The 109,391-nt window shown below is 67.4% G+C and carries 116 protein-coding genes, 1 other RNA gene and 1 pseudogene (1 of these 118 running past the window's edge); 74 read left to right on the forward strand and 44 right to left on the reverse strand.

Annotated elements, in window-relative coordinates; all coding sequences use genetic code 11:
• Positions 1 to 611: NAD(P)/FAD-dependent oxidoreductase (locus tag H165_RS0101515; RefSeq protein ID WP_017937131.1), on the reverse strand; the 611-nt coding region annotated here is incomplete at its 3' end.
• Between the two features lie 327 nt (positions 612 to 938).
• Here H165_RS0101515 and H165_RS0101520 point away from each other — a divergent pair.
• From H165_RS0101520 to H165_RS0101535, 4 genes are all read left to right on the forward strand, one after another.
• Positions 939 to 1,271, forward strand: a complete 333-nt coding sequence (locus H165_RS0101520; protein WP_017937132.1) for a hypothetical protein — start codon at positions 939 to 941, stop codon at positions 1,269 to 1,271.
• A gap of 129 nt (positions 1,272 to 1,400) precedes the next feature.
• Positions 1,401 to 3,830: a pyrroloquinoline quinone biosynthesis protein PqqF gene (gene pqqF / locus H165_RS18250; RefSeq protein WP_017937133.1), complete on the forward strand. Its 2,430-nt coding sequence runs from the start codon at positions 1,401 to 1,403 to the stop codon at positions 3,828 to 3,830.
• A gap of 283 nt (positions 3,831 to 4,113) precedes the next feature.
• On the forward strand, positions 4,114 to 5,262 hold the full coding sequence (locus tag H165_RS0101530; RefSeq protein ID WP_231492905.1) for a porin: 1,149 nt from the start codon (positions 4,114 to 4,116) through the stop codon (positions 5,260 to 5,262).
• 125 nt (positions 5,263 to 5,387) lie between these two features.
• Positions 5,388 to 6,116, forward strand: coding sequence for a lipoate--protein ligase family protein (locus H165_RS0101535; protein WP_017937135.1), 729 nt, complete (start codon positions 5,388 to 5,390; stop codon positions 6,114 to 6,116).
• A gap of 1 nt (position 6,117) precedes the next feature.
• Here H165_RS0101535 and cysZ read toward each other — a convergent pair whose 3' ends face one another.
• Entirely contained in the window at positions 6,118 to 6,867 is a 750-nt protein-coding gene (gene cysZ, locus H165_RS0101540) for a sulfate transporter CysZ (RefSeq protein ID WP_017937136.1), read from the reverse strand.
• Between the two features lie 252 nt (positions 6,868 to 7,119).
• On the opposite strand from cysZ, the gene trxB reads away from it, so the two are divergent.
• Positions 7,120 to 8,067 (forward strand): thioredoxin-disulfide reductase, encoded by a 948-nt coding sequence (gene trxB, locus H165_RS0101545; RefSeq protein ID WP_017937137.1) that lies wholly within the window; start codon positions 7,120 to 7,122, stop codon positions 8,065 to 8,067.
• A 72-nt stretch (positions 8,068 to 8,139) separates the two neighbouring features.
• Here trxB and H165_RS0101550 read toward each other — a convergent pair whose 3' ends face one another.
• The 4 genes from H165_RS0101550 to H165_RS0101565 all read right to left on the reverse strand — a co-directional run bounded on the left by H165_RS0101550 (position 8,140) and on the right by H165_RS0101565 (position 10,441).
• Positions 8,140 to 8,481, reverse strand: coding sequence for a HopJ type III effector protein (locus H165_RS0101550; RefSeq protein WP_017937138.1), 342 nt, complete (start codon positions 8,479 to 8,481; stop codon positions 8,140 to 8,142).
• Positions 8,478 to 8,768 (reverse strand): DUF1244 domain-containing protein, encoded by a 291-nt coding sequence (locus H165_RS0101555; protein WP_017937139.1) that lies wholly within the window; start codon positions 8,766 to 8,768, stop codon positions 8,478 to 8,480. The genes H165_RS0101550 and H165_RS0101555 overlap by 4 nt, the downstream gene beginning before the upstream one ends.
• A gap of 187 nt (positions 8,769 to 8,955) precedes the next feature.
• Positions 8,956 to 9,639, reverse strand: coding sequence for a dihydromonapterin reductase (folM, locus tag H165_RS0101560; protein ID WP_017937140.1), 684 nt, complete (start codon positions 9,637 to 9,639; stop codon positions 8,956 to 8,958).
• A 190-nt stretch (positions 9,640 to 9,829) separates the two neighbouring features.
• Complete coding sequence (locus tag H165_RS0101565) at positions 9,830 to 10,441, reverse strand: RNA-binding protein (protein ID WP_017937141.1); 612 nt, start codon at positions 10,439 to 10,441, stop codon at positions 9,830 to 9,832.
• 294 nt (positions 10,442 to 10,735) lie between these two features.
• Here H165_RS0101565 and H165_RS0101570 point away from each other — a divergent pair, with 294 nt between their 5' ends.
• On the forward strand, positions 10,736 to 11,188 hold the full coding sequence (locus H165_RS0101570; RefSeq protein ID WP_017937142.1) for a flavodoxin: 453 nt from the start codon (positions 10,736 to 10,738) through the stop codon (positions 11,186 to 11,188).
• 51 nt (positions 11,189 to 11,239) lie between these two features.
• On the opposite strand, the gene H165_RS0101575 is transcribed toward H165_RS0101570, so the two are convergent.
• A complete protein-coding gene (locus tag H165_RS0101575; RefSeq protein ID WP_017937143.1) occupies positions 11,240 to 12,121 on the reverse strand; it encodes a LysR family transcriptional regulator in 882 nt (293 codons plus the stop codon).
• Between the two features lie 87 nt (positions 12,122 to 12,208).
• On the opposite strand from H165_RS0101575, the gene H165_RS0101580 reads away from it, so the two are divergent.
• The 4 genes from H165_RS0101580 (at position 12,209) to H165_RS0101595 (ending at position 15,112) form a co-directional block, all read left to right on the forward strand.
• A complete protein-coding gene (locus tag H165_RS0101580) occupies positions 12,209 to 12,583 on the forward strand; it encodes a CidA/LrgA family protein (protein ID WP_017937144.1) in 375 nt (124 codons plus the stop codon).
• Positions 12,583 to 13,269: an LrgB family protein gene (locus H165_RS0101585; protein ID WP_026146270.1), complete on the forward strand. Its 687-nt coding sequence runs from the start codon at positions 12,583 to 12,585 to the stop codon at positions 13,267 to 13,269. The genes H165_RS0101580 and H165_RS0101585 overlap by 1 nt, the downstream gene beginning before the upstream one ends.
• 194 nt (positions 13,270 to 13,463) lie before the next feature.
• Complete coding sequence (locus tag H165_RS0101590) at positions 13,464 to 14,222, forward strand: class II aldolase/adducin family protein (protein WP_248681183.1); 759 nt, start codon at positions 13,464 to 13,466, stop codon at positions 14,220 to 14,222.
• Entirely contained in the window at positions 14,219 to 15,112 is an 894-nt protein-coding gene (locus H165_RS0101595; protein WP_017937147.1) for an alpha/beta fold hydrolase, read from the forward strand. The genes H165_RS0101590 and H165_RS0101595 overlap by 4 nt, the downstream gene beginning before the upstream one ends.
• Here H165_RS0101595 and H165_RS0101600 read toward each other — a convergent pair.
• Positions 15,104 to 15,907 carry a SirB1 family protein gene (locus H165_RS0101600; RefSeq protein ID WP_017937148.1) on the reverse strand — a complete coding sequence of 268 codons (804 nt, stop codon included), beginning with the start codon at positions 15,905 to 15,907 and terminating at the stop codon, positions 15,104 to 15,106. The two genes, H165_RS0101595 and H165_RS0101600, sit on opposite strands and share 9 nt — an antisense overlap.
• Positions 15,908 to 16,033: 126 nt before the next feature.
• On the opposite strand from H165_RS0101600, the gene H165_RS0101605 reads away from it, so the two are divergent.
• From H165_RS0101605 to H165_RS0101620, 4 genes are all read left to right on the forward strand, one after another.
• Entirely contained in the window at positions 16,034 to 17,056 is a 1,023-nt protein-coding gene (locus H165_RS0101605; protein ID WP_017937149.1) for a Leu/Phe/Val dehydrogenase, read from the forward strand.
• Between the two features lie 148 nt (positions 17,057 to 17,204).
• The gene (pdhA, locus tag H165_RS0101610; RefSeq protein WP_017937150.1) at positions 17,205 to 18,311 is read left to right on the forward strand and encodes a pyruvate dehydrogenase (acetyl-transferring) E1 component subunit alpha; all 1,107 of its coding nucleotides are present in this window, start codon (positions 17,205 to 17,207) and stop codon (positions 18,309 to 18,311) included.
• The gene (locus H165_RS0101615) at positions 18,304 to 19,329 is read left to right on the forward strand and encodes an alpha-ketoacid dehydrogenase subunit beta (RefSeq protein ID WP_017937151.1); all 1,026 of its coding nucleotides are present in this window, start codon (positions 18,304 to 18,306) and stop codon (positions 19,327 to 19,329) included. Before pdhA ends, H165_RS0101615 begins: the two co-directional genes overlap by 8 nt.
• A 34-nt stretch (positions 19,330 to 19,363) precedes the next feature.
• Positions 19,364 to 20,476 (forward strand): dihydrolipoamide acetyltransferase family protein, encoded by a 1,113-nt coding sequence (locus tag H165_RS0101620; protein ID WP_017937152.1) that lies wholly within the window; start codon positions 19,364 to 19,366, stop codon positions 20,474 to 20,476.
• A 37-nt stretch (positions 20,477 to 20,513) separates the two neighbouring features.
• On the opposite strand, the gene H165_RS0101625 is transcribed toward H165_RS0101620, so the two are convergent.
• The 6 genes from H165_RS0101625 to H165_RS0101650 form a co-directional block, all read right to left on the reverse strand.
• Positions 20,514 to 20,960: a GNAT family N-acetyltransferase gene (locus H165_RS0101625; protein WP_017937153.1), complete on the reverse strand. Its 447-nt coding sequence runs from the start codon at positions 20,958 to 20,960 to the stop codon at positions 20,514 to 20,516.
• The gene (locus tag H165_RS0101630) at positions 20,957 to 21,391 is read right to left on the reverse strand and encodes a GyrI-like domain-containing protein (protein WP_017937154.1); all 435 of its coding nucleotides are present in this window, start codon (positions 21,389 to 21,391) and stop codon (positions 20,957 to 20,959) included. Before H165_RS0101630 ends, H165_RS0101625 begins: the two co-directional genes overlap by 4 nt.
• A 184-nt stretch (positions 21,392 to 21,575) precedes the next feature.
• Positions 21,576 to 21,842, reverse strand: a complete 267-nt coding sequence (locus tag H165_RS0101635) for a hypothetical protein (RefSeq protein WP_017937155.1) — start codon at positions 21,840 to 21,842, stop codon at positions 21,576 to 21,578.
• Between the two features lie 13 nt (positions 21,843 to 21,855).
• Entirely contained in the window at positions 21,856 to 22,116 is a 261-nt protein-coding gene (locus tag H165_RS0101640) for a YebG family protein (protein ID WP_017937156.1), read from the reverse strand.
• A 96-nt stretch (positions 22,117 to 22,212) separates the two neighbouring features.
• Entirely contained in the window at positions 22,213 to 22,920 is a 708-nt protein-coding gene (locus tag H165_RS18255) for an endonuclease (RefSeq protein WP_017937157.1), read from the reverse strand.
• Between the two features lie 89 nt (positions 22,921 to 23,009).
• A complete protein-coding gene (locus tag H165_RS0101650) occupies positions 23,010 to 24,206 on the reverse strand; it encodes a CaiB/BaiF CoA transferase family protein (protein WP_017937158.1) in 1,197 nt (398 codons plus the stop codon).
• Positions 24,207 to 24,421: 215 nt separating this feature from the next.
• Between H165_RS0101650 and H165_RS18260 the strand changes: the two genes are divergently transcribed.
• The 5 genes from H165_RS18260 to tldD all read left to right on the forward strand — a co-directional run bounded on the left by H165_RS18260 (position 24,422) and on the right by tldD (position 30,339).
• Positions 24,422 to 25,582, forward strand: coding sequence for a GGDEF domain-containing protein (locus H165_RS18260; protein WP_017937159.1), 1,161 nt, complete (start codon positions 24,422 to 24,424; stop codon positions 25,580 to 25,582).
• A gap of 108 nt (positions 25,583 to 25,690) precedes the next feature.
• Entirely contained in the window at positions 25,691 to 26,233 is a 543-nt protein-coding gene (locus tag H165_RS0101660) for a YaeQ family protein (RefSeq protein ID WP_017937160.1), read from the forward strand.
• Positions 26,234 to 26,235: 2 nt separating this feature from the next.
• Positions 26,236 to 27,945 carry a single-stranded-DNA-specific exonuclease RecJ gene (gene recJ, locus H165_RS0101665; RefSeq protein ID WP_017937161.1) on the forward strand — a complete coding sequence of 570 codons (1,710 nt, stop codon included), beginning with the start codon at positions 26,236 to 26,238 and terminating at the stop codon, positions 27,943 to 27,945.
• Positions 27,946 to 28,030: 85 nt separating this feature from the next.
• Positions 28,031 to 28,879 carry a carbon-nitrogen hydrolase family protein gene (locus tag H165_RS0101670; RefSeq protein WP_017937162.1) on the forward strand — a complete coding sequence of 283 codons (849 nt, stop codon included), beginning with the start codon at positions 28,031 to 28,033 and terminating at the stop codon, positions 28,877 to 28,879.
• A gap of 2 nt (positions 28,880 to 28,881) precedes the next feature.
• Positions 28,882 to 30,339: a metalloprotease TldD gene (tldD, locus tag H165_RS0101675; protein ID WP_017937163.1), complete on the forward strand. Its 1,458-nt coding sequence runs from the start codon at positions 28,882 to 28,884 to the stop codon at positions 30,337 to 30,339.
• Between the two features lie 28 nt (positions 30,340 to 30,367).
• Here the strand turns inward: tldD and yjgA are convergent, their stop codons facing one another.
• Positions 30,368 to 30,889, reverse strand: a complete 522-nt coding sequence (gene yjgA, locus H165_RS0101680; protein ID WP_017937164.1) for a ribosome biogenesis factor YjgA — start codon at positions 30,887 to 30,889, stop codon at positions 30,368 to 30,370.
• A gap of 88 nt (positions 30,890 to 30,977) precedes the next feature.
• Between yjgA and pmbA the strand changes: the two genes are divergently transcribed.
• Together pmbA and H165_RS0101690 are read left to right on the forward strand one after the other, a co-directional pair.
• Positions 30,978 to 32,324, forward strand: a complete 1,347-nt coding sequence (pmbA, locus tag H165_RS0101685) for a metalloprotease PmbA (protein ID WP_017937165.1) — start codon at positions 30,978 to 30,980, stop codon at positions 32,322 to 32,324.
• A gap of 84 nt (positions 32,325 to 32,408) precedes the next feature.
• Entirely contained in the window at positions 32,409 to 32,612 is a 204-nt protein-coding gene (locus H165_RS0101690) for a hypothetical protein (RefSeq protein WP_017937166.1), read from the forward strand.
• Between the two features lie 120 nt (positions 32,613 to 32,732).
• Here the strand turns inward: H165_RS0101690 and H165_RS0101695 are convergent, their stop codons facing one another.
• From H165_RS0101695 to H165_RS0101740, 10 genes are all read right to left on the reverse strand, one after another.
• The gene (locus H165_RS0101695) at positions 32,733 to 33,005 is read right to left on the reverse strand and encodes an HPr family phosphocarrier protein (RefSeq protein ID WP_017937167.1); all 273 of its coding nucleotides are present in this window, start codon (positions 33,003 to 33,005) and stop codon (positions 32,733 to 32,735) included.
• Between the two features lie 13 nt (positions 33,006 to 33,018).
• Entirely contained in the window at positions 33,019 to 33,876 is an 858-nt protein-coding gene (gene rapZ / locus H165_RS0101700; protein WP_017937168.1) for an RNase adapter RapZ, read from the reverse strand.
• A 10-nt stretch (positions 33,877 to 33,886) separates the two neighbouring features.
• Positions 33,887 to 34,354, reverse strand: a complete 468-nt coding sequence (gene ptsN, locus H165_RS0101705) for a PTS IIA-like nitrogen regulatory protein PtsN (RefSeq protein ID WP_017937169.1) — start codon at positions 34,352 to 34,354, stop codon at positions 33,887 to 33,889.
• 15 nt (positions 34,355 to 34,369) lie between these two features.
• Entirely contained in the window at positions 34,370 to 34,678 is a 309-nt protein-coding gene (gene hpf / locus H165_RS0101710; protein ID WP_017937170.1) for a ribosome hibernation-promoting factor, HPF/YfiA family, read from the reverse strand.
• Positions 34,679 to 34,757: 79 nt separating this feature from the next.
• Positions 34,758 to 36,263: an RNA polymerase factor sigma-54 gene (locus H165_RS0101715; RefSeq protein ID WP_026146273.1), complete on the reverse strand. Its 1,506-nt coding sequence runs from the start codon at positions 36,261 to 36,263 to the stop codon at positions 34,758 to 34,760.
• A 261-nt stretch (positions 36,264 to 36,524) separates the two neighbouring features.
• Positions 36,525 to 37,250, reverse strand: a complete 726-nt coding sequence (gene lptB, locus H165_RS0101720; RefSeq protein WP_017937172.1) for an LPS export ABC transporter ATP-binding protein — start codon at positions 37,248 to 37,250, stop codon at positions 36,525 to 36,527.
• Positions 37,250 to 37,810 (reverse strand): lipopolysaccharide transport periplasmic protein LptA, encoded by a 561-nt coding sequence (gene lptA / locus H165_RS0101725; RefSeq protein WP_017937173.1) that lies wholly within the window; start codon positions 37,808 to 37,810, stop codon positions 37,250 to 37,252. Before lptA ends, lptB begins: the two co-directional genes overlap by 1 nt.
• Positions 37,797 to 38,360, reverse strand: coding sequence for an LPS export ABC transporter periplasmic protein LptC (gene lptC, locus H165_RS0101730; protein ID WP_017937174.1), 564 nt, complete (start codon positions 38,358 to 38,360; stop codon positions 37,797 to 37,799). The genes lptA and lptC overlap by 14 nt, the downstream gene beginning before the upstream one ends.
• 10 nt (positions 38,361 to 38,370) lie before the next feature.
• Positions 38,371 to 38,895: a 3-deoxy-manno-octulosonate-8-phosphatase KdsC gene (kdsC, locus tag H165_RS0101735; RefSeq protein ID WP_017937175.1), complete on the reverse strand. Its 525-nt coding sequence runs from the start codon at positions 38,893 to 38,895 to the stop codon at positions 38,371 to 38,373.
• The gene (locus tag H165_RS0101740) at positions 38,895 to 39,869 is read right to left on the reverse strand and encodes a KpsF/GutQ family sugar-phosphate isomerase (protein ID WP_017937176.1); all 975 of its coding nucleotides are present in this window, start codon (positions 39,867 to 39,869) and stop codon (positions 38,895 to 38,897) included. The genes kdsC and H165_RS0101740 overlap by 1 nt, the downstream gene beginning before the upstream one ends.
• A gap of 217 nt (positions 39,870 to 40,086) precedes the next feature.
• On the opposite strand from H165_RS0101740, the gene H165_RS0101745 reads away from it, so the two are divergent.
• From H165_RS0101745 to hisC, 10 genes are all read left to right on the forward strand, one after another.
• Positions 40,087 to 40,896, forward strand: a complete 810-nt coding sequence (locus tag H165_RS0101745) for an ATP-binding cassette domain-containing protein (RefSeq protein WP_017937177.1) — start codon at positions 40,087 to 40,089, stop codon at positions 40,894 to 40,896.
• Positions 40,896 to 41,693: a lipid asymmetry maintenance ABC transporter permease subunit MlaE gene (mlaE, locus tag H165_RS0101750; protein ID WP_017937178.1), complete on the forward strand. Its 798-nt coding sequence runs from the start codon at positions 40,896 to 40,898 to the stop codon at positions 41,691 to 41,693. The genes H165_RS0101745 and mlaE overlap by 1 nt, the downstream gene beginning before the upstream one ends.
• Complete coding sequence (gene mlaD / locus H165_RS0101755) at positions 41,693 to 42,163, forward strand: outer membrane lipid asymmetry maintenance protein MlaD (RefSeq protein WP_017937179.1); 471 nt, start codon at positions 41,693 to 41,695, stop codon at positions 42,161 to 42,163. The genes mlaE and mlaD overlap by 1 nt, the downstream gene beginning before the upstream one ends.
• Positions 42,164 to 42,174: 11 nt before the next feature.
• Positions 42,175 to 42,828, forward strand: coding sequence for an MlaC/ttg2D family ABC transporter substrate-binding protein (locus H165_RS0101760; RefSeq protein WP_017937180.1), 654 nt, complete (start codon positions 42,175 to 42,177; stop codon positions 42,826 to 42,828).
• A complete protein-coding gene (locus H165_RS0101765) occupies positions 42,821 to 43,126 on the forward strand; it encodes an STAS domain-containing protein (protein WP_017937181.1) in 306 nt (101 codons plus the stop codon). Before H165_RS0101760 ends, H165_RS0101765 begins: the two co-directional genes overlap by 8 nt.
• 163 nt (positions 43,127 to 43,289) lie before the next feature.
• Entirely contained in the window at positions 43,290 to 43,529 is a 240-nt protein-coding gene (locus H165_RS0101770) for a BolA family protein (RefSeq protein ID WP_017937182.1), read from the forward strand.
• Between the two features lie 25 nt (positions 43,530 to 43,554).
• The gene (murA, locus tag H165_RS0101775; RefSeq protein ID WP_017937183.1) at positions 43,555 to 44,820 is read left to right on the forward strand and encodes a UDP-N-acetylglucosamine 1-carboxyvinyltransferase; all 1,266 of its coding nucleotides are present in this window, start codon (positions 43,555 to 43,557) and stop codon (positions 44,818 to 44,820) included.
• 9 nt (positions 44,821 to 44,829) lie between these two features.
• The gene (gene hisG / locus H165_RS0101780) at positions 44,830 to 45,462 is read left to right on the forward strand and encodes an ATP phosphoribosyltransferase (protein ID WP_017937184.1); all 633 of its coding nucleotides are present in this window, start codon (positions 44,830 to 44,832) and stop codon (positions 45,460 to 45,462) included.
• Between the two features lie 188 nt (positions 45,463 to 45,650).
• Entirely contained in the window at positions 45,651 to 46,961 is a 1,311-nt protein-coding gene (gene hisD, locus H165_RS0101785; RefSeq protein ID WP_017937185.1) for a histidinol dehydrogenase, read from the forward strand.
• A gap of 71 nt (positions 46,962 to 47,032) precedes the next feature.
• Positions 47,033 to 48,085, forward strand: coding sequence for a histidinol-phosphate transaminase (gene hisC, locus H165_RS0101790; protein WP_017937186.1), 1,053 nt, complete (start codon positions 47,033 to 47,035; stop codon positions 48,083 to 48,085).
• 69 nt (positions 48,086 to 48,154) lie between these two features.
• Here hisC and algW read toward each other — a convergent pair whose 3' ends face one another.
• Positions 48,155 to 49,315: a Do family serine endopeptidase AlgW gene (gene algW / locus H165_RS0101795; protein ID WP_026146275.1), complete on the reverse strand. Its 1,161-nt coding sequence runs from the start codon at positions 49,313 to 49,315 to the stop codon at positions 48,155 to 48,157.
• Between the two features lie 108 nt (positions 49,316 to 49,423).
• On the opposite strand from algW, the gene H165_RS0101800 reads away from it, so the two are divergent.
• The 3 genes from H165_RS0101800 to cysN all read left to right on the forward strand — a co-directional run bounded on the left by H165_RS0101800 (position 49,424) and on the right by cysN (position 53,145).
• Entirely contained in the window at positions 49,424 to 50,182 is a 759-nt protein-coding gene (locus H165_RS0101800) for a Nif3-like dinuclear metal center hexameric protein (protein WP_017937188.1), read from the forward strand.
• Between the two features lie 134 nt (positions 50,183 to 50,316).
• Positions 50,317 to 51,234, forward strand: a complete 918-nt coding sequence (gene cysD / locus H165_RS0101805) for a sulfate adenylyltransferase subunit CysD (RefSeq protein ID WP_017937189.1) — start codon at positions 50,317 to 50,319, stop codon at positions 51,232 to 51,234.
• 12 nt (positions 51,235 to 51,246) lie between these two features.
• Positions 51,247 to 53,145, forward strand: coding sequence for a sulfate adenylyltransferase subunit CysN (cysN, locus tag H165_RS0101810; protein WP_017937190.1), 1,899 nt, complete (start codon positions 51,247 to 51,249; stop codon positions 53,143 to 53,145).
• Positions 53,146 to 53,247: 102 nt separating this feature from the next.
• Here the strand turns inward: cysN and H165_RS0101815 are convergent, their stop codons facing one another.
• A complete protein-coding gene (locus H165_RS0101815) occupies positions 53,248 to 53,682 on the reverse strand; it encodes a Z-ring associated ZapG family protein (RefSeq protein WP_026146276.1) in 435 nt (144 codons plus the stop codon).
• A 128-nt stretch (positions 53,683 to 53,810) separates the two neighbouring features.
• On the opposite strand from H165_RS0101815, the gene H165_RS0101820 reads away from it, so the two are divergent.
• From H165_RS0101820 to zapE, 3 genes are all read left to right on the forward strand, one after another.
• Positions 53,811 to 54,440, forward strand: coding sequence for an alpha/beta hydrolase (locus tag H165_RS0101820; RefSeq protein ID WP_017937192.1), 630 nt, complete (start codon positions 53,811 to 53,813; stop codon positions 54,438 to 54,440).
• Positions 54,441 to 54,468: 28 nt separating this feature from the next.
• Positions 54,469 to 55,815: a tryptophan--tRNA ligase gene (locus H165_RS0101825; protein ID WP_026146277.1), complete on the forward strand. Its 1,347-nt coding sequence runs from the start codon at positions 54,469 to 54,471 to the stop codon at positions 55,813 to 55,815.
• 81 nt (positions 55,816 to 55,896) lie between these two features.
• Positions 55,897 to 56,991: a cell division protein ZapE gene (gene zapE / locus H165_RS0101830; protein ID WP_017937194.1), complete on the forward strand. Its 1,095-nt coding sequence runs from the start codon at positions 55,897 to 55,899 to the stop codon at positions 56,989 to 56,991.
• A gap of 75 nt (positions 56,992 to 57,066) precedes the next feature.
• Here zapE and H165_RS0101835 read toward each other — a convergent pair whose 3' ends face one another.
• Positions 57,067 to 58,029 carry a hypothetical protein gene (locus H165_RS0101835; protein ID WP_017937195.1) on the reverse strand — a complete coding sequence of 321 codons (963 nt, stop codon included), beginning with the start codon at positions 58,027 to 58,029 and terminating at the stop codon, positions 57,067 to 57,069.
• A gap of 85 nt (positions 58,030 to 58,114) precedes the next feature.
• Entirely contained in the window at positions 58,115 to 59,113 is a 999-nt protein-coding gene (locus H165_RS0101840; RefSeq protein WP_026146278.1) for a GlxA family transcriptional regulator, read from the reverse strand.
• 150 nt (positions 59,114 to 59,263) lie between these two features.
• Between H165_RS0101840 and H165_RS0101845 the strand changes: the two genes are divergently transcribed.
• Positions 59,264 to 60,400 carry an acyl-CoA dehydrogenase family protein gene (locus tag H165_RS0101845; protein ID WP_017937197.1) on the forward strand — a complete coding sequence of 379 codons (1,137 nt, stop codon included), beginning with the start codon at positions 59,264 to 59,266 and terminating at the stop codon, positions 60,398 to 60,400.
• A 93-nt stretch (positions 60,401 to 60,493) separates the two neighbouring features.
• Here the strand turns inward: H165_RS0101845 and H165_RS0101850 are convergent, their stop codons facing one another.
• A complete protein-coding gene (locus H165_RS0101850) occupies positions 60,494 to 61,531 on the reverse strand; it encodes an NADP(H)-dependent aldo-keto reductase (RefSeq protein WP_017937198.1) in 1,038 nt (345 codons plus the stop codon).
• 248 nt (positions 61,532 to 61,779) lie between these two features.
• On the opposite strand from H165_RS0101850, the gene rplM reads away from it, so the two are divergent.
• The 7 genes from rplM (at position 61,780) to H165_RS0101885 (ending at position 66,589) form a co-directional block, all read left to right on the forward strand.
• The gene (gene rplM, locus H165_RS0101855; protein WP_017937199.1) at positions 61,780 to 62,208 is read left to right on the forward strand and encodes a 50S ribosomal protein L13; all 429 of its coding nucleotides are present in this window, start codon (positions 61,780 to 61,782) and stop codon (positions 62,206 to 62,208) included.
• A 14-nt stretch (positions 62,209 to 62,222) separates the two neighbouring features.
• Positions 62,223 to 62,615, forward strand: a complete 393-nt coding sequence (gene rpsI, locus H165_RS0101860) for a 30S ribosomal protein S9 (protein WP_017937200.1) — start codon at positions 62,223 to 62,225, stop codon at positions 62,613 to 62,615.
• Positions 62,616 to 62,870: 255 nt separating this feature from the next.
• Complete coding sequence (gene petA, locus H165_RS0101865; protein WP_026146279.1) at positions 62,871 to 63,464, forward strand: ubiquinol-cytochrome c reductase iron-sulfur subunit; 594 nt, start codon at positions 62,871 to 62,873, stop codon at positions 63,462 to 63,464.
• A complete protein-coding gene (locus H165_RS0101870; protein ID WP_017937202.1) occupies positions 63,464 to 64,675 on the forward strand; it encodes a cytochrome b in 1,212 nt (403 codons plus the stop codon). The genes petA and H165_RS0101870 overlap by 1 nt, the downstream gene beginning before the upstream one ends.
• Positions 64,675 to 65,454, forward strand: coding sequence for a cytochrome c1 (locus tag H165_RS0101875; protein WP_017937203.1), 780 nt, complete (start codon positions 64,675 to 64,677; stop codon positions 65,452 to 65,454). The genes H165_RS0101870 and H165_RS0101875 overlap by 1 nt, the downstream gene beginning before the upstream one ends.
• Before the next feature lie 91 nt (positions 65,455 to 65,545).
• Entirely contained in the window at positions 65,546 to 66,169 is a 624-nt protein-coding gene (locus tag H165_RS0101880) for a glutathione S-transferase N-terminal domain-containing protein (RefSeq protein ID WP_017937204.1), read from the forward strand.
• A 15-nt stretch (positions 66,170 to 66,184) separates the two neighbouring features.
• A complete protein-coding gene (locus H165_RS0101885) occupies positions 66,185 to 66,589 on the forward strand; it encodes a ClpXP protease specificity-enhancing factor (protein ID WP_026146280.1) in 405 nt (134 codons plus the stop codon).
• A 60-nt stretch (positions 66,590 to 66,649) separates the two neighbouring features.
• On the opposite strand, the gene H165_RS0101890 is transcribed toward H165_RS0101885, so the two are convergent.
• The 4 genes from H165_RS0101890 to H165_RS0101905 all read right to left on the reverse strand — a co-directional run bounded on the left by H165_RS0101890 (position 66,650) and on the right by H165_RS0101905 (position 70,086).
• On the reverse strand, positions 66,650 to 67,183 hold the full coding sequence (locus tag H165_RS0101890; protein WP_017937206.1) for a BON domain-containing protein: 534 nt from the start codon (positions 67,181 to 67,183) through the stop codon (positions 66,650 to 66,652).
• Positions 67,180 to 67,773, reverse strand: a complete 594-nt coding sequence (locus tag H165_RS0101895) for a phosphoheptose isomerase (RefSeq protein WP_017937207.1) — start codon at positions 67,771 to 67,773, stop codon at positions 67,180 to 67,182. The genes H165_RS0101890 and H165_RS0101895 overlap by 4 nt, the downstream gene beginning before the upstream one ends.
• 124 nt (positions 67,774 to 67,897) lie before the next feature.
• Positions 67,898 to 68,263 (reverse strand): YraN family protein, encoded by a 366-nt coding sequence (locus H165_RS0101900; protein WP_026146281.1) that lies wholly within the window; start codon positions 68,261 to 68,263, stop codon positions 67,898 to 67,900.
• Between the two features lie 5 nt (positions 68,264 to 68,268).
• Positions 68,269 to 70,086 carry a penicillin-binding protein activator gene (locus H165_RS0101905; RefSeq protein WP_017937209.1) on the reverse strand — a complete coding sequence of 606 codons (1,818 nt, stop codon included), beginning with the start codon at positions 70,084 to 70,086 and terminating at the stop codon, positions 68,269 to 68,271.
• Between the two features lie 104 nt (positions 70,087 to 70,190).
• Here H165_RS0101905 and rsmI point away from each other — a divergent pair, with 104 nt between their 5' ends.
• The 18 genes from rsmI to lpxC all read left to right on the forward strand — a co-directional run bounded on the left by rsmI (position 70,191) and on the right by lpxC (position 89,622).
• Positions 70,191 to 71,090 (forward strand): 16S rRNA (cytidine(1402)-2'-O)-methyltransferase, encoded by a 900-nt coding sequence (rsmI, locus tag H165_RS0101910; RefSeq protein WP_017937210.1) that lies wholly within the window; start codon positions 70,191 to 70,193, stop codon positions 71,088 to 71,090.
• A gap of 95 nt (positions 71,091 to 71,185) precedes the next feature.
• Positions 71,186 to 71,537, forward strand: an RNA gene (gene rnpB / locus H165_RS18935) — RNase P RNA component class A.
• 314 nt (positions 71,538 to 71,851) lie between these two features.
• On the forward strand, positions 71,852 to 72,307 hold the full coding sequence (gene mraZ, locus H165_RS0101915) for a division/cell wall cluster transcriptional repressor MraZ (protein WP_026146283.1): 456 nt from the start codon (positions 71,852 to 71,854) through the stop codon (positions 72,305 to 72,307).
• Positions 72,304 to 73,251, forward strand: a complete 948-nt coding sequence (gene rsmH, locus H165_RS0101920) for a 16S rRNA (cytosine(1402)-N(4))-methyltransferase RsmH (RefSeq protein WP_017937212.1) — start codon at positions 72,304 to 72,306, stop codon at positions 73,249 to 73,251. The genes mraZ and rsmH overlap by 4 nt, the downstream gene beginning before the upstream one ends.
• Positions 73,248 to 73,541 (forward strand): cell division protein FtsL, encoded by a 294-nt coding sequence (gene ftsL / locus H165_RS0101925; protein ID WP_017937213.1) that lies wholly within the window; start codon positions 73,248 to 73,250, stop codon positions 73,539 to 73,541. The genes rsmH and ftsL overlap by 4 nt, the downstream gene beginning before the upstream one ends.
• Complete coding sequence (locus tag H165_RS0101930) at positions 73,538 to 75,271, forward strand: peptidoglycan D,D-transpeptidase FtsI family protein (protein WP_017937214.1); 1,734 nt, start codon at positions 73,538 to 73,540, stop codon at positions 75,269 to 75,271. The genes ftsL and H165_RS0101930 overlap by 4 nt, the downstream gene beginning before the upstream one ends.
• Positions 75,271 to 76,734 carry a UDP-N-acetylmuramoyl-L-alanyl-D-glutamate--2,6-diaminopimelate ligase gene (locus H165_RS0101935; RefSeq protein ID WP_017937215.1) on the forward strand — a complete coding sequence of 488 codons (1,464 nt, stop codon included), beginning with the start codon at positions 75,271 to 75,273 and terminating at the stop codon, positions 76,732 to 76,734. Before H165_RS0101930 ends, H165_RS0101935 begins: the two co-directional genes overlap by 1 nt.
• Positions 76,727 to 78,097, forward strand: coding sequence for a UDP-N-acetylmuramoyl-tripeptide--D-alanyl-D-alanine ligase (locus H165_RS0101940; protein WP_017937216.1), 1,371 nt, complete (start codon positions 76,727 to 76,729; stop codon positions 78,095 to 78,097). Before H165_RS0101935 ends, H165_RS0101940 begins: the two co-directional genes overlap by 8 nt.
• Positions 78,098 to 79,180 (forward strand): phospho-N-acetylmuramoyl-pentapeptide-transferase, encoded by a 1,083-nt coding sequence (mraY, locus tag H165_RS0101945; protein WP_017937217.1) that lies wholly within the window; start codon positions 78,098 to 78,100, stop codon positions 79,178 to 79,180.
• Between the two features lie 6 nt (positions 79,181 to 79,186).
• Positions 79,187 to 80,533, forward strand: a complete 1,347-nt coding sequence (murD, locus tag H165_RS0101950; protein ID WP_026146284.1) for a UDP-N-acetylmuramoyl-L-alanine--D-glutamate ligase — start codon at positions 79,187 to 79,189, stop codon at positions 80,531 to 80,533.
• Entirely contained in the window at positions 80,533 to 81,768 is a 1,236-nt protein-coding gene (gene ftsW / locus H165_RS0101955) for a putative lipid II flippase FtsW (protein WP_017937219.1), read from the forward strand. Before murD ends, ftsW begins: the two co-directional genes overlap by 1 nt.
• Complete coding sequence (gene murG, locus H165_RS0101960; protein WP_017937220.1) at positions 81,765 to 82,838, forward strand: undecaprenyldiphospho-muramoylpentapeptide beta-N-acetylglucosaminyltransferase; 1,074 nt, start codon at positions 81,765 to 81,767, stop codon at positions 82,836 to 82,838. Before ftsW ends, murG begins: the two co-directional genes overlap by 4 nt.
• Positions 82,831 to 84,273, forward strand: a complete 1,443-nt coding sequence (gene murC, locus H165_RS0101965; protein WP_017937221.1) for a UDP-N-acetylmuramate--L-alanine ligase — start codon at positions 82,831 to 82,833, stop codon at positions 84,271 to 84,273. The genes murG and murC overlap by 8 nt, the downstream gene beginning before the upstream one ends.
• Positions 84,270 to 85,214: a D-alanine--D-alanine ligase gene (locus H165_RS0101970; RefSeq protein WP_017937222.1), complete on the forward strand. Its 945-nt coding sequence runs from the start codon at positions 84,270 to 84,272 to the stop codon at positions 85,212 to 85,214. The genes murC and H165_RS0101970 overlap by 4 nt, the downstream gene beginning before the upstream one ends.
• A gap of 4 nt (positions 85,215 to 85,218) precedes the next feature.
• Positions 85,219 to 86,097 carry a cell division protein FtsQ/DivIB gene (locus H165_RS0101975; RefSeq protein ID WP_017937223.1) on the forward strand — a complete coding sequence of 293 codons (879 nt, stop codon included), beginning with the start codon at positions 85,219 to 85,221 and terminating at the stop codon, positions 86,095 to 86,097.
• A gap of 19 nt (positions 86,098 to 86,116) precedes the next feature.
• On the forward strand, positions 86,117 to 87,364 hold the full coding sequence (gene ftsA, locus H165_RS0101980; RefSeq protein ID WP_017937224.1) for a cell division protein FtsA: 1,248 nt from the start codon (positions 86,117 to 86,119) through the stop codon (positions 87,362 to 87,364).
• Between the two features lie 52 nt (positions 87,365 to 87,416).
• Entirely contained in the window at positions 87,417 to 88,595 is a 1,179-nt protein-coding gene (gene ftsZ, locus H165_RS0101985) for a cell division protein FtsZ (protein ID WP_017937225.1), read from the forward strand.
• Positions 88,596 to 88,710: 115 nt separating this feature from the next.
• Positions 88,711 to 89,622, forward strand: coding sequence for a UDP-3-O-acyl-N-acetylglucosamine deacetylase (gene lpxC / locus H165_RS0101990; RefSeq protein ID WP_017937226.1), 912 nt, complete (start codon positions 88,711 to 88,713; stop codon positions 89,620 to 89,622).
• 130 nt (positions 89,623 to 89,752) lie between these two features.
• Here the strand turns inward: lpxC and H165_RS19025 are convergent.
• Both H165_RS19025 and H165_RS0102000 read right to left on the reverse strand, forming a co-directional pair.
• Positions 89,753 to 89,938: pseudogene (locus H165_RS19025) on the reverse strand (transposase); the annotation flags it as partial.
• A gap of 173 nt (positions 89,939 to 90,111) precedes the next feature.
• Entirely contained in the window at positions 90,112 to 90,573 is a 462-nt protein-coding gene (locus H165_RS0102000) for a DciA family protein (RefSeq protein WP_017937228.1), read from the reverse strand.
• A 349-nt stretch (positions 90,574 to 90,922) separates the two neighbouring features.
• On the opposite strand from H165_RS0102000, the gene secA reads away from it, so the two are divergent.
• From secA to H165_RS0102020, 4 genes are all read left to right on the forward strand, one after another.
• On the forward strand, positions 90,923 to 93,667 hold the full coding sequence (gene secA / locus H165_RS0102005) for a preprotein translocase subunit SecA (protein WP_026146285.1): 2,745 nt from the start codon (positions 90,923 to 90,925) through the stop codon (positions 93,665 to 93,667).
• A 119-nt stretch (positions 93,668 to 93,786) separates the two neighbouring features.
• Positions 93,787 to 95,004: a bifunctional glutamate N-acetyltransferase/amino-acid acetyltransferase ArgJ gene (gene argJ / locus H165_RS0102010; protein WP_017937230.1), complete on the forward strand. Its 1,218-nt coding sequence runs from the start codon at positions 93,787 to 93,789 to the stop codon at positions 95,002 to 95,004.
• Positions 95,005 to 95,114: 110 nt separating this feature from the next.
• Positions 95,115 to 95,741: a glutathione S-transferase family protein gene (locus H165_RS0102015; protein ID WP_017937231.1), complete on the forward strand. Its 627-nt coding sequence runs from the start codon at positions 95,115 to 95,117 to the stop codon at positions 95,739 to 95,741.
• Positions 95,738 to 96,679 carry a Nudix family hydrolase gene (locus tag H165_RS0102020; RefSeq protein WP_026146286.1) on the forward strand — a complete coding sequence of 314 codons (942 nt, stop codon included), beginning with the start codon at positions 95,738 to 95,740 and terminating at the stop codon, positions 96,677 to 96,679. Before H165_RS0102015 ends, H165_RS0102020 begins: the two co-directional genes overlap by 4 nt.
• A gap of 1 nt (position 96,680) precedes the next feature.
• Here the strand turns inward: H165_RS0102020 and H165_RS0102025 are convergent, their stop codons facing one another.
• Genes H165_RS0102025 through H165_RS0102040 form a run of 4 tightly spaced genes read right to left on the reverse strand, consistent with a single transcriptional unit; the run spans position 96,681 to position 101,240 of the window.
• A complete protein-coding gene (locus tag H165_RS0102025) occupies positions 96,681 to 97,268 on the reverse strand; it encodes a cob(I)yrinic acid a,c-diamide adenosyltransferase (protein ID WP_017937233.1) in 588 nt (195 codons plus the stop codon).
• Between the two features lie 2 nt (positions 97,269 to 97,270).
• On the reverse strand, positions 97,271 to 99,280 hold the full coding sequence (locus H165_RS0102030; protein ID WP_017937234.1) for a sensor histidine kinase: 2,010 nt from the start codon (positions 99,278 to 99,280) through the stop codon (positions 97,271 to 97,273).
• A 47-nt stretch (positions 99,281 to 99,327) separates the two neighbouring features.
• Complete coding sequence (locus H165_RS0102035; RefSeq protein ID WP_017937235.1) at positions 99,328 to 100,239, reverse strand: putative 2-dehydropantoate 2-reductase; 912 nt, start codon at positions 100,237 to 100,239, stop codon at positions 99,328 to 99,330.
• Positions 100,236 to 101,240 carry a GGDEF domain-containing response regulator gene (locus tag H165_RS0102040; protein WP_408002790.1) on the reverse strand — a complete coding sequence of 335 codons (1,005 nt, stop codon included), beginning with the start codon at positions 101,238 to 101,240 and terminating at the stop codon, positions 100,236 to 100,238. The genes H165_RS0102035 and H165_RS0102040 overlap by 4 nt, the downstream gene beginning before the upstream one ends.
• 125 nt (positions 101,241 to 101,365) lie before the next feature.
• Between H165_RS0102040 and H165_RS0102045 the strand changes: the two genes are divergently transcribed.
• Entirely contained in the window at positions 101,366 to 101,845 is a 480-nt protein-coding gene (locus H165_RS0102045) for a YajQ family cyclic di-GMP-binding protein (protein ID WP_017937237.1), read from the forward strand.
• Between the two features lie 10 nt (positions 101,846 to 101,855).
• Here H165_RS0102045 and H165_RS0102050 read toward each other — a convergent pair whose 3' ends face one another.
• A complete protein-coding gene (locus tag H165_RS0102050; protein ID WP_017937238.1) occupies positions 101,856 to 102,062 on the reverse strand; it encodes a hypothetical protein in 207 nt (68 codons plus the stop codon).
• 198 nt (positions 102,063 to 102,260) lie between these two features.
• Here H165_RS0102050 and H165_RS0102055 point away from each other — a divergent pair, with 198 nt between their 5' ends.
• Entirely contained in the window at positions 102,261 to 102,551 is a 291-nt protein-coding gene (locus H165_RS0102055) for a hypothetical protein (RefSeq protein ID WP_026146287.1), read from the forward strand.
• A gap of 61 nt (positions 102,552 to 102,612) precedes the next feature.
• On the opposite strand, the gene H165_RS0102060 is transcribed toward H165_RS0102055, so the two are convergent.
• Positions 102,613 to 103,776 carry a 1-acyl-sn-glycerol-3-phosphate acyltransferase gene (locus H165_RS0102060; protein ID WP_017937240.1) on the reverse strand — a complete coding sequence of 388 codons (1,164 nt, stop codon included), beginning with the start codon at positions 103,774 to 103,776 and terminating at the stop codon, positions 102,613 to 102,615.
• A 97-nt stretch (positions 103,777 to 103,873) separates the two neighbouring features.
• On the opposite strand from H165_RS0102060, the gene H165_RS0102065 reads away from it, so the two are divergent.
• The 3 genes from H165_RS0102065 to H165_RS0102075 are packed head-to-tail and all read left to right on the forward strand — an operon-like array spanning position 103,874 to position 104,975.
• The gene (locus tag H165_RS0102065) at positions 103,874 to 104,056 is read left to right on the forward strand and encodes a CPXCG motif-containing cysteine-rich protein (RefSeq protein WP_026146288.1); all 183 of its coding nucleotides are present in this window, start codon (positions 103,874 to 103,876) and stop codon (positions 104,054 to 104,056) included.
• Positions 104,056 to 104,316: a putative signal transducing protein gene (locus H165_RS0102070; protein ID WP_017937242.1), complete on the forward strand. Its 261-nt coding sequence runs from the start codon at positions 104,056 to 104,058 to the stop codon at positions 104,314 to 104,316. Before H165_RS0102065 ends, H165_RS0102070 begins: the two co-directional genes overlap by 1 nt.
• 41 nt (positions 104,317 to 104,357) lie before the next feature.
• On the forward strand, positions 104,358 to 104,975 hold the full coding sequence (locus H165_RS0102075) for an SOS response-associated peptidase (RefSeq protein ID WP_017937243.1): 618 nt from the start codon (positions 104,358 to 104,360) through the stop codon (positions 104,973 to 104,975).
• On the opposite strand, the gene H165_RS20315 is transcribed toward H165_RS0102075, so the two are convergent.
• Complete coding sequence (locus H165_RS20315) at positions 104,976 to 107,105, reverse strand: methyl-accepting chemotaxis protein (RefSeq protein WP_017937244.1); 2,130 nt, start codon at positions 107,103 to 107,105, stop codon at positions 104,976 to 104,978. It lies immediately after the preceding gene.
• Between the two features lie 185 nt (positions 107,106 to 107,290).
• Between H165_RS20315 and H165_RS0102085 the strand changes: the two genes are divergently transcribed.
• Together H165_RS0102085 and H165_RS0102090 are read left to right on the forward strand one after the other, a co-directional pair.
• A complete protein-coding gene (locus tag H165_RS0102085) occupies positions 107,291 to 108,106 on the forward strand; it encodes a M48 family metallopeptidase (RefSeq protein WP_017937245.1) in 816 nt (271 codons plus the stop codon).
• Between the two features lie 101 nt (positions 108,107 to 108,207).
• Positions 108,208 to 109,206, forward strand: a complete 999-nt coding sequence (locus H165_RS0102090) for an NAD-dependent epimerase/dehydratase family protein (protein WP_017937246.1) — start codon at positions 108,208 to 108,210, stop codon at positions 109,204 to 109,206.
• Between the two features lie 19 nt (positions 109,207 to 109,225).
• Here the strand turns inward: H165_RS0102090 and H165_RS0102095 are convergent, their stop codons facing one another.
• Positions 109,226 to 109,391: the 3' end of a TMEM165/GDT1 family protein gene (locus H165_RS0102095; protein WP_017937247.1), read on the reverse strand. 422 nt of this gene lie beyond the right edge of the window; only the last 166 of its 588 coding nucleotides appear in the window; the start codon falls outside the window, past its right edge — the gene reads right to left on this strand; the stop codon is at positions 109,226 to 109,228.

The following is a 109,391-nucleotide window of genomic DNA, read 5'->3' on the forward strand; positions in this document are numbered from 1 at the left end:
TCGGCTTCGGCATCCAGCTTGTAGCGCTTGATCAGCTGCTTGCCGATGTGGCCGCGGCAGCCTTCGGCGAACAGGGTGTACTTGGCGCGCAGCTCCATGCCGGGGGTGTAGTAGCCCTCCTTGGGATTGCCCTCGCGGTCGACGCCGAGGTCGCCGGTGATGATCCCGCGGACGATGCCCTGCTCGTCGATCAACGCTTCCTGGGCGGCGAAGCCGGGGTAGATCTCCACGCCCAGGGCCTCGGCCTGCTGGGCCAGCCAGCGGCACAGATTGCCCAGGGAGATGATGTAGTTGCCTTCGTTGTGCATGGTCTTGGGCACGAAGGCGTTGGGGATCTTGGTGGCGGCCTGGGCGTTCTTCAGCAGATAGATGTCGTCGCGGGTGACCGGGGTGTTGAGCGGGGCGCCGAGTTCCTGCCAGTTGGGGAACAGTTCGTTGAGCGCACGGGGCTCGAAGACTGCGCCGGAGAGGATGTGGGCGCCGACTTCGGAACCTTTCTCGACGACGCAGACGCTGATTTCCTGGCCGGCCTCGGCGGCCTTCTGCTTCAGCCGACAGGCGGCGGACAGGCCGGACGGCCCGGCGCCGACGATGACGACGTCGAATTCCATGAACTCACGGTCAGACACGGTAATTTCCCCTTGATTGTTGATCCCGCGGTCTTCCTGAGCGGGTGACCGGGGTCGTTTTTGTGGTGACGGCGCCTGGCGACCGATTCACTCGGCTGGCCAGGTGCTGGGTTTGCTTGCTGCGAGTGGTTTTCTACATTCTCCCGGATCGGCCCGCCGGCTTCCAGTCGAAAGCGCTCTCTGACCGTGAGCGGATTGCACATTTCTGGGGCGAGAGTGCCGGTTTGGGGCCGGAATGCTGGGCAGACGGGGGGGACTCGGCTAATGTCGGGAAATCGAGCGGATCAGATAGGAAGTACGAGGGAGACAATGGTCTACGTACAGCGCGACGACAAAGGTCGGCTGCTCAGGGTCGAGCATCAGCCCTTCGAGGGCATGAACGACACCCTGGCGGTGGAGAGCGAGGAGCTGCGCGACTGGCTGAAGGCCCGCGAGGAGGTGAAGGCCCGTCTGGACAGCCTGCGCAGTTCCGACCTGGAGCTGGTGCGGGTGCTCGAGGACGTGGTCAGCGTGCTGGTCGAACGCGGGGTGATCCGCTACACCGACCTGCCCGAGGCGGCGCGGGTCAAGCTCGACCAGCGCGCCGTGGCACGCGCTGAGATCGAGGGGTTGAGCAGCCTGCTCGGCGAAGATCCGGAGTAGTGGCCCTTGCGCCTCCGCGGCTGACGGCGATCCTCCTCCCCTGGACGGCCTTCCTTACTGCCAAAGAAGGATTGTCCTTCCGCCACCTGCCGGGAAAGCTGGGGCAAACCCGTTGTCTCGGTGGCCGCCATGGCTGCTCGTTGCTTTTGCCCCTCGCAGTCCCTCGTCCTGGGCGGTGGCCTGTGCACGACCCTCGTCCACACGCCGGACGACAGCCATGCCGCAGTCCTGCTGCGGGTGGCGGCCGGCAGCCATGACGAGCCGCGGGCCTTTCCCGGCCTCGCCCATTTCCTCGAACATCTGCTGTTCCTGGGCGGCCGCCGCTTCGTCGGCGAGCAGCGCCTGATGCCCTTCGTGCAGGCCTGTGGTGGGCGTCTCAACGCCAGCACCGGGGCACGTAGCACCGAATTCTTCTTCGAACTGCCGGCGGCGCGTCTCGCCGAGGGGCTGGCGCGTCTGCAGGACATGCTGCTCCACCCCGCCCTAGAGGAGTCCATTCAACTGCGCGAGCGCGAGGTGCTGGAGGCCGAGTTCCGCGCCCGCGCCGCGGACCTGGACACCCTGGCCGAGGCGGCGTTGGCCTGGGCGGTGGCGGACGGCCATCCGCTGCGGGATTTCCACGCTGGCAACCGGGCCAGCCTGGCGGTGGAGCAGGCTGCCTTTCGCCATGCCCTGGCGGCCTTTCACCAGCGCCATTACCGCCGCGGCGCCTGCTCGCTGGTGTTGCTCGGCCCGCAGCCGCTGGCGGAGCTACAGTCGCTGGCCGCTCAGCTGGCCCGCAGTCTGCCGGCCGGCGCGCCGCCGCCACGCGGGGCACCGCCGGAGCTACTGCCGCTACGCAGCACGAGTCTGGCCATGCATCTCGCTGCCGGCCTGCCGCGGCTCTGGCTGGGCTTCGTGCTGGACGGCCAGGCGCACCTGGAGCCGGCCGTGGGCCTGCTCGACTGGCTGCTCGGCGACGAGTCCCCCGGCAGCCTGCTGGCACGGCTCGGCGAGCTGGGGCTGGTGGACGGGCTGCGCCTGCGCCTGCCCTACCAGCACGCCGGGCAGGGGCTGCTGGTGCTGGACTTCAGCCTGGTCGACGCCGGCGCGGAAACCCGGGCGCTGGTGGAAGCGGCGCTGTTCGACTGGCTGGGCTGGTTGCTCGGCACGGCGGACTGGAACGTCCTGCTTGCCGATTACGTCGCACATCTGCGGCGCCACCTGGCCGGGCTGGCGCCGCTGGAGCGGGCGCGCGAGTGGCCGCGGGCCCGGGGACCAGAGGTCGAGGCGGTGCGTGCGCTGCTTGCCCAGCTGCAGCCGCAGCGGCTGATCCGTCTGTGTGGCGCCGAGGAACTGCGCGGCGCGCCGCGGCTGGCAGCCGGCTTCACGGTGGAGCTGGCCGAGGAGAGCGCGCAGCCGCTCCCTTCGCGCAGACCCGACTGGCGCTTCGGCGTGACGGCCAGGGCAGGGCAGCCGCTTCTCCCTCCGGCAGGGGCCGCCGTCGAGCTGCCCCGGCTGTCGGGGCCGGAAGAATACGGCGCGCTGTTTCTGCGCTGGCGACCGGCCGATCGTGCCCCTTTCCCGGCGCTGCAGTGGCTACTGCGACCGCTGGCCGGCCTGGCCCGCAAGCAGGAGGTGGAGCTGCGCTTCGCGCGGCTGGGCGGGGACTGGCAGCTGAGCCTGCAGGGCGCCGGCGCGCCCTTGCCGGCGCTGCTGGGCGAGGTCATCGCGGCGCTGCGCGAGCCATCCGCCGAGGTCTGTGCCCAAGGCCGGCGCCTGGCCCAGGCGGAGCTGCGCCGCCAGGCCGCCGAGTTGCCGATCCGCCGCCTGCTAGGCCTGCTGCCGGAATATCTGGCCATGGGCGAACTACCGAGCGAGCCGGCGGAAGCGGTCAGCCCCGAGCGCATTCGTGCCGGTTGGGCGGAGTCGCACTGGGATGGGCTGCTGCTCGGCCTGGGCGCGGAGCAGCGTGTGGAGGTCGGCCAGTGGCTGTCCGCGCTACCCGGCACGCCCTGTCCCGATGGCCTGCCGCTGCCAGCGTTGGCCGAAGGCCGCTACCGTCGGGATCTGCCGATGGGCGGCGAGCAGGCCGTGCTGCTGTTCCTGCCTCTGGCGGATCGCAGTGCCCGTGGTGAGGCTGCCGCGCGGCTGCTTGCCCGCTGCCTCGAGGAACCTTTCTACCGCCGCCTGCGCAGCGAGCTGCAGCTCGGCTACGCGGTGTTCTCCGGCTTCCGTCAGGTGGCCGGCTGGCCGGGACTGCTGTTCGCCGTGCAGTCACCCTGGGCCTCGCTGGAGCAACTGGTTGGGCATATCGAGACCTTTCTGCACGAGGTCAGGCTGCCGCAAGGGGAAGCCCTGGAGGCCCTGCGCCAGGCCCTGCCGGCCGCGCTGGAGGTTCCCGCGCGCCTTGCCGAACGCGCCGCCCAGGCCTGGCAGCTGCACCTGGCCGGACGTCCATTGGACTGGCCGGAGCGACTGCGCGCCGCCCTGGCCGAGCTGCGCCACGCCGACCTGCGCGCCGTCCATCAGGCTCTGCTGAGCCAAGCCGGCGGCCGCTGGCTGCTGACCGCCGTCTGAGCCCCGTAACCTCCCGGAATCCCCCTGGACGGCAACCCGGTGCCGCCCAGGGCCTCCCTGTGGACGAGTCCCTACGACTTAAGCCTTGCTCCATCCGGGTACGGGCGTCTTACGCCTCTCAGCGCGGCCCTGCGCTACGCGGCGAAAGCACTAGCCGAGTGCTGCCATGGCAGCGTATGGCCGCCTGGAGGGCGTTTCGATAATCGCCTCCGTCACGACTCACACGTCAGTCGTCCCACCCGCGGAGAGCGTCATGAACAAGAACAAGACAGCCAGCCCCCGAATGCTTCCCCTTGCCCTGGCTTCGGCCGTCGCCCTGGCATTCGCCCAGTCGGCCAGCGCCGAGATCGTGCTGTACGACCAGGATGGCACCACCTTTGCCACCGACGGCTACATCAACGCCTTCTATGTCAACAGCGATATCGACCGCCCGGGCGAGCAGTTCGACCGCACCCAGTCGCGGGTGAAGATGGGCTTTCTGCCTAACTGGATCGGCTTCAACATGAGCAAGCAAGTGGGCGACCTCAAGCTCGGTGCGCGCTCGTCCTTCTGGGTCACCATCAACGACAGCGAGACCAACGGTACCGACACTGCCATCGACGTCCGCCAGTTCTACGGCACCATCGCCGGCGACTGGGGCGAGGTGCTGATCGGTAAGGACTTCGGCCTGTTCGCCCGCTCCAACATCCTCCTCGACGAGCTGCTCGGCGGCTACGGCCAGGTCAGCGACACCCTGGGCCTGGTGGACGGCGGCGGGGTGTCCTTCGGCAACATCGGCAGCGGCTACCCCTATCCGTTCCCCACCTCGCAGATCACCTACCGCACCCCGGTGGTCAATGGCTTCCGCCTCGCGGCCGGCATCATGGACCCGGTGGACACCAACGACGACAGCCCGGCCGGCAAGGCCTACCAGGAAGAGCCGCGCTTCGAGGCCGAGCTGACCTACCAGTTCGACCTGGGCGGTGCGCAGATCTACACCTGGCTGAACGGCGCCTACCAGTCCTCGGAGAACACCGACAACAGCGTCGACACCGTCAAGTCCAAGGGCCTTGGCTACGGCGTGCAGGCCAAGATCAGCGACCTGACCCTGGTGGCCTCGGGCTTCACCGCCGAGGGCATCAACCCGTTCTTCACCAACAACCTCGGCGAGGCCTCGCTGCGCGAGATGGACAGCGACGGCTACCTGTTCCAGGGCGCCTACCGCTTCGGCAAGAACCGCATCGCGCTGTCCTACGGCAAGACCCGCGACGATGGCAACGGCCTGGGCGTGAAGGCCGACTTCGAGACCCGCGCCATCGCCTACACCCGGGACATCAACGACCACCTGCGGCTGATCGCCGAATACAACCAGTTCGAAATCGACGGCCGGGATGGCAGCGGCAGTCTGGAGGACACCGACACCCTGGCGCTGGGCGTCTCCCTCAGCTGGTAAGTGTGACTGCTCCGTTTTGGCGGGGGCCGGCGACGGCGTCCCGCCTTTTTTGCGTGTGCGGTCGGCCGCTACCCAAGCCGGCGGCGAGCGTTTAGGCTGCGCGCGAAGGTGGCGGAGGAACGGGCATGGGGCTGATACGGGAACTGGCGGTGGAAGCAGGACTGGACGCCGAGCGTGAACTGCTCGCCCGGGTGCAGCGCGGCGAGGGTGATTGCGGCCTGCTGCTCTGGCGGCCCCGCGCGGCGGCGCTGGTGATGCCGCGCAAGTTCGAGCGCCTGCCCGGCTTCGCCGCGGCCTGTGCGCTGTGCGAGGCACGCGGCTGGCCGGTGGCGCTACGCGATAGCGGCGGCGAGCCGGTGCCTCAGTCGCCGGCGGTGCTCAACGTCGCCCTGGTCTACGCGGTGCCGCCCGGGGAGAAGGAGGTGACCCGTCTGGAGACCGCCTACCTGCGCCTGTGCCAGCCGTTCTCCGCCTGGCTCGCCGCCCAGGGGCTGGCGCCCGGGCTCGGTGAGGTGGCCGGGGCCTTCTGCGACGGCCGCTACAACATCACCCTGCGGGAGCGCAAACTGGCCGGCACCGCCCAGCGCTGGCGGCGCCGGCTGGTCGACGGGCGCAACCTGGTGTTGGCCCATGCCGCGGTGCTGATGGACAACCAGCGCGCCACCATGGTCGAGCTGGTCAACGCCTTCTATGCCGCCTGCGGCCTGGACGACCGCTGCCGCGCCACCAGCCACATCGCCCTGGCCGAATGCCTGGCCGAGCCCTGGCGGCGTGTCGGGGAGCTTCCCGGCCACTACCGCCGGGCCTTGGCCGCCGCCGGGCTGGCGCTGCCGGTGCTGGCGGGGGAGGCCTGACTCAAGCCCGGCGCAGTGCCTGCTCGCCGCCCTCGCGGACCCAGAACAGGGTCGCCCCGGCCACCGCCGCAGGCATCGCCAGCAGGTTGAGCAGCGGCACCAGCAGGGCCAGGTAGGTGATGCCGCCGAAGCCCAGGCAGGCCCAGCGCCGCTCGCGCAGCCAGGCGAGCATCTCGTTCCAGCCCAGCTTGTTGTTGTCCGCCGGGTAGTCGATGTACTGCACGGCCATCATCCACACCCCGAACAGCAGCCACAGCGGTGTGGCGATCAGGTTCAGGCCGGGGATTAGCGAGAGGACGAACAGAGCCAGGGCGCGGGGCGCGAAGTAGAGCAGCTTGCGCAGCTCGCGGCCGATGGTGCGCGGCACCATGGCGAACAGCTCGGCCCAGCTGAAGGGCGGGAAGTTGTCCTCGCCGCGCACCACCACTTCCACCTTCTCGGCGAGGAAACCGTTGAAGGGCGCGGCGATGATGTTGGCGAGCATGGTGAAGGTGAAGAACACCATCAGCAGCACCAGCACCACGAACAGCGGCCAGAGGATGTAGTTCAGGAAGCCCAGCCAGTCCGGCAGGGTCGGGATCAGCTGATCGACCCAGCCGCCGAAGCTGCGCACGGCGAGGCCAATCAGCGCGGCGAACAGCAGCACGTTGACGGTCAGTGGCAGCAGGACGAACAGCCGCAGGCCGGGACTCAGCACCAGTTTCAGGCCTTCGCGCAGGTATTGCGGGCCGGACAGCACCGGGGTGGACATGGCATCTCCTTGCGTGTCGGGAACGCGCCGACCATACCGGTTTTCGCCCGCCGGAGTAAGCGTCGGGGCGGGTTCATAGGCAGCGTCTATGGACGACATGGGAAATCGAAACTTCCTGCCGGGCAGGCGGCTGCGTAGCCTGATTTCCAGCAGCCCGGTGGCCGGCGGCCACCCCAACCCTTTGCGGGATCACCTGTCGACGAGCCACCCCCTGGTTCTGGTGATCCCTTTTTTTTCCGCCAGGAGAGCATCATGTCCGCAACCCGCCATGCCCGGCTCATCATCCTCGGCTCCGGCCCCGCAGGTTACACCGCCGCCGTCTACGCGGCGCGTGCCAACCTCAAGCCGCTCTTGATTACCGGCCTGCAGGCCGGCGGCCAGCTGACCGCCACCAGCGAGGTGGATAACTGGCCGGGCGATCCCCACGACCTCACCGGTCCGGCACTGATGGCACGGATGCAGGCCCATGCCGAACGCTTCGACACCGAGATCGTCTTCGACCACATCGCTGCCGTTGACCTGGCCGGGCGACCCTTCGTGCTGCGCGGCGACAGCGGCACCTACAGCTGCGATGCGCTGATCGTCGCCACCGGTGCCAGCGCCCGCTACCTGGGCCTGCCCTCCGAGGCGGCGTTCATGGGCCGGGGCGTCTCGGCCTGCGCCACCTGCGACGGCTTCTTCTACCGCAACCGCCCGGTGGCGGTGGTCGGCGGCGGCAATACCGCGGTGGAGGAGGCGCTGTACCTGGCCAACATCGCCAGCAAGGTGACCCTGGTGCACCGCCGCGAGACGTTCCGTGCCGAGAAGATCCTCCAGGACCGCCTGCAGGCCAAGGTCGCCGAGGGGCGCATCGAGCTGTGCCTGAATGCTGAGGTGGACGAGGTGCTGGGCGATGTCTCGGGGGTCACCGGGGTGCGCCTGCGCTGCCGCGACGGCGCGCTGGAGGAACTGCAGGTGGACGGGCTGTTCGTCGCCATCGGCCATACCCCCAACACCGGGCTGTTCGAGGGCCAGTTGGCGCTGCGTGACGGCTATCTGGTGGTGCAGGGGGGACGTGACGGCAATGCCACCGCGACCAGCGTGCCGGGGGTGTTCGCCGCCGGGGACGTGGCCGATTCGGTGTACCGCCAGGCGATCACCTCTGCGGGAGCAGGCTGCATGGCGGCGCTGGATGCGGAGCGCTACCTCGACGCGCTCTAGCCCCGCGCTGGCGCCGTCCCTGGCGTCTCCCGGCCGGGCGTATCCGCCCGGCGTCCGGGGCTTCCTTGTCGCTCAGCCCTTGCGGCTCAGCGGCAGGCGCTCGAAATGCACGCCGCCGAGGCCGTTGGCCATCAGCGCGCGGATGTTGCCGTGGTCGTTGCCGTCTGGAGTGGCCAGCACGCTGCGGTAGTGCTCGCCGAAGGCACGCAGGGTTTCCTCCAGGCTCAGCCCCTCCAGCAGGGCGAGGCCGAGGGTCTTGCAGGAGCCTTCGTTCTGGCCGGCCTCATTGCGCTGCGTGCCGTTGGTGAAGGCACTGGGCTGGTAGTCGTAGTGCTCGGCAATGAAGGCCAGGGTGTCGGCGAACTGGTGCTGGTCGCTGTGCAGGCTGGCGCGGAAGTCGTTCAGATCGCTCATTTGCTGTTTTTCTCGAAGGCGGCCTTCTGTTCCGGGGTGGCGTCCTTCTGGTAGCGGGCCTTCCATTCGGCGTAGGGCATGCCGTAGATCTCCTCGCGGGCCTGCTCGAGGGTCAGTTCGATGCCGGCATCGTCAGCGGCGGCTTTGTACCACTTGGACAGGCAGTTGCGGCAGAAGCCGGCCAGGTTCATCAGGTCGATGTTCTGCACGTCGCTGCGCGCCCGCAGGTGCAGCACCAGCTGGCGGAAGGCGGCGGCTTCCAGTTCGAGTTGTTGCTGTTCGGTCATGACAATGCACTCCGTAGAACAGGATCGGTTGCAGGGATGAATGCCGTGCCGGCACCGCGCTCGCGGAGTCCGCGGCGTTCCTCGGAAAGTCGGTCGTCGCTCGGCGGGGAGAGTTTGTCGCGCTCCGCGCCCGTAGGGAAGCCGGCAAGCGGGTTGGAAAACGCCATCGCTGTGCCTCGCCCGTCGCTCAGTTGCCGCGCAGGTGGCGTCCGCCGTTGACCACGATGTTGCTGCCGGTGCTGTAGTTGGACTCCAGCAGGTAGAACACCGCCTGGATCAGCGGCTCGGCGCCCGGCTCGTACTGCAGCACCGCCTTGCCCAGGGCCTTCCGCTGGTAGTCCGGGGTGCTGTCCTCCTTGAAGATCAGCAGGCCGGGGGACACGGCGTTGACGTGCACCGCGGGGCCATACAGCGAGGCGAACGACAGCGTCATGTTCTGCAGCGCGGCCTTGGTGGCGGCGTAGGCGATGTGGCTCTTGCTGCCACGCGAGGAACTGTCGTCGCAGATGTGGATGATGTCCGCGCGGTCCGCGCGGCGGAGAAGCTCGCCGAGTTCCAGGTTGAGGTGGTAGGGCGCCTCCACGTGGATGCGGAACATGGTCTCCAGGTTGTCCAGTCCGTCGTCCAGCCACAGCGAGGCGTTGTGGATGATGCCGCGTAGCGAGGCGTAGCGTTCGCGTACGAAGGCGAGCAGCGCCTCGCGCTGTTCGCGGCTGCGCAGATCGGCCTGGAAGTGGGCGATGCGCGGGTGCTGGCTGGTCGCCGGCGAGCGGTTGACGGCGAGGATGTCGAAACCTGCCTCGGCCAGGCGCTCGGCGAGCTGCTGGCCGACGCGCTTGTTGGTGCCGGTGATCAAGATGGGACTGGTCATACGGGCTCGATCCGTTGCGAAAACTCTGCCCGTGCGGGCTCGGCCGGGGAGTTGCGGGCTGGGGCGCGGGCGCCAAGCCTTATGCCCGGCGCGGCCTGGCGGCGTCAAGCCCGACCTGTGCACGGGGTCAACGTTACCCTAGTCTGTCACGGGGCAAAAGCCGGAGGAGCGGGCGCGGCGGGGCGGGGAGTCAGTTGGCGGCCTGGCTGTGCCGCAGGCGCTGGAGCTGGTCGAGCAGGTAGGCGCGCAGGCGCTCGATGCTGCGGCTCTTGCGCAGGGTCTGGCGGTAGGCGTAGAGCCCTTCGCTGGTCTTGCGGACCAGGTTGCCGGTCAGTTCCAGCGGCTGCTGGCCGTCCACGGGAAGCCAGAGCGCCAGGTGCTCGGGTGCTTGCTTGTGCCCGCGCAGTTCGACCAGCAGGCCGCTCTGCGACAGTTCGTGCAGCCACATGGAGGTGGACTTGCCGACGGTGTCGATGAGGTTGACCGGCGGCTCGAAGTGCAGTCGCCAGGGCCGGTCGGCGACGTGCTGCTCGTCGATGGTCGGGGCGCTCAGCTGCAGGTGCAGGCCCTCGTGCTCGTCCGTCACCACGCGCACCGGGAAGGTGATGCGCTGGTTGTCGATGTGCGCCTCGATGGTCAGTTGCTCCTCGCTGGCCAGTTGGGTGAGCAGCTTCTTGGTGCGGTCGCCGCCTTCCAGGATGAGCAGTTGCGACCTGGTCGTCGGGACTTGCGGGGCATCTTGCAGACTGCGGATGAAGTCCAGCTCCTCCTGCGTCAGTATTGAAACCGTGTCGTCTTGCATCTATCGAACTCGCGATGATGGAACCGCTATGACCTTGGGCGAAATGAATGGTTGCCGAGAGAGCTCCCTTTCCCGGCCGTGCGGATCGCTGGCCTTACCGCCGCTCTGTGCTGGACCTGTGCGCTGCGCCTGCCGGGGCAGGGAATCGTGTTTCCCGACGCTTCCGCGGTCGGGGGTGGAGGCCGAGTGAATGCAGGCGCATGACTTCAGTATTGATCATTTCCGTCGCTTCGCTAGGCAGGGGCGGCTTGCGGCATAATATCCGACCTCGTTTGTCAGACTCTGGAGCAGTTCATGAAAATCGCCATCCTGTCGGGTTCGGTCTACGGCACCGCGGAGGAAGTGGCCCGCCACGCCGAGCATCTGCTGCGGGCTGCGGGCCACGAGGCCTGGCACAAGCCGCGCGCGAGCCTCGAGGATGTGCTGGCCTTCGCTCCCGAGGCCTTCCTGGTGGTGACCTCCACCACCGGCATGGGCGAGCTTCCGGACAATCTGCTGCCGCTGTACTGCAGCATCCGTGACCGCTTCCCGGCCTGGAGCGGGCTGCCCGGCGGGGTGATCGGTCTGGGCGACTCCAGCTACGGCGATACCTTCTGCGGTGGCGGCGAGCAGGTCCGCGAGCTGTTCGCCGAGCTGGGCATCCGCGAGGTGCAGGGGATGCTGCGCCTGGACGCCAGCGAGACGGTTACCCCGGAGGCCGACGCCGAGCCCTGGCTGACCGAGTTCGCCGCCGCCCTGCGTGGCTGATGCCCGGCTGCACAGTCTGGCGGTCCCGCCCCGGGCCTGCAGCCAACCTTCCTACAGCAGCGGCCGTTCCCGCAGCAGCGCCAGCCAGGCCTGGGCGGCGCGGGACAGGTAGGCGCCGCTGCGCCAGATGAAGGCGATGTCCCAGCGCAGGTCCGGTTCGCGCAGCGGCAGCAGCACTACCCCCGGGCGCTGCAGGCTGCGCGCCACCACCCGCGGCAGCAGTACCACGCCCTGGCCGGCGGCCACCAGCGCGGCGAGGAAGTCGGCCTGGCCGCTGCGCCCAGCCTCGCGCGGGGTGAAGCCAGCCTCGCGGCAGGCGCGTAGCAGGCGTTCGTTGAGGATGAAGCTCTGCTGATAGAGCAGGAAGGGGGTGTCGGCCAGTTCCGCCAGGGCGATGTCCGCCTGCCCGGCACGGGGATGGTCGGCAGGCAGCAGCACTTCCAGCGGCTCGTTGCAGAACGGCTGGCAGGCGAAGGCCGGATTGTCGCGGGTCAGGCTGGCACCCAGCTCCAGCTCGCCGTCCAGCAGCAGCCGCTCGATGACCAGGCTGCCGCCTTCCTGAAGGTGCACCTCGATGTTCGGGTAGCGCCGCCGGTACTCGGCGATCAGCCTGGCGAACAGCGCGTCGCTGCCGAGCAGCGGTAGGCCCAGGCGCAGCTCGCCGCGGGCCAGGTGGCCGAGGTCGTCCAGCTCGTTGAGCAGGTCACGGCGCAGGCGCAGCATCTCGTCGGCGCGTCTGAGCACCAGGCTGCCAGCCTCGGTGAGGCGGATCTGCGGGCCGAGGCGCTCCAGCAGGCGCACGCCGAGACTCTGCTCGAGTTGCGCCACCTGCTTGCTCACCGCCGACTGGCTGGCGTGCAGCACCCGGGCGGCCTGGGTGAAGCCGCCCTGACGCACCACTTCGACGAAGCTACGCAGTTGTTTGAATTCCATTATGGAATTCCTATCAGTCAAACAATTCGCTTTTGTGATGATAGCCGCAGGCGTAGCTTGAAGCCATCCAACGGGAGGATCGTTGCCGTGAAATGCCTGTCCCTGCGCTTCGTTCGTCTGTGTGGCGAGCTGGCCGTGCTGTTCGGCCTGTACGCCGCCGGTTGTCTGATGGTCCGCTGGTCGGGCTGGCCGTTGCCCGGCGGGGTAATCGGCCTGGCCTTCCTGCTGCTGGCCTTCGCCAGTGGTCGGGTGTCGCCGCAGGCGCTCAAGCTCGGCGCCGGCCTGCTGCTCTCGGAGATGCTGCTGTTCTTCATCCCGGCGCTGATGAGCCTGCTCGATTACGGCGAGCTGGTGCGCGAGGACGGCTGGCGGATTCTCCTGGTGATCGGCACCAGCACCTTGCTGGTGATGCTCAGCACTGCGCTGGCGGTGGAACTGCTATGCCGCTGGAGGACTCGCTGATGAACATGCAATGGCAGGCCTGGTTCTGGCTGGCGCTGACCCTCGGCGCCTACGTGTTCAGCCGCTGGCTGTACCGGCGCAGCGGTCGCTACCTGCTGTCGCCGCTCCTTCTGGTGCCGGCTCTGCTGCTCGCCGTGGCGTTGCCGCTGCACACTTCCTACGCCGAATACTCCAGCCTTACCCACTGGCTGATGGCGCTGCTCGGTCCGGCCACCGTGGCCTTCGCCGTGCCGATCTGGCAGCAGCGCGCCATGCTCGCCCGCTACTGGCCGGCCCTGCTGGTCGGCATGCTGGTCGGCAGCGCGGTGGCGATCGTCAGCTCCTGGGGGCTGGCCAATGCCCTGGCCCTGGATGCCAGCGTGCGTCTGTCGCTCCTGCCGCGCTCGATCAGCACGCCCTTCGCCCTGCCGATGGCTGCCGACCTGGGCGGGGTGCCGGGGTTGACCGCGGTGTTCGTGATGGTTACCGGGGTGTTCGGCGCGGCCTGCGGCGGCTTGCTGCTGAAGTGGCTGCCGCTGCGCAGCAGTTTGGCCCGCGGTGCACTGTTCGGCGCCGGCGCCCACGCCGCGGGGGCCAGCCGCGCCCACGAGGTAGGCCGCGAGGAGGGCTCGGTGGCCGGTCTGGTGATGGTGCTGATGGGCCTGCTCAACCTGGCCGCCGCGCCGCTGCTGGTCCGGCTGCTGTGAGGCGGTGGTGTGGCGCATGAGCGAACTGACCCGCACGGCCAGCAAGCTGGCCGTTTCGGAAACTTCCGTACTGGTGCGGCATCGCTAGACTCGATGAACGCCGATTCCCGCGCACAGGCCGCGGGCGAGGGTCCACTCACTCAATAACAAGGACAATCGAGGTGACCGCCGTGACCGCTGCTCAAGCCCTTTCCATTCCCAGCGTCAAGGACCGGGTGTCCGCCGTCGAATGGCAGACCCGCGTCGATCTGGCCGCCTGCTACCGGCTGATCGCCCACTATGGCTGGGACGACCTGATCTTCACCCACATCTCCGCGAAGATCCCCGGCACCGAGGAATTCCTCATCAATCCCTACGGAATGATGTTCCACGAGATCACCGCCTCCAGCCTGGTGAAGATCGACCTGGCCGGCCGCAAGCTGATGGACAGCCCCTACGAGATCAACCCGGCTGGCTACACCATTCACAGTGCGGTGCACGAGGTGCGCCCGGACGTGGCCTGCGTGCTGCACATCCACACCCCCGAAGGCATCGCCGTGTCGGTGCAGAAGGCTGGCCTGCTGCCGCTCTCCCAGCAGTCGCTGTTCGTGCTCGCCAGCCTGGCCTACCACCCCTACGAGGGCGTGGCCCTCAACCACGAGGAGAAGGCCCGCCTGCAGGCCGACCTGGGCGACAAGAACTTCCTGATCCTGCCCAACCACGGGCTGCTCACCGCCGGCGGCAGCATCGCCGACACCTTCCTGATGATGTTTACCCTGCAGCGCGCCTGTGAGGCCCAGGTGATGGCCCAGGCCAGTGGCCGCGAGCTGATCCACATCCCACAGCAGATCCTCGACGGCGCCCGAGCCATGCTCGCCGGGGTGACCCGCAGCAAGCAGGGCATGGGCGGCGCGTTGGCCTGGCCGGCGCTGCTGCGCCTGCTGGATGCGCGCAACCCCGGCTACGCCGAGTGAAGCCTCTAACCGGCATCCCCCTGGGCGTCTGGCGCGCCCAGGGTCGCGACTTTGTCTTCGTCCGCCAGCGGATCCGCTACTGGACCGCCGGCGCTGGCGAGCCGCTGTTGCTGATCCACGGCTTTCCCACCGCCAGCTGGGACTGGCACTACCTCTGGGAACCGCTCGCCGCGCGCTACCGGCTGATCGCCTGCGACATGCTCGGTTTCGGCGATTCCGCCAAGCCGCGCGATCACGACTACCGGCTGCTGGAACAGGCCGACCTGCAGCAGGCGCTGCTCGCCCACCTGGGCATCGATGAGGCGGTCCACGTGCTGGCCCATGACTACGGCGACAGCGTCGCCCAGGAGCTGTTGGCCCGCCACGAGGAGGGACGCTTCCGGCTGGCCAGCTGCGTGTTCCTCAACGGTGGGCTGTTTCCCGAGACTCACCGCCCGCTGCTGGCCCAGCGGCTGCTGCTCAGCCCGCTGGGGCGTTTCATCGCCTGGCGCTTCGACCGGCGCCGCCTGGGAGCCAGCCTCCGGCGCATCAGTGGCGCACTGAACCCGCCCGACGAGGCCGAGCTGGATGCCTTCTGGACGCTGATCGCGCAGCACGACGGCCCGGCGGTGCTGCACCGGCTGATCCGCTACATCCCCGAGCGCCGCCAGCAGCGCGAGCGCTGGGTGGCCGCCATGCAGCGTACCCGGGTGCCGCTGCGGGTGATCAACGGCGCCGACGATCCCATCTCCGGGGTACACATGGTGGCCCGCTATCGGCAACTGATCGGCAATGCCGACAGCGTGCTGCTCGACGGCGTCGGCCACTATCCGCACATCGAAGCGCCGGAGGCGGTGCTCCGCCACTACCTGCAGTTCCGTGCGCGGCTTTCCGGCTGTGCCTCAGTGTAGTGGCGGCCTGGCGCGCAGCTCGCGCAGGCGCAGGCCGAGGTGGGCGTGCAGGGCCGGGTCCTCGGTGAGCAGCAGGGCGCATTCCAGGTCGTGACGTTCGCCCTGCGGGCATTCCAGGTGGCGGTACAGCTCGGCGCGGGCCAGGTGGTCGAGGGCCGAGGGCGGGCCGATCTCCAGGGCGCGCTCGGCGTCCTTGAGGGCCGCCAGGTAGTTCTCGCTGTTGACGTGCAGCAGGCGCAGGTTGCGCGACAGGCGCTGGAGGACCTGCCGGTCGCTGGCCGGACTCAGGTGCTCCAGAGTCAGCGCCATCTCTGCGCCGAAGTGCTGGTAGAGCAGCTCGCGGCAGTCCTGGGGATACAGTCGGCGGCCGGTACAGGGATCGAAGAACTGGCTGCTGCCCGGCACGCCAAGCAGGAAGCGCCCGGGGAAGTTGATGCCCTGCAGGGGGATGTCCAGCTGGCGGGCCAGTTCCAGGGCGAGCAGGGCGAGGGCCAACGGCTGGCCGCGCTGGCGCTGCAGAACCTGATGGAGCAAGACGGAGCGGGGCAGCAGGGGATCGTCGAGGTCCTCCTGGAAGCCCAGCTCGCAGAGCTGGCGCAACAGCGGCTGGGCCAGCTCCCGGGCCGGGCGCGCTGGCAGTAGCGCCAGTACCTGCTGGCGCAGGTCGTTCAGCCGGTTCAGCCAGTGGCGTGGCTGCAGCTCCGCCTCGTGCTCGGCGGCGATCCACAGCGCCGCCTCGAACAGGCGGGCGGGGCGGGCAGCGAGACAGTCGAAGCAGTGCTGGCGCGGTGTCATCAGCGTCTCCTGGGCTTCTCTGGGTTTTAGCGGCTGCCGGCCTATCCGTCCAGCGCGTGGCGGATGCGGCCACGGAACCTCGGCCCAGCTCCTATACTGGCTGGAAAACAGCAAGGGAGACTCGCCATGTTTGCCATCATGGAAGCCGCCCGGCTAGAAGCGCTGCATCTGGCGCAGGACCCGGCCACCGGGCTGAAGGCGATCATCGCCATCCACAGCACACGGCGCGGTCCCGCCCTGGGGGGCTGCCGATACCTCGCCTATCCCGACGACGTCAGTGCCCTGCGCGACGCCGTGCGGCTGGCCCAGGGCATGAGCTACAAGGCCGCCATGGCCGGCCTCGAGCAGGGCGGCGGCAAGGCGGTGATCATCCGCCCGCCCCATGTGGAGGACCGCGGGGCGCTGTTCGAGGCTTTCGGGCGCTTCATCGAGACTCTCAACGGCCGTTACATCACTGCGGTGGACAGCGGCACCTCCAGCGCCGACATGGACTGCATCGCCCAGCACACCCGACACGTGACCAGCACCACCAGCGCCGGTGACCCCTCGCCGCACACCGCCATGGGCGTGTTCGCCGGGATTCGTGCCACCGCTCAGGCGCGTCTCGGCAGCGATGACCTGGAGGGCCTGCGGGTGGCGGTGCAGGGCCTCGGCCATGTCGGCTACGCGCTGGCCGAACAGCTGCACGCGGCTGGCGCCGAGCTGCTGGTCAGCGACCTGGACCCCGGTCGGGTGCGCCTGGCGGTGGAGCAGATGGGCGCCCAGCCGGTGCCGCCCGAGGCGCTGCTCTCGACGCCCTGCGACATCCTCGCGCCTTGCGGCCTGGGCGGGGTGCTCAATGCCCAGACGGTCGGCCAGTTGCACTGCGCGGCGGTGGCCGGTGCGGCCAACACCCAGTTGGCCAGCGCGGAGATCGCCGACCTGCTGGAAGCCCGGGGGATCCTCTACGCCCCCGACTACGTGATCAATTCCGGCGGGCTGATCTACGTCGCGCTGCGCCACCGTGGCGAGGAACTGCCGGCGATCACCGCCCACCTGGCGCAGATCGGCCGGCGGCTGACGGAAATCTTCGCCCACGCCCAGGCCGACAAGCGCTCGCCAGCGCGGGTCGCCGACCAGATGGCCGAGCGCCTGCTGTACGGCAGCTGATTTCCGCGCCGGCCACCCGCTGGCGACCGGCGCCGCCCCCTCGCGGGCAACCTGTCCGTCCCGGCGCGCCCGGGTGGACGTGCAACCCCGCCATCACGAGTGGCGGGCAACCCGAAGCGCACCCACAAGGTGCCAAGGAGTTACGGCCATGCACGACAAGCTCGCCATTCCCTATACCCGTTATCTGGCGCCCGACGGCCGGCCGCTCGGCGACCTGCCGGCCTGGGCCGACGACGCCGAGCTGCTGGTTCGCCTGTACCGGCAGATGGTGCTGACCCGCCTGTTCGACCAGAAGGCGGTGGCCCTGCAGCGCACCGGGCGGATCGGCACCTACGCGCCGACCCTCGGGCAGGAGGCCATCGGCGTCGCCGTGGGTGCGTTGCTGCGCCCCGAGGACGTGCTGGTTCCCTATTACCGCGATACCGCCGTGCAGCTGATGCGCGGCGTGCGCATGGAGGAGATCCTCCTCTACTGGGGCGGCGACGAGCGCGGCAGCGCCTACGTCGATCCGGCCGCCGCCGAGGACTTCCCGATCTGCGTGCCGATCGCCACCCAGGCCCTGCACGCCTGCGGGGTGGCCAGCGCGCTGAAGATCCGCGGCGGCCACCGGGTGGCGCTGACCACCTGCGGCGACGGTGCCACCAGCAAGGGCGACTTCCTCGAGGCGCTCAACGTCGCCGGGGCCTGGCAGCTGCCGGTGGTCTTCGTGGTCAACAACAACCAGTGGGCCATCTCGGTGCCGCGACGCATCCAGTGCGGCGCGCCGACCCTGGCGCAGAAGGCCGTCGGCGCCGGCTTCCCTGGCGAGCAGGTGGACGGCAACGACGTGTTGGCGGTCTACGACCGGGTTCGCGCGGCCCTGGAACGGGCCCGCCAGGGCAAGGGGCCGATGCTCGTCGAGTGCATCAGCTACCGCCTCGGCGACCACACCACCGCCGACGACGCCACCCGCTACCGCAGCGCCGAGGAGGTCAAGCAGGCTTGGCAGGAGGAGCCGCTCAAGCGCCTGCAGAGTTTCCTCGCCGCCCGGGGCCTGTGGGACGAGCGCCGCGAACAGCAGCTGCTCGCCGACTGCCAGGCGCAGGTCCAGCAGGCCGTGGAGGCCTTCGAGGCGGCCGGCCAGCAGCCGGTGGAGGCCATCCTCGACTACGTCTACGCCCGCTGGCCTGTGGCCCTCGCCGAGCAGCGCGAGATGCTGCTGGAGCGGGTCGCGCGCCGCGAAGCCAGCTTGCAGGGAGGTGCCAGCCATGAATGACATGACCGGTTCGTTCCGGGAGAGCGCCGTCGCGGTGGAGAAGAAAGCCAGTCTGCTGGAGGCGGTGAACCTGGCCCTGCACCGGGCCATGGGCGAGGATCCGAACGTGGTGGTGCTCGGCGAGGACGTCGGCGTCAACGGCGGGGTGTTTCGCGCCACCGTCGGGCTGCGCGAGGCGTTCGGCTTCAAGCGGGTGATCGACACCCCACTGGCCGAGACCATGATCGGCGGCCTGGCGGTGGGCATGGCCGCCCAGGGCCTCAAGCCGGTGATCGAGATCCAGTTCCTCGGCTTCATCTACGCCGCCATGGAGCACCTGGTGTCCCACGCCAGCCGTCTGCGCAACCGCACTCGCGGCCGGCTGAGCTGCCCGCTGGTGCTGCGCAGCCCGATGGGCGCCGGGATCCGCGCTCCCGAGCACCACAGCGAAAGCACCGAGGCGCTGTTCGCTCACATCCCCGGCCTGCGTGTGGTGATTCCCTCGTCACCGGCGCGCGCCTACGGCCTGCTGCTGGCGGCCATCGACGACCCCGACCCAGTGGTGTTCCTCGAACCGACCCGGCTGTACCGGATGAACCCGCAGCCGCTCGCGGACGACGGCCGGCGCCTGCCGCTGGACACCTGCTTCACCCTGCGCGAGGGCCGCGACCTGACTCTGGTCAGCTGGGGGGCGAGCCTCCACGAGACCCTGCAGGCCGCCGACCGGCTGGCCGAGCGCGGCGTCTCCGCGGAGGTGATCGACGTGGCGACGATCAAGCCGCTGGACCTCGACACCCTAGAGGCCTCGGTGCGCAAGACCGGCCGCTGCGTGATCGTCCACGAGGCGCCGCGCAGCTGCGGAGTGGGCGCGGAGATCGCCGCCAGCCTCTACGAGCGTGCGCTGCTCGACCTGCAGGCACCGATCCAGCGGGTCACCGCTCCGGACATCCCGCCGCCGCTGTACCGCCTGGAGCACCTCTACATGCCGGGCGTCGAGGACGTCCTGGCGGCCTGCGAGTCTGTCTTGAATTACGCCTGACCGGCACTCTAGGGGTGGGAGTTAAGGAGGAGTGATGAAGTACTTCAAATTGCCCGACCTGGGCGAAGGCCTGCAGGAGGCGGAGATCGTCCAGTGGCACGTGAAGCCCGGCGAAACGGTGAAGGCTGACCAACTGCTGGTTTCGGTGGAGACTGCCAAGGCCCTGGTGGAAATCCCGGCGCCCTATGACGGGGTGGTGAGCAAGTTGTTCGGCCAGGAGGGCGACATCCTCCACGTCGGAGAGCCCCTGGTCGGCTACGAGGGCGAGGAGGACGCCGGTACCGTGGTCGGGCGCCTGGAGGGCGGCGGCGAGGCGCAGACTGACAGCTTCTTCATCGGCGCCGCGCCCTCGACCCGCGAGCACCTGGCGCCGCGCGCCACCCCGGCGGTGCGCCAGCTGGCCCGCCGGCTCGGCGTCGATCTTGCCAGCCTGCAGGGCAGTGGCGCGGACGGACTGATCACCCGTGCCGACGTGGAGGCCGCCGCCCGGCAGTCCCGCGAGCGCTTCGGTGGCGAGCGGTTGCGCGGTGTGCGGCGCAGCATGGCGATCAACATGGCGCGCTCCCACGCCGAGGTGGTGCCGGTAACCATCTACGGCGACGCCGACCTGCACCGCTGGCCCGAGGCCCGCGACCCGCTGATCCGCATCGCCAAGGCGATCGCCGCGGCCTGCCGGGAGGAGCCCATCCTCAACGCCTGGTTCGACGGCCAGAGCCTGGCCCTGAAGGTCCACGAGCGGCTCGACCTAGGCATCGCCGTGGACACCCCGGACGGACTGTTCGTGCCGGTATTGCGTGACGTCGGCGGGCGCTCGGCGGCGGATTTGCGGGAGGGGGTGGGCCGCTTGCGTGCCGACGTCAGGGCGCGCTCCATCCCGCCCCAGGAGATGATGGGCGCGACCCTCACCCTGTCCAACTTCGGCACCTTCTTCGGTCGCTACGCCAACCCGGTGGTGGTGCCGCCGCAGGTGGCCATCGTCGGCGCCGGCGGCATCCGTCAGGAGCCGGTGGTCTGGGAGGGGCAGGTGGCGATCCATCCGATCCTGCCGCTGTCGCTGACCTTCGACCACCGGGCGGTCACCGGCGGCGAGGCGGCACGCTTCCTCGGCGCCCTGGTGAGGGCACTCGAGCAGCCGGAGAGCGTCTGAGGACGGAAAGGGCCGCCCCCGTCACGGGGGCGGCGTTTCAGGCGTGCCAGACGTAGGTCCAGAACGGGTCGTCGCTGGTCGGCGTGCCCAGACGCTGCCAGCCGAGGGCGGTGAAGAAGGCCTGGGACTGCGGGTTGTCGTCGGCGACCAAGGCCCGCCAGTGCTTGCGCCCGGCCAGCTCGGGATGGGTAAGCAGGGCCTGCAAGGCCGTCCTGCCGAGCCCCTGACGGCGCCGCGCGGGGTCCACGGCGATATCGGTGATCACCCAGAAATTCGTCTCGGGGTCGAACGACAGGCCGATCACCGCGACCAGTTGCCCAGCGACGAACGCCGACCAGGCCTCCTGCTGCGGATCGGTGAGCACGCTGTCCAGCCAGTCATCGTCCATCGGCCCTAACTGGTGGTCGAGCAGCGGATCGGCGTACCAGCGGCGGTAGACGGGGAAGTCTTCGGCCGCGAAGCGGCGCACCTGCAGGCGGTTCATGGTGCCACTCCGATCTGGATCTCGATGCGGTTGTCCGTCGCCTCCGGTCCGTTCCAGCGGTGGTAGACCTCGCGGCTCTCGCCGGTGGGGCGCAGGCCGGCCGCGGCGATGGCTTCGAGCAGCGGCCGGTAGCCGCGGCTGAACAGCTCGTCGAGCGGCCCCTCATGGATCGTGCTGGCGCACTGCAGGGCCGGCAACTGCTGGTCGCCGCCGGCCACCGGCAGGCAGAAGCTCAGCTCGAACTCGCCGTGGGCGTCCTGCGGCATCTGCCAGGCCTGGAAGATCATCGGGCCGTTCACGACCAGATCGCGCGCTTCGGCTTCGACACGCAGCGCGGTGCAGGCGGGGCCGGCCTGCGCGGCGATCTGCGCAATGCTCAGGCGCTCGCGGCGTTGCAGAACGGTGATGGGGGCGAGGCTGTGGATCTGCATGACGTCCTCCTTTGACGGTAAGTGCAGATGGGAGCGGCAGTCGGGTGGGCGCGCCGGGTGGCGTGCCCATCCGCTGAGCGGCTTGTCCTTGACGGCCGCCCGGGGCGGCGGGCGGACCGTGGAGCTTACAACGCGCCCCGGAAACCGGCCAGTTCCCTCTCCGGCGAGGCGAGGGCGCCTGCTTTCAGCCCTGCGACGAGCGGAACACCCGCGCCAAGCCGAGCAGGCTCGAGGCCGCCCTGCGGTTGCTGGCGAACAGGTAGCCGATGGCCGCGGTCATCCCCGGTACGAGCTGGAACAGGCTGGTGACGTCGAACGGGTTGCCAGTACGGATCACCCGGTAGCGCAGCAGGACGAGGGCCGGGGCGAAGCGCAGGATCGGGAAGGCGAGCGCCGAGGCATGTTCGAGGCACAGCCGGGCGAAGCCAGTCTCTACGCAGGGGCCTGCCAAGCGTGGCGGGCGGTCATTCGGCCGACGGCGTGTCGAGCTCGGCGAGGGCGTTTGGCTGGTTGCGGAAGGCGCGGGCGAAGATCTCCCGGTTGCGGGCCATGTAGATGCCCAGCTCCTCCACCTGCTCCTCGCTCAGCGAGGGTACCGCGCGCTGCAGTACGCCGGCCAGGGATTCGGCCAGCTCCAGCATCCTGTCGTAACGGTCCGCTTCGGCCTTATCCATGAACAGGCGCTCCGGATCGCGGCTGCTGCGGTACACCACTTCGACGGCCATTCATCACCTCACCTTCGATTCTCGGTCAATGGAAAATACTGTCTGGATATACAGTATTCGCCATCATAAGGTGTGCGCCGGCGTTTGGCCAGTCGCTCAGGACTTGCCGCGCGGGCAGGCTCCGGGATCGAAGCCGCCGACGAAGGGGTTGCCCCAGCCCATCACGCAGCCGACCTGCTGGTTGCGCTGGCGCTCCCAGGCTTCCACCGGGTAGGCGCGGTGCCAGGCCTCGTAGAGACGACGGTCCTGCCTGGACAGACGCAGCTGGTAGCGCTGGCTCATGTACAGGTAGGTGCGGGCGATCATCCCGCGCACCCGCTTGCGCGGCATCGCCACCTTGGCCTTGAAGTCCACCACCATGGGGCAGGCGCCGTACTGGCCGGGCGGCGTGGATACCCAGCCATAGGGGAAGTTGCCGCGATCGCCGTTGATCTCGCCAATGCCCGGCACCAGGTTGTGCAGGTCGGCCTCGGCGCGTTGGTAGACCGCGTCGTGCCGGGAACAGTACTGGCGGCCGCCACGCTGCCAGCACTGGCGCTGATGGCCGATCAGCCAGGCCGGGACGATGTGCTCCCACTCGATGCGCGCGGCGCGCTGGGGATTCTTGCGCGGCACGTAGCCGCAGCTCTTCAGGTCGACGCGGTTGCCCTGGAAGCGGCAGCCGCAATAGAACTCCACCGACTGCCTGGCGTAGAGCTGCCAGCCGATCTTCTTGGCTTCGGCGAAGGTGCGTGGCGCGGCGGCCAAGGCGGGGGTGGAGAGTGCGGAGCAGACGAGCAGGCTGAGGAGGGTTCGTAGGGGCATGCGGCAAGGTCCAAAAGCGCCGCATGATAGCGGCCCACCGGCTGGCAGTGGGCCTTTACTTTCAAGGACTTAGGCCTGCGCAGGCAGACTTAGATGGCGCCCTCGGAGCGCAGCGCAGCGATTTCCCCGGCCGAGTAGCCGAGGGCGCTGAGCACCTCGGCGGTGTGTTCGCCGAGGGCCGGGCCGGTCCAGGCCACCTCGCCGGGTGTGGCGGAGAGCTTGGGCACTATGCCGGGCATCTTGAACGGCTTACCGTCCGGGAGGCGCGCGGCGAGGAACATCTCGCGGGCCAGGAACTGCGGGTCGGCGAACATGTCGGCCACCGAGTAGATGCGGCTGGCCGGCACCTCGGCGCGGCTCAGCACCGTCTCCACCTCGGCCAGCGGTAGCGAGGCCACCCAGCGGTCGATCACCCCGTAGAGCTCGTCGCGCCGCGCGTCGCGGCCGTCGTTGCTGGCCAGCTGCGGGTCATCGGCCAGGTCGGGGCGGCCTATGGCACGCATGAAGCGCTTGAAGATCGCATCGCCGTTGGCGCCGATCTGGATGTGCCGGCCGTCCGCAGTGGTGTGGATGGAGGAGGGGGTGATGCCGGGCATGATGTTGCCGGTGCGCTCGCGAACGAAGCCGAGTACGTCGAACTCCGGCACCAGGCTCTCCATCATGGCGAACACCGCCTCGTAGAGCGCCACGTCTACCATCTGCCCCTGGCCGCCGTTGACCTCGCGGTGGCGCAGCGCCATGAGCGCGCCGATCACCCCCCAGAGGGCGGCGATGGAGTCGCCGATGGAGATGCCGGTACGCACCGGCGGGCGGTCCTCGAAGCCGGTGATGTAGCGCAGTCCGCCCATGGATTCGCCGACCGCGCCGAAGCCCGGCTGGTCCTTCCGCGGCCCGGTCTGGCCGAAGCCGGAGAGGCGCACCATCACCAGCTTCGGGTTGAGGGCATGGACTTCTTCCCAGCCGAAACCGAGCTTCTCCAGCACCCCGGGGCGGAAGTTCTCGATCAGGATGTCCGCCTCGGCGAGCAGCTTGCGCAGCACCTCTCGGCCGGCCTGGTGCTTGAGGTTGAGGGTGACCGAGCGCTTGTTGCGCGATTGCACGAACCACCACAACGAAGTGCCCTGGTAGAGCTTGCGCCACTTGCGCAGGGGGTCGCCGCCGTCAGGGGATTCCACCTTGATGACCTCGGCGCCGAACTCGGCACAGATCCGCGAAGCGAAGGGGCCGGCGATCAGGGTGCCGAGTTCCACCACTTTCAGGCCGGCGAGGGGTTTGCTGGGGATCATCGTGACTCCGGATTCTGGGTAAAGAACATAAGCCTATGCGATTGCCGCGGTGCTGTGGACGGGCGCGTGGCCGTACGGTCGTCGGGGTGATGGCCATTTGGCATGTTTTCGGCTGGCCCCCCGAGCACGGGCCGCGTAAAGTGCTCGGCTTCTTTGGGCCGAGTCCTCGGATAGCCTTCCATGTTCTTCGTCTTCGAGCACCGGGTGGGGGTGTCATGCAGCTGAACCTCGCCACCCTGGTGTTGCTGGACATCTACATCCTGTCCCTGGTCGGTGTGCTCACGCTGCACGCCTGGAGTCGTGGCCGCGACAGCACCCTGGGGTACCTGGCGGCGGCGCTGCTGGTCAGCGCCGTCGGCACGCTGCTGGCCAGCCTGCGCGGGATGGGTATCGACTGGGTGCCCATCCTGCTCGGTAACCTGCTGGTACTGGGCAGCGCGGGGCTGGCCTGGACCTCGCTGCGGGTCTTCGCCGGGCGCCGACCGAGCCGGTTGGGCATGCTCGCCGGCGCCGCGCTCTGGGCGTTGCTGTGCCTGTGTCCGGCGTTCTACGCCTCGCTGTCCGCGCGCATCCTAGTCTGCTCGCTGCTGATGGCCGGCTATGCCGCGCTCGGCGCCAGGGAGTTGTGGCGACGGCGCCGGCAGCTGGAGGTGGACATCCGCCCGGCGCTGCTCCTGGCGATGATCCACTCCGGCTTCTACACGGTGCGCGGGCTGATCGACCAGGGCGTGCCCTTCACCGCCGACGGCGGCCCGCCGCACTTCTTCGCCATGGTGGTGTTGGAAACGCAGCTCTATGCCATCGGCCTGGCCTTCGTCACCCTGGCGCTGGTCAAGGAGCGGGCCGAGCTGCGCTACAAGCAGGCCGCGTTGAGCGATCCGCTGACCGGCATCGGCAATCGCCGCGCCTTCGTCGAGGCCGCCGAGCGCCTGCTGGCCGACTGCGCCCGCCGGCGGCGTCCGGCGACGCTGCTGCTCTGCGACCTGGACTACTTCAAGCAGCTCAACGACAACTACGGGCACGCCGCCGGCGACCATGCCCTAGCCGAGTTCGGCCGCATCCTCGCCGAGCGCTCGCGGCAGAGCGACCTCTGCGCGCGGATCGGCGGCGAGGAGTTCGTCTGTCTGCTCGACGAGGCCGACAGTGTCACGGCCCAGTCCGTGGCAGAGCGGGTACGCCGCGAATTCGCCGAGCTGCCGTTCGTCGCTGACGGTCAGCTGAGCGTGAGCATCGGCATCGCCGAGGCCCGGGACGCCGATTTCGAGCTGAACCGCCTGCTGTCGCTGGCCGACGAGGCGCTCTACGAGGCCAAGGCGGCCGGGCGCAACCGGGTCGAGCTGTACCGCGCGGCGCCGCGCGAGTCCGTCGTCTCCTAGTGGCGGAGGGCCGCCCGACGCGCGGCAGGGCGCTGCGCCGGTCGGCGCGCCGCGCCCCGGCGAATCGGGTAGACTTGCCGCCTTTCCGCCAGCCAAGAAGCCCGTCCCATGGCCCTGCAAGCCACGCCCTACAAAGTCGAACTGAACCTCACCGACCTGGACCGCAACGTCTACGAGAACCTGCGCTTCACCGTCGCCCGGCACCCCTCCGAGACCGAGGAGCGCCTGGCCGTGCGCCTGCTCGCCTACGCCCTGTGGTACGACGAGCAGCTCGGCTTCGGGCGTGGCCTGTCGGACGTCGACGAGGCGGCGTTGTGGCAGAAGAGCCTGGACGACCGCATCCTGCACTGGATCGAGGTCGGCCAGCCGGATGCCGAGCGCATCACCTGGTGTTCGCGGCGCGCCGAGCGCTTCAGCCTGCTCGCCTACGGCAGCCTGCGGGTCTGGCAGGGCCGCGTGCTGGACGCGGTGCGCAGCCTGAAGAACCTCAACGTCGCCGCTCTCGGCCAGGAGGCCCTGGAAGAGCTGGCCCGCGACCTGCCGCGGGCGATCGACTGGAGCGTGATGCTCAGCGATGGCCAGCTGTACGTCACCGACGCCCGCGGCCAGCACGAGATTCCCCTGGAGTGGCTGCACGGCGAACGCTTCTGACCATGCGCATCGAAACCCGTCCGCTGCCCGACCGACTGCCCGACCTCGGCGACCTGCCGCCGCTGCTCACCCGCCTGTACGCCGCGCGCGGCGTGCGATCCGCCGCCGAGCTGGACAAGAGCCTGGCCCGGCTGCTCCCCTACCAGCGTCTGAAGGGAATCGAGGCCGCCGTGGAGCTGCTGCTGCAGGCCATCGACGGCCGCCAGCGCATTCTCATCGTCGGCGACTTCGATGCCGACGGCGCCACCGCCAGCGCCCTGGGCGTGCTCGGCCTGCGCATGCTCGGCGCCGTGTCGGTGGACTACCTGGTGCCGAACCGCTTCGAGTACGGCTACGGGCTGACCCCGGAGATCGTCCGCGTCGCCCTGGGCCGCCAGCCCGAGCTGCTGATCACCGTGGACAACGGCATCTCCAGCGTCGAGGGGGTGGCCGCGGCCAAGGCAGCGGGCCTCAGGGTGCTGGTCACCGACCACCACCTGCCTGGTCCCGAGCTGCCGGCTGCCGACGCCATCGTCAACCCCAACCAGCCGGGCTGCGACTTCCCCAGCAAGGCCCTGGCCGGTGTGGGGGTGATGTTCTACGTGCTGCTCGCCCTGCGTGCCCGGCTGCGCGAGTTGGGCCGTTTCGCCGGTCGCACCGAGCCGAACCTCGCCGAGCTGCTCGACCTGGTGGCCCTGGGCAGCGTCGCCGACGTGGTGCCCCTGGATGCCAACAACCGCATCCTGGTCCACCAGGGCCTGGCGCGGATCCGCGCCGGGCGCGCCCGTCCCGGGCTGCGCGCGCTGCTCGAGGTGGCCGGCAAGTCCCATGCGCGGGTCACCTCCACCGATCTCGGCTTCATCCTCGGCCCGCGGCTGAACGCTGCCGGGCGCCTGGACGACATGAGCCTCGGCATCGAATGTCTGCTCTGCGAGGACGAGGCCCTGGCCCGCGACATGGCGGTGCAGCTCGACCAGCTCAACCAGGACCGCAAGGCCATCGAGCAGGGCATGCAGCGCGAGGCCCTGGCCCAGCTCAAGGACCTCGAGGCCGAGGCGCTGCCGTTCGGGCTCTGCCTGTTCGACCCGGAGTGGCATCAGGGGGTGATCGGCATCCTGGCCTCGCGCCTCAAGGAGCGCTACCACCGCCCGACCATCGCCTTCGCCGACGCCGGCGACGGCCAGCTCAAGGGCTCGGCGCGCTCGGTGCCGGGCTTCCATATCCGCGACGCCCTGGACGCCGTGGCGGCCCGCCACCCCGGGCTGATCAGCAAGTTCGGCGGCCACGCCATGGCCGCCGGGTTGTCGCTGCCCCAGGAACACTTCGGCGCCTTCGCCGCGGCCTTCGACGCCGAGGTGCGCCGCCAGCTCAGCGCCGAGGACCTTACCGGCCGGCTGCTCTCCGACGGCAGCCTGAGCGCCGAGGAATTCCACCTGCCTCTGGCCAAGGCGCTGCGCAACGCCGGGCCCTGGGGCCAGCACTTCCCCGAGCCGCTGTTCCACGGGGTGTTCCAACTGGTGCAGCAGCGCATCGTCGGCGAGCGCCACCTCAAGGTGGTGGTCAAAAGCGAGTGCGGCAGCGTGCAGCTGGACGGCATTGCCTTCGGCGTCGACCGCGAGCTATGGCCGAACCCCACGGTGCGCTGGGTGGAGCTGGCCTACAAGCTGGATGTCAACGAGTTCCGCGGCCAGGAATCGGTGCAGCTGCTGATCACCCATATCGCCCCGCGCTAGTGGGGCGCCTGTGCCGTGCGGCGGATGCCTGTCAATTGCCGGCGCTTGGGTTAGCATGGCGGCAGATTTCCATGCGGAGCCTTGCATGTCCCTCGCCGTGATCCAGATGGTCAGCCAGGCCGATGTCCCGGCCAACCTCTCCAGCGCCCGGCGCCTGCTCGAACGGGCTGCCGCTTCCGGAGCGCGCCTCGCCGTGCTGCCGGAGAACTTCGCCGCCATGGGCCGTCGCGACCTGGCTGCCCTCGGTCGCGCCGAAGCGCTGGGCGAGGGGCCGATCCTGCCCTGGCTGAAACGCACCGCCCGCGACCTCGGCCTGTGGATAGTCGCCGGCACCATCCCGCTGCCGCCGGACGGCCAGCCCGAGGCCAAGACCCATGCCTGTTCGCTGCTGATCGACGACCAGGGCGAGCGGGTCGCGCGCTACGACAAACTGCACCTGTTCGACGTGGACGTGGCCGACAACCGTGGCCGCTACCGCGAGTCCGACGACTACGCGCACGGCAGCCGGGTGGTGGTAGCCGACACGCCGGTCGGCCGGCTGGGCCTGACGGTCTGCTACGACCTACGCTTTCCCGAGCTGTACAGCGCCCTGCGCGCCGCCGGCGCCGAGCTGATCAGTGCCCCGGCGGCCTTCACCGCGGTGACGGGCGCGGCGCACTGGGAGGTGCTGGTGCGCGCCCGGGCCATCGAGACTCAGTGCTACCTGCTGGCGGCCGGGCAGGGCGGCGTCCACCCCGGCCCGCGGGAGACCCATGGCCAGTCGATGATCGTCGACCCTTGGGGCCGGATCCTCGCCGAGCAGGCCAGGGGCGAGGCGGTGCTGTGGGCCGAGCGGGATGCCGCCGAGCAGGCGGCGATCCGTCAGCGCATGCCGGTGGCCAGCCACCGGAGATTTTTCACAGCGGCCGAACCGCGGCCGCTAGCTGTGGAGTAGTTATGAGCGATCTGTTGTTACCCGTCAGCGAGCAGCTGCTGGCGCCCGGCGAGCTGAGCCTGGAGGACCTGCCGGCTCTGCTCGGCGAACTGGTCGGCCCCGGCATAGACGCCGCTGACCTGTACTTCCAGCGCCACGTTTCGGAGACCTGGGTGCTGGAGGACGGCATCGTCAAGGACGGCAGTTTCCACCTCGACCAGGGAGTCGGGGTGCGTGCCCAGTCCGGCGAGAAGACCGGCTTTGCCTACAGCAACGCGATCAACCGCGAGGCGCTGAGCGCCGCCGCCCAGGCCGCCCGTTCGATCGCCCGGGCCGGCCAGCAGGGCCGCGTGCAGGCCTTCGCCGCAACCCGTTCGGCGCCGCTGTACCTGGCCGGCAACCCGCTGGACGTGCTCAGCCGCGCCGAGAAGGTGGAACTGCTCAAGCGCATCGACAGCCGCACCCGCGCTCTTGATCCGCGCATCAGACAGGTCACCGTGAGCCTCGCCGGCGGCTGGGAGCACATCCTGGTGGCGGCCAGCGACGGCGGCCTGGCGGCCGACATCCGTCCGCTGGTGCGCTTCAACGTCAGCGTCATCGTCGAGCAGAACGGTCGCCGCGAGCGCGGCGGCCAGGGCGGCGGCGGGCGCACTGACTACCGCTACTTCCTGGAGACCGACGACCACGGCGAGGAGCGCGCCATGGGCTATGCCCGCGAGGCGCTGCGTCAGGCGCTGGTCAACCTGGAGGCGATTCCCGCCCCGGCCGGCACCCTACCGGTGGTGATGGGCGCCGGCTGGTCCGGGGTGCTGCTCCACGAGGCGGTCGGCCACGGCCTGGAAGGCGACTTCAACCGCAAGGGCAGCTCGGCCTACAGCGGGCGGATCGGCGAGCTGGTGGCCTCGCCGCTGTGCACCATCGTCGACGACGGCACCCTGCACGGTCGCCGCGGCTCGCTCAGCGTGGACGACGAGGGCACCCCGACCCAGTGCACCATGCTGATCGAGAAGGGCGTGCTCAAGGGCTACATGCAGGACAAGCTGAACGCCCGCCTGATGGGCGTGGCGCGCACCGGCAACGGCCGCCGCGAGTCCTACGCGCACCTGCCGATGCCGCGGATGACCAACACCTACATGCTGGCCGGGGAGAGCGACCCGCAGGAGATCATCCGCTCGGTGAAGAAGGGCCTGTACTGCGCCAACCTGGGCGGCGGCCAGGTGGACATCACCAGCGGCAAGTTCGTGTTCTCCACCAGCGAGGCCTACCTGATCGAGGGTGGCCGCATCACCGCGCCGGTCAAGGGGGCGACCCTGATCGGCAACGGTCCGGAGGCGATGAGCCGGGTGTCCATGGTCGGCAACGACCTGGCCCTGGACAGCGGCGTGGGGACCTGCGGCAAAGACGGCCAGTCAGTGCCGGTGGGCGTCGGCCAGCCGACTCTGAAGATCGACGCGATGACGGTGGGAGGAACCGGCGCCTGAGCCCCGCGCGAGGCAGGGCCGGCGGGCCTTACTTGAGGCCGCGCTGGACCTCGTCCAGGTCGCGGATGTACTTGAATATCTTGCGTGCGGCGCTCGGCGGCTTGTTCCGCGCCGCTTCCTGCTGGGCCTGACGGATAAGGCCGCGCAGGTGCTGGCGGTCGGTCTCCGGGTAGGCGGCGACGAACTGCTCCAGGGCCCCGTCGCCTTCGCCCACCAGGCGGTCGCGCCAGCGCTCGAGGGCATGGAAGCGCTCGTTGTACTCGCGGGTGGAGCTGTCGACCTGGTCGATCAGGGCGAGAATCGCTTCGATGTCCTGGTCGCGCATCAGCTTGCCGATGAACTGGATGTGCCGTTTGCGCGCGGCGTGGGCGGTGTGCTTCGGAGCCTCGGCGATGGCGCGGCGCAGCGCCTCGCTGAGCGGCAGGCGGTCGAGCAGTTCGGGCTTGAGGGTGGTCAGGCGCAGGCCGAGATCCTGCAGGGCGTGCAGCTCGCGCTTGATCTGGGATTTGCTCTTCTCGCCGGAGAAGTCGTCGTCGGAATAGTCAGACATAGGGCGGGTCCAAGGGGAAACGCCGACATGATAACCAGTCCGGGGCCGGTGGTCTCGGCCGAAAACGGATAGCGAAGTGGAGTGCAGTATGAGTGCAATCGAAGGGGTCGGCCCGCAGGTGCTGCCGCAGCTGGAGGAGCAGGTCGAGCAGATCATCGCCGAGGCCCGTCGCCAGGGCGCCAGCGCCTGCGAGGTGTCGGTCTCGGTGGATCAGGGACTGTCCACCACGGTGCGCGACGGCGAGGTGGAGACGGTGGAGTTCAACCGTGACCAGGGCTTCGGCATCACCCTCTACCTGGGCCAGCGCAAGGGCTCGGCGAGCACCTCGGCGACCGGCGCCGAGGCGATCCGCGAGACCGTGGCCGCCGCCCTGGCGATCGCCCGGCACACCTCCGAGGACGACTGCGCCGGTCTGGCCGATCCCGAGCTGATGGCTCGCGAGGTACTTGATCTGGATCTCTACCACCCTTGGGAGATCAGTCCCGAGCGGGCCATCGAGCTGGCCCTGGAGTGTGAGGCTGCCGCCTTCGCCACCGATTCGCGGGTCAGCAAGGCCGATGGCACCTCTCTGCACACCTGGCAAGGCTGCCGGGTGTATGGCAACAGTCACGGCTTCGTCGGCGGCTACGCCAGCACCCGGCATAGCCTGAGCTGCGTGATGATCGCCGGCGACGAGGCGCAGATGCAGCGCGACTACTGGTACGACGTCAATCGCGTCGGCGAGGCCCTGGCCGATCCGGTGAGCATCGGCCGACGCGCCGCCGAACGTGCCGTGCGCCGTCTGGGCGCCCGTCCGGTAGCGACCTGCGAGGTGCCGGTGCTGTTCTCCGCGGAGTTGGCCGGCGGGTTGTTCAGCCACTTCCTGGCGGCCATCTCCGGCGGCAACCTGTACCGCCATTCCTCCTTCCTGGAAGGCAGCCTGGGGCAGACCCTGTTCCCCGCCTGGCTGTCCATCGACGAGCGTCCGCACATCCTCCGCGGCCTGGGCAGTGCCAGTTTCGACAGCGACGGGCTGGCCACCTACGCCAAGTCCATCGTGGAGAACGGCGTGCTCGCCTCCTACCTGCTCGGCACCTATTCGGGGCGCAAGCTGGGTCTGCCCAGCACCGCCAACGCCGGCGGCGTGCACAACCTCTTCGTCAGCCACGGCGACGAGGACCAGGCCGCGCTGCTGCGCCGTATGGGGCGCGGCCTGCTGGTCACCGAGTTGATGGGGCAGGGCCTCAATCTGGTCACCGGCGACTACTCCCGCGGCGCCGCCGGCTACTGGGTGGAGAACGGCGAGATCCAGTTCCCGGTTCAGGAGGTGACTATTGCCGGCAACCTGCGTGACATGTTCCGACAGATAGTGGCGGTGGGCAGCGACCTGGAGACCCGCGGCAACATCCACTCCGGCTCCGTGCTGATCGAGCGCATGACCGTGGCTGGGCGCTGAGCATGGCAAAGCGCAAGGCTCCCCTGCGCGCCCAGCCGGCGTAGGGGCGACCGCTCACCGGCAGTCAGCGCAGGTTCGACCCTGGTGGAGAGGCTCGAACTGCAGCTGGAACTGGAGCAGAACCGTCCCGGACAGCTTGCCGACCTTCCGGAGGAAAAGCGGCGTCACATCATCCACGTGCTCGAGGAGCAACTGGCCGAGCTGGATGTGCCGGTGGCCGACGAGAGCCAGGCGTTCCGCGAGCGCTTCGCCGTAGAGCCGGCCGGTCCCAAGGTGTGCGCCGGCTGATTCGCGAGCGCCACACGGCCGTTAAGGGCCGGGACGCCGGGCCTGGCTGGGGCTGCTCAGCTGGGGAATGGGCTTGCGGGGGGGGGCAGGCAGGCTGCCCGGGCGCGGCGCAGAAAGGCCTTACTCGCTTTCGTCGAAGCGATTGTTGATCAGTTCCACCAGGGCTTGCAGGGCTTCGTCTTCCTGCTCGCCCTCGGTGTGCAGATGGATATCGGTGCCCTTGCCGGCGGCGAGCATCATCACCGCCATGATGCTCTTGCCGTCCACGTAGCTGTCTGGGCTGCGGCCGACCCGCACCTGGCAGGGGTAGCGGCCGGCGACGCCGACGAACTTGGCGGCGGCCCGGGCATGCAGGCCGAGCTTGTTGATGATGGTGACTTCACAGGCAGGCATCGCGCTGGGGTCCTTAGCTGAGGTCGCGGTGGCGAACCTGGACGTTCTTCAGTAGCTGTTTTAAGGCCTGGCCGAGCCGTTCGGCCAGATACACCGAGCGATGGTGGCCACCGGTGCAGCCGATGGCGATGGTCACGTACGCGCGGTTGCTGGCGGCGAAGCGCGGCAGCCACTTGAGCAGGTAGGCGAGGATGTCCTGATACATCTCCTCGACGTCCGGCTGGGCGGTCAGGTAGTCGATCACCGGCTGGTCCAGCCCAGAATAGTCACGCAGCTCGGGCTTCCAGTAGGGGTTGGGCAGGCAGCGTACGTCGAACACCAGGTCGGCATCCACCGGCATGCCGCGCTTGAAGCCGAACGATTCGACCAGGAAAGCGGTCCCGGGTTCAGGTTTGTTGAGCAGGCGCAGCTTGATGGTGTCGCGCAGCTGGTAGAGGTTGAGGTGGGTGGTGTCGATCTTCAGGTCGGCGAGATCGGCGATGGGCGCCAGCAGCTGGGTCTCGTCCTCGATGGCCTCGGCCAGCGGACGGCTCTCGTTGGTCAGCGGGTGGCGCCGGCGGGTTTCCGAGAAGCGCTTGAGCAGGGTCTCGGCATCCGCGTCCAGGTAGAGCACGTCGCAGTTGATATGTCGGGCGCGGACCTCGCTGAGCAGTTCGGGGAAGCGCTTGAGCTGGCTGGGCAGGTTGCGGGCGTCGACGGACACCGCCACCTGCGGCTCAAGCAGCTCGGTGTGCAGCAGGGCGCGTTCGGCCAGCTCCGGCAGCAGGGCGGCCGGCAGGTTGTCGATGCAGTAGAAGCCGTTGTCCTCCAGGACATCGAGGGCCGTGCTTTTGCCGGAACCGGAGCGACCACTGACTATGATCAGGCGCATCGACCGGGCCTCAGATGTTCTGGTTCTGGACGTCGAGCACGACCTGGTAGAGTTGCTCGCCGCTGTCGGCCTTGCGCAGGCGCTCGCGAACCTCGGCCTGGTCGAGCATGCTGGCGATCTGGCGGAGCAGCTCGAGGTGCGCATCGGTGGCGGCTTCCGGCACCAGCAGGACGAACAGCAGGTCGACCGGGGCGCCGTCGATGGCGTCGAAGTCCACCGCGGCGTCCAGGCGCAGCAGGGCGCTGATCGGCTGGGTGCAGCCGGGCAGGCGGCAGTGGGGGATGGCGATGCCGTTGCCGAACCCGGTCGAGCCGAGCTTCTCGCGGGCCACCAGGCTTTCGAAGATGTCCTGGCTGTCGAGCTCGGGCAGGTCGCGCCCGATCAGGTTGGCGATTTGTTCGAGTACACGCTTCTTGCTGCCGCCCGGCACGTTCACCAGGGAACGGCCGGGGGTCAGGATGGTTTCGAGTCGGATCATGTGAGAGGGAAGGGATCAGCGAGCCGTGGCACCTTGCAGGCGGTTGAGCTGCTTCTCCTTGTACTTTATGAGTTGGCGGTCAAGCTTGTCGGTGAGCAGGTCGATTGCCGCGTACATGTCTTCGTGTTCGGCGTTGGCTTGGACTTCACCGCCGGCGATATGCATGGTGGCTTCGATCTTCTGTTTGAGCTTCTCGACCTGCATGATGACTTGCACGTTGGTGATCTTGTCGAAGTGGCGCTCCAGCCGGCCGAGCTTTTCGATCACGTAGTCGCGCAGGGCGTCGGTCACATCGAGCTGATGTCCACTGATGTTGACTTGCATACCGCTTCTCCTTTCTTGCCGTGTGTAAGTGCAGGCTAACGGGCCTGCCACCGGAACACTTTGGCGTGGGTCAATTCCGTCACATCAGGCGCTTGCGTTCGCTGGACGGCGCGATGCCGAGAGACTCGCGGTACTTGGCGACCGTGCGACGGGCCACTTGGATGCCCTGTGCCTCCAGTAAACCAGCGATCTTGCTGTCACTCAATGGCTTTTTCGCGTTTTCCGAGGCGATCAGTTTCTTGATGATGGCACGGATCGCGGTGGACGAGCATTCGCCCCCTTCGGCGGTGCTGACGTGGCTGGAGAAGAAGTACTTCAGCTCGTAGATGCCGCGTGGAGTGTGCATGTATTTCTGGGTGGTGACCCGCGAGATGGTCGACTCGTGCATGCCCACCGCCTCGGCGATGTCGTGCAGGACCAGCGGCTTCATCGCCTCCTCGCCGTACTCGAGGAAGCCGCGCTGGTGCTCGACGATCTGCGTGGCGACCTTCATCAGCGTCTCGTTGCGGCTCTGCAGGCTCTTGATGAACCAGCGCGCCTCCTGCAGCTGGTTGCGCATGAAGGTGTTGTCGGCGCTGGAGTCGGCGCGGCGCACGAAGCTGGCGTACTGCGGGTTGACGCGCAGGCGCGGGATGGCCTCCTGATTGAGCTCCACCAGCCAGCGGTCGTTGTGCTTGCGGACGATCACGTCGGGAATGATGTATTCCGGCTCGCTCGACTCGATCTGCGAGCCCGGCCGCGGGTTGAGGCTCTGAATCAGTTCGATGATCTGGCGCAGCTCGTCTTCCTTGAGGCGCATGCGGCGCAGCAGCTGGTTGTAGTCGCGGCTACCCAACAGGTCTAGGTGGTCGCTGACCAGACGCTTGGCTTCGGCCAGCCAGGGGGTGCTGTCCGGCAACTGGCGCAGCTGCAGGAGCAGGCATTCGCTGAGATTGCGGGCGCCGATCCCGGCCGGCTCGAACTGCTGGATGCGGTGCAGCACCGCCTCCAGCTCGTCCAGCTCGACGTCCAGCTCCGGGTCGAAGGCGTCGAGCAACTCCTCGAGGGGCTCCTCCAGGTAGCCCTGGTCGTTGATGCAGTCGATCAGAGTAACGGCGATCAGGCGGTCCTTGTCGGACATCGGCACCAGGTTGAGCTGCCAGAGCAGGTGGCTCTGCAGGCTCTCGCCGGCGGAGGTGCGGGTGGTGAAGTCCCACTCCTCGTCATCGCTGGACGGCAGGTTGCTGGCGCTGGTCTGGTAGACGTCCTCCCAGGCGGTGTCCACCGGCAGCTCGTTGGGGATCCGCTCGTAGTCGCCCTCGTCGAGGGCTTCGACGCTGCGCAGGCTTTCCTGGAAGCCGCTCTCCGTGAAGTTCTCGCCACCGTCCGGGGCAGGGGCGGTAATCTCCGCTCCGTCGGCCATGGGGTCGGAGGTGTCGAAGTCGTCGCCATCCTCCTGACGTTCGAGCATCGGGTTGGATTCCAGGGCTTCCTGGATTTCCTGCTGCAGATCCAGAGTGGATAGCTGAAGAAGACGGATGGCCTGTTGCAACTGCGGGGTCATCGTCAGTTGCTGGCCCATCTTGAGGACTAGCGATGGTTTCATGGCAGAGGGCTAAGACCTTGTTCGCCGGCGCCGGGGCGCCATCCACATCAAGGGCGCTCGAGTTGGGCCCGGATCCGCGCGCGCTGAGCCCCGTGATGCTCGTGGCATCGGTGGACGACAGTGACAGGGGACCCGAGGCTGATGTTGTTAAGCGCCTCGTTAAGCAAATTATATGCCCGACATTGCGGGTTTTTTCCAGTCGCAGCAAGCCGTCTGTTACAAATTGTCGTGGCCGTCTCGCTCGGCGGCCGCGATAGGCCGTCAGAGACGGAATTCGTGGCCCAGGTAGACTTCCTTCACCAACTGGTTGGCGAGGATGGTCTCTGCATCGCCTTCTGCAATCAGTTGACCGTCGTTGACGATATATGCGGTTTCGCAGATGTCCAGGGTTTCGCGCACGTTGTGGTCGGTGATCAGCACGCCGATGCCCTTGGCCTTGAGGTGGTGGATGATCTGCTTGATGTCGCCCACCGAGATGGGATCGACGCCGGCGAAGGGTTCGTCGAGCAGAATGAACTTCGGCGCGGTGGCCAGGGCGCGGGCGATTTCCACGCGGCGTCGCTCGCCGCCGGAGAGGCTCATGCCCAAGCTGTCGCGGATGTGGCTGATGTGGAACTCCTGCAGCAGGCCTTCCAGTTCCCTGCGGCGGCCGGCGCGGTCGAGGTCGCTGCGGGTCTCGAGGATCGCCATGATGTTGTCGGCCACCGAGAGCTTGCGGAAAATCGAGGCTTCCTGCGGCAGGTAGCCGATGCCGGCGCGGGCACGGCCGTGCATGGGCAGGTGGGTGACGTCCTCCTGGTCGATCCGCACGCGGCCCTGATCGGCGCGCACCAGGCCGACGATCATGTAGAAGCAGGTGGTCTTGCCGGCGCCGTTGGGGCCGAGCAGGCCGACGATCTGTCCGCTCTCGATGGACAGGCTGACGTCGCGGACGACCTGGCGGCCCTTGTAGCTCTTCGCCAGATGCTGGGCTTTGAGAATGGCCATTATTGCGGGGCCTGCTCGGCAGCGGGTTTCTTCCTGGGCTGGATCACCATGTCGATGCGCGGGCGCGGCGCGGTGACCTGGGTGCCCGTGGCGCGACCGGCGTTGACGATCTGCCGCTGGGTGTCATAGACGATCTTCTCGCCTTCGAAGGTGTTGCCTTCCTGGACCACCTTGGCTTGGTCGATCAGCACGATCCGGTCCTTGGCGGCGAAGTATTGGATGGTCAGGCCGTAGGCCTTGACCACCGGCTTGTCCACCGCAGGCTTCTGTTCGTAGTAGGCCGGCTTGCCCACCGAGGTGAAGACTTCGATGTCGCCTTGGGCATTCTGGGTGATGGTCACGGTATCGCCGGTGATCTTCATGCTGCCCTGGGTGATGACCACGTCGCCACGGTATACGGCCACGCCCTTGCGGTCGTCCAGTTCGGCGCTGTCGGCCTGGACGCGGATCGGCTGATCGCGGTCCGAGGGCAGGGCCCAGGCGGCGCTGCCGGTGAGGGTGGCGCCCAGGGCGACAAGCAGGGGAAGAGCCCTGAAGGTGAAGTGGTTAGCGAACTTCATGCTGGCCTCTTACGGTGGACAGCAGGTGTATCCGGCTGTCTTTCAAATGCGCTTTCATTCCTTTGGCGGTGGTCACCCCGTTGGCGGCCTCGATTCTAACGGCTTGCTCGGTCTGCGCATATTCTTCCTCGGGGAAGACGGTGATGCGGCTGGAGGTGATCACGATCGGTCGGTTCTTGGCGTCGGTGCGGGCGATGCGTACCTCGTCGATCAGCTCGACCCGGCTGCCGTCCGGGGAGACTTCGGCGCGCTTGCTCTGCACGTGCCAGGGATAGGCGGAGCCGCGGTAGAGATGCAGATCGGGGGCGGTCACCTCGGTGATTTCGCTGGCCTTGAAATGTTCCACCCTGCTACCGCTCATCTCGTACTGCAGCCTGCCGTCCGGCAGGTATTGCATGGTGCGCGCGTTGCTGACGAAGAAGTCCACCGCGTTGGCGTCGCCGGCCACCGGCGCCTGGTCGCGCTGCGGGGCGATGTTCCAGTAGCCGAGGGCGGCCAGCAGCACGGCGCCGGCGGTGAAGGAGAGGATCAGCAACAGTTTGCGCAGCATGCTCGGGCCTCTACAGGTAGGCGGCCTGGGCGGCCTGCAGCCGGCTCTGGGCGCGCAGGATCAGCTCGCAGAACTCGCGGGCCGCGCCTTCGCCGCCGCGCGCCCGGGTGACGCCGTGGGCGTGCTCGCGGACGAAGGGATCGGCGTTGGCCACCGCCATGCCCAGGCCGACCCGGCGGATCGCCGGCAGGTCGGGCAGATCGTCGCCCAGGTAGGCGACCTGCTGGCGCTCCAGTCCGAGCCGGGCGAGCAACTCGTCGAGGGCCGCGAGCTTGTCCTCGCGGCCCTGGAACAGGTGGTGGATGCCGAGGTTTTTCGCTCGTCGCTCGACCACGGGGGAACTGCGCCCGGTGATGATCGCGGTCTGCACGCCGGCCTGGATGAGCATCTTGATGCCGTGCCCGTCCAGAGTGTTGAAGGTCTTGAACTCGCTGCCGTCGGGCAGGAAGTACAGCTTGCCGTCGGTGAGCACGCCGTCGACGTCGAATACCGCCAGGCGGATGTTGCGGGCGCGTTGCAGCAGCTCTTCGCTCATCACATCACCCCGGCGCGCAGCAGGTCGTGCATGTTGAGGGCGCCGACCGGGCGGTCCTGCTCGTCGACCACCACCAGTGCGTTGATCTTGTGGTCCTCCATGATCTTCAGCGCTTCGGCGGCGAGCATCTCGGCGCGAGCGGTCTTGCCGTGCGGGGTCATCACCTCGTCGATGCTCACGCCGCGGATGTCGATGCCGCGGTCCAGGGCGCGGCGCAGGTCGCCGTCGGTGAAGATTCCGGCCAGCCTGCCGTCGCGCTCGAGCACCGCGGTCATGCCGAGGCCCTTGCGGGTCATCTCCAGCAGGGCGTCCTTGAGGGGGATGCCGCGCGGCACTAGCGGCAGTTGCTCGCCGGCGTGCATGACGTTTTCCACCTTGAGCAGCAGGCGGCGGCCGAGGGCGCCGCCGGGGTGCGAGAAGGCAAAATCCTCGGCGGTGAAGCCGCGCGCCTCGAGCAGGGCGATGGCCAGGGCGTCGCCGAGCACCAGGGAGGCGGTGGTCGAGGAGGTGGGCGCCAGGTTCAGCGGGCAGGCCTCCTGGCTCACGCCAGCGTCGAGATTGACCTCGGCAGCCTTGGCCAGTGGCGACTCGGGGTTGCCGGTCATGCTGATCAGGGTGATGCCCAGACGCTTGATCAGCGGCAGCAGGGTGACGATCTCGGCGGTCGAGCCGGAGTTGGACAGCGCCAGCACGACGTCGTCGCGGGTGATCATGCCCATGTCGCCATGGCTGGCCTCGGCCGGGTGGACGAAGAAGGATGCGGTGCCGGTGCTCGCCAGGGTGGCGGCGATCTTCCGGCCGATGTGCCCGGACTTGCCCATGCCGACTACCACCACGCGCCCCTTGCAGGCCAGGATCAGCTCGCAGGCGCGGACGAATTCGGCGCCGATGCGTGGCAGCAGATCCTGCACCGCTTCGATTTCCAGGCGCAGGGTGCGTTGGGCGGACTGGATGAATTCGCTGGCTTCGGGCATGGCTACGGCGGGCTCGATGGCTGTGAAAAGCGCACGATTATAACCGAGAACGGCTGGATGGCTCACCTGTCGGTCGGCATCTCCCGGGCTGTCGGCTTGGGCGTGTCCTGCTGCGATGCTATAGTGCGCGGCTCATTCGGGCCGTGCGCGATGTGCGGAGTGCCCTAGAGGGAGCGCCGGACGTCCGTACGGGAAGGCTGCATCGCAAGGAGTCCAGATGAGCGCCGACAACGCCTATGCCGTGGAATTGAAGGGGGTTTCCTTCTACCGGGGCACGCGTAGCATCTTCAAGAACGTCGACATTCGCATCCCGCGCGGCAAGGTCACCGGCATCATGGGACCTTCCGGGTGCGGCAAGACCACCCTCCTGCGCCTGATCGGCGCGCAGCTGCGGCCTGCCGAGGGAGAGATCTGGGTCAACGGCCGGAACCTGCCGACCCTGTCGCGCCGCGAACTGTTCGACATGCGCAAGCAGATGGGCGTGCTGTTCCAGAGCGGCGCTCTGTTCACCGACCTGGACGTGTTCGAGAACGTCGCCTTCCCGCTGCGGGTGCACACCAAGCTGCCGGAGGAGATGATCCGTGACATCGTGCTGATGAAGCTCGAGGCGGTCGGCCTGCGCGGCGCCATCGAGCTGATGCCCGACGAGCTGTCCGGCGGAATGAAGCGTCGCGTGGCGCTGGCCCGGGCGATCGCCCTGGACCCGCAGATCCTCATGTACGACGAGCCCTTCGTCGGCCAGGACCCCATCGCCATGGGCGTTCTGGTACGCCTCATCCGGCTGCTCAACGACGCACTTGGCATCACCAGCATCGTGGTCTCCCACGACCTGGCGGAGACCGCCAGCATCGCCGACTACCTGTACGTGGTAGGCGACTCGCAGGTGCTTGGCCAGGGCACGCCGGACGAGCTGATGAACTCCGACAATCCGCGGATCCGCCAGTTCATGCAAGGCCTGGCGGACGGCCCGGTGCCGTTCCACTACCCGGCACCGTCCTACCGCGACGATCTTCTGGGGGCGCGCTGATGCGCAAGATTTCCATCCTCGAGCGAATCCGCCTGCTCGGCCGCTCCGGCATCGACGTGATCGCCGCGCTGGGCAAGTCGACCATCTTCCTCCTGCGCGTGCTGTTCGGCCGCGGCGGCCTGGGCAACAGTGGCGAGCTGCTGGTCAAGCAGCTCTATTCGGTGGGCGTGCTGTCGCTGGTGATCATCGTGGTCTCCGGCATCTTCATCGGCATGGTGCTCGCCCTGCAGGGCTACAACATTCTCAAGGACTACGGTTCCGAGCAGGCGGTGGGGCAAATGGTCGCCCTGACCCTGCTGCGCGAGCTGGGCCCGGTGGTCACCGCGCTGCTGTTCGCCGGGCGCGCCGGCTCGGCGCTGACCGCCGAGATCGGCAACATGAAGTCCACCGAGCAGCTGTCGAGCCTGTCGATGATCGGCGTCGACCCGCTCAAGTACATCATCGCCCCGCGCCTGTGGGCCGGCTTCATTTCCCTGCCGCTGCTCACCGGGATCTTCTGCGTGGTGGGCATCTGGGGCGGCGCCGTGGTGGCCATCGACTGGCTGGGCATCTACGAGGGCTCGTACTGGTCGAACATGCAGAACAGCGTGTCCTTCCACGAGGACGTGCTCAACGGCCTGATCAAGAGCCTGGTGTTCGCCTGGGTGGTGACCTGGATCGCGGTGTTCCAGGGCTATGACTGCGAGCCGACCTCGGAAGGGATCAGCCGCGCGACGACAAGAACCGTGGTCTATGCCTCGCTGGCCGTGCTGGGCTTGGACTTCATCCTGACCGCCTTGATGTTTGGAGATTACTGATGCGTATCCGCACCCTGGAAATCGGTGTCGGCCTGTTCCTCCTGGCCGGTGTGCTGGCCTTGTTGCTGCTGGCGCTGCGGGTCAGCGGGCTGACCGTGGATGCCAGCAAGGACACCTACAAGCTGTACGCCCATTTCGACAATATCGCCGGTCTGACGGTCAGAGCCAAGGTGACCATGGCCGGCGTCACCATCGGCAAGGTCACCGCCATCGATCTCGATCGCGACACCTACACCGGCCGGGTGACCATGGAGATCGACAGCAGCGTGAACAACCTGCCGTCCGACTCCACCGCCTCCATCCTCACCGCCGGCCTGCTCGGTGAGAAGTACATCGGCATCAGCGTCGGCGGCGAGGACGAGGTCCTGAAGGATGGCAGCACCATTCACGACACCCAGTCGGCCTTGGTGCTGGAAGACCTGATCGGCAAGTTCCTGATGAATTCGGTGAACAACAAAGAATCCAACTGAGGACCTGATAGATGATCACTGCCCTGCGCCGCGGCCTGCTGGCCCTGCTCGCCGCCGTCCCCTTGTTCGCCCTGGCTGCTCCCTCGCCGCAGGAGGTGGTGCAGCAGACCACCGACCAGTTGCTGGCCGACCTGAAGGCCAACAAGGAGCGCTACCGCAGTAACCCCAACGATTTCTACGAGTCGCTGAACCGCATCATCGGCCCGGTGGTGGATGCCGACGGCATCTCCCGCAGCATCATGACCGTCAAGTATTCGCGCAAGGCCACCCCGGAGCAGATGAACCGCTTCCAGGAGAACTTCAAGCGCGGCCTGATGCAGTTCTACGGCAACGCCCTGCTCGAGTACGACAACCAGGACATCCGCGTGCTGCCGAGCAAGGCCCAGCAGGCCGAGCCCGACCGCGCCAGCGTCAACATGGAGGTGCGCGGCACCAGTGGCGCCATCTACCCGGTGACCTACACCATGGTGCAGATCGGCGGCCAGTGGAAGCTGCGTAACGTGATCATCAACGGCATCAACATCGGCAAGCTGTTCCGCGACCAGTTCGCCGACGCCATGCAGCGCAATGGCAACGACCTCGACAAGACCATCGACGGCTGGGTGCAGGTGGTCGCCGAGGCCAAGGACGCCGCGGAAGCGCAGAAGGCTGCCGGCAATGAGTGACGCCAGCATTCGCCAGGTGGACGGCGAGCTGTGCCTGAGCGGGGTGATCGACTACAGCACCGGCCCGGCGCTGCGCGAGGAGGGCGGACGGCTGATTCGCGCCGCCCAGGCTACCGAGCTGGTGCTCGACTGCAGCGCGGTGGAACACTCCAGCAGCGTCGGCCTATCCCTGCTGCTGGCCTTCATGCGCGACGCGCAGAAGCACGGCAAGAGCCTGGTGATCCGCGCGCTGCCCGTGGAGATGCGGCAGATCGCCCAGGTTTCCAGGCTGATCGAGCTGCTGCCGCTGCGCGATTGAATCTTCCTGTCCAAGCGCTCGGCCGGCCGTGCCAGGCTCGCCGGCGCGCCCTCCGTCAGCGCCCCGGCTCGCGGGGTTCGCAGGCGGGGGGCTTTTTTGTATGATGGCCGGCCCCACGAAGTCCGGCACCGCCGTGTCCGCCAAGCGCTGATCGAGGTTCGATATGCAGGCCCAAGAAGTGAAACATTTCCTCGAGGCAAGACTGCCCAATACCCAGGTCGAGGTAGAGGGTGAGGGCTGCAACTTCCAGCTCAACCTGATCAGTGACGAACTGGCGGCCCTCAGCCCGGTCAAGCGCCAGCAGCAGGTCTATGCCCACCTCAACCCCTGGATCGCCGACGGCAGCATCCACGCCGTGACCATGAAATTCTTCAGCCGCGCCGCTTGGGCGGAGCGCACCTGAGCCCCGACGGGCGACGAGATACCCAATGGATAAACTGATCATCACCGGCGGCGTTCGTCTGAACGGCGAAATCCGCATCTCCGGCGCGAAGAACTCGGCCCTGCCGATCCTCGCCGCCACCCTGCTGGCCGACGAGCCGGTCACCGTGTGCAACCTGCCGCACCTGCACGACATCACCACCATGATCGAGCTGTTCGGGCGCATGGGCGTCGAGCCGGTGATCGACGAGAAGCTCAGCGTCGAGGTGGATGCGCGGACCATCAAGACCCTGGTGGCGCCCTACGAGCTGGTCAAGACCATGCGCGCCTCCATTCTGGTGCTCGGCCCCATGGTAGCCCGCTTCGGCCAGGCCGAGGTGGCCCTGCCCGGCGGCTGCGCCATCGGCTCGCGGCCGGTGGACCTGCACATCCGCGGCCTCGAGGCCATGGGCGCGCAGATCGAGGTGGACGGCGGCTACATCAAGGCCCGCGCCCCGGAAGGCGGCCTGCGTGGTGCCACCTTCTTCTTCGACACCGTCAGCGTGACCGGCACCGAGAACGTCATGATGGCCGCCACCCTGGCCAAGGGCCGTACCGTGCTGGAGAACGCCGCCCGCGAGCCTGAAGTGGTGGACCTGGCCAACTGCCTGATCGCCATGGGCGCGAAGATCCAGGGCGCCGGCACAGACACCATCGTCATCGACGGCGTCGAGCGCCTGCATGGCGCGCGCTACAGCGTGATGCCCGACCGCATCGAGACCGGCACCTACCTGGTGGCCGCCGCCGCCACTCGCGGCCGGGTCAAGCTCAAGGACACCGATCCGACCATCCTCGAGGCGGTGCTGGCCAAGCTCCAGGAAGCCGGCGCTGAGATCACCACCGGCAAGGACTGGATCGAGCTGGACATGCACGGCAAGCGGCCGAAGGCCGTCAACCTGCGCACCGCCCCTTACCCGGCGTTCCCCACCGACATGCAGGCGCAGTTCATCGCCCTCAACGCGGTGGCCGAGGGTACCGGCACGGTGATCGAAACGGTGTTCGAGAACCGCTTCATGCACGTCTACGAAATGATCCGCATGGGCGCACAGATCATCGTCGAGGGCAACACCGCCATCGTCACCGGCGTACCCGCCCTGAAGAGCGCCCCGGTAATGGCCACCGATCTGCGCGCCTCGGCGAGCTTGGTGATCGCTGCGCTGATGGCCGAGGGCGAGACCCTGATCGACCGCATCTACCACATCGACCGCGGCTACGAGTGCATCGAGGAGAAACTCCAGCTGCTCGGTGCCAAGATCCGCCGCGTGCCGGGCTAGGGTGCTGCCATGCTGACCATTGCGCTTTCCAAGGGCCGCATCCTCAACGACACCCTGCCGCTGCTCGCCGAGGCCGGCATCGTGCCCACCGAGAACCCGGACAAGAGCCGCAAGCTGATCATCCCCACCACCCAGGAGGATGTCCGCCTGCTGATCGTCCGCGCCACCGACGTGCCGACCTACGTGGAACACGGCGCTGCCGACCTCGGCGTGGCCGGCAAGGACGTGCTGATGGAGTACGGCGGCCAGCTCTACGAGCCGCTCGATCTCAAGATCGCCCGTTGCAAGCTGATGACTGCCGGCAAGGTGGGGGTAGCCGAGCCCAGGGGGCGCCTGAAGGTGGCCACAAAATTCGTCAACATCGCCAAGCGCTACTACGCCGAGCAGGGCCGCCAGGTGGACATCATCAAGCTTTACGGCTCCATGGAGCTGGCGCCGCTGGTGGGCCTGGCCGACAAGATCATCGACGTGGTGGACACCGGCAACACCCTGCGCGCCAACGGCCTGGAGCCGCAGGAGCTGATCGCCACCGTCAGTTCGCGGCTGATCGTCAACAAGGCCTCCATGAAGATGCAACACGCGCGCATCCAGCAACTGATCGAGGCGCTGCGCGTCGCTGTGGAGTCCCGGGCCCAGAGCTGAGCGGCCCTGGCTCGTTCAGCCGCGACCCATTGTCGCAGTGCGACCGCCAGGGACGGCGGAAAGGCCGAGAGCACGGGAACCTCTTCGGCGACCTATCCGTGTCATAGCCATTTTTCTCGGGTGCCCGCACGGTGGGCTTGTTAAGCTACTGGCACCCGAGAAATCGCCATCCAGATGAGGCTTTCGCTATGACCGCACCCGTTGCCATCCGTCGACTCAACGCCGCCGATCCGGACTTCGTGCGTCATCTGGACCATCTGCTGTCCTGGGAAAGCGTTTCCGACGACGCGGTCAACCAGCGCGTGCTGGACATCATCAAGGCGGTACGCGAGCGCGGCGACGCGGCGCTGCTGGAATTCACCCAGCGCTTCGACGGCGTCGAGGCGCAGTCCATGGCCGAGCTGATCCTGCACCGCGAGCGCCTGGAGCTGGCCCTGACCCGCATCAGCGCCGAGCAGCGCAGCGCCCTGGAAAAGGCCGCCGAGCGCGTGCGCCTGTATCACGAACGACAGAAGCAGGGCTCCTGGCGCTACACCGAAGCCGACGGTACCGTGCTCGGCCAGCAGGTCACCCCGCTGGACCGCGCCGGTCTCTACGTACCGGGCGGCAAGGCCGCCTATCCCTCCTCGGTGCTGATGAACGCCATTCCCGCCAAGGTCGCCGGCGTGCCTGAGGTGGTCATGGTGGTTCCGACCCCGCGCGGCGAGATCAACGAGATCGTCCTCGCCGCCGCCTGCGTGGCCGGCGTCGACCGGGTGTTCACCATCGGCGGCGCCCAGGCCGTGGCCGCGCTGGCCTACGGCACCGAGAGCGTGCCGCGGGTGGACAAGATCGTCGGCCCCGGCAACATCTACGTGGCCACCGCCAAGCGCCACGTGTTCGGCCAGGTGGGCATCGACATGATCGCCGGTCCCTCGGAGATCCTGGTGGTCTGCGACGGCCAGACCGATCCGGACTGGATCGCCATGGACCTGTTCTCCCAGGCCGAACATGATGAGGACGCCCAGGCCATCCTGGTCAGCCCCGACGCCGCCTTCCTCGACCGTGTCGCGGAGAGCATGGCCCGCCTGCTGCCGACCCTGGAGCGCGAGCCGATCGCACGTACCTCCCTGGAGGGCCGTGGCGCGCTGATCCAGGTCGCCGACATGGAGCAGGCCTGCGAGGTGGCCAACCGCATCGCCCCCGAGCACCTCGAGCTGTCGGTGGCCGACCCCGAGCAGTGGCTGCCGCGCATCCGCCACGCCGGCGCCATCTTCATGGGTCGCTACACCGCCGAGGCGCTGGGCGACTACTGCGCCGGTCCCAACCACGTGCTGCCCACCTCCGGCACCGCACGCTTCTCCTCGCCGCTGGGCGTGTACGACTTCCAGAAGCGCTCGTCGATCATCCACTGCTCGGCGGACGGCGCCTCTGAGCTCGGCAAGGTGGCCAGCGTGCTGGCCCGCAGTGAGTTCCTCACCGCCCACGCGCGCAGCGCCGAGTACCGGATCAAGAACTGAAACCCGGCCGTAGGCGCCCGGTCTGCCGGCCGGGTGCCCGGGCCTAGCCATTCGCGAGGAGAGAAGGGCAGATGAGCAAGTTCTGGAGCCCCTTCGTCAAGGACCTGGTGCCCTACGTGCCGGGCGAGCAGCCGAAACTGACCCGGCTGGTCAAGCTGAACACCAACGAGAACCCCTACGGGCCATCGCCCAAGGCCATCGCCGCCATGCAGGCCGAACTGGGCGACAGCCTGCGCCTGTACCCAGACCCCAACGGCGAGCGCCTCAAGCAGGCGGTGGCCGACTACTACGGGGTCAGGCCGGAGCAGGTGTTCGTCGGCAACGGTTCCGACGAGGTGCTGGCCCATGCCTTCCACGGCCTGTTCCAGCACGGCCGGCCGCTGCTGTTCCCGGACGTCACCTACAGCTTCTACCCGGTCTACTGCGGTCTCTACGGCATCGACTTCGAGGCGATCCCGCTGGACGAGGAATTCCGCATCCGCGTGGAGGACTACGCGCGGCCCAACGGCGGCATCGTCTTCCCCAACCCCAACGCACCGACCGGCCGCCTGCTGCCGCTGGAGGCCGTCGAGCGGCTGCTGCAGGGCAGTCCGGACAGCGTGGTGCTGGTCGACGAGGCCTACATCGACTTCGGCGGCGACAGCGCGATCGCCCTGATCGACCAATACCCCAACTTGCTGGTCACCCAGACCCTCTCCAAGTCGCGTTCCCTGGCCGGCCTGCGGGTCGGCCTGGCGGTGGGCCATGTCGAGCTGATCGAGGCCCTGGAGCGGATCAAGAACAGCTTCAACTCCTACCCGCTGGACCGCATGGCGATCGCCGGCGCGGCGGCGGCCTTCGAGGATCGCGCCTGGTTCGAGGAGACCCGCGCACGGGTGATCGCCAGCCGCGCGGCGCTGGTTGAGGGGCTTGAGGCGCAGGGCTTCGCGGTGCTGCCCTCGGCGGCCAACTTCGTGTTCGCCCGCCATCCCGCCAAGGACGCCGGCCAGCTGGCTGCCGGGCTGCGCGAGCAGGGGGTGATCGTCCGTCACTTCAAGCAGCCGCGCATCGCCCAGTACCTGCGCATTACCGTGGGTACCCCGGAGCAGAACCAGGCGCTGCTGGACGCCCTCAAGAGCCTCTGAGGCGCATCGTAAAAAGCCCGGAACGGTTGGTCGTTCCGGGCTTTTTCGTGTCTGGCGACCCGTCGCTGCTCAGGAGTCGCCGCTCTCGCCGTTGACCGTGGCCGGCGCACGCAGGCCGACCTCGGCGGTGAACTTGAGCAGCTTGCCGTTGCGCAGCACCTCGATCACCGTCTTCTTGCCCGGCTTGGTGCGCGCCACCTGGTTCATCGAACGACGACCGTCGGTGGCCGGTTCGCCGTCGATGCTGAGGATCAGGTCGCCCGGCTGCAGGCCGGCCTTCTGCGCCGGACCATCGCGGTACAGGCCGGCGACCACGATGCCCGGGCGTCCCTCGAGGCCGAAGGATTCGGCCAGCTCCGGGGTCAGCGGCTGCACCTCGATACCCAGCCAGCCGCGGATCACTGAACCGTGCTCGATGATTGCCTGCATCACCTCCAGGGCCAGCTTGATCGGGATGGCGAAGCCGATGCCCTGGGAGCCGCTGGATTTGGAGAGGATCGCGGTGTTGATGCCGATCAGGTTGCCGTAGGCGTCGATCAGCGCGCCGCCGGAGTTGCCGGGGTTGATCGCCGCGTCGGTCTGGATGAAGTCCTCGTAGGTGTTCAGGCCCAACTGGTTGCGCCCGGTGGCGCTGATGATGCCCATGGTCACCGTCTGGCCGACGCCGAAGGGGTTGCCGATGGCCAGGGAAACATCGCCGATGTTGATGGCGTCGGAATGCCCGATGCTGATCGCTGGCAGGTCCTTGAGGTCGATCTTCAGCACCGCCAGGTCGGTTTCCGGATCGCTGCCGATGATCCGCGCCAGGGTCTCGCGGCCGTCCTTCAGGGCCACCACGATCTGGTCGGCGCCGGCCACCACGTGGTTGTTGGTCAGCAGGTAACCTTCGGGGCTCATGATCACCGCGGAGCCCAGGCTGGACTCCATGCGCCGCTGGCGCGGCAGGTTGTCGCCGAAGAAGCGGCGGAACTGCGGATCCTCGAACAGCGGATGCACCGGGCGGTTGACGAACTTGGTGGTGTACAGGTTGACCACCGCGGGCGCGGCGTGGCTGACCGCCTCGGCATAGGACACCGGGCCCTGCTGCGGGATGCTGTAGCGCGGCACCTGGCGCATGTGCACGTCATTTCGGGGCAGGCCGACCCACTGGGGGTAATGCTGGATAATCAGGAGCGCGAGAAGAATGCCGACCAGAAGAGGCCAGCTAAGGAACCGCAATGCCTTGAGCATCGATCAATCCTGAGGGTTGCAGGGGGCATCGCTCGCCCCTTAAGGTGCGCCATTATATTGGCCGTCCGTCAAGAAAACAGCGGCCCGTGACAATTTAAGAGGATATCCATGGCCATCGCCCTGACTACCCTGGTGGAGGAAGCCGACCGCTATCTGGAGGCGGCGCGAATCAGCGATTACTGCCCCAACGGCCTGCAGGTCGAGGGCCGCCCCCAGGTGCGCCGCATCGTCAGCGGGGTGACCGCGAGCCAGGCGCTGCTCGACGCCGCCGTGGAGGCCGACGCCGACGTGGTGCTGGTCCACCATGGCTACTTCTGGAAGAACGAGAACCCCTGCATCACCGGCATGAAGCAGCGCCGCCTGCGCACCCTGCTGACCCACGACATCAGCCTGCTGGCCTACCACCTGCCGCTGGACGTGCACACGGAGGTGGGCAACAACGTGCAGCTGGCGCGCCAGCTCGACATCATCGTCGAGGGCCCGCTAGAGCCGGGTAACCCGCGTACCGTGGGGCTGGTTGGCGCCCTGGCCGAGCCGATGAGCGCCCGCGACTTCGCCCGCCGCGTGCAGGACGTGCTGGGCCGCGAGCCGCTCCTGGTGGAGGGCCGGGGGCTGGTGCAGCGCATCGGCTGGTGCACCGGCGGCGGCCAGGGCTACATCGACACCGCCATCGCTGCCGGGGTCGACCTCTACCTGACCGGCGAGGCCTCCGAGCAGACCTTCCACAGCGCCCGCGAGAACGGCATCAGCTTCATCGCCGCCGGCCACCACGCCACCGAGCGCTACGGCGTCCAAGCGCTCGGCGAGTATCTGGCTCGCCGCTTCGCCCTCGAGCACCTGTTCATCGACTGCCCGAATCCCATCTGAGCGCGGAACGGAAGGCTATATCGGTAGATCCTTTCGTTCTAAGCGGTGCTCTCTATATGAAGAGAGTGCTGTGATAAAGTTCGCCCCTCGTCCACGGCCCGTTGGCCGTCCCTGTGAGAAAGCCGTGAGTAGCCATGCTCGATAGACTGACCCACCTGAAACAACTGGAGGCGGAAAGCATCCACATCATCCGCGAGGTTGCCGCGGAGTTCGACAACCCGGTGATGCTCTATTCCATCGGCAAGGATTCCGCCGTGATGCTGCATCTGGCGCGCAAGGCGTTCTTTCCCGGCAAGCTGCCGTTTCCGGTGATGCACGTCGACACCCAGTGGAAGTTTCAGGACATGTACCGCTTCCGCGACCGCATGGTCGCCGAGATGGGCCTTGAGCTGATCACTCACGTCAATCCGGACGGCGTCGCCCAGGGCATCAATCCCTTCACCCACGGCAGCGCCAAGCACACCGACATCATGAAGACCGAGGGCCTCAAGCAGGCGCTCGACAAGTACGGCTTCGACGCTGCCTTCGGTGGTGCGCGCCGCGACGAGGAGAAGTCCCGCGCCAAGGAGCGCGTCTACTCCTTCCGCGACAGCAAGCACCGCTGGGATCCGAAGAACCAGCGGCCCGAGCTGTGGAACATCTACAACGGCAAGGTGAAGAAGGGCGAGTCGATCCGCGTCTTCCCGCTGTCCAACTGGACCGAGCTGGATATCTGGCAATACATCTATCTGGAGAACATTCCGATCGTCCCGCTGTACTTCGCCGCCGAGCGCGAGGTGGTGGAGCTCAACGGCGCGCTGATCATGATCGACGACGAGCGCATTCTCCAGTACCTCACCCCCGAGCAGAAGGCGAAGATCCAGAAGAAGATGGTGCGCTTCCGTACCCTGGGCTGCTACCCGCTGACCGGCGCGGTGGAGTCCACCGCCACGACGCTGCCGGAAATCATCCAGGAAATGCTCCTGACCCGTACTTCCGAACGCCAGGGCCGGGTCATCGACCACGACCAAGCCGGTTCGATGGAAGAGAAGAAACGTCAGGGCTATTTCTAAGGGGGCGCGTCCATGAGTCATCAATCCGAACTGATCAGCCAGGACATCCTCGCCTACCTGGCCCAGCACGAGCGCAAGGAACTGCTGCGCTTCCTCACCTGCGGCAACGTCGACGACGGCAAGAGCACCCTGATCGGTCGCCTGCTGCACGACTCCAAGATGATCTACGAGGATCACCTGGAAGCCATCACCCGCGATTCCAAGAAGGTCGGCACCACCGGTGACGAGGTGGACTTGGCGCTGCTGGTGGACGGCCTGCAGGCCGAGCGCGAGCAGGGCATCACCATCGACGTGGCCTACCGCTACTTCAGCACCGCCAAGCGCAAGTTCATCATCGCCGACACCCCCGGCCACGAGCAGTACACCCGCAACATGGCCACCGGGGCCTCCACCTGCGACCTGGCGATCATCCTGATCGACGCCCGCCACGGCGTGCAGACCCAGACCCGACGGCACAGCTACATCGCCACCCTGCTGGGCATCCGCCACATCGTAGTGGCGGTCAACAAGATGGACCTGATGAACTTCGACCAGGCGGTCTTCGAGAAGATCAAGGCCGACTACCTGGCCTTCGCCGAGCGTCTCGGCATGCGGCCGACCACCCTGCACTTCGTGCCCCTCTCGGCGCTGAAGGGCGACAACGTGGTCAACCGCTCCGAGCGTTCGCCCTGGTATGACGGGCAGTCTCTGATGGAGATCCTCGAGACCGTGGAGATCGCCGGCGACCGCAACCTGGAGGACATGCGCTTCCCGGTGCAGTACGTCAACCGGCCGAACCTCAACTTCCGCGGCTTCGCCGGCACCCTGGCGAGCGGTATCGTGCGCAAGGGCGACGAGATAGCCGCTCTGCCCTCCGGCAAGACCAGCCGCATCAAGTCCATCGTCACCTACGAGGGCGAGCTGGAGCAGGCCGGCCCCGGCCAGGCGATCACCCTGACCCTGGAAGACGAGATCGATGTGTCCCGCGGCGACATGCTGGTGCATGCCGACAACCGCCCGCTGGTCACCGACAGCTTCGAGGCCATGCTGGTGTGGATGGCCGAGGAGCCCATGCTTCCCGGCAAGAAGTACGACATCAAGCGCGCCACCAGCTACGTGCCGGGCTCGATCCCGAGCATCGTCCACAAGGTGGACGTCAACACCCTGGAGGAGGGCCCGGCGAGCAGCCTGCAGCTCAACGAGATCGCCCGGGTCAAGGTCAGCCTGGATGCACCCATCGCCCTCGACGGCTACGCGCAGAACCGCACCACCGGCGCCTTCATCGTCATCGACCGGCTGACCAACGGTACCGTCGGCGCCGGGATGATCATCTCCGAGCCGCTGCACGGCCGGCACGGCGCCCACCACGGCGCCCTGGCCCATGTCTCCAGCGAGGAGCGCGCCGCGCGCTTCGGTCAGCAGCCGGCCACCGTGCTGTTCTCCGGCCTGTCCGGAGCCGGCAAGAGCACCCTGGCCTACGCGGTGGAGCGCAAGCTGTTCGACATGGGCCGCGCGGTCTACGTGCTGGACGGCCAGAACCTGCGTCACGACCTGAACAAGGGCCTGCCCCAGGACCGTGCCGGACGGGCCGAGAACTGGCGGCGTGCCGCCCACGTGGCGCGGCAGTTCAACGAGGCGGGGATGATCGCCCTGGCGGCCTTCGTCGCCCCGGATGCCGAAGGCCGCGAGAAGGCGCGGGCGCTGATCGGGCCGGAGCGGCTGATCACCGTCTACGTGCAGGCTTCCCCGCAGGTCTGTCGTGAGCGCGACCCGCAGGGCCTGTATGCCGCCGGCGGCGACAACATCCCGGGAGAGTCCTTCCCCTACGACGTGCCGCTGGATGCCGATCTGGTGATCGACACCCAGTCCACCACGGTGGAAGAGGGCGTCCGTCAGGTAATCGAGCTGCTGCGCAGCCGCGGCGCCATCTAAGCGCGGAGCAGATCGGAGCCGGGCTTCCGGTCCCGCGGTGGGCAGCCATGAAAAAGCCCCGCCTGATGCGTTCAGGCGGGGCTTTCGTTTATCCGGCGGGGCTTACTTCTTCAGGCCGAAGGTCACGTCCAGGGTGCCGGGCTCGTTGGGAACCTTGGGGGCGTAGTCCTTGGGCGCTTCCTCGCTACGCGGCGGAGTCAGGCGCTCGCGCGGGGCGCCGGCCTCCTCGGGGTGCAGGGCGGCCAGCAGCCGCTGCCGGGTGATCTCGTCCAGGGCCAGGCGGTTGGCACCTTCGGACAGGTGTTCCTGCACTTCCTGGTAGCTCTGGGTGAGCTTCTTCACCAGGCTGGCGGTGGTATTGAAGTGGGTCACCACCTCGCGCTGGTAGGTGTCGAAGCGTTCCTGCAATTCGTCCAGCTGGCGCTGGGTACGATTGGGCGCGGCGCTGGGCAGCAGGCGGGCCACCACGAAGCCGATGGCGAGACCGGCGAGCAGGGTGAGGGTCGGCAGCAACCAGGCTGTGAGCGTCTGTTCCACGAGTCCTTCCTCTGTAAACGGCTTTGCTTTACGTTAACGGCTCGAACCTGCGCTGTATACCGCGACGCAAGCCGTAGGGTGCTAATCCAAGACGTGCAGATCCCTTGCGGGGTCACGGAGTCCTTCTTTTGCTGATGCGTGAAACCTCTCTACTGCTCGACGGACCGGTCGGGCAGCTCGAAGCCCTTTATCTCGAAGTCCTCGATGCCCGGGGCGTGGCGCTGCTCTGTCATCCCAACCCGGTGCAGGGTGGCACCATGCTCAACAAGGTAATCTCCACCCTGCAGCGTACCGCCCGGGATGCCGGGCTGACCACCCTGCGCTTCAACTACCGTGGCGTTGGCGCCAGCGCCGGCAGCCATGACATGGGTAGCGGCGAGGTGGACGATGCCGAGGCTGCAGCCCACTGGCTGCGCGCTCAGCACCCGGGCCTGCCGCTCGTGCTCATGGGCTTCTCCTTCGGCGGCTTCGTCGCCGCGGCTCTGGCCGGGCGGCTGGAGACCCAGGGCAGCACCGTGCCCAAACTGTTCATGGTGGCCCCGGCGGTGCACCGCCTGCAGGCTCCGGAGCGTCTGCCGCAAGGCGGCGAGCTGGTGGTGGTGCAGCCGGAGCAGGACGAGGTGGTGGCCCCAGAGACGGTCTACGCCTGGTCCGCAGGCCTGGCCCGTCCCCATGCGTTGCTGAAAGTGGCAGAATGCGGCCACTTCTTCCACGGCCGGCTGACCGAGCTCAAGGAGCTGGTGCTGCCGCGCCTCTGACCCGATGCAGTTCGACAAGCGATCACCCATGACCATCCGTATCCTCACCGGCATCACTACCACCGGCACGCCGCACCTTGGCAACTATGCCGGGGCCATCCGCCCCGCCATCCTCGCCAGCCGCGACCCGAACGCCGACTCCTTCTACTTCCTGGCCGACTATCACGCGCTGATCAAGTGCGACGACCCGGCGCGCATCCAGCGCTCGCGTCTGGAGATCGCCGCCACCTGGCTGGCCTGTGGCTTGGACACCGACAAGGCCACCTTCTACCGACAGTCGGACATCCCGGAGATTCCCGAGCTGTGCTGGTTGCTTACCTGCGTGACTGCCAAGGGCCTGCTCAACCGTGCCCACGCCTATAAGGCGGCGGTGGATAAGAACCTTGAGGCCGGTGAGGATCCAGACGCCGGGGTGACAATGGGCCTGTACAGCTACCCGGTGCTGATGGCCGCGGACATCCTGATGTTCAACGCCCACAAGGTGCCGGTGGGCCGCGACCAGATCCAGCACGTGGAGATGGCCCGTGATATCGGCCAGCGCTTCAACCACCTGTTCGGCAACGGCAAGGAGCTGTTCGTGCTGCCCGAGGCGGTGATTGAGGAGGAGGTGGCGACCCTGCCGGGCCTCGACGGCCGCAAGATGAGCAAGAGCTATGACAACACCATCCCGCTGTTCGGCAGCAGCAAGCAGCTCAAGGACGCTATCGCGCGCATCGTCACCGACTCCCGTGCCCCCGGCGAGCCCAAGGATCCGGACAACTCCCACCTCTACACCCTCTACCAGGCCTTCGCCAGCGCCGAGCAGCTCGCTGAGTTCCGCGCCGATCTGCTCGCCGGCCTGGCCTGGGGCGAGGCCAAGCAGCGCCTCTACCAGTTGCTGGAGAACGAGCTGGGCGAGGCCCGCGAGCGCTACAACGCGCTGATCGCCCGCCCTGCCGACCTGGAGGACATCCTCCTTGCCGGTGCCGCCAAGGCGCGCAAGATCGCCACCCCGTTTCTCGCCGAGCTGCGCGAGGCGGTGGGCCTGCGCTCGTTCCGCGAGCAGGTGCAGGTGGCAGGGGTGGAGAAGAAGAAGGCTGCCAAGAGCGCGCGCTTCGTCAGCTTCCGCGACGACGACGGCAGCTTCCGCTTCCGCCTGCTGGACGCCGCCGGCGAGCAGCTGCTGCTGTCCAGGGCGTTCGCCGACGGGCGCAGCGCCGGCCAGGTGAGCAAGCGTCTGCAGTCCGGCGAGGCCCTGGATGTCCGCGAGCAGGGCGAGGGCTTCAGCGTCTGGCTGGACGGCGAGGCGGTGGCCGACAGTCCGGCGTTCGCCGATGCCGCCGCTCGTGACGCAGCCATCGCCCGTCTGCGCGAGGCACTGACGTCTGGCGAATGACCGCACAGCGCAGCCGGCATTTGCCAATCCATGGGGTCGTCGCTAAAGTGACGGCCCCATTTTGTTACCGAACTACCCATCATGACCCCTCTCGAGCGCTATCAGGCCGATCTGAAGCGGCCGGATTTCTTCCACGATGCCGCCCAGGAAAATGCCGTCCGCCACCTGCAGCGACTCTATGACGACCTGCTGGCCCAGCAGCGCAATGGCTCGGGACTGCTCGGCAAGCTGTTCGGCAGGAAGCCGCAGAAGCCGGTCAAGGGCCTGTACTTCTGGGGCGGGGTCGGCCGTGGCAAGACCTATCTGGTGGATACCTTCTACGATGCGCTGCCCTTCAAGGAGAAGATGCGCACCCACTTCCACCGCTTCATGAAGCGCGTCCACGAGGAGATGAAGACCCTCAAGGGCGAGAAGAACCCGCTGACCATCATCGGCAAGCGCTTCGCCCAGGAGGCGCGGGTGATCTGCTTCGACGAGTTCTTTGTCAGCGACATCACCGACGCCATGATCCTCGGCACCTTGCTGGAGGAGCTGTTCAACAACGGCGTGACCCTGGTGGCCACCTCCAACATCGTCCCCGACGGCCTGTACAAGGACGGCCTGCAGCGCGCCCGCTTCCTGCCGGCTATCGCCCTGCTCAAGGAGCACACCGAGGTGGTCAACGTCGACAGCGGCATCGACTACCGGCTGCGCGCCCTGGAGCAGGCCGAGCTCTACCACTGGCCCCTCGACGCCGAGGCCGAGACCAGCCTGGAGAAGAGCTTCCGCAGCCTGCTGACGGAAAACTGCACGGTGCGCGAGAACGAGGTGCTGATCATCGAGAACCGCGAGATCCGTGCTCGCAAGGTGGCCAACGACGTCGCCTGGTTCGAGTTCCGCGAGCTGTGCGACGGTCCGCGCAGCCAGAACGACTACATCGAGCTGGGCAAGATCTTCGAGGCGGTGCTGCTCTCCAACGTCGAGCAGATGAATGTGCAGAAGGACGACATGGCGCGGCGCTTCATCAACCTGGTGGACGAGTTCTACGATCGCAACGTCAAGCTGATCATCTCCGCCGAAGTGGAGCTCAAGGACCTGTACGCCGGCGGGCGCCTGGAGTTCGAATTCCAGCGCACCCTGAGCCGTCTGCTGGAGATGCAGTCCCACGAGTTCCTGGCACGTCCCCACAAGCCCTGAAGGGCTGGTCTCGAACACGACAAGGCCGCGTGGAGAAGCCTCCCCACGCGGCCTTGTCGGTTGCTCTCGGCGAGCTTAGCGCTTGGCCAGCTGTTCCTGCTGGGCCAGCAGCTTGCGGGCGTGAGCCACTTCCAGGGCTTCCATGGCACTGATCGGCTGGATCGCCACCGCCCGCTTGAGCTCCTTGATGACCTCGGCCTGCTTGTCGTCACCGTACACGTAGACTAGAGCGTTGGCGTACTCATAATGGCCGATCGGCAGGTCGTCGGCGGCCTTGAAGGAGCGGTTGAAGTACTGCTCCATGCGGTCTGCGCTGACCCCGTAGGTCATCTTGCCGACCAGCTTGCCGACCTTGCGGATCACCCCGGCCTGGTAGCCGCCGTAGAGGGCGAGGGCGAACGGCTGGCGCGGCTGTTCGGCCAGCTGGGCATCCAGCTCGTCGGGGATCTGGCTGGTGTAGCCGCGCTTGAGCACCACCGGCACCGGCAGCTCCTCGGCCAGGCGGGCCTTGGCGTAGGTGCGGCCGAACTGGGCGACGCGGTCGGCCTTGATCAGGTCGCCGGCCTTCTCGCTGTAGGCGATCACCTCCTCAAGCAGGCGGTGTTTCTCCTTCTGGTCGGGGGCCAGGAACAGGGCGTAGATCACCTGGGCGAACATCGCTGGTACCTGGCCGCCGACCCCCAGAGCCATACCCTGGCGCTTGGCTTCGGCGAAGTCGCCGCGGAACAGCAGGCGCCAGACTTCCTGCAGCTGGGCGGCATAGCGCTCGGCTTCCTCAGGTTTGCCGGTGTAGCCGGTGCCGCCTTCCACGGTCATTTCCAGGGCCTTGGGATAGGTGGTGGCCATGCGCACCACCCAGTCGGCGTCCGGGAAGGGATAGTCCTGGCCGAAGCCGCGGGTCAGCCGCGGCCAGGCCTGGCGCAGCTTGTCGCCGGAATAGTCGTAGGCGCTTTGGTCGTAGGGGAAGGGCTTCCAATTGTCGTCCGCCGCCACGGTGAAGCTGACGACGGCGAGGAGGGCAAGCAGATAGCGACGCATGTGGATGGACCTTTGGGTTTCTTGTTGTGGTGGCCGATCTTAGGTCGCGGGGCGGGGTGGCTTGACCCCATCTTAGGGACGGCGCTCACTCCCCCTTGTGCTGGAACTGACGGCGGTACTGGTTGGGCGACAGCCCGCAGTGCTGGCGGAACAGTCGGGCGAAGAAGCTGGCGTCGTCGTAGCCCACCTCGTAGCTGATGGTCTTGATGCTTTTGCGGGTGGTACTGAGCAGGCCCTTGGCGGTCTCGATGCGCAGGCGCTGCAGGTAGTGCAGGGGCTTGTCGCCGGTGGCGGCCTGGAAGCGGCGCATGAAGTTGCGGATGCTCATGCCGTGCTCGCGGGCCACGTCCTCGAAGCGGAACTTGTCGGCATAGTGCTCCTCCAGCCATTCCTGAATCTGCAGGATGGCCAGATCCTGGTGCAGCTTCTGGCCGCCGAAGCCGATGCGTCCCGGGGTGTAGGTGCGGCGGATCTCGTAGAAGATGTCGCGCGCCACCGCCTGGGCCACGTTGGCGCCGCAGAACTGTTCGATCAGGTGGATGTACAGGTCGCAGGCCGAGGCGCTGCCGCTGGCGCAGTAGAGATTGTCGGCATCCGAGAGGTGCTTCTCCTGGTTGAGTAGCACTCTGGGGAAGCGCTCGGCGAACTCGCGGTGGAAGCGCCAGTAGGTCGCCGCCTCCTTGCCGTCCAGCAGGCCGGCCTGGGCCATCCAGAACACCCCCATGGCCTCGCCGCAGATCACGCTGCCGGCGGCGTGCTGCTGGCGCAGCCAGTCGAGCACCTGGGGGTGGCGCTGGCAGAGCGCCTGAAAGTCGCCCCAGAAGGGCGGCAGGATGATGATTTCGGCGTCTTCCAGGGCGCCGTCCACCGGCACTAGTACCTCGCTGAAGCTGCGCACCGGCTGACCGTCCGGGCTGACCAGGCGGGTAGTGAAGGAGGGCTTGAGGCCGAGGCCCTGGTGGCGGCCATGGCGTAGGCCGGCCATGTGGAAGAAGTCCTTGGCCTGCATCAGGGTGGAGGCGAAGACTCCCTCGATGGCCAGAATGCAGACACGCTGCAAGGGTTTCGTGGGCGGGAAGGGCATGGTCTGGACGCTGCTGTTGTTCTTGTAGGGGAAAGCGGTCAGCTCATGGCTGGATCGTCTTATTTTTTGGCGCTTGTGTCCAGTTCGGGACAGCCCCGACCTCCTTACAGTCGAAGCCTCGTCCATATCGGTGTGTGCAGGTAGCCAACAATGATTCCAAGAACGCTATTCAGCTCCGACCACGAACTCTTCCGCGACAGCGTCCGCAAGTTCCTCGAGCAGGAGGCCGTGCCCTTCCATGAGCAGTGGGAGGAACGCGGCTACGTCGACCGCGAGCTCTGGAGTAAGGCTGGTGCTGCCGGGATGCTCTGCTCGCACCTGCCGGAGGAATACGGCGGGATGGGCGCGGACTTCCTGTACAGTGCCATCGTCATCGAGGAGATCAGCCGCCGCGGGCTGTCCGGCATCGGCTTCTCACTGCACTCCGACATTGTCGCGCCCTACATCCTGCATTACGGCAGCGAGGCGCTGAAGCGCAAGTACCTGCCGAAACTGGCCTCCGGCGAGATGATCAGCGCCATTGCCATGACCGAGCCGGGCGCCGGCTCCGACCTGCAGGGGGTGAAGACCACCGCCGTGCTGGACGGCGACGAGTACGTGATCAACGGCTCCAAGACCTTTATCACCAACGGCTACCTGGCCGATCTGGTGATCGTGGTTGCCAAGACCGATCCCAAGGCCGGCGCCAAGGGCATCAGCCTGTTCCTGGTGGAGGCCGGCACCCCGGGCTTCGACAAGGGCAAGCGGCTGAAGAAGGTCGGCATGAAGGCCCAGGACACTTCCGAACTGTTCTTCCAGAACGTCCGAGTGCCTAGGGAAAACCTGCTCGGCCAGGCCGGGCAGGGGTTCGTCTACCTGATGCAGGAGCTGCCCCAGGAGCGTCTGACCGTCGCCGTCGCCGGTCTGGCCGCCGCCGAGGCCGCGCTGCACTGGACCCTCGACTACACCCGCGAGCGCCAGGCTTTCGGCCGCGCCATCGCGGACTTCCAGACCACCCGTCACAAGCTGGCCGAGCTGGCCACCCAGGTGCAGGTCGGCCGGGTGTTCGTCGACCGCTGCCTGGAGTTGCACCTGCAGGGCCAGCTCGACGTGGCCACCGCGGCGATGCTCAAGTACTGGAGCACCGACCTGCAGTGCCAGGTGATAGACGAATGCGTGCAGCTGCACGGCGGCTACGGCTACATGTGGGAATACCCGATCGCCCGCGCCTGGGCGGATGCTCGGGTGCAGCGCATCTATGCCGGCACCAACGAGATCATGAAGGAAATCATCTCCAGATCCCTGTAAGGGCAGGGCGCTGGGGCTGTGCCCAAGCGGAGAAGGGAGCTGCCGCTGGCCGGACCGGCCGGCGGCAGTTTCTTTGCGGGGTGGCGTCGCTGCTCAGGGCGCCGGGTTGGGCTGCTCGCGGTGGATCGCCTCGATGCCCTCCAGCACCTCCGCGGAGAGCTCGAGGTCCAGGCTTGCCAGGTTGCTGTCCAGCTGTTCCAGGCTGGTCGCGCCGATGATGTTGCTGGTCACGAACGGCTGGGCGGTGACGAAGGCCAGGGCCATCTGCGCCGGATCCAGGCCGTGCTCGCGGGCCAGCGCCACGTAGCGCGAGCAGGCCGCCTGGGACTGCGGGTTGGTGTAGCGGGTGAAGCGGCTGAACAGGGTGATCCGCGCGTTGGCCGGGCGGGCGCCGTTCTCGTACTTGCCGGAGAGCATGCCGAAGGCCATCGGCGAGTAGGCCAGCAGGCCGCATTGCTCGCGGATGGCGATTTCCGCCAGGCCTACCTCGAAGGTGCGGTTGAGCAGGTTGTAGGGGTTCTGGATGGACACCGGGCGCGGCAGGCCGAGCTGTTCGGACAGCTCCAGGAACTTCATGGTGCCCCAGGGCGTCTCGTTGGACAGGCCGATGTGACGGATCTTGCCGGCCTTCACCTGCTCGCTGAGCACCTCCAGGGTTTCCGCCAGCGGGGTGAAGCTCTCCTCCTTGTGGCGATAGCCAAGCTGGCCAAAGAAGTTGGTGCTGCGCTCCGGCCAGTGCAGCTGGTAGAGGTCGATCCAGTCGGTCTGCAGACGCTTCAGGCTGGCATCCAGGGCGGCGACGATGTTGCGCCGGTCGTGCCTGAGCTGGCCGTCGCGGATATGGCTGATGCCGTTGCCCGGGCCGGCCACCTTGCTGGCGAGGATCCAGTCGGCGCGGTTGCCGCGGGTCCTGAAGTACTCGCCGATGATTTGCTCGGTGCGCCCGTAGGTCTCGGCGCGCGGTGGCACCGGGTACATCTCGGCGGTGTCGAGGAAGTTGATGCCGGCGGCGCGGGCTCGGTCGAGCTGCGCGAAGGCCTCGTCCTGGGTGTTCTGCTGGCCCCAGGTCATGCTGCCCAGGCACAGGGCGCTGACCTTGAGGTCGGTGCGGCCCAGTTGACGGTATTCCATGGCTGGCTCCTGTACTTCTTGCGCGAGGGAAGCGCCCATGAAAGCAGGTTGAATTTTTCCGCGCAATCGGCATAATTCCGCAGCCATTTTCGACGGGGGATGCCTAGCCCGTCGAGCTCAGGCCCTGCGAGCGTGAAGACCCGAGCCCCGATGATCGCGCGTGGTGGCCGCACTTGGCTTGTAAAAGCCTGCACCTTTCAGTAAGATCCGCCGTCTTATTTTCAGGGCGGCCCCTGAGGCTATAAAGAATGAAAACTTTTACTGCTAAACCGGAAACCGTTAAGCGCGACTGGTACGTCGTCGACGCCGCTGGCCAGACTCTGGGTCGTCTGGCTACCGAAATCGCCGCCCGTCTGCGTGGCAAGCACAAGCCTGAATACACCCCGCACGTCGATACCGGCGACTACATCGTCGTGATCAACGCAGAGCAAGTTCGTGTGACCGGCTCCAAGGCCACCGACAAGAAGTACTACTCGCACTCCGGCTTCCCGGGTGGCATCAAGGAGATCAACTTCGAAAAGCTGATCGCCAAGGCGCCCGAGCGTGTGATCGAAACCGCGGTCAAGGGCATGCTGCCGAAGAACCCGCTGGGTCGTGACATGTATCGCAAGCTGAAGGTGTACAAGGGTGCCGAGCATCCGCATACCGCTCAGCAGCCCCAAGAACTGAAGATTTGACGGAATAGTTCATTATGTCGGCGACTCAAAATTACGGCACTGGCCGTCGCAAGACCGCTACCGCTCGCGTTTTCCTGCGTCCGGGTACTGGCAACATCTCCATCAACAACCGTAGCCTGGATAACTTCTTCGGTCGCGAAACCGCCCGCATGGTGGTTCGTCAGCCCCTCGAGCTGACCGAGACCGCCGAGAAGTTCGACATCTACGTCACCGTCAGTGGTGGTGGTGTCAGTGGCCAGGCCGGCGCCATCCGTCACGGCATCACCCGTGCCCTGATGAGCTACGACGAAGGCCTGCGCAGCGCGCTGCGCAAAGCTGGCTACGTCACCCGCGATGCTCGCGAGGTGGAGCGCAAGAAGGTCGGTCTGCGCAAGGCGCGCAAGCGTCCGCAGTACTCCAAGCGCTAATTCGCTTTCGCATACGAAGCGCCCGGTTTCCAGTTGGAAACCGGGCGTTTTTTTTTGGCTGCCCTTAGTTGCGTTGCGACAAGTTGCCGCATGCTGGAAGGCCGCATCTGGCAAGGGCTTCAGCGTTTTTGTGTCTAATAGTTACCTTGTCAGAAATGGGGCTTTTCTTTACCATTTGCCAAATTTTTTTGCGGCTCGAATTTATTTAGTAGATGCCTGAAACAACAGGCCACAAAGCTGATGGGAGACGACTGAATGAGCAATGACGGCGTGAATGCAGGCCGGCGTCGCTTCCTTGTGGCAGCCACTTCGGTAGTGGGTGCTGCGGGGGCGGTGGGTGCTGCGGTCCCGTTCGTGGGGTCATGGTTCCCGAGCGCCAAGGCCAAGGCCGCAGGTGCACCGGTGAAAGTGAATGTCAGCAAGATCGAGGCGGGTCAGCAGATTGTCGCTGAATGGCGTGGTCAGCCGGTATTCATCGTCCGCCGTACCGAGGAAATCCTCCGTAACCTGGAGAAGGTTGCTGGCCAGGTGGCCGACCCCGAGTCCAAGTCTTCGGTGCAGCCTGCGTACGTGGATCCCAAAACCCGCTCGATCAAGCCCGAGCTGCTGGTCCTGGTAGGCCTGTGCACCCACCTGGGCTGCTCGCCTTCCTTCCGTCCGGAGGTGGCTCCGGCCGACCTCGGCCCGGACTGGGTCGGCGGCTATTTCTGCCCCTGCCACGGTTCTCGCTACGATCTCGCCGGCCGCGTCTACAAGGCGCAGCCCGCCCCCTTGAACCTGCCGGTGCCGCCGCACTCCTACGAGTCGGATGATGTCATCGTCATCGGTGTGGACCAGGAGAACGCCTGATGAGCAAATTCATGGAATGGATCGATGCGCGCTTCCCGGCCACCAAGATGTGGGAAGACCATCTCTCCAAATACTACGCGCCGAAGAATTTCAACTTCCTGTACTTCTTCGGTTCCCTGGCCCTGCTGGTGCTGGTCAACCAGATCCTCACCGGCATCTGGCTGACCATGAGCTTCACCCCGAGCGCTGAAGAGGCCTTCGCGTCCGTCGAATACATCATGCGTGACGTGGAGTACGGCTGGATCATCCGCTACCTGCACTCCACCGGCGCTTCGGCGTTCTTCATCGTCGTCTACCTGCACATGTTCCGCGGCCTGCTCTACGGCTCCTACCAGAAGCCGCGCGAGCTGGTGTGGATCTTCGGCATGCTGATCTACCTGTGCCTGATGGCCGAGGCCTTCATGGGTTACCTGCTACCCTGGGGTCAGATGTCTTACTGGGGGGCCCAGGTGATCATCTCGCTGTTCGGCGCCATCCCGGTGATCGGTGAGGACCTCACCCAGTGGATCCGTGGTGACTACCTGATCTCCGGCATCACCCTGAACCGCTTCTTCGCCCTGCACGTGATCGCCCTGCCGATCGTCCTGCTCGGCCTGGTGGTCCTGCACATCCTCGCGCTGCACGAAGTGGGCTCCAACAACCCTGATGGCGTGGACATCAAGAAGAAGAAGGACGAGAACGGTAAGCCGCTGGACGGCATCGCCTTCCATCCGTACTACACCGTCAAGGACATCGTTGGCGTGGTGGTGTTCCTGTTCGTGTTCTGCGCCGTGGTGTTCTTCTTCCCGGAAATGGGCGGTTACTTCCTCGAGAAGCCGAACTTCGAGCAGGCCAACCCGTTCAAGACCCCCGAGCACATCGCCCCGGTGTGGTACTTCACCCCGTTCTACGCGATCCTGCGTGCGGTGCCTGACAAGTTGATGGGCGTCATCGCCATGGGTGCGGCCATCGCCATCCTGTTCGTGCTGCCGTGGCTGGATCGCAGCCCGGTGCGCTCGATGCGCTACAAGGGCTGGCTGAGCAAGATCGCTCTGCTGGTGTTCTGCATCGCCTTCCTGATCCTCGGCGTGCTGGGCGTGCTGTCGCCGACTCCGGGTCGTACGCTGCTGTCGCAGGTATGTACCGTCCTGTACTTCGCGTACTTCATCCTGATGCCGTTCTACACCAGGATGGAAAAAACCAAACCGGTTCCGGAAAGGGTGACAGGCTGATGAAAAAGCAAATTGCTGCACTGGTTTTCGCGCTGCTGCCGGCCTTTTCCTTCGGCGCCGCGACTGGCTATCCGCTCGACAAGGTGGATATCGATCTGACCGACAAGGCGGCGCTGCAGGATGGCGCGCGTACCTTCGCCAACTACTGCATGGGCTGCCACTCGGCCAAGTTCCAGCGCTATGAGCGCGTGGCCAACGACCTGGGCATTCCGGAAGAGATCATGATGGAGAATCTGGTCTTCACCGGCGCCAAGATCGGCGACCACATGAGCATCGGCATGAAGCCGGAAGACGCCAAGGTCTGGTTCGGCGCCGCGCCGCCGGATCTGACCCTGGTGGCCCGCGTGCGTGGCACCGACTGGCTGTACACCTACCTGCGGACCTTCTACGAAGACCCGAACCGCCCGCTGGGTGCTAACAACAAGGTCTTCCCGAACGTCGGCATGCCCAACGTGCTGGTCGGCCTGCAGGGTCGCCAATATATCGGCTGCAAGCAGGTCCAGGTGGTCGAGGATGGCAAGAAGCAGTTCGACCCGCTGACCGGGGCGCCCATCACCCACGAGGCCTGCGACCAGCTGGTCGTTGAGCCCAACACCGGCAGCCTGTCCGAGGCCGAGTTCGACGAGAAGGTCAAGAACCTGGTGACCTTCCTGGCCTACTCCGCCAACCCGGTCAAGCTGGAAAGCCAGCGCATCGGTACCTACGTGCTGCTCTACCTGGCCTTCCTCTTCGTGTTCGCCTACCTGCTCAAGCGCGAGTACTGGAAGGACGTTCACTAAGGCCGTTGTTCCGCTGTACGACGCACGCGCCCATTTCGGGCGCGTGCGTTTTTCTGCTTTTTGATACCTGCATTACGCGAGGAGGACCTTCATGGCGGCTACCAGCAAGTTGGCCTGCTACTCCGACCCCGCCGACCATTATTCGCACCGCGTGCGTATCGTGCTTGCCGAGAAGGGCGTCACTGCCGAGGTCATCTACGTCGAGCCCGGCAAGTTCCCGGCCAAGCTGGCCGAGGTGAACCCCTACACCAGTCTGCCGACGCTGATCGATCGTGATCTGGCCCTGTACGAATCCACCGTGGTGATGGAATATCTCGACGAGCGCTATCCTCACCCGCCGCTGCTGCCGGTCTATCCGGTGGCGCGCGCCAACAGCCGCCTGCTGATCCATCGCATTCAGCGCGACTGGTGCCGCCTGGTGGACTTGGTGCTCGATCCGCGCAGCAAGGAAGACGAACGGAGCCAGGCTCGCAAGGAGTTGCGCGAAAGCCTGATCGGGGTTTCTCCGCTGTTCGGCGAGAAGCCCTTTTTCCTCAGCGACGAGCTGAGCCTGGTGGATTGCTGCCTGCTGCCGATTCTCTGGCGTCTGCCGGTCCTCGGCATCGAGCTGCCGCGTCAGGCCAAGCCGCTGCTCGATTACATGGAACGCCTGTTCGCCCGTCCCGGCTTCCAGGCCAGTCTGTCCGCCGCCGAGCGTGAAATGCGCCAGCGCTAAGGAGATGCTGCGATGATGACCTCCAGTCGGCCCTACCTGATTCGCGCGCTGTACGAGTGGATCGTCGACAACAATTGCACGCCGTACATCCTGGTCAACGCCGAGCACGCGCAGGTCAAGGTGCCCCAGGGCTTCGCCCGTGACGGGCAGATCGTGCTGAACATCTCGCCCAGCGCGGTACGCGGCCTGCAGATGGACAACGAGGCGCTGAGCTTCGAGGGGCGTTTCGGTGGCGTGGCTCATCATCTGTACATTCCCGCGGCCGCCGTGCTGGCCATCTATGCGCGGGAGAACGGTCAGGGCATGGTTTTCGACCTGGAGCCGCCGGTATTCGACGAGGACGGCCCGGACGACGACGGCCCTTCCGGCGGCGAGCCGCCGCGCCCTAGCGGACGGCCGAGCCTCAAGGTGGTCAAGTAGCCGACAGGCAGGAAAAACGAAAAGGGCGCCGATCGGCGCCCTTTTCGTCATGCGCTGGGATCAGTTGGTGTACTGGAACAGCCTGACGATCTTCTGCACGCCGGAAACGCTCTGCGCGGCGTTAGTGGCTGCATTGGCTTCTTGCCGGGAGACCACGCCCAGCAGGTAGACGATACCGTTCTCGGTGATGACCTTGATGCGGGTGCTCGGCACGTTGGCGTCGGCGAGCATCTGCGCCTTGACCTTGGTGGTGATCAGCGAGTCGTTGCTGCGAGCCAACGCCGAAGTGGGCGGCAGCACCTGCAGTTCGTTGTAGACCTTCTTCACCCCGCGAACCGTGCGGGCGGCCTGTTCGGCCAGTCCCTTGAGCTCTTCGCGCGGGGTCTGCCCGGCCAGCAGAACCACCCCGTTGTAGCTGGTGATGACAATGTGCGAGGTGGGGCTGGTGAGGTCTGCGTGAGCCTTGTAGATGGCGGAGCGCACATCCGGAGCGATGAACTGGTCATCGATCTTGTTGCCGATGCTGCGGTTGCCGCATCCGCCAAGCAGCAGGCTGAGCGCGAGGGCGACGAGGATCGGTAGGCTGCGGGTCATTCTTCACTCCCAAACAGTTGACTGTCGATGAGGTCGCACAGGCAATGGATCACCAGCAGGTGGACTTCCTGGATGCGTGCGGTAACCCTGGACGGCACGCGGATCTCCACGTCCTCCGGCAGTAGTAGGGAGGCCATGCCGCCGCCATCGCGACCGGTGAGGGCGACCACGGTCATCTCGCGGTCGTGTGCGGCCTGGATGGCCTGGATCACGTTGGCGGAGTTGCCGCTGGTGGAGATTGCCAGCAGTACGTCGCCTGGCTGGCCGAGTGCGCGGATCTGCTTGGAGAACACCTCGTTGTAGCTGTAGTCGTTGGCAATCGAGGTGATGGTCGAGCTGTCGGTGGTCAGGGCGATGGCCGGCAGGCTCGGGCGTTCGCGCTCGAAGCGGTTGAGCAGCTCGGAGGAAAAGTGCTGCGAGTCGCCGGCCGAGCCGCCGTTGCCGCAGGAAAGAATCTTGCCTTCGTTGAGCAGGGCATTGACCATCGCCAGGCTTGCCTGCTCGATGAACGGGGCGAGCACCTCCATGGCTTGCTGCTTGGTGTCGATGCTGGCCTGGAAGTGCCGGCGGATTCGGGATTGCATGTCCATGGCGGTTGACCTTCAGTATGTCGGCTGCGGAGATGGCTGGGCCTGGCGCGGATGATGCCGGAGCTGCCGGAAAGGGTGGGATTGGTATTTTCTATCGGGGTGGCCGGGGCGATTGGGCATGGGCTCAGGCGTCAAAGGCATTCTTGATCCACTCGGGGCGGCCTGCCGTACCATTGGTCGCCCCCAGGGCTATGACATCGAAGCGGCAGGGATGTTTGCCCCAGCGTTTCTCCTGCTGGAGAAAGTTCTCGGCCGCCAGGGCCAGGCGTGCCCGCTTGCGCGCATCCACGCTCTCCAGTGCGCCGCCCCAGGCGGCGTGCCGCCGGTAGCGAACTTCCACGAATACTACTGTATCGCCGTCGAGCATGACCAGATCGAGCTCGCCGCCGCGGCATGACCAGTTCTGCGCCAGCAGGCGCAGGCCCCGGTCTTCGAGAAAGCGGCGGGCTTGCTCTTCCGCCTGGCGCCCGCGCTGCTGGTTGTCGCTCACCTGGCTCAAAGGGTGCTGTCGGGCAGGGGCTGGACCTGGCCGTTGCGGAACTCCGCCCAGGGCAGCTGGCGCTCGATGCGCTGTGCCGGGTTCAGGCTCAGGCTGCCGGTGAGGCCTTCCACCTGGCTGCCGGGCAGAGCCTTCAGCTGGCTCAGGCGCGGGGCCAGGCGGTAGGCGTCGATGCCCATGGCGAACAGCCGGCCGAGGCTGCCGGCGGCCTGCGGCCACTGCTGGGTGACCTGCTGCTGCAGGGCGTCGTTGGCGTGCAGCAGCCAGGGCGTTTCGCAGAAGCGGATGCCTTCCAGGTCGAGGTTCTGGGTCTGGTTGTTGCCGCCGCTGTACAGGTGTGAGGTGGCGTAGACCGGTACGTCGCCGGCGTACTGGAAGGCGAGGGTCGGCTTGATCTGCTGGGCCTGCTGCGGGGTGGCCGCGAGGAAGATGAAGTCGATGTCCTGGCGGCGCGCCGGCTGGGCGGCCAGCTGGGTGCCCAGGGTGTTCTGCAGGCGCTTGGCGCGCGCCTCGCTCTGGCGCAGCTGGAACAGGTCGGCGATCTGCTGGGCCATCTGCACCGGCTGGTCGATGTGGGCGGCGGCGATCAGGGTTCCGCCGGCGGCTTCCCAGCTCTGCCGGAAGGCAGCCAGCACGCGGTCGCCCCAGTCACCTCGGGGCACCAGGGCCACGGCGCGGCGCATGCCGTCGGCCCAGGCGCGGCGCGCCGCCTCGCGGGCCTCGTCCTCGGCGGCCAGACCGAACTGGAACAGCTGGGCCGGGCCTTCCTGGCCGGCGTCGGTGTAGTTGAGGGCCAGGGTGGTGATCGGCAGTTGCTCGCGGTTGCCGAGCTGGCGGACCAGCGGCTTTTCCAGGGGGCCGACTACCAGCTGCACGCCGTCGGCCTGAGCCTGGCGGTAGAACTCGTCCAGCGAGCTCAGTCGCGCACTGTCGTACAGCTGGATGCTCGGCAGGTTTGGCTGGCCGGCCTGCTGGGCCTGATAGTGGGCGGCGAGGAAGCCGTCGCGCAAGGCGCGGGAGACCGAGGCCAGCTGGCCGTCCTGGGGCAGCAGCAGGGCGATCTTGGCTAGCGGCTGATCGCTCATGGCGAGGATCTGGCGCAGGGCTTCCGGCAGTTGCTCGGCCGCCGGGTGCTGGGGATTCTGCTGCTGCCAGGTCTCGATGGCAGCCTTCTGCTGCTGCAGGGTGCCGGCACCGTTCAGCGCGCGGGCCAGGGTCAGCCAGGCGGCGAAGTCGCTGCCGTCGTCGCCGGCCTGCAGTTGGTCGCGAGGTAGGCTGGAGACCAGGCTCCAGATGGCTTCCTGGTTGTCCGCTGCGGCCTCGCCGCTGAGCAGCGGGGCGATGAAGGCACGCTCGCGGGCGGCGGCCAGTTTCTGGCCGTCGGCCTGCAGGGCGCGGGCGCGCACCACGTGGGTGCGCACCTGCTGGTCGACGGGCAGCTCGGCCAGGCGTTCCAGGCTCGGGTGGGCGAGGGCCTTGAGGGCGCTCTTCGGTCGCTGGCGGGCCAGGGCCAGTTCGGCGGACAGGGTGCTGGCGAAGATCTGCTGGGCCGGCTTCAGGCCTTCCAGCGGCACCTGGTTGAGGATCTGCGCGGCGCGGCCGTGGTCGCCCTGGGCGAGCGCCAGGTCGGCGGCGGAAAGACGCAGCAGGGCGGCCTGCTCGGGGTTGCTGTCGGCGGCCTGCTGGAGCAGCTGCTCGATGCTCGCCTGGGGCGTACGCGGCAGTTCGCCCAGGGTGGAGCTCGGCGAGCTGGTGCAGGCGGCGAGGAAGCCGAAGATGCAGAGAAGTGAAAGCTGGCGCAGGCAAGCGGTCATGTAGGCCTTCCTGATGCTGGAACGAAAGACCGCGATTGTACCCAAGCCCCGGGCGGGGTGCGATCTCGTGCGTCCGAAAGCGGATGGCGGGCGATGAGGCTACAATGCGCGATTCCTGCGACGCCGAGGTATCTGCTGTGACTCTATCCGAAGCACCGAATTCCCAGGCTGGCACCCTCTACGTGGTAGCTACGCCGATCGGCAATCTCGACGACATCGGGGTGCGGGCGCTCCGGGTGTTGCGTGAGGTGGCGCTGATCGCCGCCGAGGATACCCGTCATTCCCAGCGCCTGCTCCAGCACTTCGGCATCCAGACCCCGCTGGCGGCCTGTCACGAGCACAACGAGCGAGACGAGAGCGGGCGCTTCCTAGCCCGCCTGCAGGCTGGCGAGGACGTGGCGCTGATCTCCGACGCCGGCACTCCGCTGGTTTCCGATCCCGGCTTCCACCTGGTGCGCCAGGCGCGTGCGGCTGGCATCCGCGTGGTGCCGGTGCCCGGGCCCTGCGCGCTGATAGCTGCGCTGTCGGCGGCCGGACTGCCCTCGGACCGGTTCATCTTCGAGGGCTTCCTGCCGGCCAGGGCGGCGGGGCGCCGGGCGCGCCTGGAGCTGCTCAAGGAGGAGTCGCGCACGCTGATCTTCTACGAGGCGCCGCACCGCATCCTGGAGTGCCTGGAAGACATGCAGGCGGTGTTTGGCGGCGGTCGCCAGGCGGTGCTGGCCCGCGAGCTGACCAAGACCTTCGAGACCCTGAAGGGCGCCCCGCTCGCTGAGCTGTGTGCCTGGGTGGCTGCCGACAACAATCAGCAGCGCGGCGAATGCGTGGTGCTGGTGGCCGGCTGGCAGGCCCCGGAGGGCGAGGAGGCGCTGAGTGCCGAGGCCTTGCGCGTGCTGGATCTGCTGCTCGCCGAACTGCCGCTGAAGCGGGCGACGGCGCTGGCCGCGGAAATCACCGGGGTGCGCAAGAACCTGCTCTATCAGGTGGCCCTCGAGCGCAAGAGCTAGATTGAGCGGAGTGCCCGGGGTAGAGCGGTTTCTTGTCCCGGAGCCGGCATGTTGTGCTTGCCGCTGGCGTCATCCCCCGGTACCCTTGGCGGCGGAGAGTCGATCGGACAGTCGCTGCCTTCCTTATACGGAAGGGGGAGGAAAGTCCGGGCTCCACAGGGCGGAGTGCCAGGTAACGCCTGGGAGGCGCGAGCCTACGGAAAGTGCCACAGAAAACAACCGCCTAAGCGCTTCGGCGCCGGCAAGGGTGAAAAGGTGCGGTAAGAGCGCACCGCACGGCTGGTAACAGTCCGTGGCTAGGTAAACCCCACTCGGAGCAAGACCAAATAGGGTTCCATTGGCGTGGCCCGCGCTGGAACCGGGTAGGTTGCTAGAGGCGTCCAGTGATGGCCGTCGTAGAGGAATGACTGTCCTCGACAGAACCCGGCTTATAGATCGACTCTCCTTTCTTTGTCCCTCCTTTATCCCTCCGGTTTTCTTTCTTGCGGTTCTAATACCGAAAAAATCTTACTCCTCAGAAGTTACTTTAAGTTCGAGATTTAAGGTCTCGAACTGATTTGTCTTTGTTCTCTCCCCGCCTGACTGCCGTTCGTCAATTCCTCCCGAAAGTTCGCTAAATCTCGGTCCCATAAGGATTTTTTCGCCAAGACGCGCCTTGACGCTGGGCTTGGCCCATTTCTATAGTGTGCGCAAGTGGCATGAAGTGGCACAGAGTGGGTCAAAAGGGCATGGAAAGCTAACCAAGGTGGGGAAACGCAGCCGTGTTTCGCGGAGCTAACGCCATATCGCTTGACGCAAAGGGTCGACTCGCGATGCCAAGCCGGTATCGGGACGAGATCGTTGCGCGTTCGGGTGGCCAGCTCGTCGTCACCATCGATGCCGTCGACCCCTGTCTGTGCGTGTACCCCCTGCCCGAATGGGAGCTGATCGAAGCCAAGCTGCGCGAGCTGCCATCCCTGCGCGAAGAAGTCCGCCGCCTGCAACGTCTGCTGATCGGCAATGCCGTCGATCTGGAGCTGGATAGCAGCGGCCGTTTCCTCGTGCCGCCGCGCCTGCGTGAATACGCCAAGCTGGACAAGCGGGCGATGCTGGTCGGCCAGCTCAACAAGTTTCAACTGTGGGACGAGGATGCCTGGAACGCCCTTACCGAGGCCGACCTGGCTGCCATTAAAGAACCCGGCGGACTGCCGGATGAACTGCGTGATCTGATCCTGTGAGTGCGACCAGCCAATACCGCCATGTCACCGTGCTGCTCGAGGAGGCCGTCGAGGCCCTCGCCGTGCGTGCGGACGGCTGCTACCTGGACGGCACCTTCGGCAGAGGGGGGCACAGTCGCCTCATCTTGGAGAGGCTCGGCCCGGACGGGCGGCTGATAGGTTTCGACAAGGATCCTCTCGCAATCACCACGGGACAGGAGCTGGCGGCCGAAGACGGCCGCTTTGTCGTTGTACAGCGCAGCTTTGCGGAACTTGCCGAGGAAGTCGCGGTCCGCGGCCTGACCGGCCGGGTGGCAGGCGTCCTTCTCGACCTGGGGGTGTCTTCGCCGCAGCTGGACGATGCCGAGCGCGGCTTCAGCTTCCTCAACGACGGCCCTCTGGATATGCGCATGAACCCGAATGTCGGGGTGAGCGCTGCCGAATGGCTGGCCACGGCGTCCGAGGAGGAGATCGCTCGGGTGTTCAAGGACTACGGCGAGGAGCGCTTTGCCAAGCGCATGGCCAGAGCCGTGGTGCAGCGTCGCGCCGAGCGGCCGTTCGAGCGTACCGCCGATCTGGCCGAAGTGCTCAAGCAGGCCAACCCCGCCTGGGAGAAGAACAAGCACCCGGCCACTCGTGCCTTCCAAGGTCTGCGCATCCACATCAACAACGAACTGGGCGACCTCGAGCGCGGTCTCGATGCGGCGTTGGAGGTGCTGGCGGTGGGCGGCCGGCTGGTGGTGATCAGCTTCCACTCGCTGGAGGACCGCATCGTCAAGCAGTTCATGCGCCGTCATGCCAAGGGCGAGGCGGACAACCTGCCGCGCCACCTGCCGGTGCAGGCCAAGGCTTTCGAGCCGCGCTTAAAGCTCTTGGGCAAGCCCCAGTACGCCTCTGAGGAAGAGGTCAGGGCCAATCCCCGGGCGCGCAGCGCGGTGATGCGCGTGGCGGAGAAGCTGCGATGAGCCGCGCGGTCGCCAAATCGATGCCGGCCGGCAGTCTGGTGCTGCTGGCGCTGTTCATCGCCGTGCTGCTGTCGGCGCTCGCGGTGTCCTACTGCGCGCACTGGAACCGCCAACTGCTCAATGCCCTGTACGCCGAGCTCAGCGTGCGCGACAAGGCACAGGCGGAGTGGGGGCGGCTGGTCCTCGAGCAGAGCACCTGGACCGCCCATAGCCGCATCGAGAGCCTGGCCACCGGCCAGCTGAAGATGCGTATTCCGGAACCCGGCGAAGTGCGGATGGTGGCGCCATGATCGGGCTAGAAGGTGCACGCTACCCCTGGCGTTTCCGCCTGGTGCTGGCCTTGCTCGCCCTGATGGTCGGCGCCATCGCCTGGCGCATCCTTGACCTGCAGGTGATCGACCGTGCCTTCCTCAAGGAGCAGGGCGACGCGCGCAGCGTGCGTCACGTGCCGATTCCCGCCCACCGCGGGCTGATCACCGACCGCAACGGCGAACCGCTGGCGGTGAGCACCCCGGTTACCACACTGTGGGCTAACGGCAAGGAGCTGCAGGGGGCCCGCGAGCGCTGGGCCGAGCTGGCCGGTGCCCTGGGCCAGGATGCCAAGAGTTTCGCCCAGCGCCTGGAGCAGAACGCCAATCGCGAATTCATGTACCTGGTGCGCGGCCTGACCCCGGAGCGCGGTCAGGCGATCCTCGACCTGAAGATCCCTGGCGTGTACGGCATCGAGGAGTTCCGCCGCTTCTATCCGGCTGGTGAGGTCACCGCCCAACTGGTTGGCTTCACCGATGTGGACGATCGCGGCCGCGAAGGCATCGAGCTGGCCTTCGATAACTGGTTGGCCGGGGTGCCCGGCAAGCGCCGCGTCCTCAAGGACCGCCGCGGCCGGCTGATCAAGGACGTCCAGGTGGTGGAGAACGCCAAGCCCGGCAAGACCCTGGCGCTGTCCGTCGACCTGCGCCTGCAGTACCTGGCCAACCGCGAACTGCGCAACGCCCTTGTGGAGAACGGCGCCAAGGCTGGCAGCCTGGTGATCCTCGACGTGAAGACCGGCGAGGTGCTGGCCATGGCCAACCAGCCCAGCTACAACCCGAACAACCGGCGCAGCATGCAGCCGGCGATGATGCGCAACCGGGCGATGATCGACGTCTTCGAGCCCGGTTCTACGGTCAAGCCGCTGTCCATGGTCGCCGCCCTGCAGAGCGGGCGCTGGAAGCCCTCCGACAAGGTAGAGGTCTATCCCGGACGTCTGCAGATTGGCCGCTATACCATCAAGGACGTGTCCACCGGCGGCGGCCCGGTGCTGGATCTGACCGGTATCCTGATCAACTCCAGTAACGTCGGCATGAGCAAGATCGCCTTCGACATCGGCGGTGAGGCGATCTACAACGTTCTCCAGCAGCTCGGCCTGGGCCAGGACACCGGCCTCGGTTTCCCCGGCGAACGGGTCGGCAACCTGCCCAATCACCGCAAGTGGCCGAAGGCCGAGACCGCTACCCTGTCCTACGGCTACGGCGTGTCGGTGACCGCCCTGCAGCTGGTGCATGCCTACTCGGTGCTGGCCAACAACGGCCGCATGGTGCCGCTGTCCCTGGTACGCGTGGACCGCGAGCCGGTGGCCACCCAGGTGGTTCCCGAGGACGTCGCCAAGACCCTGCAGGGCATGCTGCAGCAAGTCATCGAGGCGCCGCGCGGTGCTTACCGCGCCAAGGTTCCGGGGTACCATGTGGCTGGTAAGAGCGGCACCGCGCGCAAGGCGTCGGTGGGCACCAAGGGCTATACGGCGAACGCCTACCGTTCGCTGTTCGCCGGCTTCGGGCCGATGAGCAACCCGCGTTTCGCCGTCGTCGTGGTGATCGACGAGCCGAGCAACGGCTACTTCGGTGGCCTGGTCTCGGCGCCGGTATTCAGCAAGGTGATGTCCGGCACGCTGCGTCTGATGAACATTCCGCCGGACAACCTGCCGAGCGAAGAGCCTCAGCAGACCGTCGCCACCAGCACCGTAGCCGGAGGGCGCCTCTGATGCCCATGCCACTCAACCAGCTCCTGCCCCAGGCCCAAGGCGCCGTGCTGATCCGCGAGCTCAGCCTAGACAGCCGCAAGGTGCGCCCGGGCGACCTGTTCCTCGCCGTCCCCGGTGCACGCCAGGACGGGCGCGTCCACATTGGCGACGCCATCGCCCGGGGCGCCGCAGCAGTGGCCTACGAGGCCGAGGGCGCGCCGGCCATCGAGGCTGGGGGCGCCGAACTGGTCGCGGTGAAGGGTTTGGCTGGCCAGCTGTCAGCCATCGCCGGGCGCTTCTATGGTGAGCCGAGCCGCGGCTTGCGCCTGGTCGGGGTGACCGGCACCAACGGTAAGACCAGCGTCAGTCAGTTGCTTGCCCAGGCCCTCGACCGGCTTGGCGAGCGCTGCGGGATCATCGGCACCCTGGGCAGCGGGTTCCATGGCGCCCTCGAGCAGGGCCTCCACACCACGCCGGATCCGCTCGGCGTGCAGGCCACCCTGGCCAGCCTGAAGAAGGCCGGTGCCCGGGCGGTGGCCATGGAAGTCTCCTCCCACGGCCTCGACCAGGGGCGGGTGGCGGCGCTTGCCTTTCATAGCGCGGTGTTCACCAACCTGTCGCGCGACCACCTCGACTACCACGGCTCCATGGAAGCCTATGCGGCGGCCAAGGCCAAACTGTTCGACTGGCCGGGGCTGCGCTGCCGGGTGATCAACCTGGACGACGAGTTCGGCCGCCAACTGGCCGGCCAGGACCGGGAGTCGTGGCTGATCAGCTACAGCCTGGACGATCCCGAGGCCAGCCTTCACTGCAGGGACATCCGCTTCGATGACGAGGGGGTGCGTGCCCAACTGATCACTCCGCACGGCGAAGGCAGCCTGCGCAGCCCGCTGCTCGGCCGCTTCAACCTGAGCAACCTGCTGGCGGTGGTCGGCGTGCTGCTCGGCTTCGACTACCCGCTGGGCGAGATCCTCAAGGTGCTGCCCGGACTGCAGGGGCCAGTGGGGCGCATGCAGCGCTTCGGCGGCGGCAGTCAGCCGCTGGTGGTGGTCGACTACGCGCACACCCCGGATGCCCTGGAAAAGGTCCTGACCGCGCTGCGTCCGCACGTGCGTGGTCGCCTGCTGTGCCTGTTCGGCTGCGGTGGCGACCGCGACCGCGGCAAGCGCCCGCTGATGGCCGAGGTGGTCGAGCGTCTCGCCGACGGCGTGTGGGTCACCGACGACAACCCGCGCAGCGAGGACCCGTTGCAGATCTTCGCCGACATTCGCGCCGGTTTCGTCGCGCCGGAGAAGGTCGAGTTCGTGCCCGGGCGCGGCCTGGCCATCGCCCAGTTGATCGCCTCGGCAAGTGCCGAGGACGTGGTGGTGCTGGCTGGCAAGGGGCACGAGGATTACCAGGAGATCGACGGCGTACGCCTGCCGTTCTCCGATCTGGACGAAACCCGCAAGGCCCTGGCGGCCTGGGAGGCGGCACATGCTTAAGTCCTGGCTGCTTTCCGAGCTTGCCCAGTCGCTGAACGGCCGGCTGTACGGTGCCGACGTGGCCTTTGCCGCGGTCAGCACCGACAGCCGCAAGCTTGAACCCGGTCAGTTGTTCATCGCCCTGACCGGCCCGCGCTTCGACGGCCATGCCTACCTGGCGGAGGTCGCCGGCAAGGGCGCGGTGGCCGCGCTGGTGGAGCGCCTCGTGCCCGGCGTTGAGTTGCCGCAACTGGTGGTGGCCGACACCCGCCAGGCTCTGGGCCGACTGGGTGCCTTGAACCGCGACGCCTACCAGGGCCCGCTTGCCGCGGTGACAGGCTCCAGCGGCAAGACCACCGTCAAGGAAATGCTCGCCAGCATCCTCAGGGCCGGCTTCGCCGGGCCGGTGTTGGCCACTCGCGGCAACCTCAACAACGATCTGGGGGTGCCGCTGACCCTGCTGGAGCTGGCGCCGGAACACGTCGGAGCGGTGATCGAGCTGGGTGCCAACCACCTCGGCGAGATCGCCTATACGGTGTCCCTGACCCGTCCGCAGGTGGCGATCATCAACAACGCCGGCACCGCCCATTTGGGCGAGTTTGGCGGGCCGGAAAAGATCGTCGAGGCCAAGGGCGAGATCCTCGAGGGCCTGCCGGCCGATGGCGTGGCGGTGCTGAACCGTGACGACAAGGCCTTCGCCGCCTGGCAACGGCGCGCCGCCGGACGGCAGGTGCTGAGCTTCGCTCTGCACGACGCCCGGGCCGACTTCCGCGCCGGCGACCTGGTCCGCGACGCCCGCGGCTGCCAGGGCTTCACCCTGCACGGCCCGTGCGGTGAGGCGCGCATCCAGCTCAACCTGCTGGGCATCCATAACGTGGCCAACGCACTGGCTGCGTCCGCGGCCGCCCATGCCTTGGGCGTGTCGCTGGCCGGCATCGTCCAGGGGCTGGAGGCTGTGCAGCCGGTCGCCGGTCGCGCCGTGGCGCAGCTGGCCAGCAACGGCGTGCGGGTGATCGACGACAGTTACAACGCCAACCCCACTTCAGTCTGTGCCGCCATTGATATACTCGCCGGCTTCTCCGGGCGCACCATCCTGGTGCTGGGCGACATCGGCGAACTGGGTGATTGGGCCGAGGAGGGCCACCGCGAGGTCGGTGCCTACGCCGCCGGCAAGGTCGACTGTCTGTATGCGGTTGGGCCGCTCTCGGTCCATGCCGTTCAAGCTTTTGGTGACACCGGTCGTCATTTCCCGGATCAAGCCAGCCTGATCGAAGCACTTCGCCAAGAGCAGGGCGACACCACCATTCTGATCAAGGGATCGCGCAGCGCGGCGATGGACAAGGTCGTCGCGGCGCTCTGTGGTTCCGCCGAGGAGACACATTAAATGCTTCTGCTGTTGGCCGAGTATCTGCAACAGTTCTACAAGGGCTTCGCGGTCTTCCAGTATCTGACCCTGCGCGGGATTCTCAGCGTGCTGACCGCCCTGGTGCTGGCTCTGTGGCTCGGCCCCTGGATGATCCGTACCCTGCAGACCCGGCAGATCGGCCAGGCGGTGCGCGACGACGGCCCGCAATCGCACCTCTCCAAGAAGGGCACGCCGACCATGGGCGGCGCGCTGATCCTCACCTCCATCGCCATCAGCACCCTGCTGTGGGCCGACCTGGCCAACCGCTACGTCTGGGTGGTGCTAGCTGTGACACTGGCGTTCGGCGCCATCGGCTGGGTCGACGACTACCGCAAGGTGATCGAGAAGAACTCGCGCGGCCTGCCGAGCCGCTGGAAGTACTTCTGGCAGTCGGTATTCGGCCTGTGCGCGGCGCTCTTCCTCTACATGACCGCGCAGAGTCCGGTGGAAACCACCCTGATCGTGCCGCTGCTGAAGGACGTGACCCTGCCGCTGGGCGTCGGCTTCGTGGTGCTGACCTACTTCGTGATCGTCGGTTCGAGCAACGCGGTGAACCTCACCGACGGCCTCGACGGTCTGGCGATCATGCCCACGGTGCTGGTCGGTGGGGCGCTGGGCATCTTCTGCTACCTGTCCGGTCACGCCGCCTTCGCCGAATACCTGCTGATTCCCTCGGTGCCGGGGGCCGGCGAGCTGATCGTGTTCTGTGCCGCGATGGTTGGCGCCGGGCTCGGCTTCCTGTGGTTCAACACCTATCCGGCCCAGGTGTTCATGGGCGACGTCGGGGCCCTGGCCCTGGGGGCCGCGCTGGGCACCATCGCGGTGATCGTCCGCCAGGAGATCGTCCTGGCGATCATGGGTGGCGTGTTCGTCATGGAAACCCTGTCGGTGGTCATCCAGGTGGCTTCCTTCAAGCTCACCGGCAAGCGAGTGTTCCGCATGGCGCCGATTCACCACCACTTTGAACTGAAGGGCTGGCCCGAGCCGCGCGTCATCGTGCGCTTCTGGATCATCACCGTGATCCTGGTGCTGATCGGCCTGGCCACACTGAAACTGAGGTAACCGAGAGTGTCGTTGATCGCATCCGACCAGTTCCGCATCGTCGTCGGGCTCGGCAAGAGCGGCATGTCCCTGGTGCGCTTCCTGGCTCGCCAGGGCGTGCGCTTCGCCGTGGCCGACACCCGCGCGAACCCGCCGGAGCTGGAAACCCTGCGGCGCGACTTCCCGGGCGTGGAAGTGCGCTGCGGCGAGCTGGATGTGGATTTCCTGTGCCGCGCCGCGGAGCTCTACGTGAGCCCCGGCCTGGCCCTCGCCACCCCGGCCCTGCAGGCAGCCGCTGCGCGTGGCGTGAAGTTGTCCGGCGACATCGAGCTGTTCGCCCGCCACGCCAAGGCGCCGATCGTGGCGATCACCGGCTCCAACGCCAAGAGCACCGTCACCACCCTGGTCGGTGAGATGGCCAGGGCGGCTGGCAAGCGTGTGGCGGTGGGAGGCAACCTGGGTACTCCGGCGCTCGACCTGCTGGCCGACGACATCGAGCTGTACGTGTTGGAGCTGTCCAGCTTCCAGCTGGAGACCACCGAGCGACTCAACGCCGAGGTGGCCACCTGCCTGAACGTCAGCGAGGACCACATGGATCGCTACAGCGGTCTGCCGGCCTACCACCAGGCCAAGCACCGGATCTTCCGCGGTGCCCGCCAGGTGGTGGTGAATCGCGAGGATCCACTGTCCCGGCCGCTGGTCGGCACGGACGTGACGGTCTGGAGCTTCGGCCTCGACAAGCCGGACTTCAAGGGCTTCGGGCTGATCGAGGAAGCCGGCGAGAAGTACCTGGCCTTCCAGTTCGACAAGCTGTTGCCGGTCTCCGCGCTGAAGATCCGCGGCGCCCATAACCAGGCCAACGCCCTGGCCGCCCTGGCTCTCGGGCATGCCGTGGGCCTGCCGTTCGCGCCGATGCTGGAAGCCCTGCAGACCTTCGGCGGCCTGCCGCACCGCTGCCAGTGGCTGCGCGAGCGCCGCGGGGTGAACTACTACGACGACTCCAAGGCCACCAACGTGGGCGCCGCTCTGGCCGCCATCGAGGGCCTGGGGGCCGACATTCTCGGCAAGCTGCTGCTGATCGCCGGCGGCGACGGCAAGGGTGCCGATTTTTCCGCGCTGCGCGAGCCGGTGGCCCGCTACTGTCGCGCCGTGCTGCTGCTCGGCCGCGATGCCGAGCTGATCGCTCGGGCGCTGGGCGACGGCGTGCCGCTCGTGCGGGTCAAGACCCTCGACGAGGCGGTGGCGCGCGCCGCCGAGCTGGCCGAGGCGGGCGACGCCGTGCTGCTCTCGCCTGCCTGCGCGAGCCTGGACATGTTCAAGAACTTCGAGGAGCGCGGCCGTCTGTTCGCCGCTGCGGTGGAGGCGCTCGACTGATGCTCGCCAGACTGCCCGGCATCTTCCAACCCTATCCCTCGCCGCTGCTCAGTCGCCGCGGTGTGGATATGGATTTTCCGCTGCTCGCGGGCTGCCTGGCACTGCTTGGCCTCGGTCTGGTGATGATCACGTCGGCCTCTTCGGAAGTGGCGGCGGCGCAGAGCGGTACTCCGCTGTATCACATGGTTCGCCACCTGGTTTACGTGGCCATCGGCCTGGTCGCCGGCGGGCTGACCCTGCTGATCCCCATGAGCTTCTGGCAGAACGCCAGCTGGAAGCTGCTGATCGCCGGTTTCGTGCTGCTGCTCCTGGTGCTGGTGCCGGGCATCGGCCGCGAGGTGAACGGTTCGATGCGCTGGATCGGCTTCGGCATGTTCAACGTGCAGCCCTCCGAGCTGGCCAAAGTGTTCGCGGTGATCTTCCTCGCCGGCTACCTGGTGCGCCGCCAGGAGGAAGTGCGGGAGAGCTGGATGGGCTTCTTCAAGCCCTTCGTGGTGCTGATGCCGATGGCCTTCCTGCTGCTCATGGAACCGGACTTCGGTGCCACCGTGGTGCTGATGGGCGCGGCGGCGGCCATGCTGTTCCTCGGCGGCGTCGGGCTGTTCCGCTTCGGCCTGCTGGTGGCTCTGGCGGTCGCCGCTGTGTTCGTCCTGGTGCAGGCCCAGCCGTACCGCATGGCACGCCTGACCAGTTTCACCGATCCCTGGGCCGATCAGTTCGGCTCCGGCTACCAGCTGTCCCAGGCGCTGATCGCCTTCGGCCGCGGCGAGTGGTTCGGTGTGGGGCTCGGCAACAGCGTGCAAAAGCAGTTCTACCTGCCGGAGGCGCACACTGACTTCGTGTTCTCGATCCTCGCCGAGGAACTCGGCCTGGTCGGCGCCCTGGCCACCGTGGCGCTGTTCGTGTTCGTCACCGTGCGCGGCCTGTACGTCGGCCTGTGGGCCGAGAAGGCCGGGCAGTTCTTCGCCGCCTACGTGGCCTATGGGCTGTCCTTCCTGTGGATCGGCCAGTTCCTGATCAACATCGGGGTGAATGTCGGCCTGCTGCCTACCAAGGGCCTGACTCTGCCGTTCCTCAGCTACGGCGGCAGCTCGCTGGTGGTCTGCTGCATCTGCCTGGGCCTGCTGCTGCGCATCGAGTGGGAGCGCCGCACCCAGTTGGGCAGCGAGGAAATCGAATTCCGCGAAGAGGATTTCGCCGAGGATGAGTTGTCGCTAGGGGAGTCCGGCCGATGAGTGCGAATGTCCTGATCATGGCGGGCGGCACCGGGGGGCACGTGTTCCCGGCGCTGGCCTGTGCCCGGGAGTTCCAGGCGCGCGGCTACCGCGTGCACTGGCTGGGCACCCCGCGCGGCATCGAGAACGAGCTGGTGCCCCAGGCCGGCCTGCCGCTGCACCTGATCCAGGTCAGCGGCCTGCGCGGCAAGGGCAAGCTGGCCCTGCTCAAGGCTCCGTTCCAGCTGCTGCGCGCGCTCTGGCAGGCGCGGCGGATCGTCAAGCAGGTGCAGCCGGTCTGCGTGCTGGGCATGGGCGGCTACGTCACCGGTCCGGGTGGCCTGGCCGCACGGCTGGCCGGCGTGCCTCTGGTGATCCACGAGCAGAACGCCGTGGCCGGCACCGCCAACCGCGGTCTGGCGCTGTTCGCCCAGCGGGTCTGCGAGGCCTTCCCGAATACCTTCAGGAACGCTGGCAAGCGTCGCCGCACCACCGGCAATCCGGTGCGCGAGGAGCTGTTCCTGGAAACCCCGCGCGAGCCCCTGGCCGGTCGTCGGCCGCGCCTGCTGGTGCTGGGCGGCAGCCTCGGCGCCGAGCCGCTCAACAAGCTGCTGCCGGCGGCGCTCGCCCTGCTGGCCGCGGAGCTGCGTCCCGAGGTGGTGCACCAGGCCGGCAAGCAACACGCCGAGCTGACCGTCGAACGCTACGCCGATGCCGGCGTCAAAGCCCACGTGGTGCCGTTCATTCAGGACATGGCCGGCGCCTATGCCTGGGCCGATCTGGTGGTCTGCCGTGCCGGCGCGCTGACCGTCAGCGAGCTGGCGGCTGCCGGCCTGGCCTCCTTCCTGGTGCCTCTGCCCCATGCGATCGACGACCACCAGACCCAGAACGCCAAATACCTGGCCGAGGAGGGCGCCGCTCTCCTGCTGCCGCAAGCGACCACCGATCCCGAGGATCTGGCCGCGTACCTGACCGAGGTTTTGATGCAACCCGAACGACTGATTCAGATGGGCCGCCAGGCACGCCGGCTGTCCATGCCCGATGCCACCCGCCGGGTGGTCGATATCTGCCTGGAGGTGGCCTATGGCTGAGAAGAGCAAGCCCGTGCCGCATCCGGCCATGCGCCGCATCCGCCGTGTCCACTTCGTCGGTATCGGCGGGGTGGGGATGTGCGGCATCGCCGAGGTGCTGCTCAACCTCGGCTACCAGGTGTCCGGCTCCGACCTCAAGGCTTCGCCGGTCACCGAGCGGTTGGCCAGCTTCGGCGCCAAGATCTACATCGGCCATCGCGCGGAGAACGCCGAGCAGGCCGACGTGCTGGTGGTGTCCAGCGCCGTCAACCCCAGCAACCCGGAGGTGGCGGCCGCCCAGGAGCGGCGCATTCCGGTGGTGCCGCGCGCCGAGATGCTCGCCGAGCTGATGCGCTACCGCTACGGCATCGCGGTGGCCGGCACCCACGGCAAGACCACCACCACCAGCCTGATCGCCTCGGTGTTAGCCGCCGGCGGCCTGGACCCGACCTTCGTGATTGGCGGCCGCCTGACTGCCGCCGGTACCAACGCCCAGCTTGGCTCCAGCCGCTACCTGGTGGCCGAGGCTGACGAGAGCGACGCCAGCTTCCTGCACCTGCAGCCGATGGTCGCGGTGGTCACCAACATCGACATGGACCACATGGGGACCTACCAGGGCGACTTCGGCAAGCTCAAGAAGACTTTCGTCGAGTTCCTCCACAACCTGCCGTTCTACGGCCTGGCGGTGCTCTGCGTGGATGACCCGGTGGTTCGCGAGATCCTCCCTCAGGTGGCCCGCCCGACCGTCACCTACGGCCTCGCCGAGGACGCCGACGTGCGTGCCATCAATGTCCGTCAGGACGGCATGCAGACCCACTTCACCGTGCTGCGCAACGGCCTGGCTCCGCTCGACGTGTCGGTCAACATGCCGGGCCTGCACAACGTGCTGAACGCCCTGGCGACCATCGCCGTGGCCACCGACGCGGGCATCGAGGACGCCGCCATCGTCCAGGGCCTGTCCGGCTTCCAGGGTGTCGGCCGGCGCTTCCAGGTGTACGGCGAGCTACCGGTGGAAGGCGGCAGCGTGATGCTGGTCGACGATTACGGCCACCACCCGCGGGAAGTCGCCGCGGTGATCAAGGCGGTGCGCGGCGGCTGGCCGGGCCGCCGCCTGGTGATGGTCTACCAGCCGCACCGCTACACCCGCACCCGCGACCTGTACGACGACTTCGTGCAGGTGCTCGGCGACGCCAACGTGCTGCTGCTGATGGAGGTCTACCCGGCCGGCGAGGAGCCGATCCCCGGCGCCGACAGCCGTCAGCTGGCCCATAGCATCCGTCAGCGCGGCCAGCTCGACCCCATCTACATCGAGCGCGGCACCGACCTGGCGCCGCTGCTCAAGCCGCTGCTGCGTGCCGGCGACATCCTACTCTGCCAGGGCGCCGGCGACATCGGCGGGCTCGCTCCGCAACTGATCAAGCACCCGCTGTTCGCAGTGGAAGGTAAGTCCCAATGAGTGCCCTGAATTCCACCCTCGATCCCCGCGCCTTCGGTCGTGTCGCCGTGCTCTTCGGCGGCAAGAGCGCCGAGCGGGAGATCTCCCTGAAGTCTGGCAGCGCCGTGCTGGCCGCGCTGCAGAGCGCCGGGGTCGACGCCTTCGGCATCGACGTCGGTGACGATATCCTCGTCCGCCTGGCCGGCGAGCGCATCGACCGTGCCTTCATCGTCCTGCACGGCCGCGGCGGCGAGGACGGCAGCATGCAGGGCCTGCTCGAATGCGCCGGGATTCCCTACACCGGAAGCGGCGTACTGGCCTCGGCGCTGGCCATGGACAAGCTGCGCACCAAGCAGGTGTGGCAGAGCCTCGGCCTGCCGACACCGCGCCACGCGGCGCTAGCCAGTGCCGACGACTGCCGTGCCGCGGCGACCCAGCTGGGCTTCCCGCTGATCGTCAAGCCGGCCCACGAGGGCTCGAGCATCGGCATGGCCAAGGTGCACGACCTCGACGAGCTGATCGCCGCTTGGCAGGAGGCCTCGCGCTACGACTCCCAGGTGCTGGTCGAGCAGTGGATCCAGGGGCCGGAATTCACCATCGCCATGCTGCGCGGCGAGATCCTTCCGCCGATCCGCCTAGGGACCCCGCACAAGTTCTACGACTACGAGGCCAAGTACCTGGCCGACGACACCCAGTACCTGATTCCCTGTGGCCTGGACGCCGCCAAGGAGGCGGAGCTCAAGGAGCTGACCCGGCGCGCCTGCGAGGCGGTCGGCGTGCAGGGATGGGCTCGCGCCGACGTGATGCAGGACGCCGACGGCCGCTTCTGGCTGCTCGAGCTGAACACCGTGCCGGGGATGACCGACCACAGTCTGGTGCCGATGGCCGCACGGGCCGCCGGCCTGGACTTCCAGCAGCTGGTCCTGGCGATTCTCGCCGACAGCGTAGAGACGCGAGGCTAAGTCGATGCGCGGCGCCACTCTCCGTCACCAGCAACCCGGTACCGGCCGCGTCCTGTCGCGCAAGCCGGCGCCGCGGGGCGCCAGCCGGATGGTGGCCAAGGAACCGCTGTCGGCGCGTCTGCCGAAACCGGACCTGGGGTTCCTGCGCCGCCTGCTCTGGCCGGTGCTGCTCGGTGCGCTGGGTTTCGCCACCTACCAGGGCGCGCAGTACCTGCTGCCCTATGTGGACCGACCGATCGGACGGGTCAGCGTCAGCGGCGAGCTCAGTTACATCAACCAGCAGGTGGTGCAGCAGCGCCTCGCGCCGTTCGTGACCGGCGCCAGCTTCCTCAGCGTGGACCTCGACGGCATGCGCCGGGAGCTGGAGGGCATGCCCTGGATCGCCCGTGCCGAGGTGCGGCGGATCTGGCCCGATCAGGTGGTGATCCGCCTGGAGGAACAACTGCCGGTGGCCCGCTGGGGCGATGGCGCGCTGCTCAACAACCAGGGGCAGGCGTTCACCCCGCGGGATCTGGACAACTACGAGAGCCTGCCGCAGCTGGTCGGTCCGCAGCGGGCCCAGGAGCGGGTGATGCAGCAGTACCAGATGCTCAGTCAGATGCTGCGCCCGTTGGGCTTCGCCATTACCCGTCTGGAGATGCGTGATCGCGGCAGCTGGTTCCTGCGTGCCAACGAGAGCAGCAGCGGGCAGAGCATCGAGCTGGCGCTCGGGCGCGACCATCTGGTGGAGAAGATGCGGCGCTTCATCGCCGTGTACGACAAGACGCTCAAAGAGCAGATCGCGAATATTGCGCGCATCGACCTGCGCTACCCCAACGGCATGGCCGTGGCGTGGCGCGAGCCGGTGGCGCCGACGGCGGCCGAAGTCGCTGCCGTCCAGTGAGTCAGGAGAGGCAACAAGAATGGCAAACGTGCAGAGCGGCAAGATGATCGTCGGCCTCGACATCGGGACTTCCAAGGTAGTGGCCCTGGTCGGCGAGGTGGCGACTGACGGTCAGTTGGAAATCGTCGGGATCGGCACGCATCCGTCGCGTGGCCTTAAGAAGGGTGTGGTGGTGAACATCGAGTCCACCGTGCAGTCGATCCAGCGCGCCATCGAGGAAGCGCAGATGATGGCCGGTTGCCGCATCCACTCGGCGTTCGTCGGCGTGGCCGGCAATCACATCCGCAGCCTGAACTCCCACGGGATCGTCGCCATCCGCGACCGCGAGGTGAGCGCCGCCGACATCGAGCGCGTGCTGGACGCTGCCCAGGCAGTGGCCATTCCGTCCGACCAGCGGGTGCTGCACACCCTGCCGCAGGACTACGTGATCGACAACCAGGAAGGCGTGCGCGAGCCGCTGGGCATGTCCGGCGTGCGCCTGGAAGCCAAGGTGCACGTGGTGACCTGTGCGGTGAACGCCGCGCAGAACATCGAGAAGTGCGTGCGCCGCTGCGGCCTGGAGGTCGACGACATCATTCTGGAGCAGTTGGCCTCGTCCTATTCGGTCCTCACCGAGGACGAGAAGGAGCTGGGCGTGTGCCTGGTCGACATCGGCGGCGGTACCACCGACATCGCCATCTTCACCGAGGGGGCGATCCGTCACACCGCGGTGATCCCGATCGCCGGTGACCAGGTGACCAACGACATCGCCATGGCTCTGCGCACGCCGACCCAGTACGCCGAGGAGATCAAGGTGCGCTACGCCTGCGCTCTGGCCAAGCTGGCCGGCGCCGGGGAAACCATCAAGGTGCCCAGCGTCGGTGACCGGCCGCCGCGCGAGCTGTCCCGCCAGGCCCTGGCCGAGGTGGTCGAGCCGCGCTACGACGAGCTGTTCACCCTGATTCAGGCCGAGCTGCGGCGCAGCGGCTACGAGGACATGATCCCCGCCGGGATCGTCCTCACCGGCGGCACCGCGAAGATGGAAGGCGCGGTCGAGCTGGCCGAGGAGATCTTCCACATGCCGGTGCGCCTGGGTATGCCGCAGGGCGTCAAGGGCATGGGCGACGTGGTGCGCAATCCCATTTATTCCACGGGTGTCGGGCTGCTGCTGTACGGCCTGCAGAAACAGAACGATGGCATCGGCAGTTCCGCCAGCGGACTGTATGCGGACGAAGCCCGGCTACCCGTGCTGGAACGGCTGAAACGCTGGGTCCAGGGCAACTTCTGAAGATGTTCCACCGCAGTAGGCATTACAACGAGAAAGCAAAGGAGAGGGGAAAATGTTCGAGCTCGTAGACAACGTACCGCAAAGTGCAGTGATCAAAGTGATCGGTGTCGGTGGCGGTGGCGGTAACGCCGTCAACCACATGATCCGCAACAACATCGAGGGCGTGGAGTTCATCTGCGCCAACACCGACGCCCAGGCGCTGAAGAACGTCAGCGCGCGCACCGTGCTGCAGCTCGGCTGCGGAGTGACCAAGGGCCTGGGAGCCGGTACCAACCCGGAAATCGGTCGGCAGGCGGCCCTGGAGGACCGCGAGCGTATCGCCGAAGTGCTGCAGGGCGCTGACATGGTGTTCATCACCACCGGCATGGGCGGCGGTACCGGTACCGGTGCGGCGCCGATCATCGCCGAAGTGGCCAAGGAAATGGGCATCCTCACCGTCGCCGTGGTGACCCGTCCGTTCCCCTTCGAGGGCCGCAAGCGCATGCAGGTCGCCGAGGAGGGCATCCGCGCTCTGTCCGAGCACGTCGATTCGCTGATCACCATCCCCAACGAGAAGCTGCTGACCATCCTCGGCAAGGACGCCAGCCTGCTGTCCGCCTTCGCCAAGGCCGACGACGTGCTGGCCGGCGCCGTGCGCGGCATCTCCGACATCATGCAGCGTCCCGGCCTGATGAACGTCGACTTCGCCGACGTGAAGACCGTGATGGGCGAGATGGGCATGGCTATGATGGGCACCGGCTGCGCCAGCGGTCCGAACCGTGCCCGCGAGGCCACCGAGGCAGCGATTCGCAACCCGCTGCTGGAGGACGTCAACCTGCAGGGCGCCCGCGGCATCCTGGTGAACATCACCGCCGGTCTGGACCTGTCCCTCGGCGAATACGCCGCGGTGGGCGAGATCATCGAGGCCTTCGCCTCAGAGCAGGCCACCGTCAAGGTCGGCGCGGTGATCGATCCGGAAATGCGCGACGAACTGCACGTCACCGTGGTGGCCACCGGTCTGGGGGCGCGTCTCGAGAAGCCGGTCAAGGTGGTGGACAACACCGTCCCGGCCGCCGCTCTGAACACCGCCGGCATCGCCCGTCCGGAACAGACCACGGTCAACTACAAGGATTACGAGCGACCCACCGTGCAGCGTCAGAGCCACGCCGGTTCGGCCGCACCGAAGCTGAACAGCCAGGATGACTTGGATTACCTGGACATCCCGGCGTTCCTGCGTCGGCAGGCCGATTGATAGTATCAATCAGGAGTATTGGGGTGATTGGCGTTTTTCAGCAAGGGCTGGCTCTGCTATCATCGCCAGCCATTGTTGAAAACAGTTCGCAACTAGTGCTATAGCGGCCAAAGCCATGATCAGACAACGCACCCTGAAGAACATCATCCGGGCCACGGGTGTCGGCTTGCATTCCGGGGAGAAGGTCTACCTGACCCTGAAGCCGGCGCCGGTGGATACCGGCATAGTGTTCCGTCGCACCGACCTCGATCCTGTCGTGGAGATCCGCGCTCTGGCCGAGAACGTCGGGGAAACCACCATGTCGACCACCCTGGTCAATGGTGATGTCAAGGTGGACACCGTAGAGCACCTGCTTTCGGCCATGGCTGGCCTGGGTATCGATAATGCCTACGTCGAGCTCTCGGCGTCCGAAGTGCCGATCATGGATGGCAGCGCCGGTCCCTTCGTATTCCTGATCCAGTCCGCTGGCCTGCAGGAGCAGGAGAAGGCCAAGAAGTTCATCCGCATCAAGCGTGAGGTGACGGTGGAAGATGGCGACAAGCGCGCCACCTTCGTGCCGTTCGACGGCTTCAAGGTGACCTTCGAGATCGACTTTGATCACCCTGTGTTCCGCGGCCGTACCCAGCGAGCCTCGGTGGACTTCTCCAGTACCTCGTTCGTCAAGGAAGTCAGCCGTGCGCGGACCTTCGGCTTCATGAGTGACCTGGAGTACCTGCGCTCGCACAACCTGGCACTGGGTGGCAGCGTGGAGAATGCCATCGTGGTGGACGAGGACAGCGTGCTCAACGAGGACGGCCTCCGTTACGAGGACGAATTCGTCAAGCACAAGATCCTCGACGCCATCGGCGACCTCTACCTGCTGGGCAACAGCCTGATCGGCGAGTTCCGCGGCTACAAGTCTGGCCACGCGCTGAACAATCGCCTGCTGCGCGCCCTGATCGCGCAGAAGGACGCCTGGGAAGTGGTGACCTTCGAAGACGTGAAAAGCGCGCCGATCTCCTACATGCGGCCGGTGGCCGCTGGTTAGTAAACTCTCCCTATGCTTTCTTCTTGAGGCCACCTTCGGGTGGCCTTTTTTATGGTTCATCGCGCCTTTCCGGGGAGGGCGGCCTTGATTTTCAGGAAGAAGTAGGCTGGGTCTCGGGATCCGTAGGCAACGCGGTGTTCATGTTTACGGCGACCGCCTCGATATGTGCCCGGCCCTCTTCGCCCCGCCATTCGAAGAAAGGCCGGATCGCCTCGCGACTATCGCCTTCGCCCACCCACAGCACACGCGAGCGCTCGGCATCCATGATCACCGTTACGTAGCGGTGCCCCTTGTGCAGGGCGAATTCATCCATCACCCACATGGCATCGTGCATGACGGGGCAGCGGAAGAGGATCGGGTGGTTTGGCGACTGCCAATCTACCAAGCTCCGAACCGCCAACCACTACTTCCCCCGGATTGCGCGAAGAACCTTTTCATGTGCGGGATTTCGGAGCCCGCAGGCGTGATGGTCGGCGAAGGGGCGGGAGGTCAGGCCTGCGTGGCGTCATCCGCACGGCGGGCCAGACGCTCCAGAGCGGCGCGCAGGCGCGGGTCGCGGATGTGCTCGGCGGTGGCGCGGATGCTCTCGGCGGCACTGGCCGAGAGGGGCGCGCAGCGTCCCCGGCCCTGGCTGGGCGTGGGCGGCGGCTGCACTTTGAAGAGGATGCGGTGCAGTCCGGCGAATTCCGGCACGCCCTGCAGCTGGCGCAGCAGGCGGCGCTGCTGGTAGCGCAAGCGGGTCGCCCAGTGGCCGTCGGTGACCACCAGCAGCAGGCTGCCGTCGTGCCAGGCAGCGACGTGACAGTGTTCGCGGGCAGCCGGCTGCAGCTGGGCATGCACCAGCTGCTGCAGCCGGGCTAGGCGCTCGGCCTGGTCGAACAGGCCCTGCAGCGGCTTGGCGGTGCGCAGCAGAGCGGCAGGCGTGCGGGCCGGCAGGGGATGGAAGCTCATGGCGATGCGTTTCGGACTGGGAGGCTCCAGGATGTTAGGGCCTGGGTCCGTCTACCGGCAAGTGATTGCCCGATGTTGCGCCGCCGCCGGGCCGGCCAGGGGGCAGGAGTGGCGGCCGGGAATCCGCACTGCACGGGCGCCGTACCGCCACCGGGAGCGTGCGCTGGAGCGCCCCAGACAACGGCGTCTGGCGCCGTCCCGTGGCCATGAACCGTGTACCAGTCACAAACCTGGCTAGTTTCCTCGTCTCCGATTCCGAGTAGAATGCCCGCTTCCCTAGCAGTCCGTGAGGCTGCGCGGGCGCCCTGCGAGGCCGCCCTCCATCCATAGTGTGGAAGACCCTGCCGATATGTTTGCGCCTTTGTTGAAGAAACTCTTTGGAAGCAAGAACGAGCGTGAGATCAAACGCATGCTCAAGGTCGTCCAGACCATAAATGCGCTCGAAGAGCAGATGGTCGCCCTGTCCGACGAACAGCTGCGGGCCAAGACCGCGGAGTTCAAGGCGCGCCTCGGCAAAGGCGAAACGCTCGACCAGATCCTTCCCGAAGCCTTCGCCGTGTGCCGTGAAGCCGGCAAGCGGGTGATGGGCATGCGCCACTTCGACGTCCAGCTGATCGGCGGCATGACCCTGCACGAGGGCAAGATCGCCGAGATGCGTACCGGCGAGGGCAAGACCCTGGTGGCGACCCTGGCCGTCTACCTCAACGCCCTGGAAGGCAAGGGCGTGCACGTGGTCACCGTCAACGACTACCTGGCCCGCCGCGACGCCAACTGGATGCGCCCGCTGTACGAGTTCCTCGGCCTCTCCGTGGGCATCGTCAGCCCCTTCCAGCCGCCGGAGGAGAAGCGCGCCGCCTATGCCGCGGACATCACCTACGGCACCAACAACGAGTTCGGTTTCGACTACCTGCGCGACAACATGGCGTTCAGCCTGAGCGACAAGTTCCAGCGCGAGCTGAACTTCGCGGTGATCGACGAGGTGGACTCCATCCTCATCGACGAGGCACGCACCCCGCTGATCATCTCCGGCCAGGCCGAGGACAGCTCGCGCCTGTACATCGAGATGAACCGCCTGATCCCGCGCCTCAAGCAGCACATCGAGGAAGTCGAGGGCCAGGTGACCCAGGAGGGCCACTACACCATCGACGAGAAGACCCGCCAGGTGGAGCTCACCGAGGCCGGCCACCAGTTCGTCGAGGAACTGCTCTCCCAGAACGGCCTGCTGGCCGAGGGCGAGAGCCTCTACTCGGCGCACAACCTCAGCCTGCTGACGCACGTCTACGCGGCCTTGCGCGCCCACACCCTGTTCCACCGCAACGTCGAGTACATCGTGCAGAACGGCCAGGTGATCCTGATCGACGAGCACACCGGCCGCACCATGCCCGGTCGCCGCCTTTCCGAGGGCCTGCACCAGGCCATTGAGGCCAAGGAGGGCGTGCAGATCCAGGCCGAGAGCCAGACTCTGGCCTCGACCACCTTCCAGAACTACTTCCGCCTGTACAAGAAGCTCTCCGGGATGACCGGCACCGCCGACACCGAGGCCTTCGAGTTCCGCCAGATCTACGGCCTCGACGTGGTGGTGATCCCCACCCACCGGCCGGTCGCCCGCAAGGACTACAACGACCTGGTCTACCTGACCCAGGAGGAGAAGTACCAGGCGATCATCGCCGATATCAAGCAGTGCCAGGGCAGTGGTCGCCCGGTGCTGGTCGGTACCGCGTCCATCGAAACCTCCGAGTACGTTTCCCAACTGCTGCAGAAGGAAGGCATCGAGCACAAGGTGCTCAACGCCAAATACCATGACAAGGAAGCCGAGATCATCGCCCAGGCCGGACGGCCGGGGGCGGTGACCATCGCCACCAACATGGCCGGCCGCGGGACCGACATCCTCCTTGGCGGCAACTGGGAGGCCGAGGTGGCCGCCCTGGAGAACCCCAGCGAGGAGCAGATCGCGCAGATCAAGGCCGACTGGCAGAAGCGCCACCAGCAGGTGATCGAGGCCGGCGGCCTGCACGTGATTGCCTCCGAGCGCCACGAGTCGCGGCGCATCGACAACCAGTTGCGCGGCCGTGCCGGTCGTCAGGGCGACCCGGGCTCCAGCCGCTTCTACCTGTCGCTGGAAGACAGCCTGATGCGCATCTTCGCCTCCGACCGGGTGAAGAACTTCATGAAGGCCCTCGGCATGCAGCCGGGCGAGGCCATCGAGCACCGCATGGTCACCAACGCCATCGAGAAGGCGCAGCGCAAGGTCGAAGGCCGCAACTTCGACATCCGCAAGCAGCTGCTCGAATACGACGACGTGGCCAACGAGCAGCGCAAGGTGATCTACCACATGCGCAACCAGCTGCTGGCCGCCGAGGACGTCGCCGAAACCATCGCCGAGTTCCGCGAGGAAGTGCTGGCCAACACCTTCCATCAGTACATTCCACCGCAGTCGCTGCCCGAGCAGTGGGACATCCCCGGCCTGGAGGCCGCGCTGGCCAGCGACTTCGGTCTCAAGCTGCCGATCCAGCAGTGGTTGGACGAGGACGACCACCTGCACGAGGAACCGTTGCACGCGCGCATCCTCGAGCAACTGGTGGCCGCCTACCGCGAGAAGGAGGAGCTCGCCGGCGCCGAGGCGCTGCGTGCCTTCGAGAAGCAGATCCTGCTGCGCGTGCTGGACGACCTGTGGAAGGACCACCTGTCCACCATGGATCACCTGCGCCACGGCATCCACCTGCGCGGTTACGCGCAGAAGAACCCCAAGCAGGAGTACAAGCGCGAGTCCTTCAGCCTGTTCCAGGACCTGCTGGATTCCATCAAGCGCGACACCATCCGCGTGCTCTCCCACGTTCAGGTACGCCGCGAGGATCCCGCCGAGGAGGAGGCGCGCCTGCGCCGCGAGGCCGAGGAGCTGGCCAAGCGCATGCAGTTCCAGCACGCCGAGGTGTCCGCTCTGGCCCAGCCCGAAGAGGCGGCCGCGGCCGAGGCGGGCGGCGACGTTGCCGTGGCCCAGACCCCGGTACGCAGCGAGCCGAAGATCGGCCGCAACGAGCCCTGCCCCTGCGGTTCGGGCAAGAAGTACAAACACTGCCACGGGCAGATCAACTAAGCTCTGCCGGGCAACTTACCCGCGCCGCGACCGGCTCTGCCGCTCGCGGCGTTTTTGCCTAGGTTTCACCGGCCGCAGGCGCGGCCGTCGATCACACTGTTCTACGAGGAGCACTCTTCATGGCTGTCGGTCTTGGTCCCCTGCCCACCCTGCACCCGGTTCCCGGTTTCGAGCTCGGCATCGCCTCGGCCGGCATCAAGCGACCGGGCCGCAAGGACGTGGTGGTGATGCGTTGTGCCGAGGGTTCCACGGTGGCCGGCGTGTTCACCCGTAACGCCTTCTGCGCCGCCCCGGTGATCCTCTGTAAGCAGCGCTTTCTCGGGCCGGTACGCTACCTGGTGACCAACACCGGCAACGCCAACGCTGGAACCGGTGCCCAGGGCCTGGCCAACGCCGAGCGGGTCTGCGCCAGGCTGGCCGAGCTGGCCGGGGTGGACGCCAGTGCGGTGATGCCGTTCTCCACCGGGGTGATCGGCGAGCCGCTGCCGGTAGAGAAGATCGAGGCCGCGCTGCCGGCCGCCCTGGCCGACCTCAAGGCCGATAACTGGGCCTTGGCCGCCGAAGGCATCATGACCACCGATACCCAGCCCAAGGGCGCCAGCCGGCAGTTCGTCCACGAGGGCGTGACCGTCACCGTCACCGGCATCAGCAAGGGCGCCGGGATGATCAAGCCGAACATGGCCACCATGCTCGGCTACATCGCCACCGACGCCAGGGTCGCCCAGGGCGTGCTCCAGGACCTGCTGCGCGACGCGGCGAACAAGTCCTTCAACCGCATCACCATCGACGGCGACACCTCCACCAACGACAGCTGCGTGCTGATCGCCACCGGCCAGTGCGGCCTGCCGGAAATCACCCAGGCCAGCGGCGCGCTGTTCAGCGCCCTCAAGCAGGCGGTGCTGGAGGTGGCCATGGAGCTGGCCCAGGCCATCGTTCGCGACGGCGAAGGCGCCACCAAGTTCGTCACCGTGCAGGTCAACGGCGGTGCCACCCATCAGGAGTGCCTGGACGTGGCCTATGCGGTGGCCCATTCGCCGCTGATCAAGACTGCCCTGTACGCCTCCGACCCCAACTGGGGGCGCATCCTCTGCGCCGTGGGCTATGCCGGCGTGCCCCAGCTGGACGTCAGCAAGATCGACGTGTTCCTTGGCGACGTGTGCATCGCCAGCAAGGGCGGCCGAGCGCCCAGCTACACCGAGGAGCAGGGCGCCCGGGTGATGGCCGAGGCGGAGATCACCATCCGCATCGAGTTGGGCCGCGGCAGCTGCAGCGAAACGATCTGGACCACCGATCTGTCCCATGATTATGTGAAGATCAACGCCGAATACCGGACCTGAACCCCGGCTGCCAGCCCAGCGCTGAGCCGTAGCCGCGGCGCGCGCCGCCTTCCGGCGGCGTGCCCTCCGCGGCCCGCCAAGGCGACAGCCGTCGATGCGAGGAGCCTGCGATGGAGCTGCTGATTGGTGACAAACGCTATTCGTCCTGGTCGCTGCGCGCCGCCCTGGCCATGGCGCTGGCCGAGGTGCCGTACCGCGAGCGGCTAATTCGCCTCGGTCAGCCGGACACCCATCAGCGCATCCTGGAGTGCTCGCCGAGCGGCAAGGTGCCGGTGCTGCTCACCGAGGAAGGGCGGATCTGGGATTCCCTGGCGATCGCCGAGTACCTCGCCGAGTCCTTCCCGGAGGCCCACCTATGGCCGCGCGGCGAATACGCCCGGGCGGTGGCGCGCTCGATCTGCGCGGAGATGCACAGCGGCTTCGCCGCCCTGCGCACCCACCTGCCGATGGACCTGCAGCATGACGCGCCGCTCAAGCGGGTGCCCGACGAGGCGAAGACCGACATCCAGCGCATCTGCACGCTGTGGACCGAGTGCCGGGCCAACTTCGGCCAGGATGGTCCGTTCCTGTTCGGCCATGCCAGCCTGGCGGACGCCTTCTACGCGCCGGTGGCCAGCCGCCTGCGCTGTTACCGCATCGACCTGCCGCCGGTGGCAGCGGCCTATGTCGATACCATCTACCAGTGGCCGGCGTTCCAGCGCTGGCTGCAGGACGCTCTGGAGGAAAGCGAAGCGTGAAACGAATCCATGTGGCGGCGGCGGTGATCTACGATGCCGCCGGCCGCATCCTGTTGGCCCGTCGTCCCGAGGACAAGCACCAGGGCGGACTCTGGGAGTTCCCCGGTGGCAAGGTGGAGGAGGGCGAGCCCGTGGAGGCGGCCCTGGCCCGCGAGCTGGAGGAAGAGCTGGGCATCCGCGTCGAGCAGGCCCGGCCGCTGATCCAGGTCAGCCACGACTACCCGGACAAGCGCGTGCTGCTGGACGTCTGGGAGGTCACCGCGTTCTCCGGCGAGGCGCATGGCGCCGAGGGCCAGCCGCTGGCCTGGGTGACTCCGCGCGAGCTGGGCAACTACGAGTTCCCCGCCGCCAACCGGCCGATCGTGCGGGCCGCGCAATTGCCCCGCCAGTACCTGATCACTCCCGACAACCTGGAGCCGGCGGCTCTTCTCAAGGGCCTCAAGGCCGCTCTGGCCGCCGGCATCCGCCTGGTCCAGCTGCGTGCGCCCAACCTGTTCAGTCCGGAATACCGGGATCTGGCGGTGGACGCCGTGGGGCTCTGCGCCGGCAAGGCGCAGGTGATGCTCAAGGGCCCGCTGGAGTGGCTGGGCGACTTCCCCGCCGCCGGCTGGCATCTGACTGCCGAGCAGCTGCGCCAGTACGCGCCGAACGGCCGGCCGTTCCCCCGGGAGCGCTGGCTGGCCGCCTCCTGCCACAACGCCGAGGAGCTGGCCCTGGCGGCGCAGATGGGCGTGGACTTCGTGACCCTGTCGCCGGTGCAGCCTACCGCCACCCACCCCGAGGCCGTGCCGCTGGGCTGGGACGCCGCGCGCGAGCTGATCGCCGGCTTCAATCAGCCGGTGTTCCTGCTCGGTGGGGTGGGGCCGGAGGATGCCGAGCGCGCTGGGCGCATCGGCGCCCAGGGGGTGGCCGGGATTCGCGCCTTCTGGCCGACCTGAGTCAGCGCCCGGCGTCGGGCTTGGGCGCTGCCTGCCAGAGCACCTCGGCGACCCGCGTGCGGCGGGCGATCAGCCGGGCGGCGACGAACAGCAGGTCGGAGAGTCGGTTGAGGTAGGCGAGGGGCACCGCGCCGAGCGGTTCCACGGCATTCAGCGCCTGGCAGCGGCGTTCCGCGCTGCGTGCCTGGCTGCGGCACACGTGGGCCTGGGCGACCAACGCCGAACCGCCGGGCAGGATGAAGTTCTCCAGCGGGCCGACCTCGGCGTTCCAGCGGTCGATGGCCGCTTCCAGACGCTGCACCTCGGTTTCGTTCAGGGCCTGGTAGGCGGGCATCGCCAGCTCGCCGCCGAGGTCGAACAGACGGTGCTGGCAGGGCTCGAGCACTTCGATCAGCTCGCTGAGACCTGGCCATTGCGCCCGGGCTTCGGCGAGCTGGGCGAGCAGCAGGCCGAGCTGGCTGTTCAGCAGGTCCACCTCGCCGATGGCCTCCACCCGTGGATGGTCCTTGGGCACCCGACGGCCGTCGCCGAGGCCGGTTTCCCCGCGATCGCCGGTTTTCGTGTAGATCTTGCTCAGTCGATAGCCCATCTTTAGCGGCTCGTGGTCTCGTTGTGCAGGGGCAGGCGCAAGGTGAAGCAGGTGCCCTGGCCGAGCTGCGACTGCACCTCCATCTGCCCCTTGTGGTTGTTGGTGATGATGAAGTAGGACACCGACAGGCCCAGCCCGGTGCCCTGGCCGATCTCCTTGGTGGTGAAGAACGGCTCGAAGATGCGCTTGCGCACCTGCTCGGGCATGCCGACGCCGTTGTCCTCCACCTGGATCTCCGCCCACGGCGGGCTCAGCCGGGTGCGCAGGATGATGCGCCCGGGCTGCTCGTCGTCACGCTGGTGGATGGCCTGGGCGGCGTTCTTCAGCAGGTTGAGCAGCACCTGTTCCAGCTCGTTGGCGGTGGCCGGCACCGCGCCGAGGCGCGGGTCGAAGTCGCGGACGATGGTCAGGCCCTTGAAGTCGAAGCCCTCGGTCAGGTCGAAGTCGTTGCCGGCGATCTCCACGGCCTGGTCGATCAGCGCGGGCAGGTCGCAGGGCGCCAACTGGCGGTCGCTGCGCCGGCTGAAGCTGAGCATGTGGCTGACGATCTTCGCCGCCCGCGAGCCGGCCTGCTGGATGCCGTCGAGCAGCTGCGGCACCTCGCGGCTTTCCAGGTAGCGGTTGACCGCGTCCAGGTCGATGCCGGCGGTTTGCGCCTGCTCGCGGTTCCTGGCCAGCTCGGGGGACAGGCGGCGGCGGATGTTCTGCACGTTGTGCAGGATGGCGCCCAGCGGGTTGTTGATCTCGTGGGCCATGCCGGCGGCCAGGCCGCCCACCGAGAGCATCTTCTCCGACTGCACCATCATCTCCTCGAGGGACAGCCGCTGGCTGATGTCGTCGATGCGGATCACCACTCCCTGCAGGCTGCCGCCGACCAGCGGGTAGAAGGTCAGCGCGTAGTGGCGCGGCTCGCCGTCCTTGATCCAGGTGACTCGCTCGATCTTCTCGACGGTGTGTCGCTCGGCGGTGCGCCGCAGCTGGGTGAGGTAGAACTTCAGCGAGGGAAAGGCGAGGAACACCGGCTGGTTGATGGCGTCCTCCGGGGCGGTGCCGGAGAGGGCGGTGGCCTCCTGGTTCCACTGGGTGACGTAGAGCTCCTGGTCCAGCGCGATCAGCGCCGAGGGCATGGAGTCGATGATGCTGTTCAGATAGTTCTGGAAGCCGGTGAGCTTCTTCTCGATCTTGCTGCGCACCTGCACCTCCAGCTCCAGCTGGCGGTTGGAGTGACGGGTCTCCTCGGCCAGGGTGCGGGCCTGGTCGAAGGCCGCCTGGGCTTCGTCGCGGGCACGCTTGAGCTGCTGCTCGCGGGCCTGCATGCGGCTCAGCATGGTGTTGAAGGCGTCGGCCAGGTTGCCGATCTCGTCACGGTTGCCACGTGCGGCACGCAGCGAGTAGTCCTCGTCGCGGGTGACCTGGCGCGACAGGGCTTCCAGCTGGAGGATCGGCTGGGTCACCAGGCGCTTGATCTGCTGCGCTACCACCAGCCAGAGCAGCACGCTGAGGGCGAGGATCACTCCGCTGGCGGTCAGGGTGCCGGTGTAGAAGGCGCCGGGCAGTTCGCTGGAGGCGACCAGCAGCAGGTGACCCGGCTGATGGCCGTCGCGGGGCAGCTCGATCAGTTGGTTGGCACGGAACTCGCCGATCCGCCAGCTGGCCACGTCTTCGACGCGCTGCGGCAGGTGCAGGTCCTCGCCCTGCTGGAGCTCGGCGAGTAGCGCGCCCTGGCTGTCGTAGAGGGCCGCGGCGCGCAGCGGGGTGTAGCCCTCCAGGCGCTGCAGCAGGTCGCGCGCTTCGTCCGGCGAGCTCAGGGCGGTGCTGCTCAGCGACGGGCTGGCGATCAGCCTGCCGAGGGTGTGTAGCGCCTGCGGCGCCATGTTCTCCTGGGATATCCAGTAGGCGGCGCTGATGAAACTGAGGTTGGCCACCAGGAGCACGGTGGCTAGCAGGACCAGCACGGCGGTCAGCAGCTTCTGCCCGACCGGCAGGTTTTCGAGGCGCTGGCGCAGGGACATGAACGGGAATCGTGGCTGACGGGCGTGTCCGGCAGGTTAGCGCGCGGCTAGCCGGTGGGCAATCCGAGCCGGACCAGATGGGCCACCAGGCGCTGATGCAGCGCTTCCAGGCGCGGCAGCTGCAGGTCGTGGCGACCGGCCTGGGCCAGCGCATGGCCGAGCAGGTAGGCGATCTCGGTGCGCCGGCCGTGGGCGACGTCCTGGTACATGGAGGAGTAGTTGGCGGCGGTGGCTTGGATCACTCCCATGACCTCTTCGTGTAGGCCCTGCGCAGCGCTTGCCTGGCCGCAGGCGCGCAGGAGTTCCACCAGCTCGGCGCAGATCCCGGCGACTTCTTCGGCATGTCCGGCCAGTTCGCCGTTGCGGCAGGCATGCAGCACGGTGAGGGGGTTGATCGCGCAGTTGAGAGCCAGCTTGCGCCATAGTCGGGCGAGGATGTCCGTGGTCCACTGCTGGGGAATGCCGGCGGCGTCCAGCTCGGCGAGCCAGGTCGGCGCGCCGGGCTCGCGCGGATCGCCCAGCCAGGTGAAGCCCTGGCCGGCGAACACCACGCGGAACTGCTGGTCGCGGTAGGCCCCCTCGGTGCTGCTGGCGAGGATGCAGCGCGCCCGCGGCAGGCGCGCGGCCACCGCGTCCTGACTGCCCAGGCCGTTCTGCAGGAGGATCAGCTCGGCGCCGGGCACCAGGCGCGCGGCCACCCGGGCCACCGCCTCCTCGGCGTCGTAGGCCTTGCAGGCTACCAGCAGGCGGCGGATCGGCTCGGTCTCCTCCGGGGTCTGCGCGGCGATCGGGTAGAGGCTGGTCTGCCCGGGCTCGACAAGGGTCAGGCCGCCGAGGCGTCGGTAGCTGGCGAGGCGCGCGCGGTCGCGGAGGATCAGGCGCACCGGCAGGCCGGCGCGGGCCAGGCGCGCGGCCCACAGCCCGCCGAGGCTGCCGGCGCCGAGGATGTGCCAGGTCATGCGCGCTGGGGCAGGCGCAAGGCTGCCACCCGTCCGCTGGCGTAGGCCTCGTCGAGCAGCCCGGTGGCCATGCCCATCACGTCTTCCGCGCTGAGCGGCAGGGCCCCGGCGTCGAAGCCGACCATGGCGATGCCGGCCTGCAGGTTGACGAAGCCCTCGCTGGTCTTGAAGGCCTTGACGTTGAGGCCTTCGTACAGGCGCCGGAAGCTGCTCGGCGAGCATTCCTGGAGGTCGCTGAGCAGGGTGACCAGGGCGAAGTGGTCGTCATCCAGGCGCACCAGGGTATCCAGCGGGCGGATCAGCTGCTTGAGGCGGCGCGCCACGCCGCTGAGCAGTTCGTGGTGGAAGCCGGCGCCGTGGCGCTGGCGCAGCTGCGGAGCGTTCTGCAGACCGATCAGCAGGTAGCAGCCAGCACCTCCGCGCGACTCGATCTGACGCAGGCTGTCGCCGAGCTTCTGCAGCAGGTAACGGGGGTTGCCCAGGCCGGTCAGGGTGTCGACCAGGTTGCGCTCCTCCAGGCTGGCGATGTTGCGGGCCAGCAGCAGGTTCTCCTGCATCAGGCGCTGCAGGGTGCCACACAGGCGGTCGGCGGCGTACACCCGGGGCAGCAGCTGTTCGTTCATCTGCGCCTTGCTGATGAAGTCGTCGACGCCACGATCGAAGGCTTCGGCCAGCACGTTCTCGCCCTCCTTGCCGGTGAGCAGGATCACGTAGGTGTAGTGATCGGCCGTCTCGTCGAGCTGGCGCACCCGGGTGGTCAGCTCCAGGCCGTCGATCTCCGGCATCAGCCAGTCGGCCAGCAGCACGCTGGCGGGGCGCTGCTCCAGCTGCTGGAGCGCTTCCTCGGCGCTGTTGGCGAAGCGCACGTCTTGGTAACCGGCCTGGGCGAGGGCGCGGCCGATCATGGCGCTGGAGAACTTGGCGTCGTCCACGACCAGGATGCTGAGATGGGGATTGGGCATGGGCAGGCTCGTCGAAAGGGGCGATGTGCCGGCCGCCATGGCGAAAAGCCTGAATCGGGGCCGATCGGGAGTTTTGCGGCTATATAATGATCGGCCATTTTCACCGTCAAGCCTCGGTGCTTCCGGCCGTGACGCCGGTCGCGCCGTCTATCTGGAGAATCACCATGCCTTCGTTCGACGTGGTGTCCGAACTGGACAAGCACGAACTCACCAACGCCCTGGACAACGCCGCCAAGGAGCTGGAGCGGCGCTTCGACCTGCGTGGCAAGTGCAGCCTCGAGAGCAAGGAAAAGAGCGTCACCCTGACCGCCGAAGCGGACTTCATGCTCGATCAGATGCTCGACATCCTGCGGTCCTGCCTGATCAAGCGCAAGGTCGACATCCAGTGCATGGAGATCAAGGATCCCTATGCCTCCGGCAAGGTGGTCAAGCAGGAAGTGAACTTCCGCGAGGGGATCGACAAGGAGCTGGCGAAGAAGATCGTCGCCCACATCAAGGACACCAAGCTCAAGGTCCAGGCCGCCATCCAGGGCGAGCAGGTGCGCGTCACCGGCAAGAAGCGCGACGACCTGCAGGAAACCATCGCCAGCCTGCGCGGCAAGAGCTTCGGCCTGCCGCTGCAGTTCACCAACTTCCGCGACTGAGCCCGGCGGCTCAGCCAGCGTCCGGGGCGAACGGCAGCAGCGAGCGCCCGGTGCGCGGATCGGCCTCTGGCAGGTACGGGTGGGGCTGGTCGCTGAGGGTGCAGTAGACCAGCCAGGCACGGTCCTGGATGTTGATCGCCAGGGCCTCGACCAGGGCGATCTGCTCCTCGTCGTGGAACACCCGGTACAGCGGGTTCAGGTCGTGGGCATGCAGCATGGCGGTTCTCCCGAATGACTGCCGTCCAGCATGCCCGGGCTTTCTGACAGGCCGGTTACCGTCCGCCGGCGTTCGTCGGAAAGCGCCGCGGCGGCGCCGCCCTTGCGGTAGACTGCGTGGCCATAATCCTTTCCCTTTCTTCGTTCTGGCAGTGTGGTAGCGCGGTCTCCGCCGTCTTACCTCGCGCGGAGTCCGATGATGTCGCTGCATGCGTTGTGGAGCCTGTTCCAGGCTCATCCCGCCCAGGTGGTCAATGGTCTGGCCCTGTTCTTTGCTCTTGCCGGTAGCTGGCTGCTGGTCGCCACTCGCCTGCGCGAGCGCCGCGCGGCGCGGCTGAGCGCCCCGATCGAGCTGGAGGAAGCGCTGGATGATGAGGAGGGCCTGCTGCTCGACGAGCGCACCCTGCGCATCAACCGCTTCTTCGTGCGCTTCGGCGCGGCCTGCCTCGGCCTGGCGCTGGTGGTGTCCTGGCTGAGCACCCGGCTCTGAGCCGCCAGCGGAATGAAAAACGGCGACCCTGGGGTCGCCGTTTTGCGTTTCGTCCTGCCTTTTACAGCTCCAGGCCGGCCTTCAGGCGGTACTGGTTGCGCACCGGGTTGGCGTACTGCAGCACCAGGAACGGCCGCTGCTCGGCCGGGCAGGCCGCCAGGCGGCGCTGCCATTCCTGACGCGCGCGGGCCAGTTCCTCGGCGGAGAACAGCGCGCTGACCTCCGGTACCGCGAGCGCCGGATCGCGCTCCTCCCACTCGGCATAGGCCAGGTAGTTGACCGGGAACAGCCGGTAGCTGCCGAGGATCTGCCGGTCGAGCTCCAGGGCCAGCTGCTTGGCGTCCTCCGCCGGGTTCTCGATGGGCTCGCCGAAGCTGACGTGGACCCGGCCCTTGTAGCCGGTGATGCCCTGGGCGATGCTCTGGTCGTCCTCGCCCGGCGCCTTGGTGTAGCTGCCGGTGGTGGCTCGGGTGTATAGCTCGCGGGCCTTGGCCAGGTCGCAGGGATCGTACTCGTAGCTGATCGACACCGGGGTCAGGCGCAGGTCGCGGATCACCTCGGAGAAGGGCTCGTCCTTGCGGCTCATGTGGAACATCTTGAGGATCGCCGAGTCGGTGCGGTCGTCACCGTCCTTGGCGCGGCCTTCGGCCTGGGCGATCCACACCGACTCGCCGTCCTGGCGGATCGAGTGGTTGATGTAGGCCGACAGTAGCTGGAAGGCCGTCAGCTTGTCGCGCCGGTTGGTCAGCGAGCGATGCACGATGAAGCTCTTGTTCAGGCGCATCAGGTCGCTGACGAAGGGGCGCTGCAGCAGGTTGTCACCGATGGCGATGCGCGGGGTCGGCAGTCCGGCGTGGTACACCGCGTAGTTGACGAACGCCGGGTCCATGACGATGTCGCGGTGGTTGGCGACGAACAGGTAGGCGTTGCCGGGCTTGAGGCGCTCGACCCCGGAGTAGGTCACTCCGTCGGTGGCGCGCTCGATGGTGCGGTCGACGTAGGGCTCGATGCGCGCCTGCAGCTTGGCCACCGAGTCGATTCCGCGGAACTCGCTGCGCAGCCGATGGGCTATAAGTGGCTTGAGCAGCCGGTAGAACGGCTTGCTCAGGCGCGGATAGCGGAAGCGGGTAAGGGTGTCGAGAAATTCCTCGTCCTGCGCCAGGCGGGCGAGGACGGCCGGGACTTCGGCGTCAGCATAGGGTCGGATGGCGTCGAATTCGCCCATCATCTTCTCTGTCGTGTTGCGGTGGTGGGAGCGGGCCCCGGAGGCGGGGTCGAAAACAGACCGGCGAGTATACGCCAAACTCGTCACGGAGGCCGCGATGCTGGAAACCCGGGAATACCGCTGTCCATACTGTGGCGAGTGGGCCGAGGCGTTGCTCGACCTCTCGGCCGGCGATCGGGAGTACATCGAGGACTGCCCGGTGTGCTGCCGGCCGATCGTCTTCGGCCTGTGCCGTGACGGGGACGAGTGGTGTCTGGACGTGCGTACGGAGAACGACTGATGCAGCGCATCTACGAGCCGCAGGACCTGCTCGAGGCGGAAATGCTGCTAGGCATGTTGGCCAGTGAAGGCATCGAGGCGTACCTGGCCGGCCGGCACCTGCTCGGCGCCATCGGCGAGGTGCCGGTGCACGGCCTGCTGGGGCTTCTGGTGGACGACCGCGAGGCGGAGCGGGCACGTCAGCTGATCAGCGCGTACAATGCTGCCCAGCCGCTGCCCGGTGAGGAGCCGGACGGTGGGCCGGGCGTGCTGCTCTGCTGAGCGCCCCGGCAGCTTTCCGATCCGACAGGTTTCCCTTGCCCATGTGTGGACGCTATGCCCTGTTCCGCTGGTCGCCGGCCTTCGCCGCGCTGGCGGGCTTTCCCCCGGACCAGCGTCCGGCCTGGAACATCGCCCCGGGTGCCCAGGTGCTGCTCCTGCGCCGCCTCGACGGCGAGCTGCGCCTGGACCGCGCCCGCTGGGGACTGACCCCGGCCTGGCTCAGCGACCTGAGCAAGACCCCGGCCCAGGCCCGTGCCGAGACCCTCGCCGAGCAGCCGATGTTCCGCGAGGCGTTCCGCCTGCGTCGCGGTCTGCTGCCGGCCAATGGCTTCTACGAATGGCGTGGCGCGGCACGTAAGCGGCCCTACTGGATGACCGCCGAGGACCCCCTGCCGTGCTTCGCCGCGCTCTGGGAGGCCTACCCGGTGGGCGAGCGCTGCTACCTGAGCGTCGCCGTGGTCACTCGGGCGGCGGCTAGCCAGCGCCGGCCGCTGATCCTTGATTGCGCCGCCCAGGAGGCCTGGCTGGCTGCGGACACGCCGCTGGCCGAACTGCAGGCGCTGCTCGACCGTCCGCAGCCTCCGCTGCGCGAACGGGCACTGGCCACCCTGATCAACGATCCCAGGCTGGATGCCCCGGAGTGCCTGACTCCGGCCTGATCAGACCCGGAACTGGTTGACCAGCCGACGCTGCTGCTCGGCCAGGCGGGTCATCTCGGCACTGGCCTGGCTGGATTCGTCGGCGCCGCCGGCCACCTCGTTGGCCACCTGGCCGATGTTGGTGACGTTGCGGTTGATGTCCTCGGCCACCGCGCTCTGCTCCTCGGCGGCGCTGGCGATCTGGTTGTTCATGTCGTTGATCACCGACACCGCCTCGGTGATCGCCTCCAAGGCGCCGGCCGCCTGGCTGGCGTGCTCGACGCTGGCCCCGGTCTTGGCCTGGCTCTGCTCCATGACGCGGACCACCTCGCGGGTGCCGTTCTGCAGCTGCAGGATCATGCTTTGGATCTCCTCGGTGGCCTGCTGAGTCTTCTGCGCCAGGCTGCGCACCTCGTCGGCGACCACCGCGAAGCCGCGACCCTGCTCGCCGGCACGGGCCGCCTCGATGGCCGCGTTGAGGGCTAGCAGGTTGGTCTGCTCGGCGATGCCACGGATCGCCACCAGGATGGCGTTGATGTTCTCGCTGTCGCGGGCCAGCTCCTGCACCACGCCCACGGCGTGGTCGATCTCGCCGGCCAGCTCGCGAATCGCCGCGGAGGTTTCCTGCACCACCTGCTTACCCTGGTTGGCTGCGCGGTCGGCGTGGCTGGCCGCTTCGGCGGCGTGGCTGGCGTTGCGCGCCACGTCCTGGGCGGTGGCGGTCATCTCGTGGATGGCTGTGGCCACCAGCTCGATTTCCGCCAGCTGTTTCTGCACGCCCTGATTGGTGCGGATGGCGATGTCGGCGGTGCGCACGGAGGAGTCGCTGACCTGCTGCACCGAGTTCACCACCGCGGCGATCATGGCCTGCAGCTTGGTCAGGAAGGCGTTGAAGCCTTGGGCAATCTGCCCCAGCTCGTCGCTGCGTTGCACCTGCAGGCGCACGGTGAGGTCGCCGTCGCCCTTGGCGATGTCGTCGAGCATGCCGACCATCTGGCGCAGCGGCCGGGCGATGCCGTAGCCGACGAACCACACCACCAGCAGCCCGAGGCCGGCGACCAGCAGGCCCACCAGGGTCATGCCGAGGGTGTCCTGGTTCGCTTGCTCGGCCAGGCCTGCCTGCAGCTGCTGCAGCTCGGCGAACAGCGCCTCGCTGGGCAGGGTGATGGCCAGGGCCCAGCGCGTGGAGGTGCCGGCGACCTGGAAGGGGTAGAGCAGTTCGAACAGCTGCTGCGCCTCGTCGTTGCGCAGGATCGGGCGGTTGTCGTGGCTGTTCCTCAGCGTCTCCAGCAGCTCGGCTGGCAGCACTCGGGAGGCCGGTTGGCTGATCAGCGAGGCATCCCGGGTGGCGGCGATCAGGGTGCCGTTGGCTGCCACCAGCGCCAGTTCGCCGGCACCGTCGTAGAGCTCGCCGTTGACCTGCTCGAGCAGCTCTTGAATGAAGTCCAGGGCCAGGTCGTTGCCCACCGAGCCGAGGAAGCGGCCGTTCACCACGATGGGCGCATTGAACGAGGAGACCAGCACCTGCTTGCCGCCGAAGTCGTAGGCCGCGGGATCGACCACGCAGGGCTGCAGGCTCTGCTTCGGACACAGGTAGTACTCGCCCTCGCGGACGCCGGTGGGCAGGCGCTTCTCGCTCTCCATCTGCGCGGCGGTCAGCGGCAGCACCTTGAAGGCATTGCCTTCGCGGTACCACCAGGGCATGAAGCGTCCGGTCTGGTCGTAGCCCTCGGCTTCACGTCCGGCGTACAGGGCGTCGTACTGGTCGAAGGCGTTGGGCTCCCAGCCAATGAAGAAGTCCAGCAGGTCCGGGTTGGCCTTCAGGTAGCTGACCAGCAGCGAGGACAGCTCCTCGCGGCTCAGCTGCAGCGTCTCGTTGCCCGGGGCCATCCGGGCGTTCAGGGTGGCCACCGACTTGGCCAGGGTCATGGGCACCTCGAACTGCCGCTGCAGGCGGCCGACCTGGGCCTCGGCGAGGGCCACCAGGCGCTGCTCGATCACCTGTTGCAGCAGGCCGCGGGTACTGTCCTGCACCACCTGCTGGGTGCGGGCGCTGGCGAACAGAGCGTAGAGCACCAGGGCGACGACCACCGTCAGCACGCTCGCGCCGGCGAGGAGAGCGACGGAAAACTGGATGGATCTGAACTTCATGGGAGCTCCCGGCTCAATGTCTTCTATCCAGAGAATAACGGTCGGGAGCAGAGAGACTTTAGGCGCCTGACGCAAACGGCTCGGTCGGTGACGCTTTCAGTAAAGGGCGCGGGGCGATGCCGCTGCGGTTGCCCAGCTCCGGGGCGCGTCCTAGCATAGTGAGCCTGCTTCAAGGAGAACGCTCGATGAGCAAGGTTTTCATCCTGAGTGGCCTGGCGGCGGCGCTGCTGCTCGCCGGTTGCCAGGCCGTCAACACCACCAGCGGCGGCGCCGTGGGCGTCGAGCGCAAGCAGTACATGTTCAGCATGCTGTCGACCGAACAGGTCAACCAGATGTACGCCCAGTCCTACCAGCAGACTCTCAGCGAGGCGTCGAGCAAGGGCGCGCTGGACAGCTCCAGCGGCAACGCCAAGCGGGTGGCGGCGGTGGCTAAGCGGCTGATCGCCCAGGCGCCGGTGTTCCGCGCCGACGCGGCGAGCTGGGACTGGCAGGTCAACCTGATCAAGAGCGACGACCTCAACGCCAACTGCGGGCCTGGCGGCAAGATCATCGTCTACAGCGGACTGATCGAGAAGCTCAACCTGACCGACGACGAGTTGGCCGCGGTGATGGGCCACGAGATCGCCCACGCCTTGCGCGAGCACGGCCGCGAGGCGATGTCCAAGGCCTACGGCGTGCAGATGGCCAACCAGATCGGCGCGGCCTTGGGCGTCGGCCAGGGCGGCCTGCAGGTGGCCAACCTCGGTGTGGAATACCTGATGACCCTGCCCAACAGCCGTAGCAACGAGAACGAGGCCGACCTCATCGGTCTGGAGCTGGCGGCGCGGGCCGGCTACAACCCGAACGCCGCGCTCAGCCTGTGGGAGAAGATGGCCAAGGCCGGCAACGGCGCGCCGCCCGAGTTCCTCAGCACCCACCCCTCGTCGAGCACCCGCATGGCCAACCTGCAGGCGGCGATTCCCAAGGTGATGCCGCTCTACCAGCAGGCTACTGGCAAGTAGCCATGCCGGCGCCGAGGCTTTAGACTGGACTCGTCCATTCGTTGACAGTGGAGCGTCGCGGGCCTTCCAGGCCCGACCACGGTCAGGGGCCAGGAGTCGCAGTGAAGATCGCCGTCCTCGGAGCCACCGGCCTGCTCGGCCATCATGCCGCCCGCGCGGTGCGGGCGGCCGGCCATGATCTGGTCTCCATCCACCGGCCCTCGTCGCGCATCGAGCGCCTGGCCTACCTGGAGCCGGAGTACCGCTCCGCGGAACTGCTCGACCACACGAGCCTGACACGGGCCCTGTGCGGACTGGACGGGGTGATCTTCTGCGCCGGCTACTATCCGGTGCGCCCGCGCTGCTGGCAGGACGAGGTGGCCCGCGCCCTGGACCTGTCCAACCACTTCTACGCCGCCTGCCTGGCGGCGCGGGTGCCGCGCATCCTCTACGTCGGTGCCGCCATCGCCCTGCCGCGCCATCCCGAGGGTCTGCCGGCCCACGAGGGGCTGTTCTACGACGGCCTGCCGCGCTGGAAGAACCCCTATCTGATGTGCAAGTGGGCGCTCGACGAGCAGGCCCACGAGCAGGCGCGCAGCGGCCTGCCGGTGGTGATCGGGATTCCCGGCATGTGCCTCGGCGAATTCGATGCTGGACCGAGCACCGGTCGGCTGATCACCGCCATCGCCAGAGGGCGGATGCGTCGCTACGTGCCGGGCCGGCGCAACCTGATCGATGCCGCCGATGCCGGGCGCGGCCTGCTGCTGGCGCTGGAGAAGGGGCGGATCGGCGAGCGCTACCTGCTCACCGGGCACAACGTGGAGATGGGCGAGCTGACCCGACGGATCGCCGAGCTGCTCGATGTGCCGGCGCCGCGCCCGCTGCCTCTGGCGGTCGCCAAGGGCATTGCCGGCCTCGGCCGGCTGCGCCAACGGCTGACCGGCCGCCGTCCGGCGCTGGACGATACGGCGATCGCGGTGATGGCCGGCGGGCAGTTCCTCGACGGCAGCAAGGCCCGCGAGGAACTGGGCTTCGTCGCGCAGACCGACCTGGACGCCACGCTGCGGCGCAGCATCGAGTGGTTCCGCGCCAACGGCTACCTGCAGTCAGCCCGGCGCTGAGCGGCGCAGCGGCCGCGGTTCAGAGCAGGCCGTCGAGCTGCAGCGCTTGGTAGCCGGCGTAGACCGCCAGCAGGGCGAAGGCCAGGGCAGCGAGGCGGTGGATCAGGGTCAGCGGCAGGCGTTCGGCGGCGAAGTTGCCGGCCAGCACCACCGGCACGTTGGCCAGCAGCATGCCCAGGGTGGTG

The organism is Pseudomonas thermotolerans DSM 14292 (assembly GCF_000364625.1).
Lineage (GTDB): Bacteria > Pseudomonadota > Gammaproteobacteria > Pseudomonadales > Pseudomonadaceae > Aquipseudomonas > Aquipseudomonas thermotolerans.

Coding starts and splice junctions, on each gene's coding strand:
- H165_RS0101520 (WP_017937132.1), top strand. CDS start 939: ATGGTCTACGTACAGCGCGACGACAAAGGTCGGCTGCTCAGGGTCGAG.
- pqqF (WP_017937133.1), top strand. CDS start 1,401: ATGGCTGCTCGTTGCTTTTGCCCCTCGCAGTCCCTCGTCCTGGGCGGT.
- H165_RS0101530 (WP_231492905.1), top strand. CDS start 4,114: ATGCTTCCCCTTGCCCTGGCTTCGGCCGTCGCCCTGGCATTCGCCCAG.
- H165_RS0101535 (WP_017937135.1), top strand. CDS start 5,388: ATGGGGCTGATACGGGAACTGGCGGTGGAAGCAGGACTGGACGCCGAG.
- cysZ (WP_017937136.1), bottom strand. CDS start 6,867: ATGTCCACCCCGGTGCTGTCCGGCCCGCAATACCTGCGCGAAGGCCTG.
- trxB (WP_017937137.1), top strand. CDS start 7,120: ATGTCCGCAACCCGCCATGCCCGGCTCATCATCCTCGGCTCCGGCCCC.
- H165_RS0101550 (WP_017937138.1), bottom strand. CDS start 8,481: ATGAGCGATCTGAACGACTTCCGCGCCAGCCTGCACAGCGACCAGCAC.
- H165_RS0101555 (WP_017937139.1), bottom strand. CDS start 8,768: ATGACCGAACAGCAACAACTCGAACTGGAAGCCGCCGCCTTCCGCCAG.
- folM (WP_017937140.1), bottom strand. CDS start 9,639: ATGACCAGTCCCATCTTGATCACCGGCACCAACAAGCGCGTCGGCCAG.
- H165_RS0101565 (WP_017937141.1), bottom strand. CDS start 10,441: ATGCAAGACGACACGGTTTCAATACTGACGCAGGAGGAGCTGGACTTC.
- H165_RS0101570 (WP_017937142.1), top strand. CDS start 10,736: ATGAAAATCGCCATCCTGTCGGGTTCGGTCTACGGCACCGCGGAGGAA.
- H165_RS0101575 (WP_017937143.1), bottom strand. CDS start 12,121: ATGGAATTCAAACAACTGCGTAGCTTCGTCGAAGTGGTGCGTCAGGGC.
- H165_RS0101585 (WP_026146270.1), top strand. CDS start 12,583: ATGAACATGCAATGGCAGGCCTGGTTCTGGCTGGCGCTGACCCTCGGC.
- H165_RS0101600 (WP_017937148.1), bottom strand. CDS start 15,907: ATGACACCGCGCCAGCACTGCTTCGACTGTCTCGCTGCCCGCCCCGCC.
- H165_RS0101605 (WP_017937149.1), top strand. CDS start 16,034: ATGTTTGCCATCATGGAAGCCGCCCGGCTAGAAGCGCTGCATCTGGCG.
- pdhA (WP_017937150.1), top strand. CDS start 17,205: ATGCACGACAAGCTCGCCATTCCCTATACCCGTTATCTGGCGCCCGAC.
- H165_RS0101615 (WP_017937151.1), top strand. CDS start 18,304: ATGAATGACATGACCGGTTCGTTCCGGGAGAGCGCCGTCGCGGTGGAG.
- H165_RS0101620 (WP_017937152.1), top strand. CDS start 19,364: ATGAAGTACTTCAAATTGCCCGACCTGGGCGAAGGCCTGCAGGAGGCG.
- H165_RS0101625 (WP_017937153.1), bottom strand. CDS start 20,960: ATGAACCGCCTGCAGGTGCGCCGCTTCGCGGCCGAAGACTTCCCCGTC.
- H165_RS0101630 (WP_017937154.1), bottom strand. CDS start 21,391: ATGCAGATCCACAGCCTCGCCCCCATCACCGTTCTGCAACGCCGCGAG.
- H165_RS0101640 (WP_017937156.1), bottom strand. CDS start 22,116: ATGGCCGTCGAAGTGGTGTACCGCAGCAGCCGCGATCCGGAGCGCCTG.
- H165_RS18255 (WP_017937157.1), bottom strand. CDS start 22,920: ATGCCCCTACGAACCCTCCTCAGCCTGCTCGTCTGCTCCGCACTCTCC.
- H165_RS0101650 (WP_017937158.1), bottom strand. CDS start 24,206: ATGATCCCCAGCAAACCCCTCGCCGGCCTGAAAGTGGTGGAACTCGGC.
- H165_RS18260 (WP_017937159.1), top strand. CDS start 24,422: ATGCAGCTGAACCTCGCCACCCTGGTGTTGCTGGACATCTACATCCTG.
- H165_RS0101660 (WP_017937160.1), top strand. CDS start 25,691: ATGGCCCTGCAAGCCACGCCCTACAAAGTCGAACTGAACCTCACCGAC.
- recJ (WP_017937161.1), top strand. CDS start 26,236: ATGCGCATCGAAACCCGTCCGCTGCCCGACCGACTGCCCGACCTCGGC.
- H165_RS0101670 (WP_017937162.1), top strand. CDS start 28,031: ATGTCCCTCGCCGTGATCCAGATGGTCAGCCAGGCCGATGTCCCGGCC.
- tldD (WP_017937163.1), top strand. CDS start 28,882: ATGAGCGATCTGTTGTTACCCGTCAGCGAGCAGCTGCTGGCGCCCGGC.
- yjgA (WP_017937164.1), bottom strand. CDS start 30,889: ATGTCTGACTATTCCGACGACGACTTCTCCGGCGAGAAGAGCAAATCC.
- pmbA (WP_017937165.1), top strand. CDS start 30,978: ATGAGTGCAATCGAAGGGGTCGGCCCGCAGGTGCTGCCGCAGCTGGAG.
- H165_RS0101695 (WP_017937167.1), bottom strand. CDS start 33,005: ATGCCTGCCTGTGAAGTCACCATCATCAACAAGCTCGGCCTGCATGCC.
- rapZ (WP_017937168.1), bottom strand. CDS start 33,876: ATGCGCCTGATCATAGTCAGTGGTCGCTCCGGTTCCGGCAAAAGCACG.
- ptsN (WP_017937169.1), bottom strand. CDS start 34,354: ATGATCCGACTCGAAACCATCCTGACCCCCGGCCGTTCCCTGGTGAAC.
- hpf (WP_017937170.1), bottom strand. CDS start 34,678: ATGCAAGTCAACATCAGTGGACATCAGCTCGATGTGACCGACGCCCTG.
- H165_RS0101715 (WP_026146273.1), bottom strand. CDS start 36,263: ATGAAACCATCGCTAGTCCTCAAGATGGGCCAGCAACTGACGATGACC.
- lptB (WP_017937172.1), bottom strand. CDS start 37,250: ATGGCCATTCTCAAAGCCCAGCATCTGGCGAAGAGCTACAAGGGCCGC.
- lptA (WP_017937173.1), bottom strand. CDS start 37,810: ATGAAGTTCGCTAACCACTTCACCTTCAGGGCTCTTCCCCTGCTTGTC.
- lptC (WP_017937174.1), bottom strand. CDS start 38,360: ATGCTGCGCAAACTGTTGCTGATCCTCTCCTTCACCGCCGGCGCCGTG.
- kdsC (WP_017937175.1), bottom strand. CDS start 38,895: ATGAGCGAAGAGCTGCTGCAACGCGCCCGCAACATCCGCCTGGCGGTA.
- H165_RS0101740 (WP_017937176.1), bottom strand. CDS start 39,869: ATGCCCGAAGCCAGCGAATTCATCCAGTCCGCCCAACGCACCCTGCGC.
- H165_RS0101745 (WP_017937177.1), top strand. CDS start 40,087: ATGAGCGCCGACAACGCCTATGCCGTGGAATTGAAGGGGGTTTCCTTC.
- mlaE (WP_017937178.1), top strand. CDS start 40,896: ATGCGCAAGATTTCCATCCTCGAGCGAATCCGCCTGCTCGGCCGCTCC.
- mlaD (WP_017937179.1), top strand. CDS start 41,693: ATGCGTATCCGCACCCTGGAAATCGGTGTCGGCCTGTTCCTCCTGGCC.
- H165_RS0101760 (WP_017937180.1), top strand. CDS start 42,175: ATGATCACTGCCCTGCGCCGCGGCCTGCTGGCCCTGCTCGCCGCCGTC.
- H165_RS0101765 (WP_017937181.1), top strand. CDS start 42,821: ATGAGTGACGCCAGCATTCGCCAGGTGGACGGCGAGCTGTGCCTGAGC.
- H165_RS0101770 (WP_017937182.1), top strand. CDS start 43,290: ATGCAGGCCCAAGAAGTGAAACATTTCCTCGAGGCAAGACTGCCCAAT.
- murA (WP_017937183.1), top strand. CDS start 43,555: ATGGATAAACTGATCATCACCGGCGGCGTTCGTCTGAACGGCGAAATC.
- hisG (WP_017937184.1), top strand. CDS start 44,830: ATGCTGACCATTGCGCTTTCCAAGGGCCGCATCCTCAACGACACCCTG.
- hisD (WP_017937185.1), top strand. CDS start 45,651: ATGACCGCACCCGTTGCCATCCGTCGACTCAACGCCGCCGATCCGGAC.
- hisC (WP_017937186.1), top strand. CDS start 47,033: ATGAGCAAGTTCTGGAGCCCCTTCGTCAAGGACCTGGTGCCCTACGTG.
- algW (WP_026146275.1), bottom strand. CDS start 49,315: ATGCTCAAGGCATTGCGGTTCCTTAGCTGGCCTCTTCTGGTCGGCATT.
- H165_RS0101800 (WP_017937188.1), top strand. CDS start 49,424: ATGGCCATCGCCCTGACTACCCTGGTGGAGGAAGCCGACCGCTATCTG.
- cysD (WP_017937189.1), top strand. CDS start 50,317: ATGCTCGATAGACTGACCCACCTGAAACAACTGGAGGCGGAAAGCATC.
- cysN (WP_017937190.1), top strand. CDS start 51,247: ATGAGTCATCAATCCGAACTGATCAGCCAGGACATCCTCGCCTACCTG.
- H165_RS0101825 (WP_026146277.1), top strand. CDS start 54,469: ATGACCATCCGTATCCTCACCGGCATCACTACCACCGGCACGCCGCAC.
- zapE (WP_017937194.1), top strand. CDS start 55,897: ATGACCCCTCTCGAGCGCTATCAGGCCGATCTGAAGCGGCCGGATTTC.
- H165_RS0101835 (WP_017937195.1), bottom strand. CDS start 58,029: ATGCGTCGCTATCTGCTTGCCCTCCTCGCCGTCGTCAGCTTCACCGTG.
- H165_RS0101840 (WP_026146278.1), bottom strand. CDS start 59,113: ATGCCCTTCCCGCCCACGAAACCCTTGCAGCGTGTCTGCATTCTGGCC.
- H165_RS0101845 (WP_017937197.1), top strand. CDS start 59,264: ATGATTCCAAGAACGCTATTCAGCTCCGACCACGAACTCTTCCGCGAC.
- H165_RS0101850 (WP_017937198.1), bottom strand. CDS start 61,531: ATGGAATACCGTCAACTGGGCCGCACCGACCTCAAGGTCAGCGCCCTG.
- rplM (WP_017937199.1), top strand. CDS start 61,780: ATGAAAACTTTTACTGCTAAACCGGAAACCGTTAAGCGCGACTGGTAC.
- rpsI (WP_017937200.1), top strand. CDS start 62,223: ATGTCGGCGACTCAAAATTACGGCACTGGCCGTCGCAAGACCGCTACC.
- petA (WP_026146279.1), top strand. CDS start 62,871: ATGAGCAATGACGGCGTGAATGCAGGCCGGCGTCGCTTCCTTGTGGCA.
- H165_RS0101870 (WP_017937202.1), top strand. CDS start 63,464: ATGAGCAAATTCATGGAATGGATCGATGCGCGCTTCCCGGCCACCAAG.
- H165_RS0101875 (WP_017937203.1), top strand. CDS start 64,675: ATGAAAAAGCAAATTGCTGCACTGGTTTTCGCGCTGCTGCCGGCCTTT.
- H165_RS0101880 (WP_017937204.1), top strand. CDS start 65,546: ATGGCGGCTACCAGCAAGTTGGCCTGCTACTCCGACCCCGCCGACCAT.
- H165_RS0101885 (WP_026146280.1), top strand. CDS start 66,185: ATGACCTCCAGTCGGCCCTACCTGATTCGCGCGCTGTACGAGTGGATC.
- H165_RS0101890 (WP_017937206.1), bottom strand. CDS start 67,183: ATGACCCGCAGCCTACCGATCCTCGTCGCCCTCGCGCTCAGCCTGCTG.
- H165_RS0101895 (WP_017937207.1), bottom strand. CDS start 67,773: ATGGACATGCAATCCCGAATCCGCCGGCACTTCCAGGCCAGCATCGAC.
- H165_RS0101905 (WP_017937209.1), bottom strand. CDS start 70,086: ATGACCGCTTGCCTGCGCCAGCTTTCACTTCTCTGCATCTTCGGCTTC.
- rsmI (WP_017937210.1), top strand. CDS start 70,191: ATGCGCGATTCCTGCGACGCCGAGGTATCTGCTGTGACTCTATCCGAA.
- ftsL (WP_017937213.1), top strand. CDS start 73,248: ATGAGCCGCGCGGTCGCCAAATCGATGCCGGCCGGCAGTCTGGTGCTG.
- H165_RS0101930 (WP_017937214.1), top strand. CDS start 73,538: ATGATCGGGCTAGAAGGTGCACGCTACCCCTGGCGTTTCCGCCTGGTG.
- H165_RS0101935 (WP_017937215.1), top strand. CDS start 75,271: ATGCCCATGCCACTCAACCAGCTCCTGCCCCAGGCCCAAGGCGCCGTG.
- H165_RS0101940 (WP_017937216.1), top strand. CDS start 76,727: ATGCTTAAGTCCTGGCTGCTTTCCGAGCTTGCCCAGTCGCTGAACGGC.
- mraY (WP_017937217.1), top strand. CDS start 78,098: ATGCTTCTGCTGTTGGCCGAGTATCTGCAACAGTTCTACAAGGGCTTC.
- ftsW (WP_017937219.1), top strand. CDS start 80,533: ATGCTCGCCAGACTGCCCGGCATCTTCCAACCCTATCCCTCGCCGCTG.
- murG (WP_017937220.1), top strand. CDS start 81,765: ATGAGTGCGAATGTCCTGATCATGGCGGGCGGCACCGGGGGGCACGTG.
- murC (WP_017937221.1), top strand. CDS start 82,831: ATGGCTGAGAAGAGCAAGCCCGTGCCGCATCCGGCCATGCGCCGCATC.
- H165_RS0101970 (WP_017937222.1), top strand. CDS start 84,270: ATGAGTGCCCTGAATTCCACCCTCGATCCCCGCGCCTTCGGTCGTGTC.
- H165_RS0101975 (WP_017937223.1), top strand. CDS start 85,219: ATGCGCGGCGCCACTCTCCGTCACCAGCAACCCGGTACCGGCCGCGTC.
- ftsA (WP_017937224.1), top strand. CDS start 86,117: ATGGCAAACGTGCAGAGCGGCAAGATGATCGTCGGCCTCGACATCGGG.
- ftsZ (WP_017937225.1), top strand. CDS start 87,417: ATGTTCGAGCTCGTAGACAACGTACCGCAAAGTGCAGTGATCAAAGTG.
- lpxC (WP_017937226.1), top strand. CDS start 88,711: ATGATCAGACAACGCACCCTGAAGAACATCATCCGGGCCACGGGTGTC.
- H165_RS0102000 (WP_017937228.1), bottom strand. CDS start 90,573: ATGAGCTTCCATCCCCTGCCGGCCCGCACGCCTGCCGCTCTGCTGCGC.
- secA (WP_026146285.1), top strand. CDS start 90,923: ATGTTTGCGCCTTTGTTGAAGAAACTCTTTGGAAGCAAGAACGAGCGT.
- argJ (WP_017937230.1), top strand. CDS start 93,787: ATGGCTGTCGGTCTTGGTCCCCTGCCCACCCTGCACCCGGTTCCCGGT.
- H165_RS0102015 (WP_017937231.1), top strand. CDS start 95,115: ATGGAGCTGCTGATTGGTGACAAACGCTATTCGTCCTGGTCGCTGCGC.
- H165_RS0102025 (WP_017937233.1), bottom strand. CDS start 97,268: ATGGGCTATCGACTGAGCAAGATCTACACGAAAACCGGCGATCGCGGG.
- H165_RS0102030 (WP_017937234.1), bottom strand. CDS start 99,280: ATGTCCCTGCGCCAGCGCCTCGAAAACCTGCCGGTCGGGCAGAAGCTG.
- H165_RS0102035 (WP_017937235.1), bottom strand. CDS start 100,239: ATGACCTGGCACATCCTCGGCGCCGGCAGCCTCGGCGGGCTGTGGGCC.
- H165_RS0102040 (WP_408002790.1), bottom strand. CDS start 101,240: ATGGCGGCCGGCACATCGCCCCTTTCGACGAGCCTGCCCATGCCCAAT.
- H165_RS0102045 (WP_017937237.1), top strand. CDS start 101,366: ATGCCTTCGTTCGACGTGGTGTCCGAACTGGACAAGCACGAACTCACC.
- H165_RS0102050 (WP_017937238.1), bottom strand. CDS start 102,062: ATGCTGCATGCCCACGACCTGAACCCGCTGTACCGGGTGTTCCACGAC.
- H165_RS0102055 (WP_026146287.1), top strand. CDS start 102,261: ATGTCGCTGCATGCGTTGTGGAGCCTGTTCCAGGCTCATCCCGCCCAG.
- H165_RS0102060 (WP_017937240.1), bottom strand. CDS start 103,776: ATGGGCGAATTCGACGCCATCCGACCCTATGCTGACGCCGAAGTCCCG.
- H165_RS0102065 (WP_026146288.1), top strand. CDS start 103,874: ATGCTGGAAACCCGGGAATACCGCTGTCCATACTGTGGCGAGTGGGCC.
- H165_RS0102070 (WP_017937242.1), top strand. CDS start 104,056: ATGCAGCGCATCTACGAGCCGCAGGACCTGCTCGAGGCGGAAATGCTG.
- H165_RS0102075 (WP_017937243.1), top strand. CDS start 104,358: ATGTGTGGACGCTATGCCCTGTTCCGCTGGTCGCCGGCCTTCGCCGCG.
- H165_RS20315 (WP_017937244.1), bottom strand. CDS start 107,105: ATGAAGTTCAGATCCATCCAGTTTTCCGTCGCTCTCCTCGCCGGCGCG.
- H165_RS0102085 (WP_017937245.1), top strand. CDS start 107,291: ATGAGCAAGGTTTTCATCCTGAGTGGCCTGGCGGCGGCGCTGCTGCTC.